This window comes from Nocardia sp. NPDC050710 (assembly GCF_040654375.1).
Lineage (GTDB): Bacteria > Actinomycetota > Actinomycetes > Mycobacteriales > Mycobacteriaceae > Nocardia.
In genome coordinates, this window is record NZ_JBFAHV010000014.1 from 1 (window position 1) to 113,723 (window position 113,723).

Annotated in this window: 103 protein-coding genes and 6 pseudogenes (1 of these 109 running past the window's edge); 56 read left to right on the forward strand and 53 right to left on the reverse strand. The window is 67.1% G+C overall.

Annotation, left to right across the window (positions count from 1 at the left end; all coding sequences use genetic code 11):
• Nucleotides 1-297: 297 nt before the first annotated feature.
• From AB0H61_RS22575 to AB0H61_RS22595, 5 genes and pseudogenes are all read right to left on the reverse strand, one after another.
• Entirely contained in the window at nt 298-582 is a 285-nt protein-coding gene (locus AB0H61_RS22575) for a hypothetical protein (protein WP_357307564.1), read from the reverse strand.
• 6 nt (nt 583-588) lie between these two features.
• Nucleotides 589-684: pseudogene (locus tag AB0H61_RS22580) on the reverse strand (Mu transposase C-terminal domain-containing protein); the annotation flags it as partial.
• 73 nt (nt 685-757) lie between these two features.
• On the reverse strand, nt 758-910 hold the full coding sequence (locus tag AB0H61_RS22585; protein ID WP_357307566.1) for a WD40 repeat domain-containing protein: 153 nt from the start codon (nt 908-910) through the stop codon (nt 758-760).
• Complete coding sequence (locus tag AB0H61_RS22590; RefSeq protein WP_357307568.1) at nt 841-2,760, reverse strand: serine/threonine-protein kinase; 1,920 nt, start codon at nt 2,758-2,760, stop codon at nt 841-843. The genes AB0H61_RS22585 and AB0H61_RS22590 overlap by 70 nt, the downstream gene beginning before the upstream one ends.
• 786 nt (nt 2,761-3,546) lie before the next feature.
• Nucleotides 3,547-3,888 carry a hypothetical protein gene (locus AB0H61_RS22595; protein ID WP_357307570.1) on the reverse strand — a complete coding sequence of 114 codons (342 nt, stop codon included), beginning with the start codon at nt 3,886-3,888 and terminating at the stop codon, nt 3,547-3,549.
• Between the two features lie 196 nt (nt 3,889-4,084).
• Between AB0H61_RS22595 and AB0H61_RS22600 the strand changes: the two genes are divergently transcribed.
• A complete protein-coding gene (locus AB0H61_RS22600; RefSeq protein ID WP_357307910.1) occupies nt 4,085-5,365 on the forward strand; it encodes a GNAT family N-acetyltransferase in 1,281 nt (426 codons plus the stop codon).
• 615 nt (nt 5,366-5,980) lie between these two features.
• On the opposite strand, the gene AB0H61_RS22605 is transcribed toward AB0H61_RS22600, so the two are convergent.
• The 3 genes from AB0H61_RS22605 to AB0H61_RS22615 all read right to left on the reverse strand — a co-directional run bounded on the left by AB0H61_RS22605 (nt 5,981) and on the right by AB0H61_RS22615 (nt 8,240).
• Nucleotides 5,981-7,114 carry a lipase family protein gene (locus AB0H61_RS22605; RefSeq protein ID WP_357307572.1) on the reverse strand — a complete coding sequence of 378 codons (1,134 nt, stop codon included), beginning with the start codon at nt 7,112-7,114 and terminating at the stop codon, nt 5,981-5,983.
• 519 nt (nt 7,115-7,633) lie between these two features.
• Nucleotides 7,634-7,924, reverse strand: a complete 291-nt coding sequence (locus AB0H61_RS22610; protein ID WP_357307574.1) for a hypothetical protein — start codon at nt 7,922-7,924, stop codon at nt 7,634-7,636.
• Between the two features lie 85 nt (nt 7,925-8,009).
• Nucleotides 8,010-8,240 carry a hypothetical protein gene (locus tag AB0H61_RS22615; protein WP_357307576.1) on the reverse strand — a complete coding sequence of 77 codons (231 nt, stop codon included), beginning with the start codon at nt 8,238-8,240 and terminating at the stop codon, nt 8,010-8,012.
• 260 nt (nt 8,241-8,500) lie between these two features.
• Here AB0H61_RS22615 and AB0H61_RS22620 point away from each other — a divergent pair, with 260 nt between their 5' ends.
• Nucleotides 8,501-8,851, forward strand: coding sequence for a hypothetical protein (locus AB0H61_RS22620; RefSeq protein ID WP_357307578.1), 351 nt, complete (start codon nt 8,501-8,503; stop codon nt 8,849-8,851).
• 93 nt (nt 8,852-8,944) lie between these two features.
• Here the strand turns inward: AB0H61_RS22620 and AB0H61_RS22625 are convergent.
• The 3 genes and pseudogenes from AB0H61_RS22625 to AB0H61_RS22635 all read right to left on the reverse strand — a co-directional run.
• Nucleotides 8,945-9,866 (reverse strand): annotated as a pseudogene (locus AB0H61_RS22625) (Dyp-type peroxidase); the annotation flags it as partial.
• 181 nt (nt 9,867-10,047) lie between these two features.
• Nucleotides 10,048-10,161: pseudogene (locus tag AB0H61_RS22630) on the reverse strand (copper chaperone PCu(A)C); the annotation flags it as partial.
• 388 nt (nt 10,162-10,549) lie between these two features.
• On the reverse strand, nt 10,550-11,338 hold the full coding sequence (locus AB0H61_RS22635; RefSeq protein WP_357307580.1) for an SGNH/GDSL hydrolase family protein: 789 nt from the start codon (nt 11,336-11,338) through the stop codon (nt 10,550-10,552).
• Between the two features lie 221 nt (nt 11,339-11,559).
• Here AB0H61_RS22635 and AB0H61_RS22640 point away from each other — a divergent pair, with 221 nt between their 5' ends.
• Entirely contained in the window at nt 11,560-12,777 is a 1,218-nt protein-coding gene (locus AB0H61_RS22640) for a hypothetical protein (protein ID WP_357307583.1), read from the forward strand.
• 102 nt (nt 12,778-12,879) lie between these two features.
• Here the strand turns inward: AB0H61_RS22640 and AB0H61_RS22645 are convergent, their stop codons facing one another.
• On the reverse strand, nt 12,880-13,536 hold the full coding sequence (locus tag AB0H61_RS22645; protein ID WP_357307585.1) for a nucleoside deaminase: 657 nt from the start codon (nt 13,534-13,536) through the stop codon (nt 12,880-12,882).
• A gap of 733 nt (nt 13,537-14,269) precedes the next feature.
• Here AB0H61_RS22645 and AB0H61_RS22650 point away from each other — a divergent pair.
• The 14 genes and pseudogenes from AB0H61_RS22650 to AB0H61_RS22715 all read left to right on the forward strand — a co-directional run bounded on the left by AB0H61_RS22650 (nt 14,270) and on the right by AB0H61_RS22715 (nt 28,581).
• Nucleotides 14,270-14,578: a hypothetical protein gene (locus AB0H61_RS22650; protein ID WP_357307587.1), complete on the forward strand. Its 309-nt coding sequence runs from the start codon at nt 14,270-14,272 to the stop codon at nt 14,576-14,578.
• A gap of 1,409 nt (nt 14,579-15,987) precedes the next feature.
• A pseudogene (locus tag AB0H61_RS22655) lies at nt 15,988-16,107 on the forward strand (RidA family protein); the annotation flags it as partial.
• A gap of 93 nt (nt 16,108-16,200) precedes the next feature.
• Nucleotides 16,201-17,091 carry a helix-turn-helix transcriptional regulator gene (locus AB0H61_RS22660; protein ID WP_357307589.1) on the forward strand — a complete coding sequence of 297 codons (891 nt, stop codon included), beginning with the start codon at nt 16,201-16,203 and terminating at the stop codon, nt 17,089-17,091.
• A gap of 60 nt (nt 17,092-17,151) precedes the next feature.
• Nucleotides 17,152-17,445, forward strand: a complete 294-nt coding sequence (locus AB0H61_RS22665; protein WP_357307591.1) for an epoxide hydrolase N-terminal domain-containing protein — start codon at nt 17,152-17,154, stop codon at nt 17,443-17,445.
• On the forward strand, nt 17,442-17,741 hold the full coding sequence (locus AB0H61_RS22670) for a hypothetical protein (RefSeq protein WP_357307593.1): 300 nt from the start codon (nt 17,442-17,444) through the stop codon (nt 17,739-17,741). Before AB0H61_RS22665 ends, AB0H61_RS22670 begins: the two co-directional genes overlap by 4 nt.
• Nucleotides 17,742-17,955: 214 nt before the next feature.
• Complete coding sequence (locus AB0H61_RS22675; RefSeq protein ID WP_357307595.1) at nt 17,956-18,414, forward strand: SRPBCC family protein; 459 nt, start codon at nt 17,956-17,958, stop codon at nt 18,412-18,414.
• A gap of 129 nt (nt 18,415-18,543) precedes the next feature.
• The gene (locus tag AB0H61_RS22680; RefSeq protein ID WP_357307596.1) at nt 18,544-20,400 is read left to right on the forward strand and encodes an OmpA family protein; all 1,857 of its coding nucleotides are present in this window, start codon (nt 18,544-18,546) and stop codon (nt 20,398-20,400) included.
• A gap of 311 nt (nt 20,401-20,711) precedes the next feature.
• Nucleotides 20,712-21,851, forward strand: a complete 1,140-nt coding sequence (locus AB0H61_RS22685) for an IS4 family transposase (protein ID WP_357307598.1) — start codon at nt 20,712-20,714, stop codon at nt 21,849-21,851.
• A 112-nt stretch (nt 21,852-21,963) separates the two neighbouring features.
• Nucleotides 21,964-22,836, forward strand: a complete 873-nt coding sequence (locus AB0H61_RS22690; protein ID WP_357307600.1) for an SGNH/GDSL hydrolase family protein — start codon at nt 21,964-21,966, stop codon at nt 22,834-22,836.
• Between the two features lie 284 nt (nt 22,837-23,120).
• Nucleotides 23,121-23,993, forward strand: coding sequence for a hypothetical protein (locus tag AB0H61_RS22695; RefSeq protein ID WP_357307602.1), 873 nt, complete (start codon nt 23,121-23,123; stop codon nt 23,991-23,993).
• Nucleotides 23,994-24,031: 38 nt separating this feature from the next.
• Nucleotides 24,032-24,517, forward strand: a complete 486-nt coding sequence (locus AB0H61_RS22700) for a hypothetical protein (protein WP_357307604.1) — start codon at nt 24,032-24,034, stop codon at nt 24,515-24,517.
• A gap of 152 nt (nt 24,518-24,669) precedes the next feature.
• A complete protein-coding gene (locus AB0H61_RS22705) occupies nt 24,670-25,365 on the forward strand; it encodes a response regulator transcription factor (protein WP_357307606.1) in 696 nt (231 codons plus the stop codon).
• A gap of 197 nt (nt 25,366-25,562) precedes the next feature.
• Nucleotides 25,563-26,582, forward strand: a complete 1,020-nt coding sequence (locus AB0H61_RS22710; RefSeq protein WP_357307912.1) for an ATP-binding protein — start codon at nt 25,563-25,565, stop codon at nt 26,580-26,582.
• Nucleotides 26,583-26,964: 382 nt separating this feature from the next.
• Entirely contained in the window at nt 26,965-28,581 is a 1,617-nt protein-coding gene (locus tag AB0H61_RS22715) for a DUF4173 domain-containing protein (RefSeq protein ID WP_357307608.1), read from the forward strand.
• Nucleotides 28,582-28,738: 157 nt separating this feature from the next.
• On the opposite strand, the gene AB0H61_RS22720 is transcribed toward AB0H61_RS22715, so the two are convergent.
• Nucleotides 28,739-29,242, reverse strand: coding sequence for an LOG family protein (locus AB0H61_RS22720; protein ID WP_357307610.1), 504 nt, complete (start codon nt 29,240-29,242; stop codon nt 28,739-28,741).
• A 239-nt stretch (nt 29,243-29,481) separates the two neighbouring features.
• On the reverse strand, nt 29,482-30,219 hold the full coding sequence (locus AB0H61_RS22725) for an enoyl-CoA hydratase/isomerase family protein (protein WP_357307612.1): 738 nt from the start codon (nt 30,217-30,219) through the stop codon (nt 29,482-29,484).
• Nucleotides 30,220-30,698: 479 nt separating this feature from the next.
• Between AB0H61_RS22725 and AB0H61_RS22730 the strand changes: the two are divergent.
• Nucleotides 30,699-30,826, forward strand: a pseudogene (locus AB0H61_RS22730) (IS30 family transposase); the annotation flags it as partial.
• Between the two features lie 169 nt (nt 30,827-30,995).
• Here AB0H61_RS22730 and AB0H61_RS22735 read toward each other — a convergent pair.
• From AB0H61_RS22735 to AB0H61_RS22750, 4 genes are all read right to left on the reverse strand, one after another.
• Nucleotides 30,996-32,201 carry a glycoside hydrolase family 76 protein gene (locus AB0H61_RS22735; protein ID WP_357307614.1) on the reverse strand — a complete coding sequence of 402 codons (1,206 nt, stop codon included), beginning with the start codon at nt 32,199-32,201 and terminating at the stop codon, nt 30,996-30,998.
• A gap of 436 nt (nt 32,202-32,637) precedes the next feature.
• Nucleotides 32,638-33,339: a hypothetical protein gene (locus tag AB0H61_RS22740; protein WP_357307616.1), complete on the reverse strand. Its 702-nt coding sequence runs from the start codon at nt 33,337-33,339 to the stop codon at nt 32,638-32,640.
• A gap of 369 nt (nt 33,340-33,708) precedes the next feature.
• On the reverse strand, nt 33,709-34,470 hold the full coding sequence (locus tag AB0H61_RS22745; RefSeq protein ID WP_357307618.1) for an enoyl-CoA hydratase: 762 nt from the start codon (nt 34,468-34,470) through the stop codon (nt 33,709-33,711).
• 77 nt (nt 34,471-34,547) lie between these two features.
• Complete coding sequence (locus AB0H61_RS22750; RefSeq protein ID WP_357307620.1) at nt 34,548-35,039, reverse strand: MarR family transcriptional regulator; 492 nt, start codon at nt 35,037-35,039, stop codon at nt 34,548-34,550.
• A gap of 94 nt (nt 35,040-35,133) precedes the next feature.
• Here AB0H61_RS22750 and AB0H61_RS22755 point away from each other — a divergent pair, with 94 nt between their 5' ends.
• Entirely contained in the window at nt 35,134-35,916 is a 783-nt protein-coding gene (locus AB0H61_RS22755) for a class III extradiol ring-cleavage dioxygenase (RefSeq protein WP_357307622.1), read from the forward strand.
• Between the two features lie 29 nt (nt 35,917-35,945).
• Nucleotides 35,946-36,482 (forward strand): DoxX family protein, encoded by a 537-nt coding sequence (locus AB0H61_RS22760; RefSeq protein ID WP_357307624.1) that lies wholly within the window; start codon nt 35,946-35,948, stop codon nt 36,480-36,482.
• A gap of 6 nt (nt 36,483-36,488) precedes the next feature.
• Here the strand turns inward: AB0H61_RS22760 and AB0H61_RS22765 are convergent, their stop codons facing one another.
• Nucleotides 36,489-37,847, reverse strand: a complete 1,359-nt coding sequence (locus AB0H61_RS22765; protein WP_357307626.1) for a phosphatase PAP2 family protein — start codon at nt 37,845-37,847, stop codon at nt 36,489-36,491.
• A 179-nt stretch (nt 37,848-38,026) separates the two neighbouring features.
• On the reverse strand, nt 38,027-38,488 hold the full coding sequence (locus AB0H61_RS22770) for a helix-turn-helix domain-containing protein (protein WP_357307628.1): 462 nt from the start codon (nt 38,486-38,488) through the stop codon (nt 38,027-38,029).
• Nucleotides 38,489-38,613: 125 nt separating this feature from the next.
• On the opposite strand from AB0H61_RS22770, the gene AB0H61_RS22775 reads away from it, so the two are divergent.
• Nucleotides 38,614-38,847 carry a cupin domain-containing protein gene (locus tag AB0H61_RS22775; protein WP_357307630.1) on the forward strand — a complete coding sequence of 78 codons (234 nt, stop codon included), beginning with the start codon at nt 38,614-38,616 and terminating at the stop codon, nt 38,845-38,847.
• Nucleotides 38,848-39,689: 842 nt separating this feature from the next.
• On the opposite strand, the gene AB0H61_RS22780 is transcribed toward AB0H61_RS22775, so the two are convergent.
• Nucleotides 39,690-40,148: a hypothetical protein gene (locus AB0H61_RS22780; RefSeq protein ID WP_357307914.1), complete on the reverse strand. Its 459-nt coding sequence runs from the start codon at nt 40,146-40,148 to the stop codon at nt 39,690-39,692.
• Between the two features lie 394 nt (nt 40,149-40,542).
• Between AB0H61_RS22780 and AB0H61_RS22785 the strand changes: the two genes are divergently transcribed.
• Together AB0H61_RS22785 and AB0H61_RS22790 are read left to right on the forward strand one after the other, a co-directional pair.
• Nucleotides 40,543-41,544, forward strand: a complete 1,002-nt coding sequence (locus tag AB0H61_RS22785; RefSeq protein WP_357307632.1) for a hypothetical protein — start codon at nt 40,543-40,545, stop codon at nt 41,542-41,544.
• Between the two features lie 676 nt (nt 41,545-42,220).
• Nucleotides 42,221-43,666 (forward strand): M6 family metalloprotease domain-containing protein, encoded by a 1,446-nt coding sequence (locus AB0H61_RS22790; protein ID WP_357307634.1) that lies wholly within the window; start codon nt 42,221-42,223, stop codon nt 43,664-43,666.
• A gap of 99 nt (nt 43,667-43,765) precedes the next feature.
• Here the strand turns inward: AB0H61_RS22790 and AB0H61_RS22795 are convergent, their stop codons facing one another.
• Entirely contained in the window at nt 43,766-44,572 is an 807-nt protein-coding gene (locus tag AB0H61_RS22795; RefSeq protein ID WP_357307636.1) for a thioesterase family protein, read from the reverse strand.
• 159 nt (nt 44,573-44,731) lie between these two features.
• Here AB0H61_RS22795 and AB0H61_RS22800 point away from each other — a divergent pair, with 159 nt between their 5' ends.
• Both AB0H61_RS22800 and AB0H61_RS22805 read left to right on the forward strand, forming a co-directional pair.
• On the forward strand, nt 44,732-45,508 hold the full coding sequence (locus AB0H61_RS22800) for a helix-turn-helix transcriptional regulator (RefSeq protein WP_357307638.1): 777 nt from the start codon (nt 44,732-44,734) through the stop codon (nt 45,506-45,508).
• A 487-nt stretch (nt 45,509-45,995) separates the two neighbouring features.
• Nucleotides 45,996-47,033 carry a fructosamine kinase family protein gene (locus AB0H61_RS22805; protein WP_357307640.1) on the forward strand — a complete coding sequence of 346 codons (1,038 nt, stop codon included), beginning with the start codon at nt 45,996-45,998 and terminating at the stop codon, nt 47,031-47,033.
• A 38-nt stretch (nt 47,034-47,071) separates the two neighbouring features.
• Here the strand turns inward: AB0H61_RS22805 and AB0H61_RS22810 are convergent, their stop codons facing one another.
• The 3 genes and pseudogenes from AB0H61_RS22810 to AB0H61_RS22820 all read right to left on the reverse strand — a co-directional run bounded on the left by AB0H61_RS22810 (nt 47,072) and on the right by AB0H61_RS22820 (nt 48,756).
• Nucleotides 47,072-47,947, reverse strand: coding sequence for a TIGR03619 family F420-dependent LLM class oxidoreductase (locus tag AB0H61_RS22810; RefSeq protein ID WP_357307642.1), 876 nt, complete (start codon nt 47,945-47,947; stop codon nt 47,072-47,074).
• Nucleotides 47,948-48,019: 72 nt separating this feature from the next.
• Nucleotides 48,020-48,208: pseudogene (locus AB0H61_RS22815) on the reverse strand (FAD-binding protein); the annotation flags it as partial.
• Between the two features lie 41 nt (nt 48,209-48,249).
• A complete protein-coding gene (locus AB0H61_RS22820; RefSeq protein WP_357307644.1) occupies nt 48,250-48,756 on the reverse strand; it encodes a VOC family protein in 507 nt (168 codons plus the stop codon).
• A gap of 122 nt (nt 48,757-48,878) precedes the next feature.
• On the opposite strand from AB0H61_RS22820, the gene AB0H61_RS22825 reads away from it, so the two are divergent.
• Both AB0H61_RS22825 and AB0H61_RS22830 read left to right on the forward strand, forming a co-directional pair.
• Nucleotides 48,879-49,544, forward strand: a complete 666-nt coding sequence (locus AB0H61_RS22825) for a helix-turn-helix domain-containing protein (protein ID WP_357307646.1) — start codon at nt 48,879-48,881, stop codon at nt 49,542-49,544.
• A 40-nt stretch (nt 49,545-49,584) separates the two neighbouring features.
• Entirely contained in the window at nt 49,585-49,971 is a 387-nt protein-coding gene (locus tag AB0H61_RS22830; protein ID WP_357307648.1) for a VOC family protein, read from the forward strand.
• A gap of 17 nt (nt 49,972-49,988) precedes the next feature.
• Here the strand turns inward: AB0H61_RS22830 and AB0H61_RS22835 are convergent, their stop codons facing one another.
• Both AB0H61_RS22835 and AB0H61_RS22840 read right to left on the reverse strand, forming a co-directional pair.
• The gene (locus AB0H61_RS22835; RefSeq protein ID WP_357307650.1) at nt 49,989-51,092 is read right to left on the reverse strand and encodes a hypothetical protein; all 1,104 of its coding nucleotides are present in this window, start codon (nt 51,090-51,092) and stop codon (nt 49,989-49,991) included.
• 38 nt (nt 51,093-51,130) lie between these two features.
• Nucleotides 51,131-52,477, reverse strand: coding sequence for a wax ester/triacylglycerol synthase family O-acyltransferase (locus tag AB0H61_RS22840; RefSeq protein WP_357307652.1), 1,347 nt, complete (start codon nt 52,475-52,477; stop codon nt 51,131-51,133).
• 215 nt (nt 52,478-52,692) lie between these two features.
• Here AB0H61_RS22840 and AB0H61_RS22845 point away from each other — a divergent pair, with 215 nt between their 5' ends.
• Complete coding sequence (locus AB0H61_RS22845) at nt 52,693-52,869, forward strand: hypothetical protein (RefSeq protein WP_357307654.1); 177 nt, start codon at nt 52,693-52,695, stop codon at nt 52,867-52,869.
• Nucleotides 52,870-52,928: 59 nt separating this feature from the next.
• Here AB0H61_RS22845 and AB0H61_RS22850 read toward each other — a convergent pair whose 3' ends face one another.
• A complete protein-coding gene (locus AB0H61_RS22850) occupies nt 52,929-53,726 on the reverse strand; it encodes a DUF2470 domain-containing protein (protein WP_357307656.1) in 798 nt (265 codons plus the stop codon).
• A 279-nt stretch (nt 53,727-54,005) separates the two neighbouring features.
• On the opposite strand from AB0H61_RS22850, the gene AB0H61_RS22855 reads away from it, so the two are divergent.
• Nucleotides 54,006-55,100, forward strand: a complete 1,095-nt coding sequence (locus AB0H61_RS22855) for a hypothetical protein (RefSeq protein ID WP_357307658.1) — start codon at nt 54,006-54,008, stop codon at nt 55,098-55,100.
• A 268-nt stretch (nt 55,101-55,368) separates the two neighbouring features.
• On the opposite strand, the gene AB0H61_RS22860 is transcribed toward AB0H61_RS22855, so the two are convergent.
• From AB0H61_RS22860 to AB0H61_RS22870, 3 genes are all read right to left on the reverse strand, one after another.
• A complete protein-coding gene (locus AB0H61_RS22860) occupies nt 55,369-56,373 on the reverse strand; it encodes an SMP-30/gluconolactonase/LRE family protein (RefSeq protein WP_357307660.1) in 1,005 nt (334 codons plus the stop codon).
• Nucleotides 56,374-56,960: 587 nt separating this feature from the next.
• Nucleotides 56,961-57,677 carry a metal-dependent hydrolase gene (locus tag AB0H61_RS22865; RefSeq protein ID WP_357307662.1) on the reverse strand — a complete coding sequence of 239 codons (717 nt, stop codon included), beginning with the start codon at nt 57,675-57,677 and terminating at the stop codon, nt 56,961-56,963.
• A gap of 167 nt (nt 57,678-57,844) precedes the next feature.
• Complete coding sequence (locus tag AB0H61_RS22870) at nt 57,845-60,097, reverse strand: serine/threonine-protein kinase (RefSeq protein ID WP_357307664.1); 2,253 nt, start codon at nt 60,095-60,097, stop codon at nt 57,845-57,847.
• A 184-nt stretch (nt 60,098-60,281) separates the two neighbouring features.
• Here AB0H61_RS22870 and AB0H61_RS22875 point away from each other — a divergent pair, with 184 nt between their 5' ends.
• A complete protein-coding gene (locus AB0H61_RS22875) occupies nt 60,282-60,926 on the forward strand; it encodes a hypothetical protein (RefSeq protein WP_357307666.1) in 645 nt (214 codons plus the stop codon).
• A 105-nt stretch (nt 60,927-61,031) separates the two neighbouring features.
• On the opposite strand, the gene katG is transcribed toward AB0H61_RS22875, so the two are convergent.
• The 3 genes from katG to AB0H61_RS22890 are packed head-to-tail and all read right to left on the reverse strand — an operon-like array spanning nt 61,032 to nt 64,038.
• Nucleotides 61,032-63,263, reverse strand: a complete 2,232-nt coding sequence (katG, locus tag AB0H61_RS22880) for a catalase/peroxidase HPI (RefSeq protein ID WP_357307668.1) — start codon at nt 63,261-63,263, stop codon at nt 61,032-61,034.
• A 36-nt stretch (nt 63,264-63,299) separates the two neighbouring features.
• Nucleotides 63,300-63,740: a Fur family transcriptional regulator gene (locus tag AB0H61_RS22885; protein ID WP_357307670.1), complete on the reverse strand. Its 441-nt coding sequence runs from the start codon at nt 63,738-63,740 to the stop codon at nt 63,300-63,302.
• Between the two features lie 52 nt (nt 63,741-63,792).
• Nucleotides 63,793-64,038 (reverse strand): hypothetical protein, encoded by a 246-nt coding sequence (locus AB0H61_RS22890; RefSeq protein WP_357307672.1) that lies wholly within the window; start codon nt 64,036-64,038, stop codon nt 63,793-63,795.
• An 817-nt stretch (nt 64,039-64,855) separates the two neighbouring features.
• Here AB0H61_RS22890 and AB0H61_RS22895 point away from each other — a divergent pair.
• The 5 genes from AB0H61_RS22895 to AB0H61_RS22915 all read left to right on the forward strand — a co-directional run bounded on the left by AB0H61_RS22895 (nt 64,856) and on the right by AB0H61_RS22915 (nt 69,888).
• Nucleotides 64,856-66,583, forward strand: coding sequence for an enoyl-CoA hydratase-related protein (locus tag AB0H61_RS22895; RefSeq protein ID WP_357307674.1), 1,728 nt, complete (start codon nt 64,856-64,858; stop codon nt 66,581-66,583).
• Nucleotides 66,584-66,670: 87 nt separating this feature from the next.
• A complete protein-coding gene (locus AB0H61_RS22900; protein ID WP_357307676.1) occupies nt 66,671-67,216 on the forward strand; it encodes a carboxymuconolactone decarboxylase family protein in 546 nt (181 codons plus the stop codon).
• Between the two features lie 194 nt (nt 67,217-67,410).
• On the forward strand, nt 67,411-68,304 hold the full coding sequence (locus tag AB0H61_RS22905) for an SGNH/GDSL hydrolase family protein (RefSeq protein WP_357307678.1): 894 nt from the start codon (nt 67,411-67,413) through the stop codon (nt 68,302-68,304).
• Nucleotide 68,305: 1 nt separating this feature from the next.
• On the forward strand, nt 68,306-68,965 hold the full coding sequence (locus AB0H61_RS22910) for a class II aldolase/adducin family protein (RefSeq protein WP_357307680.1): 660 nt from the start codon (nt 68,306-68,308) through the stop codon (nt 68,963-68,965).
• The gene (locus AB0H61_RS22915; protein ID WP_357307682.1) at nt 68,962-69,888 is read left to right on the forward strand and encodes a PfkB family carbohydrate kinase; all 927 of its coding nucleotides are present in this window, start codon (nt 68,962-68,964) and stop codon (nt 69,886-69,888) included. Before AB0H61_RS22910 ends, AB0H61_RS22915 begins: the two co-directional genes overlap by 4 nt.
• 96 nt (nt 69,889-69,984) lie before the next feature.
• Here the strand turns inward: AB0H61_RS22915 and AB0H61_RS22920 are convergent, their stop codons facing one another.
• Nucleotides 69,985-70,554 carry a hypothetical protein gene (locus AB0H61_RS22920; protein WP_357307685.1) on the reverse strand — a complete coding sequence of 190 codons (570 nt, stop codon included), beginning with the start codon at nt 70,552-70,554 and terminating at the stop codon, nt 69,985-69,987.
• 63 nt (nt 70,555-70,617) lie between these two features.
• Here AB0H61_RS22920 and AB0H61_RS22925 point away from each other — a divergent pair, with 63 nt between their 5' ends.
• Nucleotides 70,618-71,928: an NAD(P)/FAD-dependent oxidoreductase gene (locus AB0H61_RS22925; RefSeq protein WP_357307687.1), complete on the forward strand. Its 1,311-nt coding sequence runs from the start codon at nt 70,618-70,620 to the stop codon at nt 71,926-71,928.
• Here the strand turns inward: AB0H61_RS22925 and AB0H61_RS22930 are convergent.
• Nucleotides 71,891-74,008, reverse strand: coding sequence for a BTAD domain-containing putative transcriptional regulator (locus AB0H61_RS22930; protein WP_357307689.1), 2,118 nt, complete (start codon nt 74,006-74,008; stop codon nt 71,891-71,893). The genes AB0H61_RS22925 and AB0H61_RS22930 overlap by 38 nt on opposite strands.
• A gap of 112 nt (nt 74,009-74,120) precedes the next feature.
• On the opposite strand from AB0H61_RS22930, the gene AB0H61_RS22935 reads away from it, so the two are divergent.
• Nucleotides 74,121-75,128 carry an NADP-dependent oxidoreductase gene (locus AB0H61_RS22935; RefSeq protein ID WP_357307691.1) on the forward strand — a complete coding sequence of 336 codons (1,008 nt, stop codon included), beginning with the start codon at nt 74,121-74,123 and terminating at the stop codon, nt 75,126-75,128.
• A gap of 23 nt (nt 75,129-75,151) precedes the next feature.
• Here AB0H61_RS22935 and AB0H61_RS22940 read toward each other — a convergent pair whose 3' ends face one another.
• Nucleotides 75,152-76,042, reverse strand: coding sequence for an alpha/beta hydrolase (locus AB0H61_RS22940; RefSeq protein ID WP_357307693.1), 891 nt, complete (start codon nt 76,040-76,042; stop codon nt 75,152-75,154).
• 329 nt (nt 76,043-76,371) lie between these two features.
• On the opposite strand from AB0H61_RS22940, the gene AB0H61_RS22945 reads away from it, so the two are divergent.
• On the forward strand, nt 76,372-76,842 hold the full coding sequence (locus tag AB0H61_RS22945) for a nuclear transport factor 2 family protein (protein WP_357307695.1): 471 nt from the start codon (nt 76,372-76,374) through the stop codon (nt 76,840-76,842).
• A 65-nt stretch (nt 76,843-76,907) separates the two neighbouring features.
• On the opposite strand, the gene AB0H61_RS22950 is transcribed toward AB0H61_RS22945, so the two are convergent.
• Together AB0H61_RS22950 and AB0H61_RS22955 are read right to left on the reverse strand one after the other, a co-directional pair.
• The gene (locus tag AB0H61_RS22950; protein WP_357307697.1) at nt 76,908-78,110 is read right to left on the reverse strand and encodes a lipid-transfer protein; all 1,203 of its coding nucleotides are present in this window, start codon (nt 78,108-78,110) and stop codon (nt 76,908-76,910) included.
• On the reverse strand, nt 78,103-78,549 hold the full coding sequence (locus tag AB0H61_RS22955) for an OB-fold domain-containing protein (RefSeq protein ID WP_357307699.1): 447 nt from the start codon (nt 78,547-78,549) through the stop codon (nt 78,103-78,105). The genes AB0H61_RS22950 and AB0H61_RS22955 overlap by 8 nt, the downstream gene beginning before the upstream one ends.
• Before the next feature lie 129 nt (nt 78,550-78,678).
• Here AB0H61_RS22955 and AB0H61_RS22960 point away from each other — a divergent pair, with 129 nt between their 5' ends.
• Nucleotides 78,679-79,470, forward strand: coding sequence for a GTP-binding protein (locus AB0H61_RS22960; protein WP_357307701.1), 792 nt, complete (start codon nt 78,679-78,681; stop codon nt 79,468-79,470).
• A 147-nt stretch (nt 79,471-79,617) separates the two neighbouring features.
• Here AB0H61_RS22960 and AB0H61_RS22965 read toward each other — a convergent pair whose 3' ends face one another.
• Together AB0H61_RS22965 and AB0H61_RS22970 are read right to left on the reverse strand one after the other, a co-directional pair.
• Nucleotides 79,618-80,037 carry an ester cyclase gene (locus AB0H61_RS22965; protein WP_357307703.1) on the reverse strand — a complete coding sequence of 140 codons (420 nt, stop codon included), beginning with the start codon at nt 80,035-80,037 and terminating at the stop codon, nt 79,618-79,620.
• Between the two features lie 21 nt (nt 80,038-80,058).
• The gene (locus tag AB0H61_RS22970) at nt 80,059-80,862 is read right to left on the reverse strand and encodes an SDR family oxidoreductase (protein ID WP_357307705.1); all 804 of its coding nucleotides are present in this window, start codon (nt 80,860-80,862) and stop codon (nt 80,059-80,061) included.
• 58 nt (nt 80,863-80,920) lie between these two features.
• Here AB0H61_RS22970 and AB0H61_RS22975 point away from each other — a divergent pair, with 58 nt between their 5' ends.
• Together AB0H61_RS22975 and AB0H61_RS22980 are read left to right on the forward strand one after the other, a co-directional pair.
• Entirely contained in the window at nt 80,921-81,583 is a 663-nt protein-coding gene (locus AB0H61_RS22975; RefSeq protein ID WP_357307707.1) for a TetR/AcrR family transcriptional regulator, read from the forward strand.
• 229 nt (nt 81,584-81,812) lie between these two features.
• Complete coding sequence (locus AB0H61_RS22980; protein ID WP_357307709.1) at nt 81,813-83,429, forward strand: succinic semialdehyde dehydrogenase; 1,617 nt, start codon at nt 81,813-81,815, stop codon at nt 83,427-83,429.
• 105 nt (nt 83,430-83,534) lie between these two features.
• Here the strand turns inward: AB0H61_RS22980 and AB0H61_RS22985 are convergent, their stop codons facing one another.
• The 6 genes from AB0H61_RS22985 to AB0H61_RS23010 all read right to left on the reverse strand — a co-directional run bounded on the left by AB0H61_RS22985 (nt 83,535) and on the right by AB0H61_RS23010 (nt 90,115).
• Nucleotides 83,535-83,921, reverse strand: coding sequence for a hypothetical protein (locus AB0H61_RS22985; RefSeq protein WP_357307711.1), 387 nt, complete (start codon nt 83,919-83,921; stop codon nt 83,535-83,537).
• Nucleotides 83,922-84,017: 96 nt separating this feature from the next.
• Entirely contained in the window at nt 84,018-86,321 is a 2,304-nt protein-coding gene (locus tag AB0H61_RS22990) for a molybdopterin-dependent oxidoreductase (protein WP_357307713.1), read from the reverse strand.
• Nucleotides 86,318-87,397, reverse strand: a complete 1,080-nt coding sequence (locus AB0H61_RS22995; RefSeq protein WP_357307715.1) for an enoyl-CoA hydratase/isomerase family protein — start codon at nt 87,395-87,397, stop codon at nt 86,318-86,320. The genes AB0H61_RS22990 and AB0H61_RS22995 overlap by 4 nt, the downstream gene beginning before the upstream one ends.
• A 46-nt stretch (nt 87,398-87,443) precedes the next feature.
• Nucleotides 87,444-88,346 carry an aminoglycoside phosphotransferase family protein gene (locus AB0H61_RS23000; protein ID WP_357307717.1) on the reverse strand — a complete coding sequence of 301 codons (903 nt, stop codon included), beginning with the start codon at nt 88,344-88,346 and terminating at the stop codon, nt 87,444-87,446.
• A gap of 173 nt (nt 88,347-88,519) precedes the next feature.
• On the reverse strand, nt 88,520-89,134 hold the full coding sequence (locus AB0H61_RS23005) for a TetR/AcrR family transcriptional regulator (protein WP_357307719.1): 615 nt from the start codon (nt 89,132-89,134) through the stop codon (nt 88,520-88,522).
• Nucleotides 89,135-89,221: 87 nt separating this feature from the next.
• Entirely contained in the window at nt 89,222-90,115 is an 894-nt protein-coding gene (locus AB0H61_RS23010; RefSeq protein ID WP_357307721.1) for an alpha/beta hydrolase, read from the reverse strand.
• A 180-nt stretch (nt 90,116-90,295) separates the two neighbouring features.
• Between AB0H61_RS23010 and AB0H61_RS23015 the strand changes: the two genes are divergently transcribed.
• Nucleotides 90,296-92,149 (forward strand): Na+/H+ antiporter, encoded by a 1,854-nt coding sequence (locus tag AB0H61_RS23015; protein ID WP_357307723.1) that lies wholly within the window; start codon nt 90,296-90,298, stop codon nt 92,147-92,149.
• Nucleotides 92,150-92,196: 47 nt separating this feature from the next.
• Here the strand turns inward: AB0H61_RS23015 and AB0H61_RS23020 are convergent, their stop codons facing one another.
• Nucleotides 92,197-92,748 (reverse strand): TetR/AcrR family transcriptional regulator, encoded by a 552-nt coding sequence (locus tag AB0H61_RS23020; RefSeq protein WP_357307725.1) that lies wholly within the window; start codon nt 92,746-92,748, stop codon nt 92,197-92,199.
• A 204-nt stretch (nt 92,749-92,952) separates the two neighbouring features.
• Here AB0H61_RS23020 and AB0H61_RS23025 point away from each other — a divergent pair, with 204 nt between their 5' ends.
• The 3 genes from AB0H61_RS23025 (at nt 92,953) to AB0H61_RS23035 (ending at nt 95,106) form a co-directional block, all read left to right on the forward strand.
• A complete protein-coding gene (locus AB0H61_RS23025) occupies nt 92,953-93,582 on the forward strand; it encodes a helix-turn-helix domain-containing protein (RefSeq protein ID WP_357307727.1) in 630 nt (209 codons plus the stop codon).
• Between the two features lie 10 nt (nt 93,583-93,592).
• Nucleotides 93,593-94,249, forward strand: coding sequence for an enoyl-CoA hydratase-related protein (locus AB0H61_RS23030; RefSeq protein WP_357307729.1), 657 nt, complete (start codon nt 93,593-93,595; stop codon nt 94,247-94,249).
• A 74-nt stretch (nt 94,250-94,323) separates the two neighbouring features.
• Nucleotides 94,324-95,106, forward strand: coding sequence for a crotonase/enoyl-CoA hydratase family protein (locus AB0H61_RS23035; RefSeq protein WP_357307730.1), 783 nt, complete (start codon nt 94,324-94,326; stop codon nt 95,104-95,106).
• Here AB0H61_RS23035 and AB0H61_RS23040 read toward each other — a convergent pair whose 3' ends face one another.
• On the reverse strand, nt 95,107-95,814 hold the full coding sequence (locus AB0H61_RS23040) for a dienelactone hydrolase family protein (protein WP_357307732.1): 708 nt from the start codon (nt 95,812-95,814) through the stop codon (nt 95,107-95,109).
• Nucleotides 95,815-96,223: 409 nt separating this feature from the next.
• On the opposite strand from AB0H61_RS23040, the gene AB0H61_RS23045 reads away from it, so the two are divergent.
• Complete coding sequence (locus AB0H61_RS23045) at nt 96,224-96,712, forward strand: FBP domain-containing protein (protein ID WP_357307734.1); 489 nt, start codon at nt 96,224-96,226, stop codon at nt 96,710-96,712.
• A gap of 514 nt (nt 96,713-97,226) precedes the next feature.
• Nucleotides 97,227-97,352 carry a hypothetical protein gene (locus tag AB0H61_RS23050; RefSeq protein ID WP_357307736.1) on the forward strand — a complete coding sequence of 42 codons (126 nt, stop codon included), beginning with the start codon at nt 97,227-97,229 and terminating at the stop codon, nt 97,350-97,352.
• A 110-nt stretch (nt 97,353-97,462) separates the two neighbouring features.
• Here AB0H61_RS23050 and ligD read toward each other — a convergent pair whose 3' ends face one another.
• The gene (gene ligD / locus AB0H61_RS23055; protein WP_357307738.1) at nt 97,463-98,419 is read right to left on the reverse strand and encodes a non-homologous end-joining DNA ligase; all 957 of its coding nucleotides are present in this window, start codon (nt 98,417-98,419) and stop codon (nt 97,463-97,465) included.
• Between the two features lie 454 nt (nt 98,420-98,873).
• Here ligD and AB0H61_RS23060 point away from each other — a divergent pair, with 454 nt between their 5' ends.
• Nucleotides 98,874-100,970, forward strand: coding sequence for a hypothetical protein (locus AB0H61_RS23060; protein ID WP_357307740.1), 2,097 nt, complete (start codon nt 98,874-98,876; stop codon nt 100,968-100,970).
• Between the two features lie 157 nt (nt 100,971-101,127).
• Nucleotides 101,128-102,360 (forward strand): molybdopterin-binding protein, encoded by a 1,233-nt coding sequence (locus tag AB0H61_RS23065; RefSeq protein WP_357307742.1) that lies wholly within the window; start codon nt 101,128-101,130, stop codon nt 102,358-102,360.
• Between the two features lie 75 nt (nt 102,361-102,435).
• Here AB0H61_RS23065 and AB0H61_RS23070 read toward each other — a convergent pair whose 3' ends face one another.
• Entirely contained in the window at nt 102,436-103,362 is a 927-nt protein-coding gene (locus tag AB0H61_RS23070; protein ID WP_357307744.1) for an alpha/beta hydrolase, read from the reverse strand.
• Between the two features lie 232 nt (nt 103,363-103,594).
• Here AB0H61_RS23070 and AB0H61_RS23075 point away from each other — a divergent pair, with 232 nt between their 5' ends.
• From AB0H61_RS23075 to AB0H61_RS23105, 7 genes are all read left to right on the forward strand, one after another.
• Nucleotides 103,595-104,269: a GAP family protein gene (locus AB0H61_RS23075; protein ID WP_357307746.1), complete on the forward strand. Its 675-nt coding sequence runs from the start codon at nt 103,595-103,597 to the stop codon at nt 104,267-104,269.
• Nucleotides 104,270-104,414: 145 nt separating this feature from the next.
• Nucleotides 104,415-104,924, forward strand: a complete 510-nt coding sequence (locus AB0H61_RS23080; RefSeq protein ID WP_357307748.1) for a DUF6069 family protein — start codon at nt 104,415-104,417, stop codon at nt 104,922-104,924.
• A 186-nt stretch (nt 104,925-105,110) separates the two neighbouring features.
• Complete coding sequence (gene fadD11 / locus AB0H61_RS23085) at nt 105,111-106,937, forward strand: fatty acid--CoA ligase FadD11 (RefSeq protein ID WP_357307915.1); 1,827 nt, start codon at nt 105,111-105,113, stop codon at nt 106,935-106,937.
• 136 nt (nt 106,938-107,073) lie between these two features.
• Nucleotides 107,074-107,721, forward strand: coding sequence for a HEAT repeat domain-containing protein (locus tag AB0H61_RS23090; RefSeq protein WP_357307751.1), 648 nt, complete (start codon nt 107,074-107,076; stop codon nt 107,719-107,721).
• Nucleotides 107,715-108,743 (forward strand): HEAT repeat domain-containing protein, encoded by a 1,029-nt coding sequence (locus tag AB0H61_RS23095; RefSeq protein WP_357307753.1) that lies wholly within the window; start codon nt 107,715-107,717, stop codon nt 108,741-108,743. Before AB0H61_RS23090 ends, AB0H61_RS23095 begins: the two co-directional genes overlap by 7 nt.
• A 358-nt stretch (nt 108,744-109,101) precedes the next feature.
• Nucleotides 109,102-110,151, forward strand: coding sequence for a multicopper oxidase domain-containing protein (locus AB0H61_RS23100; protein ID WP_357307755.1), 1,050 nt, complete (start codon nt 109,102-109,104; stop codon nt 110,149-110,151).
• On the forward strand, nt 110,148-111,458 hold the full coding sequence (locus tag AB0H61_RS23105) for a ZIP family metal transporter (RefSeq protein WP_357307757.1): 1,311 nt from the start codon (nt 110,148-110,150) through the stop codon (nt 111,456-111,458). Before AB0H61_RS23100 ends, AB0H61_RS23105 begins: the two co-directional genes overlap by 4 nt.
• Nucleotides 111,459-111,475: 17 nt before the next feature.
• Here AB0H61_RS23105 and AB0H61_RS23110 read toward each other — a convergent pair whose 3' ends face one another.
• Both AB0H61_RS23110 and mshC read right to left on the reverse strand, forming a co-directional pair.
• Nucleotides 111,476-112,576, reverse strand: coding sequence for an MBL fold metallo-hydrolase (locus AB0H61_RS23110; protein ID WP_357307759.1), 1,101 nt, complete (start codon nt 112,574-112,576; stop codon nt 111,476-111,478).
• 154 nt (nt 112,577-112,730) lie between these two features.
• A protein-coding gene (gene mshC, locus AB0H61_RS23115; protein ID WP_357307761.1) for a cysteine--1-D-myo-inosityl 2-amino-2-deoxy-alpha-D-glucopyranoside ligase crosses the window boundary here: on the reverse strand, nt 112,731-113,723 show its 3' portion. 246 nt of this gene lie beyond the right edge of the window; 993 of the gene's 1,239 nt are visible here — the last part of the coding sequence; the start codon falls outside the window, past its right edge; the stop codon is at nt 112,731-112,733.

Below are 113,723 nucleotides of genomic sequence, written 5' to 3' on the forward strand. Positions count from 1 at the left end.
CGACGGGTCCTTCGAAAGACACCCGTTGGGGTCAGGAAAATTCCGGGTCACGCCTGCGTCCGAGCGGCGCGGTGGGCCGGTTCCATCATGACTGGGCGACTACTGACTCCAGCGCGGCCGGCCTGACCCCACACACCAGCCCTTCGGACAAGCCACGACCCGGACTCACCACCATCCAGAATAGCCCCGACCTGCCGACTGCGCCTTGACACGAGAGGGGAGCCATTACCCGAGGTCGGGGTGTACAGCGGTTCTGGGCTCGTGTGTGTGCGACCTTCGGGCTGCGTGGGTCCCCGTTCAGGTTGGCCTGTGCGTGGGGAACCCCAAGCTGATCGTTTTGGCTATCCGGGCCAGTCGCTGCGCGTCGGATCGTTTGTCGCGCAGGCACTCCTGACGGAGTCGCTGGCTGGTCCGTCTTGGGATCAGGTAGTCGATTCCGGTCGAGGGCGGCGGCTCGGGTGCGGGGATCTCGGGCCGGGCTATGCGATGGGTGTGTCGGGTGATGGTGTGGGGCAACGCTTTTCCATAGCGCTTGTTGTGGCAGCGGATGTCGATGGTTTCCATGTCGACGGGAGAGAACACCAGCTCGACTTTCCATCGGGCCAGGGCAGGGTCGACCACATAGGCGTTGGCATGCAGCGAGATCAGGCCGGTCTCGGTGACCGTGCGGTGCTCGCTCCAGATGAACGCCCTCGGTCAGCTCCGGCGCGACGGGGATCGCCGGGCCGCCTGTGTGGTTCGCGGCGGTGAGTGCGTGTTACTGCGGCCTGGTCACTTTCCACAGTCGCACTGTTTTGTCATTGCTGCCGCTGGCCAGGAGTCTGCCATCAGAGCTGAACGTCACTGGGAAGACGCTGCCTGTGACCGATGAATGGTTTCCCCGATCTGCTGGTGGGTGCGTACGTCCCACAGTCGCACCGTCGCGTCGACACTGCCGCTGGCCAGCAGCATTCCATCGGCGTCGTCGGGGCTGAACGCGACTGACCACACCCTGTCACCGTGGGCGCGGAGCGGTTGCCCACTCGGTCGTCGACTCGTGATGTCCCACAAGATCGCTGTGCGGTCATCGCTGGCGGTAGCCAGCAGTGCGCCGTCCGGACTGAACGCTACCGAGTTGACGATGCCGGTATGGTCGCTGAGCGTTCGTCCGCTCGGCTGGTGGTTGGCAACGTCCCACAATCGGGCAGTGCCGTCGTTGCTGGCTGTGGCCAGCAGCGTGCCGTCCGGACTGAACGCGACCGAATTCACCACTGCGGTATGGCCGGTCAACGGCGGACCGCTCGGTCGTCGACTGGCGACGTTCCACAACCGCACTGTGTCATCAGCGCCTGCCGAGGCCAGCAGGGTGCCGTCGGCGCTGAAGGCCACCGTGAGTACCCCATCGAGGTGGCCGGTCAGCGGTGAGCCGCTGGGCTGGCGGCTGGTCAGGTCCCACAACCGCAGCGTGCCGTACTCGCCGGCTGTGGCGAGCAGCGCGCCGTCCGGGCTGAAGGCCGCGGACCTCACCGCCTGAGTGAGACCGGTCAGGGGTGGGCCACTGGGCCGGTGGGTGGCAAGGTCCCACAACCGAAGTGAGTCACCAGCGCTGGTACTGACGCCGGTGCTGGCGAGCAGAGTGCGGTCGGGACTGAACGCGACCGAGTACACCGCGCCGGGGTGGCCCGCCAGAACAGCGACCGCCTTGTCGGCCGGCGGCGCGGAATCGGTCAAGGATCGCCGTACGGTGATACCCGCTGCCGTTGCCGCGATGAACGGGATGGCGACCGCCGCGCCTACGAGCAACCCACGGCGACCGAAACGCCGCGAAGAAGGGGACACCGGCGATGGTGACCTATCTCCGGTGCCGGAATGTGGGGCTGGATCGTAGCGGGCAGTCGGCGCGGAATCTCTGGTGGGCTGCGGCGCCGTCGTGATGCGCACATGCGCGGAAGTAGCGGCCACGCGGGCCGCTTCGGCAAGTGCGGCGCAGGTCGGGTAACGCTCGCTGGGCGCTTTCGCCAGTGCGGTCGCAACGACGGTATCGAGTCCCGCCGGCAGAATCGGTCGCACGTGGCTCGGCTGGGGTGGAGGCTCGCTGAGGTGAGCGCCGATCACCGCGGCCTGATCGTCGCGGGGGAACGGCGGCCGTCCGGTGAGAAGGTGATACAGGGTGCATCCCAAAGAGTAGATATCGGCGCGATGATCGGCGAGCGCGCCGGTGAAGCGTTCGGGTGCGGCGTAGGCGAAACTCGCGGCGAGCGTCGACAGGGTCACTGTGTCTTCCAAGGTGCGGGCGATCCCGAAATCGGTGAGCAGGGCACGATGCCCATGCCGGGGATCGTGCTCGATCAGCAGATTTCCCGGCTTCACGTCGCGGTGCAGTACACCTTGGGCATGGGCGTAATCCAGCGCTGCCGCAGCGTCTGCGATCAACTCCACCCCTAGCTCGGGTGCCAGTCCAGCAGGAGCATGATCGAGCAGTGAGCTCGCATCCCCGCCGCGGATAAACCGCATCGCCAGCCACAACACCGAATCCCCAGGCGCACTACGATCGTAGACGGCAACGATATTCGGGTGGTCCAGGCGTGCGGCCAGCGCCGCCTCCCGATCGAACGCCGAGCAGGCACGTCGGTCCGTGGCGAGAGCATCGTTGAGAACCTTCAACGCGACCAGCCGGTCCATGCGTGGGTGTCGTGCCGAATACACGACCCCCATACCCCCGACGCCGAGAACATCCTCGATGATGAACCCTGCGAACACATCTCCTGCCGCGAGGACCACCGCTAGCTCCTGATCTCGTCATGCAGCGCCACCGCATCTGCGACCACAGCGGTTGCCCACCATTAAACCGGCCCCGGTCCCGGCGCGCACCGATGCGAACTGAATCGTTGACTGGTGGAGACTCTTTCAGCGGGGAGAGACTCACCTCATCGTGCAGCCCCGGGCCTGAGAAATCCCTGATCAATACAACACGGGCCGAAGAGATCTGAATTGCGTTGTCCAACGGATCACATCCCCGGGATCGTACGAGGGTCGCCAGAATATAAGAGTCCCTATCGATTTCGCTGCGCAGCACTCAAGCGTGCTGGTCGGCAGTCCTTTCGATCCCACCCTCTAACGGCCACCGCCTCGTTGCGGTCACAATTCCGAATGCGTCGAGGATTCCGATGGATGGTGTTCCGGTTCCTCGGCACCATTCTCGTGTCGCCGCGGAGTTCTCAGACATCAGATTCCGACGCCCACAGCGGTGATGACAATCGTCCCATCGGATGTCGGCGTGCCAGCAGGACCCCGGCATCCAGACAGGTCAGCTCCAGCGAGGTACCCGGTCGCCAGTCCAGGGCGGCGACGGTGATCTTGTCCAGGACCCGGTCGCCGCCGTCGCGCGACTTGGATGACCGGCGCGATCACCGGCTTTCACGTCTGATTCGGTTGGTTACGAGTAGTTGCTGTGGATGGCTGGAACTCCGGCCGCTGTCAGCCTTGGAGTGCCGCTGACACCGTCAACTGTGAGTGGTTGTATCCGGCCCAGGTCCAGACCCAGCCACGCCCGGGCACGGGCCCCGGTCAGTTGGCCCGGTAGCGGGAGGCGAGTTCGGGGCTCTGTCTGCCGAATACGGCGAGGTCGGTCTTGAAGACGGCGTCGAGCAGGCCGACGTCTTCTATGCCGGGGGCGCAGACGACTTCGCCGAGTTCGAGGCCGCGCAGTCCGGCGGTGACGACCTCGTCGGCGGTCATGCGGGGCACGGCGCTCAGGTCGAGGCCCTGGCGCTCGTGGAATTCGGTGGCGACGATGCCGGGGCAGAGGACCTCGACCTGGATGCCGGTGCCTTCCAGTTCGGCGTTGAGCGTCTGGGACATGGCGACGAGGTGGGCCAGGGTGCCGGCGTAGACGGCCCGGCGGGGCATGACGGAACCGTCGGCGGGGCCGCTAGCGCGGTCGGGACAAGACCGACCAGCCCGACAGGTCGTGGTTCCTGCGGTGGACGTTACGCTGATCTGCATTTGCCTGAAGTTTGCGCTCTGGCTTGCTCGGACCCTCTGGGGGTGTTTACTGAAAGAGCGTCTCAGTTGGCCCACCCTCCAATGGCAGATCGAGGTGCGTATGCCGGTATGGCGACTGCGTGAATTTCGTGACGATGATCTGGATCAGGCGATCCAGATCTGGGAACAGAGCCGAATGGCGACCGGGGAGGAGCCGGTGTTCGCGTTGGCCGAGGTGCTGGCCTCCGCGCGAGCAGGGCAGCCGGCGGTGGTGGCCGAGGTCGGCGAAGAAATCGTTGGCATGGCAGTCGCCCAGATCCAGAGCGAGCGTGCCTGGGTCCTACTGGTGGCGCTGGGTACACACTGGCGGCGGCGCGGTATCGGTAGTGCGCTGCTGACCGAACTGGAGCGGCGGCTGCGGTCGAATGGGGTGCGGCGGATCTGCACGCTCCTTCCTAAGGACGCCACCGGGTCGGTCGCGTTCGAGAATTCCGGATATCTCGGCAGAACGGGTTTGGTCTACTACGAACTGCTGGAACCGTTGGCACCCGCGCAGTCTTCTTTGCTGACCGAACTGGGTGGTCGGTTGCTGCCACCCGGGTTGTGGCAGTCGATGGGAGGGATGGACCGGGAGAAAGAGATCATCGAACGCCGGATCGTATTGCCGTTGGCGAACCCGGATGTCGCGGAGCGGTATCGGGTTCGGCCACCCAAGAGCGTGATTTTGTTCGGTCCGCCGGGCACCGGAAAGACCAGTTTCGCGAAAGCGGTCGCCTCGAGGCTGGGGTGGCCGTTTGTCGAGTTGTTCCCGTCTCGGTTGGCCGCGACGGCAAGCGGCGGGCTCGCGGCGTCCTTGCGTGAGGTGTTCGCGGACTTGGCCGAACTCGACGAACTCCTGTTGTTCATCGACGAGGTGGAGGAGATCGCGGGCGCACGCGAGGGGACGGCGACCAGCGCGGCGCATGGCGTAACGAACGAGCTGCTCAAGCTGATTCCGGTATTCCGCGAGGATTACAGCCGCCTGCTGATCTGCGCCACCAACTCCGTTCGTTCGCTGGACTCGGCGTTCCTGCGACCGGGCCGCTTCGACTACGTGATACCGGTCGGTCCACCCGACGAACCCGCCCGCGAAGCGATCTGGCGGCGCTACCTCGGCCCCGCGGCCGAGGATATCGACCTCGACCATCTGGTGCGCGCTACAGCCCACTTCACCCCCGCCGACATCGAATACGCCGCCCGTGCCGGTGCACAATCGGCGTTCGAACGCGCGATGCGCGACGGGATGAACGAACCCGCCAATATCGAGGACTACCTGACCGCCATTGCCAACACCCGCCTGACTTTGACACCCGACATCCTGACGGCGTTCGAACACGACCAATCGAACTACACCAGACTCTGAGACCCGCCCTGCCTCCCGTTTGTTAATGCCGCCATCCCGAACCGGACGTGCGAGTTGTCCCCGCATCCGGCTCTCCCATAGTCCCGCTGGGTGATTGATGTTCCTCGGCTGGACGCGGGCCAGGGTGATGGGAGAGTCGAACCGCGCGGTCGAAATCGGGTTGTCGATCCACTCGAACATCGAACGCCTCGTGGCGCACGCGGATCTCCGCCCAGTCCTCACACATTCAGCACCTCGTGATTCGAGAAAGACTGGTGGCTCAGCGTTCACCCGGAACACGAGAGTCAGTATTGGGCCGGAATCGATATCGGTGCCCGCTGCTCGGAGAGTTCTCGGGGCCGCGGCCTACCGGTGGCTACGTGCCCCTGCTCGCGCATACCAGGCATCGTGGTGCGGATGCGGATTCTTTCAGCCCCGATTCGGTTGCACGCGCACCGCGCGCCTCCCAAAAAAGAATGTCTTGGAGTGACATCCCCTTCTCTACCGGAAGTTCCGGTGTCTCACAACGGGTTACAACATGCGAGGAAATAGCGCCTTGAAAGCTACCCTCGAACGCTAACGGAGCGGCGTTGGGGTTAGGCCCCTCGAAATGCCTCCGAGCAGTGCTGACCGCTGCTACCGCCGGGTCGGCAGTATCCGCTGCAGGAATTCCACCCCGGCGTCGAATCCGGGGCCCATGATTCCCTGGTGATCGGTTTCGAAGGTGTGGTACTCGTATTCCGCTCCGGCGAGTTCGAATTCGTATGCAAGTGCTTGTGTCATCACCGGCAGCACCGCAGTGTCGCGGGTGCCCTGGGCGAGAAAGATCGGTTGCTGGTATCCGTCGGCCGGTATCGCGACGTATTTGCCGATCGCCTGCCGGGCGGCGTCGTCGAACAGCGGACGCGCCAGCAACTCGCCCAGCCCGCGCCCGCCGATAACCGCCGGCCACCGGTCCTGGCATGCGGTTCTCAGCTCAGTCAGTACCTGGACTCCGGCGGGGGTCAGGTAAGGGGTCAGGTCGAAACTCCGATCGGTGGCCCACATTCCGGCCAGGAAGGCAGTGGTGAGTACCGCCGCGCCCGCGATTGAATTGTCGATCAGCGGTGAACGCGGGATATGCGGTCCGGCAAGCGGGAACAGGTACTCGAGCTGGGACCCTGGCGCCAAGGCCGCCGCGCCGCGGAAGTCGAGTTCGGGCGCGTACGTCGGCGCCAGCCTGGCGGTAGCAAGTGCGGCATGACCGCCCTGCGAAACCCCGAATACTGCCCAGCTGTTCGACACCGTGTCGGTGAATTCCCGTGCGGCACGGACGATATCAATGGTGGCGGTGGCCTCGGTACGCGAGTTCAGATACGGGTGCACCTGATCGGTAACCGGACTCAACCCGAGGTAGTCGGTGGAAACGACCGCATAGCCAAGGGCATTGAGTCTGCGGAAGTACGGCACATCCACCGGCAAGGTGGCCGAGGACGATGCACCACAGGTCGGACCGAGACCCGACGCCCCATGATCGAAGGAGATCATCGGCCAGCCACCCGCGGGCGCGGGCCCATCCGGCAACATCAGCAGTCCACGAGCAAGTGTCGACGCACCGTCGGAGCCTTCGGTGCGATAGGTGACGATGTAGCCATCGCCCCACTCGACCGGAAACCGTTGCGTGGCGATCAGTTCACCCGGCGCCGCGTTCGCTATTGGCCCCGCCACCGACAGCAGACCCGAGGCGATACCGACACAGAGCAACAGCCGAACCAGCGGGCGAATCATCATGACTCCTCCCACACGCTTGAAGTTCTGCAAACGGCCATCCGAACAGATTTGAAAATCATATCTTTCAAGATTGTCGGCGAGAACGGCCACCGCAAGCCCTCGGATCCGGGGGCGCTGCGTCCGGCGTGGCGCACGGGCGATGTAGTTCGGCGGCAGCAGGCAGCTGGGGCAAGCGAGTAGCGTGACAACCTGGGCATGGAATTCGTCATGCCACGACCCAAAAGTTGCACCGAAAAACCAGGACACCGCCCGCGATCGAACGTCCGGACATCGAGAAGTCGGCGCGGGCGATCTCCGACGCTCCGACCGGGGTATGTCTGCGTGACGACGTACAGGCCACGGCGATGCTGCTGGACAAACGCACCGCCGAACCCGACGAAGCACCAGGCGTGAAACTGTTTGTCGCGCAACGTGATACTGCTGCGGTCTCCGAAGTCGTCGCCGCAGCTGTACGGCGGCTGCTGCGCGCCGCGGACTGGGACGTCGATGGGGTTCGTGACGATGTGCTTACGTCGCGCATCATGGGCGACGATCACCGGCGGCCCGGGTTGTCACGAATCTCGTCAACAACGCGCTGGTGCACACGTCGGACACGGTCGTCGTCACGGTGGATATCGCTTGTGCGGAACCGCAGGGCCCCGTTTGCCGAGCGCCGGGCATGGCGGCGAAGGCCATCGGGATGATCTCGGCGAAAGTGGGTGCGGCGGCGCGCGTGGGTGCATTGGGCAGCAGGTCCTGCGGCGAAATGCCGAGGCGCTCGAGAAACATCCGCGCGACATCGAGGTCGGTGGCCGGTGGGGGCGTGGTCATTTCGCCCCTTGGGTGACTGCGGTGAAGCAGGGGGTGATGAGTCTGTCGAGCGCGGCAGCCGGATACACCAGCATCGTGGAGTGTGTCAGGTCGGCGCGAGCAGGACGCGTTCACCGCTGGTGATTCCGGCGGCGCGCCGGATCCGGGACGGCAGGTAGAGGTAGCCGTTGCGGTTGATCAGTCGTTCGAGCCCGGACTGTCGGATCAGCATGAGTCCTTCGTGCTCGACGATGTCGAGCTCGGAGTCCGGGGTCCATCCGAGACGGCGCGGGATCGACCTGTCGGTGAGGCGACCGCGAGAGTCCATAGCTGCCATGCCGTAGGCGCCCCTCGGTGGGCGTGGTCGGTCCAGTGTTGGCAGCGGGGGAGGAGCCACGCCGCCGGGATGCTTGCCGGCGCGACCGTGCCCGGACACGGTCGCGACCCGGGTGGAACCAACGGCGCCACCATGTCCTCAGCCATGCCGTAGATGCGCGGTGGGGTGTCCGGATCCGAGGGCGGAAGGGCGGCCGAATACGGCACTGATTTCACGACACTGCGTAGTAGATGAGCCCGGATGAACTAGCGTGTGGCTTTATGGAATTGGTCTACAACGTGGTGGTCGCTACACACCTACTCGGCATGGCCGCGGTCGTCGGCGGTTATGTGGCCGGGCAGCCCAAGGTTTCGGAGCTGATGGTGTGGGGTGCTCGCGCCCAGCTCATCACCGGGCTGATTCTGGTCGGGATGGCCGAGTCGATCGACTCGCTCGATAAGGACCTGAATATGGTCAAGGTCGGCACCAAGCTGGTGATCTCTATCCTGGTCGCGGCGTTCGCCGAGATGGGGCGCGCGGATGCCAAACGCGGCAAGGATATTCCGTGGATGACGCATGCCGCGGGCGGGCTGGCGATTGTGAACGTACTGGTCGCGGTGCTCTGGACCTGAGTTCTCGGAACGACCTGAGAGTTCCGGGAACACGGTCGCGCACCGTGTCCGAGGTCGGCACCGCGGGGTGCCGACCTCGAAGACAACGCCGCCCTACGACTCGAACAGCGACTGCCCGAGATACCCGCCCGGCGCGGGCACGCCGGGCGGGATCACGAAGACCGACGAGCCCACCGGTGTGGTCCATACGTTGAGTGCGTCGAAATCCGCGAGCCGCCGCTGCACCGGCACGTACTGGGCGTCCACGTCGCGTTGGAACGCGGCGAAGAGCAGGCCCGAATTCGAGATCTGGCCCGGTGCGGGTGCGTCGTCGTAGTTGCAGCCGCGGTGCAGGAACCGCTCGCCGTCATGGGTGTGATGTGCCCGGGCGATATGGGAGGACTGCGGGATGACCGGGATGCCGTGCGCGTCGACGGCGGCGAAATCCGGTTCGTCGAACTCCCGGGTTTCGGTCAGCGGCGCACCGTTGCCGAGCTTGCGCCCGACGGTGAGTTCCCGGCCCTCCTGAGCGATTTCGTCCCAGGTGTCCACGGCCATCGCGATCCGCCGCAGCACCAGCGAGCTGCCACCGGCCAGCCACGGTTGGGCCGCGCCGTCGTCCCAGACCAGCCGGTCGAAATCCGGCGTTTCCGGTGCGATGTTCACGGTGCCGTCGACCTGACCCATCAGATTGCGTGGGGTCTGCCCCTGGGCCGCATTGCGGAACCCGCGCTGCACCCAGCGCACCCCGACCAGCGAGGTCACACTGCGGCACAGCACCCGCACCGCGTGCGCCACTGTGGTCGCCTCGTCGGCGCAGATCTGCAGTAGCAGGTCGCCCTCACTCCAGGCCGGTTCCAGCCGGTCGATAGCGAACGGCGGCAGCGGACGTAACCAGAACGGCTTGCGGTGCTCCAGACCCGCGACAGCGAAGACCGCGGGTCCCAACCCCACCGTGACGGTGAGGCGCGACGGGCGTTGCGCCAGTTCGGGTTCGGCCCTCGGCGAGGGCGGGGATGCCCTTGGTGAGCCGGGCCGTCGGCTGCCCCGCTGCGGCGGCCCCGGAGTGGCCGCCCTCGTACTTCTCCTGGTTGCCGGGGAAGTCGCGGACCTGGGCGGCGAAGGTCTTGGACGATCCGTCGTCGAAGGTCAGCGATCGCGCTGTGCGCCGGAATGACGAAACCGCCCTGCTTGGGCCGCATTTTCTTGGTGCCGTTCGCATCGGCCACCACCTCGTGCAGTTCGACGCGTTCGGAGGCGGGGCTGGTCGCCGACACCACGGTCACCGCCTTGTCACTGTCATTGGTCAGCTCGCCGAAGGCCGCCGACATATCGCTGTCGGCCGCCTTGATCCACTGATCCGCGATGGTGATCACGTCGGCGCCGCGGGTGGCGGCCGGTGTGTTGTCGGCATTCGACGAACACGCGACGAGTAGGAAGGGAACCGTGGCGGACCCGCATCGATCCGATCACCACCCCGATCACCGTGCAGGCGGCGACCAGTAGCGCGATCGAGGATTGTCCGGGCGAGACGACCCCGCCGCCGAGGGCATGAGCGGCGATCGCCACCGCGCCCGACGCGGATCCGACGAATGCGCCGCGCACTCGCGCCGCCACCACCGCCGGATTTCGCACCCGGCCATACTGCTGCCGGTCGTAGGTTCGGCCCCGCTCGGATCTACTCCATTGACGCCCAGCGCATCGAGCCGGATCCGAGGGTCAGGCGAGGATGGGCAGGAGGTCGGGGCGTTTGGGTTCGATACCGGTGCCCGAGGAGCGGCCGCGCAGGCGGCGGCCGATCCAGGGGAGCAGGTGCCTGACCGCCCAGCGGAGTTCGACGGCGAGGGCTTCGGCGGTGCCGCGCCGCACGGGAGGGAGCGTGTCACGCCAGCTGTCGTCCGCCCCGGGCAAGGCCAGGGTGTCGGCGAGCGCGCGGGCGACCAGGTCGTGGCCGAGCGGGCTGAGATGGAGGCGATCGTCGGCCCAGACCAGGGGATGGGTGGTGGCGTCGACGAGTTCGAAATCGATGAGGGTGACACCGTGTTCGTCGGCCAGGGTGCGCAAATCGGCATTGAGCGCATAGATGCGCGGGGAGAGAGGACCGGTGATCGGGGCGACGCCGCCGATATCGGGATAGGTGAAGGTCACCACCGTGGCCCCGGTGTCGATCAGGGTGCCGAACATCGCGTCGAGGTCCGCGAGCAGCGCGGGCCGGTCCAAGCGCGGGCGGATGAGGTCATTCATCCCGGCCATGACCGTGACCAGGTCGGGTCGCAGCGCCACGGCCGGGTCCAGTTGTTCGGCGCGGATCTGTCCGGCGCGACGCCCGCGGACGGCGAGATTCGCGTACCGCAGGCCCGGCTGCGCGGCACCGAGGAGTTCGGCGAACCGATCCGCCCAGCCGCGGTGCCCGCCAAGGCCGTCGGGGTCGCCGATACCTTCGGTCTGGCTGTCACCCAGCGCGACATAGCGGGTATATGACTGCGCGGATCTGGAGTTCGACTCCACGTTCGGCTCCTGCCGGTCGCTGGCTCGTTCGGCCCGCGCGGGCGCGGGTGGAGTGCGCCCGGCTCCGCTCGTCGGCCTCTGCACCGTGGTGTCGCCCGCGGCGCAGGCATATCGTAGAGGGCGCGCACCGAAGTTTCCTGAAGAAGTTGGACGTCGGACCAATCACTTGACAGGTCCGCTCCGAACCAAGGGCAAGAGTGTTTCCGGCAGAGGTGTCTGGCATGGTCACAATCGGTATTTCGGCGGAGCGGACAGTGGTACGCGGTGTGGTGCTCGGGGAGGAGCCTGCGGCGGGATCACAGGGAACCACGACGCATGCCATGCGGCGTGTGGGAACCGGGGGAATCGGCGCGGCGATAGTCGAAGTACTGGACGGCCTGACCGAGGAACTGGGCGATACCCCGATCGAAGACGTGGCCGTGGTATATCGCTCGGTTCCCGAGCGACGATCGATCGTGACGGAACTGGCATCCGGGCCGTGGGCGGAGTCGACGCTGGTCTCGGATCGGACGGCACTGCTGACCGTAGCCGGGCAATTGCCGGAGTTCGATGAGTTCGACACGGTGCTCGTGCTGGAGACAGTCGAGAACCACACATCGTTCGTGGCGGTGGGTCCGGGGCGGGACACCGAATTGACGTCCGGTTCCTGGCCCTCCGGGATCGTCGATATCGACACCGCCCGCCAGGCGATCGGCCGGATCCGGCCGATCCTGGATGCGGAGGGGGTACACCCGAATGCGGTCGCGCTCTGCGGTTCGGCGGCGGGATATGCCGAAATCGCCACCGTGCTGGAGTTCGGACTGGCGGTGCCGGTGACCCTGGCCTCGGATCACGCCGATGTCGTGGCACGAGCCGCCGCATCGGTCGCCGCACGCCAACTCAGCGCGCTAGCGGTCACCCAACCCGACGACCATCGCCGAACCCGGCGGCTCATGCTGGCTGCGGCCGCCGTCGCCACCGTGCTCGGCGCATCGGGGATCGCGGTCGCGCAGATTCGCGACGACAGTGCGGCAGAGGTTGTCGATCCGACCACCGAATCCGTGCGTCCGAGCCCGGCCGCCCCGGTCGTCGCCCCACCGGAGACCTTGCCACCCACCGGCGCACCCATGCCGATGCCGATCGTTCCCGCGCAGAACGTCCCCGAACAGATCAGCGCCCCCGGGGCCGCGCAACCGTACCTGACGACCACGACCACCACCCATCGGCGGGAGGAACCGACACCATTCGAGGAGCCCGGCCAGCCGGGTCCCTTCGAGGAGGGGCCTGGTGGCATACCGCTCGCCGCGCAGCCCACGACGACCCCGGTCGGTGCGCCGGACGGTAACGGGCTCTTCCCCGGCGAATCACCGCCACCACCCGCGAATGCCGATCCCGCGGTCATCCAAGCCTGGTGGGACAACCACTGGATTCTGAAACAGCGGTGGCTGTCCGGCGGGTAGGCCGGCTCGAGCCCGCGCTGCCGCCAGCCCCACCCGAAGGTCGGCGAGGATGTCCTCGATCTCGACCGATACCTGAATCGCTGAAGATTCCCTCCGGCTGCGCTAGGCAGAGCCGCGCGCGTTGTAGACAGTGATCGCGTCGTCCTCGGCCATGCGCCCGTACTCGGCGAAGACCTCGAGTGCGTGCTCGCGCAGCACCCCGGAGACGACCTCGATGCCGCGGCGGCGGAACTGCTCGGCCCAGTCCTCGCGCATCGGTCCTTCGTCGAAGCCGGTCAGCTGCTCGAGTTCAGGTCCCTCACCGGCGATGACCAACCGTTTGACGCCCGACCACAGCGCGGCGCCGTAACACTGGGCGCACGGGCGCCAGTTCACTACGAGTTCGCGATCGGGGGCGTCCTGCGCGCCGAGGTCCCAGGTGCCGACCCGGGTCTGGGCCAGCGACAGCGCGACCACCTCGGCGTGTGCCGCCGAAAGTCCGCTGGCGAGTACCAGATTGACGCCCGCCGCGACTACTGCGCCGGTGCCGCTCTCGACGACCAGTGCGGCGAACGGGCCGCCGGAGCCCTCGCGGGGGTTGCGGGCGGCCAGTCGATGCACCAGTGCCATGCGCGCGTCATCGGTGGCCAGCGCCGCCGGGGTGCCCTCGAGTTCGTCGAAGACCCAGTCCGGGAGGGTGGTTCCGTAGGAACGCGGCATGGCGGTGATGTCCAAGGGGGTGCCCTTCGGCGGCGCGGTCAGCGTGTCATCGGTCTTCACCTGGAGCAACGTAGAAAGCGGGCGTTGCCAGCTGATTACTCGCGCGCATCACGCGGGTAACCGTCGGCGGTTCGCACCTCGGTCACCAGCTTCGCACGTCTGCCGGACGGATTCGGGGAATGATCTGTGAATACAGTGCCGGATCGCGGCGTCGATCCAGTCCGGTCTCCGCTCACAAAATCGCCCGTTTTGTACGCCGCCACATCGGCATCGACGGACATACGGCTTCCACCGACTCGACCTTCACGGCCTTGCCTCAGCCGCTGTGTGACCCGCCGCCGCGGGCGAAAGGACTCGCCTCGGTAGCCGCCGCCAACATCGGCAAGCGCCCGAAATAGGGACCGCCGAGGAACGCAGGCGTGCAGCGGCGTCTCCGATCCGGCGTGACGCTGCGGGCAGTCGCGGGCCGGTTTCGCCGCGCACGGCCGCGACCTGGTCGGTGCGCCCGCATTATTCGGCAGAACCCGACGTCGGCTGATCGTCGCGGCCCTGGTGCCCGACACATCGATCGGGCCGCCGATCGCTCCCATGGGTTTTCATCCGCGAGGGCTCGGCTCTGCCGGTCGTGGCAAATGCCTTGCGTCTGTTGGGTTTCCGACGGGACGCCGAACATGAGGTACCGCCCATGAGGCCCGGCTCGGCCGGGTTGTGAGCCCGCAACGCACGAGTTGTTTCCAACTGACCAGTACTCTCCTCGTGGTGCCGGATATGTCGGTGCCATGAGGAGGCGCATATGGGAGCCGTCGGACGTGAACGAATTACGTACACCGATCGGCCCGTGGTGGGTGCCGACATCTATGTCGACACGCATCTCTTTCTGGGACACGGCGAGGACGACGTGCGCGGCGGCCTGGCCCGCGTGGTCGCGGTGCACGAGGACGCGGAGTACCCGGACGACCCGATGGTCGATGTCGCGGAACATCCGGACTACAGCTACAACTGGGCGCTGCTGAGCCGTGAACAGGACCGCTTGCGCGCGGAATTCGGCGATCGCCGGGCCTACGCGGATCCCGACCTGCGGCCGGAATTCGACCTCGACTGAATCCGGCTGCTGTGCGGGCGCACACGGCATCTCGAGGTGCGACACCCGAACCGGGGCGAATTCGAAGTTTGTGTGCGCACGGGCTCACACCGACTCGATTTCGAGGACCTCTTGGCCGTGCAGCCGCAGGGTGCGGGTGGGCCGGGCACGCTGGTGGCAAGTCCGGCGACGCTGTGCTGGGGGAACCGTAACGCGGTGCGCGCCCACGCCAGGGGCGCGAAGGGCACCACCGGGCCAGCGACAGAATCGAATTCGCGGCGCCCGCTTCGCCACTGGCGTGCTTGCTCAGGCGCTCGTGCACGGTACGCAGTTGGTCGGCGGGGCAGTCGAGTTCGGTCGTCAGCAGCGGCAGAATCGCCGAGACCCGATTGTCGAGCACCCAGTCGTGTCCGGTGGCGGTATCCCCGGCACAGGTGCCGAAGTCTCGGTCGGGGATACCGGAGTGCCGTAGTACCTCCCGCCTTCGCGGCGAGGTTGTCAGCCTATGGCCTCAGATGCACCAGACCACACTGCCGAGTGGGAAGCACAGTGCCACAGATCCCCAGGGGCTCGATCCCCAGAAGACCGGGGTTGCTGTCGACGTCGCGGGGGCCACCGGAACCGAGCTGGCCGAAGCCCCCGGAGCTGCGAAAATGCCCAAAGGCAAGGCAATGGCGGTTGCGGCTACGATCTTGACAATTGTGTTGGACATGTTTCCACCCTCGATCGATATGACTTGGTTGAATCCGCGTCCAGTGCCGACCAGGCAGGTGCGCTGTTCGCCATCGAGTTGCGGATGGGTGTGTCAGCGCGCGATGTACTGTCCGGCAAGTCGCGTCCTGCTGCCGAGCGATACCGCGGCCCCAGGAGGCGGTCCGTGACGCGCCTCGATTTTCGACCCCGACCCGATTTCGATTATTGCGATGCGTGGCGAGCTACGGCCACGCGGCGAAATTGCCGGACCAGATTCTGTGTCGTCCGGCGCCAGGCCCCGTCGCGGATGCGCCGACCTGGCAGCTCCGGCCACGAATGGCTCGGCCGAAGCGGAGCCCTTTTCGCAGCGCCGGGAAAAGGATGCTCCTAGTTTACTGTGAAAGGACTCAGCTAGAGAGCAAATTCTCCGCTTCGGTTCGGCTGCGCGCCGGTGGACGACGAGATCCGCGTTGGACGCAGATCGGTCCGATCTCCTGCGACGCATTGCTGGCGGCGTTGGGTGGCGAGCTCACTATAGAAACGCACCAGATCTCCACAAGTGCGGCTGGCCGGACAGATCCCGCCGTTTCGGCCCAATCCCCGCATTAACCCACGCTCGAGCGAGGTGGACCTGCCGTTGCAGCAGGCCAGCGAATCATCACGACCTGATGTGGTTGCGCCGCAGAACGCCTTCACCTCCCTGGGGTGCAGGCGTCGGCGGTGACGGACCTACCACCCAGGTTGCGGAGGAGATCGGTCTGCCGCTGCCCACGCCGCCTGCCTCGCTGATCGGCGTCGACTACCTCTTCGAGCCCGATGTACTCGTCGAAGTCGAGGCAACAGCCCTTGTCGACTGATGGTTGACCAGGCACCCACACGAGTGCGGTCGGCGGGCCGCAGCGCTATCGGGACCAGCGAATCTTGTTGCCGTCGTATGTAATCTCGGTCTCATGGTGTTCGACTCGACCCGTTTCGATCTGGACCCGTATGTCGGTTTCGATATGGCTCGGTACGTTCGGCGGACGTATTGCAGTTGGGAGGTTGCCGGCTGGCGGTCGCTGCTCGTGCAGCGGTTCGAGCATGTCGCCTTGGTCGAGGACATGGCGTTGCCGGGCACGACGGATCTGCACCTGGTAGTGCCCGTCGCGGGTCGAGCTGTGATGGAGACGCGCAGTGATGGTCGGGCACAGCGCTACACGTGGGTGCCGGGTCGGCCGGAGTTGGCGATCCCGGGCCGGCCTGTCCTTCGCCGCTATCGGGCGGACGGGGCGATGCGCAGCGTGCAGGTCCACATTCCGCGTGACACCGTCGATATGGTCGGGGCGCAACTGGGTGGCCACGCGGTGGACTACGAGGCCATGGCCGCGTCCGTCACCACGGGGGATCCACTGGTCGAGGAAACCGTCCGAGCGCTCGGCCGCACGGGCGAGGCCGACGACCTGTATGCCGAGGCCGCGGCGGCCTTCTTGACCACCCATCTACTCACCCGCCATGCGCGACTGCGGGCTGATCGGACGCCGACGCGCGAGGACGCACGCGTGCGCACGGTCGTCGCGACGATGCGGGAGCGGCTGGCCGATTCGATCACACTGGCCGACATCGCCGGCGAGGTGCATCTGAGCGTCTACCACCTTGTCAGGGTTTTCAAGGAGGCGACCGGGGTCACACCGTACCGGTACCTCACCCGGTTACGGATCGACGAGGCGAAACGGCTGTTGCGCGAGACCGACCTGACAATCGCCCAGGTCGCGGCGCGGTGTGGCTTCGCTGGCCCCGGTGCGCTGTCGACCGCCTTCTTGCGGCACACCGGGGCGCGTCCCTCGGAGTATCGCAATTATTGACCGGTGCACCGCAATCTCGAGCATTGGGTGAGGGGATGACTCGCCCTTATGGTTCATTCCATGGCCGACATTTTCTCCGGCGAGGCGAAAGCCTCTGATCTCGAACGCTTTTCAGTTCACATCGGCGATCGCGACCTGATCGATCTGCGTGCCCGACTGGATCGGGCCCGGCTTCCCAAGTCAGAGACCGTGCTGGACGCGACGCAGGGGATCGAACTGAAGCGGCTGGTGACACTGCTGGATGCGTGGCGTGCGCACGACTGGCGCGAGGGAGCCCAGCTCCGGCTGCTCCGGACCGGGAAAGTGTCCGCCGCGATCCACGCCCCGGGTGGTGTGCATGCTGCCGGTGTGTGACCCCCGACATCGACGCTGCCCGCGCCGAGGCAGCCAAGGTGTTCGAGGTCTGCGGTACGCTGCCGGGTTATTGCGCCATGATGCACCGCGAGGGAGCCGAGGGTCCTGGCGATCTGGCCGTCGTCGGCACCGAGGACCGAGTGGCGGCTCAGATCCACGGGATCATCGCTTCGGGTGCAACGGAATTCGTGGGCGCGCTGTTCACCGGTGACGACTTCGCCGCGCACCCACAAGCTGCTCGCGGAACTGGCCGACTGAGTCCAACTGCGGAGCTATCGCCTTTCCTCGACGGATGACCGCTGGCTCGCTTGGCGTCGAATCGGACTGAGCTCGGTGATCGAATTCGCCTCTACCGCAGCGGCAGCCGTTCCCCGAGACCCAGTCTGCTCGGCGACCGGAGCGTTTGGCCGACCTCGGGCAGCCGCCGAACGCTGGGAAACATCTTGTCCCCGACGCATCCCGGTCTCACCGTGCAGATCGCGTCGACTGAAAACGCAGGAAGGATACGACGTGCCGCACTACCGAGTACGTTCCACAACCTCGGCTCCCGTCAGCACGGTGTGGGGTTTGCTGATCGATGGCCGCAGCTGGCCCCGGTGGTCCTCCGGGCTGGCCGAACTGGTCGAGGAACGCTCCAGCGGCCTCGATTCGCGCGGCAACGACGGCATCGGCGCGGTCCGCGCGTTCCGCACCGGCCAGGTCGTCACCGGTGAGCGACTCACAGAACTCGTGAAGGATCGGCTCCTGGCGTACGAGGACGCCTTCAACTTCGCCATGAAGGAATATCGTGCCGTCGTCGAACTGGAGCCGACTTCCACGGGCGGAACGACAATCACCTGGCGCGGCACCTGGCGTATGCGGCCCGGGATCGGTTGGACCATGCCCTTCATCCTTCCCCGGGTGATGCAGCGCATGGCCGACGACCTCGCCGACTACGCAGCCACCGCGGCGGGGCCGCACACCCCCTGACCCGTGACCAGCGTCGCAGATTTGCACGGAGATTCAGGCGCCCTCCTTTCGAAGCGCACAATTGCCCGATCGGGCACACCCGACCAACTGTCCTTTTGCCGGAGTCGGCCGTGGCGCGACACTGTTGCGGTGACATCGGCGCAGGACCGGCAGGTGGCGGCGGAATCGGTGCGGCGCGCCGGTCCCGTACCCCAGCGCGCGCCGACGGCGGAAGACCGGCCGAGCGGGTTGCCGGGAATGCTGCTGGGCTTGCAACGGCAGGCCGGGAACCGAGCGGTGGGCACTGCGATCGCCGCCCGGCCCACCGTGCAACGTTTCGTGGGCAGGGAGCACAAGGAACTCGGCGACGGCACCGGCCGGACGGTCGATCTCGGCAACGGCGTCGTGCTGAGCTGGGGAGACCTCGTCGCCCTCGCCGGCGACGAATATGCAACGCTCGACGACTTGCTCGCCGACACCAGGGACGAGGCGGGAAAGCAACGGCTGCTCGCGGCATTCCGGGACGACCACATCCCCGATCCGGCGCATTCGCGGTTGCCCGAGCCCACCGCTGAACAGAAGTCCGACCGGCTGGTCACCTTCCTGAAGCTCGCCGCCGAGAACACATCGCACTTCAACGCGTCGGGCCAGGCCATCGACCGTTGGGCTACCGACCACACCGCGGCCATCACGGCGGCGCTGGACGCTGGTCTCACCAAGAACGAGGCGGGCTTGCAGCTGGCTCTTGCGCGCGAGGCCTTCGCCCAGCACTTCCTGACCGACGCCTTCTCCGGCGGGCATATCCGCACGCCGCGTCCGGACATCATCGGCTGGTACCGAGCCAATTTCGGCCCGCCGGTGGTCGATTTCTTCATCAGCCGGATGTCCGAGAGGCTGATCGAGGGATTGGTCAATCAAATAGGCCCGCAGACCAATTGGCCGGATTTCCTGGTGCGGCGGAAAGTTCGCGCTGCCGTCGGCGCGCGGCTGGCCACCGCGATCGCGCAGATCGATGGCGGCCGAGCCAAGCTGAACGACTACTTCGCGCTCGCGGTGGCCGGTGTGGTCAGCGGAGCGATGCACGACCTGGAAGGCGGTCGCGGGGTGGCGGTGTCCAGCGAGGCGCACCCCGAGCCGTGGACCGCGTTCGGTGACGCCAAACTGGGTGACAGCCCGGTGAGCAAGGCTCAGGCCGAACTGGCGATCGCCGCCGCGATCGCGCATGTCGCCGCCGCGTATGAAGTCGGACGGACGCGCGGGAAGGCGGCCGATCCCGCGCATGCCCCGCAGGTCGCCTACTTCGCCTTCGATTCCGCCGACCTGTCCCCGGCTACGGGCGGCCAGCTGACAGCCGCCGCGGCGTACCTGCATGCGCGTCCGGAAATGCAGGTGACGTTGGTCGGCCATACCGACCCGACCGGGCCGGACCCGTACAACGAGACGCTGGGTCTGCGTCGGGCGAACGCGGTGGCCGAGCGGCTGCAATCAGAAGGTGTCGCCGCCGACCAGATTGCGGCGCGCAGTGAAGGCGAGCGATCTCTGGTGACCACCGTGCCCGGACAGTTCCGGCTGAACCGGCGGGTGGCGTTCGCGTACCTCGGCAGGCCGGGTCCCTACCGCGATCCGGTCCGCGACGAGGCGCTCGCCGAACTGAGGGCCAGGATCGCACCGCCGTATCCGGACGTCACGCGGTTCGTTCCCAAGCCGCTAGCGGCGACCAACACCTCCGGTTCCGGCACGTCGTCTGTGGCGACTTCGCAGGTCGAACTGGACAACTGGCGGTGGGGCAGCATCCCGACGAACCTGCGCGGCGAGATCGACACCTGGATCCGCGGGTACGGCCCGATGATCACCGCCAAGATCTCCGCCGCAAGGGAATTGAACGACGACAGGGTCGAGGGATACGACATTCACCCGCGCCCGCTGGTCGAGGCGATCGTCAGGAACTTGCTGGGGGATCCGTCCGGATTCCTGGAAGAGGCATTCGGCAGGCCGATGAGTCCGTGACTCGAAATCGCGGATGCTCCTCGGTCACATCCACCAACCGAGGGGCACCGAGATCTCGGAACGCTCTCAGGATCGACTTCATGAGAATCGAGAGACTATGCACCGCAGTGAGTTCGAGCGGTTGACCGTTTCTTCCGGCACGTTCGCCGGGAATGGTGCCGCGGTTGATTCGCGAATGCAGGTATTCGCGCCCGGTGTGCTCGTCAGGGAGGTCGGTGAATGTGCACCGCTGGGGGAACTCACCACGTGAGACACAATCTTGACTTCACCACCGTTTACTTAGGAAGAGCACTGTCGGTATTCTCGCAGCCGTGCCGCGTGCCGGATGGGTGAAGCCGGAGAGCGATCAGCGGTTGTCCGATCACCTCGCATTGGGTGTGCTGACCAGGGTATTTACCCCCGAGGTGGTCGACGAGGTGCTGGTCGAGCGTGGACGCGTCGAACGCCGGAACCGATTGCTGCCTGCGCGCGTGGTGGTCTACTACGTGCTCGCGTTGGCGCTGTTCGCATCCTGCTCGTACGAGGAGGTGATGCGGAAGCTCGTGTCCGGGCTCGAGTGGGCGTCGGGACGGCCTCACCAGTGGACGATCCCGACGAAGGCTGCCCTCTTCCAGGCCCGTAAGCGCCTGGGCTCGGAACCGCTGCGCGCGTTGTACGAGAAGGTGGCGATGCCACTGTCCGATGCGCGGGCTCCGGGAAGTTGCTACCGGTCCTGGCGGCTGATGAGCATCCACGGATCGACCATGAGTGCGCCCGCCAGCGACGCGAATATCGAGCATTTCGGCCTGCCGCCGTCTTCTCGGGCCGGCCACGGGGGAGTGTTCCCTCAGGTGCGGCTCCTCGGGCTGGTCGAGTGCGGTTGGCATGCGATCGTCGATGCCGCGCTCGGGACCTACGAGCATCGCGAGCAGGCCCTGGCCGAATCGGTCGTGCGGTCGCTGCGCCCGGGAATGCTGTTGCTCGCCGACCGCGCCTTCTTCAGTTACCGCTTGTGGGACCTGTGCCGATCCTCCGGCGCGGACCTGTTGTGGCGAATGCCGTCCGATTCCGTGGTTCCTGTCGAAAAGCGTTATCCAGATGGATCTTTCGCTTCCTATGTGCATTCAGGGACGAGGTCGCGCGCCGACGACACCGCCGGGATCGCTGTGCGCGTCGTCGAGTTCGTCGGTACCGCTTCCAGCGCCGACACGGACCACGGCGAGGGGCGGATCCACCGACTGCTGACCACCATCACCGATCCCGAGGCGGCGCCCGCGAACGAGCTGGTCCGGGTGTATTCACAGCTATGGGAGATCGAGGCCGCCTTCGACGGGCTCGGGACCCACGAACGCGGCCGCGGTGTGGTGTTGCGGTCGAAGACACCCGACGGAGTGATCCAGGAGGTCTACGGCTACCTGTGCTTGCACTACGCGATCCGCAGCCTGATGCGTTCGGTGACCTGGCCGAATTAAGTGAACAATCTGCGCGGCGATACCCGTTGCGCAAATGTGTGTGGTGTGTCACAGTTCCTCCGCCAAATCGTTACCGATCGGTAACTGTGAGTGTCTGACATGGGAGTTTTGTATGGTCAAGGACGTTCGCACGCGGATCGCTGCTGCGTTCACCACGGCAATTACGGCGGGTCTCGCCCTCGTTGCGGCCGCCCCGGCCCAGGCCGTTCCGAGCCTGAGCCCCTACGTCGCCATGGGCGACAGCTACAGCGCGGGATCGGGCATTATTCCGCTCGATCCCACCGTGACCCCGGCGTGCGCGCGGACCACCCGCAACTACCCGAACCTCATCGCCGATGCCCTCGGCATCGAGTCGTTCACCGACGTCACCTGCGGAAACGCCGATACTCAGGACTTCTACGAGAAGCAGTACCCCAGCCTGACCCCGCAGCTCGACGCCGTCACCAACGACACCAAGCTCGTCACCCTGACCATCGGCGGCAACAACAACGACACCCTGATCAAGGTGATCTCCGCCTGCATCAGCGCGGGGACCGGGACTGCCGGGTTCGGCAACCCCTGCGAGACCATCTATGGCGACCAGTTCACCAACGACATCTCGAACAAGACCTACCCCGCAGTGAAGAAGGCGCTCACCGACATTCACGCCAAGGCGCCGTCCGCGAAGGTGGCCATTCTGGCGTACCCCCAGGTCATGCCCAAGGACAACAGCAACTGCTTCCTAGTGATGCCGATCGCCAAGGGCGACGTCCCCTACATCAACAAGATCGAGGACACCCTCAACGGGGTCGTCAAGCGCGCCGCCGACGAGACAGGTACCACCTTCGTCGACATGCAGAACTCCATCGGCCATGACGCCTGCAAGCCCATCGGCACCCGCTGGGTCGAGCCGGCCGTGTGGGGTACGAACTTCGTGCCGATCCATCCGAACGCGATCGGCATGCAGAAGATGGCCGACCAGGCATTGGCCGCGATCGGCGGCTGACACCCGAATTCCGCACGGGCGGTTGCCGACCGTCGGGCCGAAAGGCCGGTCGGAACCGCCCGTGCGGTTGTTCATCGCTTTGGTATCACCGTCTTCGGAGGTGCGACTCGCCGGTGATACCGAACAATCGGAGATCTCCTGCTGCATCGACATTTCGGCGTCGTGGTCCGGGTTGTGCGTTTTCCTCGGAGGATCGACCACCGGAGCCCGCCTGCCGACATCAATGTCAGTGGCAACCCTTAATGTTTCGGCGGACCGAAACCACTTGATGCGCAGGAGTTCTCATGACGTCCAGCAAAAGCCCAGCGGCAGGCAGCCGTGTGTGGGATACCGAACTGACCGCCGCTTTCGACATCCTGTTAGGTGGAACGTCAGCCGACGACCCCACAGCGGAGTACGGCGTGTACTACGCCGACGACTCCCTGGACGAGTTCCTGTGCCCGAGTGCGTGGGCCACCCCGGCAGCGCTCGCCGAGCCGGAGCCCAGCCAGCTACCGCTTCCCGGTGCCGACGAGTACCCCTTCTCCCCGGGTGTGTGGCGGTTCGACCTGAGCCGGTCTCTCTTCCGCTTCGATGATCACCTGGTGAACGGGACGGGACCGTGGGGCGGGGGCGGGCACAAGGGTCCCCGGCCCTTCGGTGACGACTTCGTCGCCGACCTACGCGCGGCCGCGATCGCCGGTGCCGATCAGCTACTTGTGCGTGGCGCGGAACTCGGCCCGTTGCTCGCCCGGCATGGCATAGACCTGACCGACGAGCGCTCCAGGAAGCTCAACGGCTGGCTGACCGTCCTGTTTCGGGTCGCCACCGACGGCAGTCTCACCGACGCGATGCGCGCTGCGACCTTCACCGAGCGCGGACCCGAATACCTGGCGCCCTTCGACGACGAGGGTTACGTCGACACAGCCGAACCCAGATGGGAGGCGGCACTGGCAGCGATCACCCGCCCCGAGCTCCGCGACCATCTGCGCATGCTCTGCCTCGACGAGGAAGACGCGCGTGCCACCGGCGCGCACTACTGCGGCCCCGACCGGTGGCCCTTCACAACCGACATCCTGGACAGCCTCGGCTGTCGCTTGGTCGCGGGCTGGGAGTACGGCGAATCCCAGGCCGGCACCGCCGTCGTCGAGCTGCCCGAAGCGCCGCACGCGCACTGAACGGACTGATCGAACACCTGGATAGGAAGTAACTGCCCGTGTCGATGTGGTTGGAACTCGCGAAGATCGAACCTTCGCTGCTCGAAGAGATGCGCGAGAAACCCGAACTGATTCACACCGTGTTCTTCCCCGAGGACGACTCCGCACCACTGTCCGGCGGGCTCCGCCCGGTGGCGGACTTCTACGGATACGACTACCGCACGCTCAGTGCGATCGCCGGAGGCCGCGCTGAGGCCGAGCAAGGCACTGCCGAATGGAGGGACGCTTACCCCTGGCTCGCCAAGGCGACCGGCGACCACTGCGACGTCATCGAGGGGTACGAGTTCTGCTACGGACCGGCTTTCGTCCTCACCCCGAACGAGGTTCGTCAGGTCGCGGAGGGGCTGGTCGCGGAAGGCTGGGTCCTCGGCGGCACGGCAGCCGACTGGGACGAGGATAACGAGGATGACGAGTTCGAGGACCTGGGCCCGTACTTCGCGGCCGCCGCGGCCGAAGGGAAGGCAGTGATCGGCGGGGTGAACTGATCCAAGCGGTGCAGCCGCGCGCTGGGCCGGCCATGACCGCGCGCCGAAGTGGAGGTGGGACACGTGAAATGCGGTGAGCTCGCTACAGAAACGCATCAAATCTCCACAATTGACGCGGGTGGTCTCCACACGCGGTGGCTAGGGTTCCGATCATGGAACAGAGCGGGAACGGGCAGGCGGCGCGGCGGATCCTCGTGGTGGACGACGAGGTCACCATCGCGGAGTCCGTCGCGGCCCGGCTGCGGGCCGAGGGATTCGTCGTGGACCTGGCCCACGACGGGCCCGCCGCGGTCGCCGCCGTCCAGGCGAACGAACCGGACCTCGTCGTCCTGGATGTCATGCTGCCCGGCTTCGACGGACTCGAGGTGTGCCGTCGCATTCAGGTCGGGCGTGCGGTGCCGGTGCTCATGCTCACCGCCCGCACCGATGAAACCGATCAGCTCATCGGTCTCGGCGTCGGCGCCGATGACTATCTGACCAAACCGTTCTCGATGCGGGTCCTCGCCGCGCGCGTACAAGCGCTGCTGCGTCGCGTCGACCGGGCCGCCGATCGCGACGGCGTCGCCATCGTCGTCGGCGATCTGCGCATCGATGTGGACCAGCGCCGGGTCTGGCGCGCCGACGTCGAGGCCCAGCTCACGCCGCTCGAGTTCGATCTGCTCGCGCGTCTGGCCCGTCGGCCCCGGGTAGTGCTCGCCCGCGAACGCCTGCTCGAGGAGGTCTGGGATTGGGCCGACGCCGCCGGTACCCGTGCCGTGGACAGCCACATCAAGGCGCTGCGCCGCAAACTCGGGTCCGACCTGATCCGCACCGTGCACGGTGTGGGGTACGCGCTGGAGGCACGGTGACCACCGAACCGGCGGGCGGCCGTCTCGGGGCGCCGCCCGGCCCCCCGTCCGCGGGAGATGTTTCGTCTACGTCGGCACTCGGCGGCCGCACGGTCGATCAGCCCGAACACGAGCCGGTACAGGACGATTCGTCGGTGGCGGGGCCGGGCGGTGGTCGCACGGCGGATCCGCCCGTGCCTGCCTGGATTCCGCGGAAGATGCGGGAGCCCGCGGACTACATCGCCGAATTATTGCCGCGTCCGCTGGATCCCGTGCGATCGATCAAATTGAAGCTGGCGATTCTCATGCTGGTATCGGGCGGAGCCGCCTTCGGGTTCTTTCGGTTCCGGATCGGCTGGCTGCCGCCGAAGACCACCCTCGCCGCCGTGGTCATCGCACTGGTGACCTCCCAGATCCTGGCGCACGGCATCACCAGGCCGCTGCGCGAAATGACCGCCGCGGCCAAGCGGATGGCGCAGGGCGATTACACCCGCAGGGTCAGGGCCAGCTCCCGCGACGAGGTCGGCCAGCTGGCAGCGGCCTTCAACCAGATGGCGGCCGACCTGGCCGCCGCCGACCAGCAGCGCCGCGACCTCATCGCCAATGTGTCGCACGAACTACGCACCCCGATCACCGCGCTCAACGCGGTGCTGGAGAACCTGGTCGACGGCGTATCCGAACCCGACCCCGGCACCCTGCGCACCGCACTCGCTCAAACCGAGCGACTCGGCCTGCTGGTCTCCGAACTCCTCGACCTGTCGAGCATCGAGGCGGGCGCCTTTCCGCTCGATCGCGAAAATCTCACCGTCGCACCCCTACTGGCGGAGGTCGTCGCCGAGGCCGAGGTGATGACGGCGGCGCTCGGCCGCGGCGTGCGATTCCGCACCGATGTACAACCCGGCACCGCGCGCGTCACCGCAGACCGTGCCCGATTGCATCAGGTGCTACTCAACCTGCTCGACAATGCGGCCCGGCACGGCCCCGCGGGTGGTGAAGTCCGCATCACGGCCCGCGCCGCCCACGGACACGTGGTCATCGACGTCCAGGACCAAGGCCCCGGCATCCCGCCCGCCGAACGAGCCCGCGTCTTCGACCGCTTCACCCGCGGCGGCCGCACCGATGGCGGCGGCACCGGGCTCGGCCTGGCCATTTCCCGCTGGATTGTCGAACTCCACGGCGGCACCATCGCCGTAGCCGACCCCGGATCCCGCATCCGGGTCACCCTCCCCAACCCCTGACCTCTACACCCGCCGCCCGGTGTCCCCAGGAGCCCGGGCCGCACCCTCGGGAGCCCGATGCCACCGGCATTTCCGTCGTCCGGCTGACCAGCCAGGCCCGAAGAAGACCGAACCGACTCCACCGCCCGGACTCCCGCTGGATCCCGGGGCAGTGACGCACACCTACAGGAGGCAACCGATGCCGGACCAACCCGCCGATACGCCGGACCAACCGGATGTGGAACGGCGGCAATCGAATCACCGGAGCGCGTCGCCGCCACCCGGGAACCCGACTCGGGCGAGCGATCGCGAGTCCGAGTCGCCGGACACTCCCGGACCCTCCGCGGCCCGGCCGGAACCGGCGGTCAGCGAGGGAGTTTCGGAAGCGTTGGAGCCGGGTCGGGTGACGCGGTCGTCGGAGGGGTCGGCCGCGTCATCGGATCCGGCGTCGGACGGCGCGGCACTCGACGGGTCACCGATTCCGATCGCCGCTGTATTGCCCGCGCTGCAGCTGTGGGTGCGCCCGGAGCCGCGCCGGCGTCGGATCGTTTGCCCGCCCGGTGTGCTGCCCGCGGCTGGGATCGCGGGTGTGGCCGCGGCCGTGCTGATTCCGGTGAATCGGCCCGGCGTCGGCTGGGTGTTGGCCAGTGCTGTCGCCGCGGGAGCTGTATTCGAGGTCGATCGGCGAGCACGGAAGACGGTCGCCGCCGAGCCGAGCGCCGCGAAGGACCCCGAGGGGAGCGAGATTCCCGGCGCAGCGAGTGGTGCGGACGCCGGTGGTCCGACACCGACGAAAGCCGTGCGGCACCCCTGGGATTGGGGGCGAGTCTGGTGGGCGACGGTCGCGTCGGCGTTGCTCGCGGTCGGTGCGTTCCGGGCGGCGGGCTGGTTGTTCACCCTGTGTGTCGCGGCGGCTTTGGTCGCGGGGTCGTTGGCGGTCGTCGGAAAGCGATCGGCCAAGGGCGTGTGGTACGACGTGGTCGCCGTGCCATGGGAGAGTTTGTCCGCCGTGCCGTGGGCTTATCAGGGCGCGGTACGAATGCGGGGGCCCGCGACGACCCGGGCGACGCGGATCGGCTGGTCCGTGCTGGTGACCGTGGCGTTGCTCGCGGTTTTCGTTCCGCTGCTCGGCAGCGCCGATGCGACATTCGGATTCCTGGTCGGCACTCTGGTGCCGGAGGTCGACGCCCCGGCGCTGATGCGCTGGTCCATCCTGTTCGCGCTGGCGGGCGCCGGTTCACTCGGCGCGATGTACCTGCTGGCGGGACCTCCCGCGGCGGCCGATCCGGGACCGAGGCCCGGCCGGACCCTGCGTCGATCGGAGTGGGTGCTGCCGGTCGGCGCGCTGACGGCATTGTTCGGGTTCTTCCTGGTCGCCCAGTTCGTCGCGCTGTTCGGCGGTGACGACTACGTGCAACGCACGGCGGGCCTGACCTACGCCGAATACGCCCGCAGCGGCTTCTGGCAACTGTCGATCGTGTCCATCCTGACTCTCGCGGTGATCGTCGCCGTCCTACATTGGGCCGCCAGGGATTCCGCGGCCGACCGCACCTGGCTGCGGGCACTGCTCGGCGCGGTGAGTCTGCTGTCGCTGGTGATCGTCGCGTCGGCGCTGGGTCGCATGTGGACCTACCAGCAGGCCTACGGATTCACCGTGCTGCGACTGCTCGTCGAGGTCTTCGAACTCTGGCTGGGCCTGATCTTCCTGCTGGTGCTCGCGGCCATCGCGCGCCTCGACCTCACGTGGCTCCCGCGCGCCGCCATCGGCACCGCCTTCGCCACGCTGCTGGCTTTGGCCGTCGTGAACCCGGAACGGCTGATCGCCGACCGGAATATCGACCGCTGGCAGCACGGCAAGGACCTGGACGTGGAATATCTGATGACCTTGTCGCCCGATGTCCTCCCCGCCCTGTCCCGCCTCTCCGCCCCGACCCGCGCGCCGATCGACGACTACATCCGCGCCGGATTGCCCGCCGACTCCTGGCAGTCGTGGAACCTCTCCCGCGCGAACGCCCGTTGAGATCCGGCCCAGGCGTGCAATCTTCGGTGATTTCGCTCCGATCATGCTCGAAGGGCCCGAAAATGGGCGCTCAGACCGGTCGATGCGATATCGCACGGAGGGCATCATCGCACCGACTGCCGTTTCCGCTCATGCCGCGCGGTGCAGGCGAGGACGGTCATCTCCCGCGGAGGAGTGCTCGACGCACCGCGTCGGCGGGATCGGCGGCGGGTCGACTTGCGACGACGGGATTTCCGTCCGAGTCGAGTAGCTGCCATCCGCCGAGCGATACGACGGGGATGTCGCCCCGGTGCCGAGCCAGGGCGAGCTCGGACAGTGTGCCCCAGGAGCCTCCGATGACGATGACGGCGTCGGCGGAGCGAATGAGGATCGCGTTGCGGGCTTCACCCATATTCGTGTACAGCACCGCCGAGAGTCCGGGGCAAGCGCCTGCGCGGTCGGTGTCGGGACGGACTCCGATCACCAGGCCACCGCCCCTCGAAGCTCCGCCTGCCACCGCCGCCATCACCCCGGTTCCGCCACCGCAGAGCACTGTTGCACCGGCGATCGCCAACAGCCGTCCCACTTCGGTGGCCCACGCGGCTTCGCGCGGTGTGCAATCGTGCGGCCCGCACACCGCGACTTGTAAAGCGGGTCGGCCACCACCGGCGTGCCAGGTCATCGCGTCTGTCCTGTCGGGTTGCCCGAGATGGTAACGACGCGCGCGCGTTCGATCCGCGCAGCTCCCGCTTGCTGCGGCCAGTGGTTTCCGAGCCCGCGGACCGCGACATGTCGTGGCCGCGAGGCGATTCGTCTGTTCACAACACACCACCCTCTGTCGATGAACCGATGGCACGAGGCATGTGCGGGAACTGTAGCGAGGCATCGACGGCTGGATGGGCAATGGCGACCGCGTTTCGGTTAGCCGCGTCCACCCGTCAACCGCTCGGCGGCATCCTCCGGGAACCCGAACGGCATATCCGTTTCCGTGCGCAGCGCGGTAGCGCGGTCCATCGCACGGGTATTCGCATAGAGCGCCTTGTAGATCCGGTTTGATCCGGAGGAATTCGCGGCGATGCGGGTGGCGAGGTCGGTGACGAAGGCGTCGAATTCGGCATCCGGCACGCAGTAGTCGACCAACCCGATCGTGGCGGCCTCGGTGGCGGAGAGGCGGCGGGCGGTGAAGCTGAGCTCCTTGGCCTTCGACATTCCGACCCGTTCGGGTAGCCGCACCGACATGCCCCACAGCGGTACCAGCCCCCACTGCCCGTGCGTGTCGCCGAGTTGCGCGGTTTCGGCCGCTACCAGCAGATCGCAACCGAGCGCGAGTTCCAGCCCGCCGGTGAAGCAGTGTCCGTGAATCTTCGCGATAGTGGGTTTCGGCAGCGACTCCAGCAGTCCGATGGTGTCGGATTCCCGGAACCGGTGCGCCAGCGCATCACCCGCCGCCAGCGACTCCAGATCGTGGCCGGCGCAGAACGAGCGGCCCGCTCCGGTCAGCACCACGCATCGCACGCTGTCGTCCGCGGCCAGCATTTCGAGGTGTGCGCGCAACTCCTCGAAGCTGTTCGCCGTCAACGCGTTGAGCTTCTCCGGCCGATTCAGCGTCAGCGTCGCGATACCGCCGTCGACCGAGCACAGTACGAGCTGATCGGTCATGCCCGCACCTCGCTCGATCGCCGACGAGTGATTCGCTTGCTCATGAGGCACCTCCGTTGTGCGGTCACACCGCCGCGCGATGTCCTCGCACCCTATCGGCCGTTGGGGTTCGGGACCGAGGGTGCGCGCCGAGTCCGGCGTCGGCGGTCGGAGAATCGGCCCCGACGATACGACGGCACCCGCCCGGCGCAATGCCGAGCGGGTGCCGCGTGTGTTCGATGCGCTACTTGGCGCGCCTGGGCACGGCTACTGACCCGAACACGCTGGGCGGGTACTTCTGCCGGATGCAGGTCGGTGCAGTTGTGGAATCATCTGGCGCTGGTCATCTTCGAATGTGCCTTCAATCTGCCGAACCGTCAATTCTCACCGGCCCAGTGCGCGCAGCTGCTGCTGCCATAGCCGTTCGAGGAGAAGAGTCTGGTCAAGGGATAACCGGGCTCCGGAAAACTGTGCTTGTTTCCATGGCCCATTTCGATCAGTTGCCGGTCGTGTTGCGATGCACCTTGATCTGGGACCAATGCCACGAAATGGCCGAACACGCTCGATTCACTGTCGATACCGGTGTTCCGGTCTATGTCTGCGGCCCGAAGAGCCTTGGCAACGCGGCGTTCGCATCCGCAGGCCCAGCCACCTATTCCTGTATGAAGGCAAGCCATCTCATGAGCTCGCTTGGCGTTGCGCGAACATCCCACTGTCGGAACCAGTGGCGATCACGATCTCGCAAACCGAATCCAGCGACTCATGCCGCCGGTCCACGACACCCGGCTGCGGTGGGCTCAGCGTCCCGCGGCGGTGAGCTGGTAATCCGCTTCGAGCAGCATCCACGCGCTCAGCTGTACCGAGAGATCGCGGCTCAGGTTCGCCGACGAAGCGGGGGACGAGTGCGTGAGCGAGGGAGAGGTTCCCGGATGCTCCGGCGCCGTGACCGCGCGGGTCCAGTCCGGGCCGAACAGGGGTAGCCCGTCCACCTCGGCGCGGTGTTCCCAGGCCGCCCGCGCGGAAGCATGCACGATATTGGCGGCGGTGGTGTCGTCTAAGGCCAGTGCGGCTTCGGCGAGATACCTGGCGAGGATGCCCATGAACAGCCCGGAGTCGTCCCCGGCTGCCGCGGCGATCACCCCCGCGTTCGTGAGCCGGTCCTTCGTTGCGGCAACAAGTGCTGCCACGCGGCTGTGATGGCTCGATTCGCCTGTGCGCACCGCCAGCTCGGTTTCCAGCCCGATGGTCACGCCCTGGCTGTAGGTGTAGACAGTCCGGTCCACTCGTCCGCCGGGCTCATGGACACCGTCGAGGATCAGGCCGCTGTCGGTGTCGCGTAGTCGGGTGTGCAGGAAATCGGCAAGTTGTCGGGCGCGGGACAATTCGCCCAAACGCGCCATAGCGATACCGGTCGGACCGATCGCGGGGGTGTTGTAGAAATCGTCGCCAGACCGCCAGGGCACCGCACCGACGACCGGGTTCCAGCCGTCGATCAAGGCGGCCCGCAGGTGCCCGACGGCGTCGCTGAACCCGACACCGAGCAGCCGGTCGGTGCGTTCGAGCGCCAGCACCAGCCACGACATGTCGTCGTAGTACTGATTGGTCCAGCCGGTGAGATTGCGGGTCCGGATACCGCGTGCGAGGGCGACGACCCGGTCGATGCGTTCGGGGGTGCGGGCGCGGTATGCGGCGTCCACCGCACAGTCGAGCAGGTGGGCTTGCCACCAGTAGCACCATCGCACGAACGACTGGTCCAGCAAGGACCCCGGCCAGACGAGGGTGCCCAGCCGCATCCCCGGCTGGCCCCAGAGCGTGCGCACGTGTCGCTGCACGATCGCCTGTTCCGCCAGGTCAGCCCTCTTCCCGGGCTCCTCGGCGCCGACCGACACCTTACGCGTGATCGTTCCTGCCTGCGTCGGCTGCGCCATTGCGGTGAGTGCGATCGAGGCTCCGGCCGCCAACAGGGCACTGCGCCGGCTGATCCCCTTGTTCCGGCGATCCATCCGCTCGGATTCCCCTTTGCTGAACAACGATCACCGGAGCCGGGAACCGTGCAGCCACACCCTATCTCGCAATGACCACCACGGCGCGGCGCCGACCGGTTGCCCCAGGTGCAGGCGTCGACCGCCGAGCGTGGCTCCTGCCGCTCCGGGATCGACGAACTGGCCTCGTCGAGGCCGTCGTTATCGGCGACGCTGAGAGCTCTGATCTCCGAATCGATTCCGCAAGGGCATGGACTTGACGGAGAAATCGGCAGTGCGTGCGGCCATCCGCTTGCGTCACGGGCGGCAATAGCGCATCTCGCGGCACTACCGGCCGTTGGCTTTCAGGACCGAGGTGAGCGCCGAGTGCGGGGTCGACGGTCGGAGAATCGGCCGCGGCAATACGACGGCACCCGCTCGGCGCAATGCCGAGCGGGTGCCGCGTGTGTTCGATGCGCTACTTGGCGGGAGCGGTGAACGGCTGGTTGATGGTGGTGAAGTACTGGATCGCGGCGCCGATCGCCACCGGTGCGGTCACGAACAGCTGACCGGCGACGGTGCCGAGCGCGCCGACGGCGATGATGCCGCCGATGCAGCCCACCACGGCGGCGGGCAGGAACGGACCGAACAATCCGATGATGGTCGCGGCGGCGACGGTCGCGCCCGCGATGCCGCCGAGGACGCAGCCGACGGCCGCGCCACCGAGTCCACCGGCCAGGGTGCCGAAGGTGGCGCCCATGGCGATGGTGTCCTTCATGCGGTTGAACGCGGCCACCTCGCGGTCGTACTCGCTCTTCCAGGGTGCCTTGTTCTCGTAGGGCAGCGCGACCGGCTTGTAGACGGCTTTGTTCACGTCGAGCTGCGGGGTCAGGGTGGCGGTGTGGTCGGCGACCGTTGCGGCGATGGGGAATTCGAAATCGTCGACCCGGAAGGTGAGTGGGGCGCCCGCCAATACGGCACCGTTGGCGGCCTTGATCTTGAAGGTGTTGTCCTCGACGACGAGGGACCCCGCGTCGGTCTTGATGACGGTCGACTCGCCCACGGTGGCGGCCGTGAAGTTGACCGGGGCCTCGTTGGGGGCGGCGTTGACAGCGCCCGCGGTGACGCCGATCGCGGCGATCATAAGTGCCGACGTGGCGGCAAATTTCCTCATCAGCATTTACTGGTCCTCAGTGGATTTCGTTCGGAGCGGACGATTAGATATAAATCGACTGCGGCGAACGATGGGTTAACCCACTGTTACCTTCTCTCGAAGCTCTGTTACCAAGCGGCTATGACAAGTAGTGAGTGGCTGTGAAGTCGCCATCTACCTGCAATGTATCCGTCAACACGATCCGCTTGTAGAGAGCTGGATCACATATTGCAGATGCTGCCGAAATGTGCGAAATGGCGGCAATGTCGCTATCTGGCAATTAATTTGCGTGATCTACTCGTGATACGACTGGCCTGCGTGAAATGCGATGCGTCATCGAAATGTGCTGTGTCGCCGCGGCTTTCCATGCGGACGGGGCCGGGTATCGGCCCCTGCTCAGTGCGTGCCGCTGATCTTCGCCCGCATCGCGGCGAGCCGGGCCGCGAACTCCTCGGAATCCAGCGACGCCAGCTGCGGTGTGATCTCGGCATCCACCGCATCGGCGTGGGCGTCGAGCGTCCAGGTGTGCCGCATGGTGCGCTTGGTCGTGAGCAGCAACTCCCGTGGCGCTTCCGCCGCACCTTCGGCAAGAGCGACCGACGCCGCGACGAGCGCCTCGTGATCGCCATCAACCACCCGGTGCGCCAGTCCGGCCGCCCGTGCCCCCTCAGCGTCCAGGATCTCGCCGAACAGTGTCATCGCGACGGCCTGCTGTGGGCCCACCGCGCGCTGCAGCATCCAGGTCATCCCACCCCCGGGATGGATCCCCAATCGCAGGAATCGGGCATCGAAACGTGCGCGGGGACCGGCGATCCGGACATCCGCCGCCAGCGCCAGATTGAGTCCGGCGCCGACCGCGGCACCGCCCACCGCCGCAATGGTCGGCAGTGTGCACCGCGCCACCGACAGGAATCCGTCATAGATCGCGCGCAGACCCTGCTCCCGTGCCGCGCCCAGGGCCGTCAGGTCGGCTCCCGCGCAGAAGGCAGGTGGCGTCCCGGTGACGACCAGCGCGTGCACACCGGCGTCCCGCTCCGCCGCGTCGACGGCCGCCACCAACTCCGCGGAAAGCTCCAGCGTCAGCGCATTCCGTCGATCGGGGTCGTGCACGGTGAGAATCGCGACCTTGCCCCGACGTTCACTTCTGATCTCCGCCATGGCCGGATCGTAGGTAATGGCGCCACCGCCACCCGGCGCGCCCCCGGGTGGCGGGGGATCCGGCCCCAGGTCCGCCGCTACTTTCGCGTCAGCGAATGCCCGTGCCGCGCCGGCATTTCCTGGATCCGGCGCGCGACCTCGCCGAGTCCGTCGGCCAGTGCGCGGCGCTGTGCGGGGGTGAGCACGTCGATGAGCAATTCGCGCACCACGGCGACATGTCCCGGCGCGGCCTGGTCCAGCTTGTGCCGACCGCTGTCGGTGAGCACCGCGCTGACGCCGCGCACATCGGTGGGGCAGGACTCGCGCCGCACCAGCCCGGCCTTCTCCAGCTGGCCGACCTGATAGGTCAGGCCGCTCTTGGAATTGACCAGGGAGTCGGCCAGTTCGGTCATCCGGATTCGGCCGTCGGGTGCCGCGGCCAGCCGCACCAGCACCTCGTACTGGGTGTGCGACAGTCCGGCGTCCTGTTTGAGTTGCTGTTCGATCTGCCGGTTGAGCAGCGCCCAGCCGGACAGCAGCGCGTGCCAGGCGCGCATTTCCTCGTCGCTCAGCCAGTCGGGTTCGCTCACCGGCCCAGCCTACCGAGGTTGTTCGAATTTGAACAACCCGGTACGCTGCGCCATGGTTGTTCAAATTTGAATCAAATGGGAACGAGGAGGTGCCATGACCGCGGTGCAGTCGGACCGGATGCCGGTGCTGTACCTGTCGCACGGCGCGCCGCCGTTGGCCGACGACCCGATCTGGCCGGGTCAGCTGGCGGGATGGTCCGCTCAGCTGCCGAAACCCCGGGCCGTGCTGATGATCTCGGCGCACTGGGAGGACGCCCCGGTGGCACTGGGCGCCACCCGGACGGTGCCGCTGGTCTACGACTTCTCGGGTTTCGCGCGGCACTACTACGAGGTCCGCTATGCCGCGCCGGGCGCGCCCGAACTCGCCGGCGCGGTGCGCAAGCTGCTTCGCGGCCCCGGCCTCTCGGTGCGGGATGTGCCCGGCCGCGGTTTGGACCACGGGGCTTATGTGCCGCTGGTGCAGATGTATCCGGACGCCGACATTCCGGTGCTGCAGATGTCACTGCCGACCCTGGATCCGGAAGGGTTGCTGGCCGTCGGACGCGCACTCGCGCCGCTGCGTGATGCGGGTGTGCTGATCGTCGGCAGCGGCTTCTTCACCCACAATCTGCGTGCGCTCACCGGCGACGGTTCGGTCCACCCCGTGATGTCGGAATTCGACGACTGGGGCAGACGCGCCCTGGCCTCCGGTGATATCGACGCCCTGCTGGACTTCGAGAACAAAGCTCCGGCACCGAATCTGGCGCATCCGCGCACCGAGCATTTCGCCCCGCTGTTCGTCGCACTCGGCGCGGGGGAGTCGGATTTGCCCACCCAGCGCACCGTCATCGACGGCTTCTGGCACGGTTTATCCAAGCGCTCCATCCAGCTCGGCTGACCTGATCATCCACCTGTAAGGAGAATCGCATGAGTACCCAGGCCCCAGCCCGGTCCGATCGTTCCACGGAGGGCACCAGCCAGTCCGCCTACGACGCCGGTTTGCTAGTCCTACGCCTCGCCGTCGGCCTGACCATGGCCGCGCACGGCACCCAGAAACTGTTCGGCTGGTTCGACGGTGGCGGTATCTCCGGCACCGGTCGATTCTTCGCCTCCGTCGGCTACCCCATGAGCGATGCCATGGCGGTGGTCGCCGGCACGAGCGAGCTGCTCGGCGGACTCGGTCTAGCCATGGGGTTGGTGACCCCGTTGGCCGCGGCGGCGATCCTCGGCGTCATGATCAACGCCATCGCCGTGAAGGGCACCGACGCTTTCTTCGGCCCCAAAGGCATCGAATACGACCTGATCCTCGCGTTCTCCGCCTGCGCGCTGGCGCTGACGGGGCCCGGCCGTATCGCGGTCGACCACTACCTGCCCGTCCTGCGCAACCATCGCCTGAGCTACGGCATCGCCGCCATCGCGCTGGGGGTGGTCACCGCGGCCATCGTGCTCGTCATCCGGAATTGAGCGGGGTCAGCGACGCCCGAGCCCGGCCGGTTCGGCGTCGCCGGTGACGGCCGCATCTCGCGGGGCGAACCAGGTCCGATAGAACACGATCGACAGCGCGACGAGCAGTCCGAGAATCGCGATGCCGAACGGGGCCGGGTACGTCGCCATCGGCATGGCGAGGAACCGGACGCACAACAGGACTCCCGCGAACGTCGTGATGCCCAACGCCACCACTCGAATGCGCGCACGGTCCCAACCTCGATCGGGGTCGCGCAAGACGGATTCGACGGTCATACACAGTGCGGCGCCCGCGACGAGGTCGACGCCGTAGTGCGCGCCCAGGCCGAGCGTGGCGACGAGGGTGCACACCAGCCAGAACGCGCCGCCCCAACGCAACCACAGCGGTCCGCGCCGGGAGTGAATGAACAGCGACAGCGCCCACGCGGTATGCAGTGACGGCATACAGTTGCGCGGTGTAATGCCGTCGAAGGGCATGGATTCGACCGTGGCGGGTACGGCCGGAACGGTATTCGGCCAGACATCGGCCAGCTCCATGCCATTTCCCCACGGCCCGAACGCGAGGATAGGTCCCACCACGGGGAACAGTATGTAGCAGAGGGGACCGAGGAGTCCGAGCGCCAGGAAGGTGCGCACCAGATGGTGCCGCGGCCATACGCCCGTGGTGACCCCGTGAAGCTGCCAGATGGCGACGACGATGGCCGCCACCGGAAGTTCGAAATACACCCAGCGCACCACCCCGATCGGCACCGGTCCCGACACCTCCAGCAGGTGCCCGACGACCCACGACGGATTCCCCAGCGCCCGATCGGCCAGTTCCACATATGGGTCGAGTACCTGCGGGCACACCCATGCGGTGATGTCCAACCAGATCTCGCCGACCTTCGTCGCCAGGATGAGCAGTGCGCCGAGGGCAATGGTGTGCAGCGCGGTCCGGCGTCGCGCACCGCTCCACCGCACCGCGGCAAATACCACCAACGCTGTGAGCACGATGGTCGGACCGTTGCCGACGGTGAACGGCTTGCCCTCGAAGGTCCGGGCCGCTACGAAGATCAGGTCGACGGCGACCGCGGCCGCGAGCGCGGTGACGCGGATCCGAGTGGTGACCCCGATCAATGCCAGCAAGAAGCCCGCCCACGGCGTGGTCGCCGACTTCGGCGTCCCCGCGTAGTCGCGCAGCAGGCTGGTCAGCGGTCCGAGGGCATTGATGTGAATCGATATGAGCTGTCCGGCGATCAGAACCAGCACCGCGGCGGCGATACTTCCCCACAGGAGGGCCGGCCGAATACGACGTGCCGGAAGCCGTTCGACGCCGATGGACTCGGGTGGTGAAGTCGAACTGCCGTGCACATCGTGAATAAGCATTCGGACATCGTAAACACCACTTGAACGCGGTTCTACAGGCTGGTTAATCGACGTCGCGGGTGGAGACGGCACCGAAAATCGCTGGGTGCCTGCCGAAGCCCACGTTGTGTGGTCGAACGGCCACGGTGGATGCGGCTGGGGCGGTGCCTCGGCTGGGCGGGCACTCGGTCCGGTCGCGCCTAGTGGGCGCGCAGGCCGTTCAGGGCGAGATCGACGAACCGCCGCCAGTCACCGCTACCGGTGCGGATGGTCGCGGATAGGCCGCCCACCAGCATATAGACGTCGCGCACCGTCGCGTCGGGGCGCAGGGTCCCGGCGGCGCGGCCGTCCTCGACCAACGCGCTTATCGCCGTATCGAGTTCGGACCTCGCGGCGCCGCGCGGTTCGCTCTCGGAGGTCCCGCGTGCCGCCTCGATCGCGCTGGAGAGGCCGCGGTCGCCGGAGAGCATCTCGCCGACGCGTGTCAGGTACTGCTCGAGCCCACGCCCCGGCTCGGGCCGTCGTCGGCATTCGGTGCGCCCGTACTCGGCCAGCTCGGCGAAGCGGTGCTCGGCGGCGGCCTCGACGAGATCGCGGCGCGTGGGGAAGTGGCGGTAGATCGTGCCGACCCCGACGCCCGCCGCCCGCGCCAGCTCCGGCATCTGTACCTCATCGCCGCGTTCGGCGAACAGTGCGCGCGCGGTTTCCGGATAGATTTCTGTTGCTCGAACCCGGGCGGGTATGCCCCGGGCGGATACCGTTGCCGCCCGCGTTCGCGGTGAAAGCGATGACCGCCGATACCGACGGCCGCTTCTCATTACTGGAAGTTGTTGTCGCGCACGAGATTCCGCGCCACACTCACCACTCCGCCGACGAATGCATCTACGTACTCGACGGGGAACTCGGCATCGAATTCGACGACCGCGCATACACCGCGGGCCCGGGAGCGTTCACCCTGCTGCCCCGCGGTGTCCCGCATGCGCTGCGTCCCGCCTCGACCCCGCCGCCACGGGTGCTGTAGATTTCCTCGCCCGGTGGCTGGGAGCACTATCTCGAGGATCTGTTCGAGGCGGGCCCCGCGGTCCTCACCGATGGGAACCTGGATCCGGCCAAGATCAACCCGATCGCCGCGGCCTACGACATCCGATACGAGGAGCGCTGAATTCGACGCACAGGCTGCGCGAAGTCGGGTCGGCCCGGCCCTGTTGCGTGGAGGAAGGAGATCTGCCGCAACGAAGAACGGCGGTGACGTCGCGGTTCTCGACGGCGGGGTGGCGCAGCTCTATTCGCACCCGCCGTCGAAACGCCGGGCTGGCCGGGCCATCTCGCCACCGATATGGGCCGCGACCGGGTGATCGTCCTAGTGCGCGGCGCGTTCGGAGATGCCGACGGCGATCGGGCTCTTGGCCGAACCCGCCGTGCGCCGCGCGGGCGCTGTGGCCGTGGCGTTCTGGATGATCGACACGACACGTGGCCACGCCGGTCCTTGAGCTATGGCCCTGGGTACACGCAGGGTGAAAACCATGCTGCCCTCCGTTTCTCGAGATCGAACGCGGTGCCGGATATACCGACACCATTCACGGTAAACACCTGGCAACCGAAACGCCAGGCATGTTCCAGTGAATCATGATGCATCATCGTCTGGATCGATGGCCGACGCCACGCGAGGTCGAGTTCCCAAGCGGCGTCGGCGATAAACACCGCCCACGTGGGGGGCACCGCCATCCGCCGTTGCGCGGCAGACGAGCTGACGAACGCGCAGCGGCAGGACAGCACGGCTGGTCGGTAGGTGAGGTGGCTATCGCCGAGAACTCGCGGATCGGCGACCGGTCGCCGGAGATGAATCCGGCTGCCGCGGCGTCGTCAGCACGAAGGTTCGCCGCCATCGATGAGCCGTTCGACAGCGTCGAGTACGGCGGTCCGTGGTGGTAGTCGCAGTGTCCCGCGCCGTGGTTCGGATGCCCATCGCCAGCCGTGACCGCGATCGGAGACGGGGAGCATGACGCGTTGACCGATGGATCGGACGGCGACACGATGGTCGGCGAATCTGCGGATCTGCTCGGGTTTCAACAGTGTCGACGGTTGCGGCGGGGCCACCAGGAAGGTCCACGCCGTGTCACGCGGATTGGCCACGGCGGGTGCGGGATGCCGCTCGTCGAGCAGGTCGAGCACCCGGTATCCGAGCTGCGCGGGCATATCGACGGCGCTGATGTGGGATCCGCAGGTCACGGTGGGGCGCAACGCGGCGAGCTCGACCGGAAGGCCATAGCGGTGCCGGAGCAGGTGTGCGGCGTCGTGCGGGGTGTGGCAGGACTCGAACATCAGCACACTCGCATTGCGCGGCGTTCCGGCACGGGGAGATTCATCGATCGGGTGGTCTCGGTCGACACGGTATGGGCCCTTTCGTGGATCGTGGTGTCGCCGGAGGGTGCGGCCACCGGACCGTCGCGCCAACCCCTGCGCGTCCGGCCGGTCGCTCCGGCGTGCTGACCTGTCCATATCAGCACGCCGGCATTGCGCCGGTATTTCATCGCGGTTGCGTAATGCGCTGAGCCGCAACACATCCGGTGCGAGGCTCGCGAGCAACGGTCTGCGACAGGACATCGCCCGCGTCGCGGGTGGGTGCGACCGCGGACAGTCCGACGCCCCGGCGCGCGGAACGCGCCCGTATTGCGTGGCCGAAATACCTTGGGTGAGAGCAGATTAGGATCGCATCGTGTCGCGAAGAATGGTGGGAGATCGGTCGGTGCCGCCGTGGAAAGGCAGTGCGGAGCAGCGTCAGGCGCGCGAGGCGAGGCGGGAGCGGACGCAGCGGCAGGCGGCCGCGCGGGCGGCGCGGTGGGCGGCGGCAGATTTCTCCGCGCCGGGGGCGGATGCGCCGGGTATCCGCAGACTCGCGGAATTGAACGCCGAGGAGCCCGGCGCGGATCTGGCGAAGCTCGCCGCGCGGCTCGACACCGAGGGATATACGACCCCCGCCGGTGAATCCTGGACCTTCGCAACGGCTGCCGAGTACATCCGGTTGCTGTGGCCCGAATCGGGCTACGCCGCCTGGGATCGTGGCGCCTACGGCACCTACCCGGGCTATACCGGGCCGCTGCGCGACACCCCGCAGTTCGAGCGGGTCGGCGGTCGCGACGACAAGGTCGGTCGCCCCATCGAGCAGCTGTCCTGCCAGCGATGCCATGCCGAATGGCCCAGCGGATGGCCCGGTACCGAATCGGAGGAGTCGGAGTGGGGCGTATGCCCCGACTGCGGCGCCCCGGCGATCAGGTGGGGCGTTTCTGCACGCACGCACAGCGTGATCGACCTGCATTGGATGCTGCACACCCGTGCGCCCGTGGACCCGGGACCGTGCCCGGTATGCGGCGCGCCGCGAGCATTGTTCGCGTGCGGGCATCCGACCTCGGTGAGCCGCATCCTGACCTGGCACTGCACCAACCCGGAGGCAAGCATGTTGGGCCGACCCGCCGGGCGGCCGTACGGCGAACCCGATCCGCGGGCGGAGCATCACGCGGCGGCGTCCACACCGGTGCGGTGGCGAGCCCCGGCCGACGCGGATGTGTACTGGCTGGCCCTGGACCTACTACGCGTCGCGGCCGCGGCCGGTGAGGTGACGACCCTGCCGCAGGGTGCGGTGCATTCATCGCTCGACGGTGACGGTGCGAAATGGGTATACGACGGCAGCCGATTCCGCCCGGTCGACCTGCCGGACTGAGGCGGCGACCGGGGAACAGCCTGTTGGCGCGGTCGTCTACGTCGAGCCCCGTGCGCCGGGACTACCTCCACCAGTCACCCTTCTTATCAGTGGCCTCATCGGCGCTGCCGTCGGACTGGCGGTAACCGGCGCCTACGACCGGGATCCCGCTTTCCCAGACACCGGTCCCCGCGGCGAATGAACCGGATTCCTCAGCGATGATCGCCTGGAAGACACGCGTGACTGCAGCGATGATGGCCGGGATGACATGTGTGACGCTTCTGGATCGTGTAGCCGGTGAGCCACGTGGGAACGTGTTGCCCGGGCTGTTACCGAATGCGACGCGGGTGTTGACAAGTGCGCTGGTGGCCTTCCACTGCGGTGCCGATGTCGCGACTGCTCTCGGCGGTGAGTGCGAGCGCCGTGTTGCCGGGTGCGGCATCGCGGGATGCCGGTGGCCTTCTTTCGGAACATCGGTGCGCGTGGGTCCCATGGCGCAACCTCGGCGACGTCGAGCAATGTACTCGGTTGCGCGTACAAGTGCGCACGGAGACGAGTAGTTCACCACTCGTGACGCGCTGGCGCGTACGGCGCAGGCTCGAACCGGCTCCGGCCAATTCGCATGAGACCGGGGACCGGTCCGCGTCGTCGCGAACTCCGCCGCGGACACCGTATCCACGAGCGACAGGCCACCATCATGAGAATCACCCTCCCCTCGATCTCTCGGCGCAGCTGTGATGCGAAACCGTGTCTGGTGCCGCTATCCCCCCAAGCTTTCAGCCAGCTGTACCTGCGCTACCTCGACCTCGTCAACACCAACCGGCTACCCGCGACGATGACCTTCGAGCAGTACTACGAATACTGGCGGTCCGGGCGACGCGGCGAGAATCTCGTCGGTCTCGATGACGGCGCGACCCGGCTGGAACCGGGCAAAGGCAAGGAGCTGATCACCCGGCCCAGCGTTCAGCTCGAGGGCGTAATCCGGACGATCGTCCTGCTCGTCGACTTTCCCGACAAACCCCATGGTCCGGTCCACAGTCCCGGCTACTACGAGGCGATGTTGTTCAGCGACAACACCTTCCCGTCCGGGAGCATGCGTGACTTCTATCGGAAGGTGAGCGGTTTCGACGCCGCGGCCGGTACCGGTATCGACATCCAGGGCGCCGTACACGGATGGTTCCGGATGCCGAAGCCGCTGTCGTTCTACACCGACGGCAACTCCGGAACCGGCAACGGTTTCCCCCGCAACTCCGCAGGCATGGCCCGCGACGCCGTCAAAGCCGCCCTTGCCGAAGGGGTCGATTTCGGACCCTATGACGTGCTCGGCGAGAAGATCGTGACCGCGCTGTTCATCGTCCACGCCGGGCGCGGCGCCGAAGAGACCAGATCGGTCGACGACATCTGGAGCCTGAAATGGGCAATCCCCGGTAACGGCGAGAAAGTGAAGCCCAATCTGTTCGTCACGACGTTTCTGACCGTGCCCGAAGACTGCAATATGGGGGTCTGCGCTCACGAATGGGGCCACCTCGCCGCCCGCTGGGCCGACTACTACGACACCACCCAGTCCGTGAACTTCAAGTCGGCAGGACTCGGCGAATACTGCCTGATGGCCGGTGGCAGCTGGGGCAACCACGGCGTCACCCCGGTCTTTCCCAATGGCATGCTCCGCGCGTTCCACGGCTGGCTGAAGCCGCGGGTCGTCACGAAAACGACCAAGAACGTCACGCTCGAACCCGCCGCCCAAGGCGGTGGCATGGTGTTCATCCGGAATGCCGAACGGATGCCACGCGAAAGTCAGTACATCGCTGTGGAATACCGACGGAAAACTGGCCAGGACGCATTCCTGCCCGACCAAGGCGTCGCGATCTACGTGGTCGATGAAGACATCGCGAACGTCAACGACGAGGACGCTCTCGCCATCGAGCTGATGCAAGCCGACGGCGAACGGGACCTCGCTGCCATCTTCCGCGGCGGCAACCGGGGAGACGCCAACGACCTGTACCCGTTCGGCAATAACAAGACGGTCGGCAAGACCACCACTCCAGCCCTCAATATGCCTGGCGGTAAATGGTCCGGCATCACGATCACGGTCAAGGGCACGCCCGGTGACGACCAGATGGCCATCGACATCACCATGACTTGATCTCGACGAATGCCATGGCAGAGCGGTTCGGCTCGCTGGACGCGCCTTCCGATCGAACGCCGTGGTTACATGTTGGCGGACATTTCCGGTGCGCCGGAACTATTCGGGAATGAGGGCGAGCTGGCGCGACTGTGCGACGAGAATGCCTGTGCTGTCCCAGATTTCGAAATCCTCGTCGTGCAGGCCGTTGGTGAGGTAGTCGGTGCGGACACGGCAGGCGAGCCAGCCGGGCGCGGGACGGTGCCGGATATTGACGGTGAGCTCGATCGTCGAGGATCCGACCGCGCCGAGGTCGAAGACCACGGGCGCCGCGGCGTCGACGAGAAGGGCCAGCGCGAGGGGGTCCGGGTCGCGGCCGTCGCTGAAGCGCATCCAGAATTCGGCATTCGTGGTGCCGCCGGGCGTGCCGTGGAAGAAGCCGGGGATCCGGGGCGTGCGGTACTGGACTTGCTGGGCGATGGTCGTGCCGGGCGACCCGATCTCGGCGAAGGGGTCGAGGCATTGTTCGGGCGCGGGCAGCTCCGGTGGCGTATTGCTGGTGTGCGTTGCGCCGCGGTGCTGCGTCAGATCGGTGAATGTGGCAAGAACGCGCAGGATTTCGCGATTCTGCCGGGTGAGGGTGGCTTGGCCGGTCGCGGTGCGGCGGCCGACGCGGGCGGTCTCGGTGGTGATGGCGGCGGGTCCGGATGTGCCGGGCCGCAGGTAGTGGGCGGAGGCGACCAGCAGATCGGGGTGTGGCACTTCGCGTTGGAGCGCCCGCAGCGCGGTGGCGAGGAGGTATCCGCCGTTGAGTGGTCCGCCCACCGTGGTTGCCCACCGGTCGGAGAGTTCCAGGGCGTACCGGTGCTCGCCGGCCGGGGTGCTCGCGGTATCGGTGTCGAAGACGGTGCTCGCGGTCGGGGTCATCCCGCCCATCCTTTCGCTCAGCTCACGATCATCCCTCGTGCCGCGTCGATGTCGATTACCGGCCGGGTCATGGCGGCATGTCGGGTGCGGTTGTCCGGGTCGGGCCCATTACCCGCGAGGTAATCGCCACGTTGACCACGGGTTCGTAGGATCGGAACGATGAATACCCAGACGGCCGGTGATCTGCTGCGACATTGGCGGCTGGAACGCAGGCTCAGCCAACTCGAGCTGGCCGGGCGCGCGGAAACCTCGGCGCGGCATTTGAGTTTCATCGAAACGGGTCGTGCGACGCCGAGCCGGGGCATGGTCGCGCACCTGTGCCAACAGTTGGATATCCCGTTGCGGGAACGTAACCGTGTGCTGTTGGCCGCCGGATATGCTCCCGCTTACGCCGAGCCCGCCCTCGATACCCCCGCCATGGATGCGGTGCGCGCCGCTATGCGTCTGATCCTGGACGGTCACCAGCCGTATCCGGCCCTGGCTATCGACCAGAACTGGACCATGATCGACGCCAATCCCGGTGTGGCGCTGATGCTGACCGGTATCGACCCGGCGCTGCTGCAACCCCCGGTCAACGCGCTGCGCCTGAGCCTGCACCCCGACGGCATGGCACCGCGCATCGCCAATCTCGCCGAATGGCGTGGCCACCTCCTCGCCCGCCTCGTCCGCCAGATCGAGGTGACCGGTGCTCCCGAACTGGTCGAACTGCGCGACGAACTGCGCGGATACCCCGGCGGCGAAACCGAAGTGGTCCTGCCCGAACCGGACCAGGCCGTGGTGCCGCTGCGCCTGCGCCACGAGGGCCACGAACTGGCGTTCCTCAGCGTGACCACGGTGTTCGGCACCCCGATGAACGTCACCGTCGCTGAACTGGCCATCGAATCGTTCTTCCCCGCCGACGAGCCCACCAGAAAACTGCTGACCGACGCCGGCTGAACGAGCCCGGGCGACAGACCCGGCCCGCTATGACCGGAGAACACCCTCGTCGGTATCGACACCGCGCGGCCAGACCGCCGAGGTAACGCCTCCCACCACTGATGGCAGGCCCGAATGCCGCCGATATCGGATGTTGCGGGGACGCCCGGTCCGGCCGTGCGTACGCTCGGCTTCTACGTCGGTACGGATGCGAATTTCGGTATGAGACTTCCGGCACGGGTATTTCGGGTGGCCTGTTGTCCGGGCGTCGACGTCTACGGAGGTGTCATGGGAGTGGCATTGCGGCTCGGTGAGCTGCGCGGACGGGCGGAGTGCGGGTGTCGCGGATCCGCCGTCCGCTGCGGAGGTTCGGGCGGCTTGGCATGGCTGTCGCCGACTGCGGGCGGGGTGTCATGAGCTCGGTGGTGTGCGGGCCCAGCAGACCCATGGGCCGGACCCCTGGTCCGGCCCATGAGGCGCGGTCGGGGGCGAAGGCGGGTGGCGTGTCATGAGTTTGGCGATCCGGCTGGGGGATCTGCTCGGCGGGACGGTGCGCGGGGTGGCCGATTTGGGGCCGAGTCACGGGTGGACCCTGCATCGCGCGATTCTGTCCGATGGTCGCGATGTGTTCGTCAAATCCACCGCCGACCATTCCGCCGTCCTCGCCGCGGAGGCGAACGGATTGCGGTGGCTGGGTGGTGCCGTGCCGGATGTGGTCGCGCCGGTGCTCGCCGTCGACGACCACCTGCTGGTGCTGCCGTGGCTGCCCGAATCGGACCCGACCCCGTCGGCCGCCGAACGCCTCGGCCGGGAGCTAGCCGCGCTACACGCCAAATCACCGGGAGTGTTCGGCGCGCCCTGGCCGGGCTGGATCGCCGAATTGCCGTTGGATAACACCGAGACAGGCGGTGGTCAGGCCGGTAGAGACCACCGAGACGACCTCAGATCGCGCGCAGCTCCGATCGGGGGCACGGGAGCCGCGATCCTCGGCCGTACAACGGATCACCGGACCGAGCGACTCGTGACGCCGATCGGGACCGTCGGCGCACACCCGGCAGCCACACAAGCCCGCGCCACACCCGACAGCCCATCACCGGACCCCGGGTGGCCCCGCTGGTACGCCGAACGGCGCCTCGCGCCCTACCTCCCGCGTGCCGCCCGCCATCTGGGTGCGGACGGAACACGCCTGATCGAACAGCTCATCGACCGCGTCGAGACACTCGCGGGCCCACCCGAACCTCCCGCACGCATCCACGGCGACCTCTGGGCGGGCAATATTCGCTGGTCCCGCGACCACGCCCGGCTCATCGACCCCGCCGCGCACGGCGGTCACCGCGAAACCGACCTCGCGATGCTCGCACTTTTCGGGGCCCCGCACCTCGATCGCATGCTGGCGGCCTACCGGGAAATCCGCCCCCTCGCCGAGGGCTGGAGGGAGCGTTTGCCGCTCCATCAACTCCATCCCCTCCTGGTGCACGTCGTCCTGTTCGGTGACAGCTACCGCGACCGAACCCTCGCGGCCGCCACCGCCGCACTATCCGCCTGATGCCGCGCCGTGGGCGGGATACGAATCCGGACGCCAGTTCAGCTCCCGGTCTTGGCGATGACATGCTCGGCGAAGCGGCTCAGGTTCGCGATCTTGGTCTCCAGTGACTGGGTGTCGTGCTCGGTGGTGTACGGATTGCGGAAGCCGACGATGACGTCGGTGACGCCCTTGTCCTCCAGCCGTTTCACGCCGTCGACGGTGAATCCGTCCAGCGAGATGACGTGCACTTCGAAGTCCTTGCGCGCCCCGTACTCGATCCGCAACGCATCCAGTTCGATCAGCAGCCGGTCCAGTTCGGCGGGATCGCCACCCGCGTGCATCCACCCGTCGCCGCGTTGCGCGGCCCGGCGCAATGCGGGCTTACTGTGTCCGCCGATGAGGATCGGCACCGGTTCGGTGGAGACCGGGCTGATCTTGATCGGCGGAATGTCGAAGAACTCGCCGTGGAATTCGAAATAGCCGCCCGCGCACAGTCCGCGCACGATGTCGATGCATTCGTCCATTCGCGCGCCACGCTTCTCGAACGGCACCCCCATGATCTCGAAATCATCCGGCCAGGGGCTGATCCCGACACCGAATCCGAATCTGTTGCCGCTCAGGGCCGCCAGCGATGCCGCCTGCTTGGCCACCAGCACCGGCGGTCGGATGGGGAGCTTCACCACGAAGGGGGTGACCCGCAGCGTCGTCGTCGCCGCCAGGATCGCCGCGGACAGGACGAATGCCTCGATGAACGGCTTGTCCTCCAAGAACTCCCGATTCCCGTCCGGGGTATACGGGTAGGTCGCGTCGGATTCCTTCGGGTACGCGATGCTGTCGGCCACCGTGAACGAGTGGTATCCGGCGGCTTCGGCCGCCTGCGCCAACGGCACGTAGTACGCCGGATCGGTCATTGCCTCGGCATAGGTGAATCGCATCTCAATCGCCTTCCATCCCAGTACTTTCCGTGGCGCCGCCCGCCTGTTGCGGTCGTGCCCCCGAGTTGTGCCTCATGCGGTCCGGTCCGCCATCGCGGCGCGCGCCGCATGCATGCCCGCGCGCCGCCCGAAGTACGAGCCCTCGCCCAGGCATGTCCCGCTGGAGTATCCGGAGCTGTCCTGCGCGAGATTGGAGGCGCAGGCGCCCGCCGCGTAGAGACCGGTGATCACCGACCCGTCCGCGCGCAACACCCGCCCGTCCGTCCAGACACCGGTGTCGTCGAGCAATGCAGGGAGTTCTGCTAGGCCCATGGATTCGCATGACCTTCCGGAATGAGGTAATCGAACATCGCCTTCATCTCGGGGGATAGGCGCATCAATTCGACGTAGGAGCCGATCGGGCCGCCGTCGAGATAGGCGAACTCCATGCCGACGCCCTCGAAAGCACCCTGGGCGACGATCTCGCGCCCGGCTGCCCGGGCATCGGCCAGCGCGGCATCGAAATCATCGGGGACCCAAGCGATATGGTGCAGGCCGGGCCCGATCCGCATCAACTGCTCGGAATACAGGCTATCCCCGGAGCGTGGCTCGATCAGCTCCAACTGCTGCCCGCCCGCGTAACCGAGGGCGACGGAGATCGCGTAATCGGCCGGGACGCCGCGGTAGACGCAGGATTCGGGCCGGAAATGCACATCCGGGATGGTGAACCATTCGGCGACTCCGTAGCGTGCGGCGAACTCGCCGGTCGCCGCGGCGATATCCGGCACCACCCAGCACACCTGGAAGATCGGTCCGTCCGCGATGCTCATCGGCCCCCTCGGCTCCGGCCCGCGACGAGCCCGGTGAAGACTGCAACCCGTTCTAATCGCACGCCCCCAATTAATCACTAGCGCTTAATATCGTCAAGGCTTGGATTTAGTACAGTCCGATCATGCAGATCGACGATTCGCGGGCGGCGCTGCTCGACGCGGGTGAGCGGCTCATCGCCGAACGCGGGGTCGACGTTCCGCTGCGCGAGATCGCCACCGCGGCGGGCCAGCGCAATAACTCCGCGGTGCACTACTACTTCGACTCCCGCACCGGCCTGATCGAAGCCATCGTCGACCGCCGCATGAACTGGCTCGAAGACCGCCGCATGCAACTGCTCGCCGCGAGCGAGGCCGACGGCACCGCACATGACATCCGCACCCTGGTCGCCATGCTCGCGGGTCCCATCCTCGAACTGATCGGCCGCACCGGGGTCACCCACTACGGCCGCTTCCTCGAAGTGGTGCGCGCGCACCCGGTGATCGCCGACGCCCGTCGCCTCGCGGGCGCCGACCGCGCCGCCGTCCGCATCATCGCCACCCGGCTCACCGCCGCCCTGGCACAACTACCCCCGCGCCGGCGCCGTCAGCGCCTGGAAACCATGGCCACGATCATGTTCGCACTCATCGCCGATTACGAACGCACCCTCGAAGCGGGCCTGCGCACCCCCGACCCCGGCGACGCCGACGAAATCGTGGACATGATCGTCGCCATGCTCACCGTCCCCGCGACCGATCCGGCCGCCACGCGCGCCGACGAACCGACACGGCCAGCGGAATCCGGCGCGTGAAATGCCCATGCCGCCGGGGTGCGGCGGATACCGTCGGCGCATGGAGTTCCTCGGGATCCACCACGTCGCGATCATCGCCTCGGACTACGCGAAATCGAAGGAGTTCTACACTCGGACCCTCGGGCTGGAGGTGATCGCCGAGGAGTACCGGCCCGAACGCCGCTCGTACAAACTCGATCTGGCGATCCCCGGCGGCAGCCGCATCGAACTGTTCTCCTTCCCCGTCACCCCGCCGAGGCGGACGCGACCGGAGGCCGCGGGCCTACGGCACCTGGCCTTCGCGGTCCAGGATGTCGCCGCCACCCTGGACACCCTCGCCGCACGGGGCGTCCGCACCGAAGAACTGCGCGTCGACGCATTCACCGGCAAGCGCATGGCGTTCTTCTTCGACCCCGACGACCTGCCCCTCGAGCTGTACGAGATGTAAGTCCCAACGCGCCGCAGCTACGGCGTATAGCGCAGGATCGCCGCGAGCGGAGCGTTGTCCGGGATATCGACGGTGCGCACGGCGAGCACTCGAGCGCCGGAAAGAAGTGCGCGCCGGCAGACTTCATCGAGCACATCCGGCGCCTCGGTGGTCACCGCGAAGGTCACCGCGCCATCGTCGGGGGACAGGGTGCCCGGCACGGTGGCATCGATATCGACCAGCAGGGTGTCGACCGTGCCGAAGGCCGCCGCACGGGCGATATCGGCGATATCGGTGGTCGCGCGTCCTTCGGCACGTCGGTTGTCGAAAAGTGCTGTCAGTTCCGCGAGTTCAGCCGCGTACTGCGCGTCGAGAACGGTGCGCGCACTGGCGGCCAGCTCCTCGTCCGACAGGTGTTCGGGATTTCCGGCGATGCTTTCGTCCAGCAGTCGGTGGTAGCTGTTGACCGAACGGAACAACGCGTCGGTGGGTTCGGTGGCGGCCAGGATGAGCGGGACGTCGCGGCCCGAGAGGATAGAGCGCAGTTCACGATCGACGGCGCGCGCGTACTGACGCACTCGCAACTTACGACCCTCCCCGCCTTGGACGCGTCCCTTCGCTGCGCGATCGCCGAGCCCGGTCTCGTGCGCGTAGTCGGCGGCACTGGTGGGCAGCCCCGCCACCGGAACGTCCTGCGCGGGCCGGTCGGGCGTGACCTCCACCAAGCGCACGGAACCCTCGGCGAGCGCGAGGACGAACGCCGTCTGTGGGAAGGTGATCGTGCGCAGCAGAGGTTTGAGCGAGAAACGGTCGCCGACGGTTTCGGCCTCGCCGAGCAGATTGGGCACCCGGTACGTGCGCATCCGGCTCGGGGTGGCGTGCACGGCCAGAGTGTGGGACTGGTAGCGCCAGAAGTCCTCGTCATCGATCAGGTCCTCGAATTCGAGTTCCAGCGCGGCACGCGCATCAGAATCAGCGATCAGGTCCAATGCCTGGCGCGCCTGATTGGAGAAGGCGACGCGGTTCTTGTCCGGCGTCGGGGTGTCGCTTTCGGTGGGGGTATAGATAGAGACGCACCATGGCGCGACAATCGACGCCAGCGCCTGAATCTCGCCCCGGGTGGGAATATCGGTATGCAGCACGACCGCCTCCACGGTGGGTGTGTCCGGTTCTGTTCGACTCAGCAGTGCTGTTCCAACGCCATCAGAGAGTTGTCGAGATGATCGAGGAGCCGGTGCAGGTCCGGGAGCGCCAGACGGCAGCCGGTCAGGCCGAAGTCCAGGGTTGCGGCGTTGCTGGTGACGGTGATATTGGCGGCGACGCCGTGTACGGGAATCGACATCGGGTACGTAGCGTCCAGGCGTGCGCCCATCCAGTAGAGGGCATCCTGCGGTCCTCGCACATTGGAGATCACGACGTTGAACGGCGGGTTGGTCCGTGATCCGAGGCCGGGCAATTGAGACAGGGTGAGCGGGCTCAGCAGCAGCGCGGAGAGAGCCATCGCCTGGACACCGGACAGACTGCGGTAGAGGTCCTTGCCGCGCCGCATCGACTCGGAGATCCGCTGCAATCGCTGAATCGGATCGGCGACATCGGTCGCCAGGCCACATAGTAGCGCGGCGATCTGGTTGCCGGATGTCTCTTCGTCGTGGTCGTCGCGCAGCGAGACCGGGACCATCGCCACCAACGGCTTGTCGGGCAACGCATTTCGTTCCGACAGATAGGCGCGCAGCGCACCGGCCGACATGGCGAGGACGACATCGTTGACCGTCGAGCCGGTCGCCTTCTTCACCTGTTTGATCCGTTCGAGCGGCCACGACCGGCCCGCGCATCGCCGCGCCGCACCGACAGGCACGTTGAATATGGTCCGCGGCACGTCACCGGGAGTGATCAGCTGGTGTTCGAGCAGCGCGGCGCGCGCGACCCGCAGGACCGCGGGTCCGGAGGCGGCCGCCGACTGCACAGTGTGGGCCGCGACATCCCTCAGCGACCGCGACACCGGCCGGCGATGACGGGCCCTCGGCAGATTCCAGGGCGCGCGAGCCTCCTCCGAGGCCGGGTCGTCGGTCAAGGTCTCCTGGAGCAGCCGCAGCGCGGAAACTCCGTCCATCAGCGCGTGGTGCATCTTCGAATAGAACGCGAACCGCCCGTCACGCAAGCCTTCGACCAGGTGCATCTCCCACAGCGGGCGGTTGCGGTCGAGCAACGTGCCGTGCAATTGGGAGGTCAGTTCGAACAGCTCATCCGCGCCGCCCGGGCTCGGCAGCGCCCAGCGCCGCACGTGATAGCCGAGATCGACCTCGCAATCGGTGGACCACATCAGCTGGGTTCCGAACGCGCCAGCCGGGCGGGTCCGGAACCGGGGATGCAGCGACGACTCGGCCAGCAGCGTGTCGTAGGCCGCGTGCGCGAAATCCGGGCCCGCGTCCGGCGGCGGCTCGAACAGCAGAACGGAACCGACGTGCATGGGGTTGGCATGCGATTCGGCGAGCAAGAACATGGCGTCTACCGGCGAAACGAACTTCATGGCGAGTTGCCCCTCACGACGATGGTGAAGCGTTGCAACGAATTCGATCGACCTCGCCGATCAATTTACCCGACCGGCCGGTTCGAACAGGTGATATGACGATCAGCGCGTGAGCCTTCACGGTGAAGCGTGCCATTACCGCGCCGCGTTCAGGTCGGCCGGTATGTTCTGACCGGGTCGAATCGGGGCAGGACGGTGTGGGATCGGGAGCTGACGTGACAGGTAAGGCAGACGGTTTCGCCGCGCGCCGGAACGAGCTCACCGATCCGCGACCGCGCCGCCTCCTGCGGGCCGCGGCCGAACTGTCCGGTCCGTCGCTGGACCTCCGGATCGTCCTCCCCGGCAGGCTACGGCGGGCCGAGGGCCTCGCCCGCGACATCGCCGAACTCTGAACCGTCGAAGCGGCCGCACTCCCGGTCCGGACCCCTCGGTGCCAGAGCTGCCGAACCGATCAGGACTCCCGTGAACGACGCGCCAATTCCACGGTCGCCGCACGCAGTTGGTCGATTCCGTCGATCGGCTCCGCATAACCCACCCGAGTCCGTGCCACACCACGCGGCGTCCTCACCCGCAGATCCAACCCGTACCGGTCGGCCCGCTCACATGCGGCCTCCGTGGCATCCGGATAGCCGCCGAGAACCCGGGCCATGGACAACAGCGCGTCCGCGTGATCATCGTTGAGATGATCGATCGCTCGGGCCGCGACCGGCACGATCGGATCCGGTGCGGCCGAGGCGTACTGCTCGGCGCTCGCCGAATCCATCCGCCCGTACCCGCCGACCCAGCGAATCCGGTGCACCCGCAACACCCACAGCGAGAAGTCGCTGTAGTCGATGTAATGCTCAGCAGCGGGCACCGCCGCCAGATGCGCCTCCCGCGCCGCCACCGCCTCGTCACCCACCGGACGCTCGACCACACCGGCGAGCGTGATGCGGGTGCCCGCCAGCGGATCGGCGGGCGGATCCGGCGCCACCACCGCCACACTCGCGCGTGCATCCGCGGCCAGATTCCGCCCGTGCTCGGCCATCCGCGACACACACAACACCGGCTGACCATCCAGCAACCCGTAGGTGACGAACGACGCCCACGGCGACCCGTCCGCGCTCAGGCTCGCCAGCGTCGCGATATTCGTCGCCGCCGCAACGGTTCTCGCCTCCTCGGCCGCCGAAGGCCGGGCCGGATTCACCACCGGGGCGGTCGGCATCGGGATCGAAGGCGCATCGCCCGGGTCACCGTGATCGAGAGTCATCTGCCGTCCTTGGTCGCCGTGCCGGGGCCCGCGCCCGACACCTGCCATCGATTGTCGCATCGCACCGGCCCGTACTACCGATCCGGGCCGAGTGCACACCGCCACGGGTTTCGGCGCACATCCGCCCCACCCAGGCCGGAAAGTGCACGCCGAGCTCAGGTTTCGACATCGCGGCCGGGTCCCGGAAACCAGCGTGCCGAAAGGAAACGCCGGGCCTGGAACCGGCAATGGGTGGTATTGCGCGGGCGCGGCGGCGGCCGATGGGCAAGACTGAGCGGCGTGACCCGATACGCATTCGATGCCGACCGCAACGCACTTGTCGCCATTTGGGCGACCGGACGCGGCGACCTGGTCGAGACGGTGGCCGTACTGCCGCCGGTAAATCTGGACCAGGCAACCAGTTTGGCCTCGAATCTGACCACCCTGTCGCGATTCCATTGGCGCACCTACACCCATCCCGCCAGTGCGGCGGGCGACCCCGACGTACCCAACAGCGAGGCCTGGCGCCGCGCCGAGGAACGCCGGAACTTCAAAGAGGTCGAAGCCGGGCTACGCGCCCCGAACCTGCCCACCGACCAGGGGCTGGTCGTCTCCTACAGCGGCGTGGTCGAGTCCGCGCACCGCGTCGGCCGATGCCTGCACGGCATCGACGCCGATGCGTTGACCGAAACGATCGTCGCCGAGGTCCGGCGCGAACAGAGCGCCATCGAAAACGCCGAACTCGGCGACCTGTCCGGCCGCTCCCGCCAAGCCGTCGAGATGTCCCGCCCGGACGTGTCGCCCGCCCAGGTACAGGCCGCCGACGAATTGCTGCGCGCCGACCCGCTCGGCTCACTCGAACTGTTCACCGAACTCGACCCCGCCTCGGCCTCCGTCGCCGCCGCACACTGGCTGTACGCCGCGGCGGAGGTGGCGGGCGAACTCGCCGAGGTACCGACCGCCGAAGTCGTGGTGGAAGCCGACGACATCGAAGCGTTGCAGGTCGACACCCCGACCCTGATACTCGAGCGGCTGGTCGCGGGGGAGACCCCCACCGATATCGTGGTCGACCTGATCGCCGAGGCCATGGCGGTCTCCGAGGGACATGTGCCCGCGCCGTGGGCCGTCGTCGCCCGCGTCGCCGAAATCGAAGAGCAGGCCCGCAAATACGACGTCGACAGCGCGACACGCGCCGCGCTGCTCGCCGAATTCCGCATCAGCCGCCTCGACCCCGTCCGCCCCGCCCTCGACCTGTTGGAAGACCTGCTCGACGGCATCCGCGGCTGCCTACTCCTGTACACGGCGCACAGCGCGGGCGACGACGCCGATATCGAGGACCAGTTCGCGATCGACGTGCGCGCGGAGGCGGACGCCAACTCCGACCAGCTGTTCTGACCCGAGGTCGCCGAAAGCCGGGCGCCATGGATCGCTGGCGGACACCGGGTTGCGGAGGGTGAACGGGCAGCCCGAGTGTTCCAGCCGCTCAGCCGGATTCGGCCGCCCGTCGCGCCGACGCCTCGTCGCGACCCCCGCAACGCCATGTAGACGGCTTTGTGGTTGAGCAGCGTGAAGTGGTTGGCGCCGGGCAGATGTAAGCCGTTGGAATCCTCGAAACCGACCGCGATTGAGGCGTGCGTACCAAAAGTGCCGTGCGGGCGTGGATTCAAGAGGGAACCCGCGCCACCGCCACCGCCGATTCCGTGAGGCTTCCGAGATATAACGTGCCCTCGTGTTCCACCACGCCGGTCACCATCGAGAAATCGGTGCCCGAGGTCTGCAGATCATGCACAACGGTGCCGTCGAAGTCGACGGCCTGCACCCATACGGTCCGCTTCGGCTTGGGACGCAAGCGGTCCGGTAGCGCCCACACCAGGCGACGCAGCACGCCGGGCAGGGGCAGCAGGCGGTCCAACAGTGGATCGCGCGGCGCGGGAAGCGTGATCCACACCAGCCCGTCACTGCCGAGCGCCATATTGTCCGGGAAGCCGGGCAGATTCTCGATGAGCAGGTCGTGCGTACCCGCCTTGGGGCCGGTGAGCCAGTACCGTGTCACGCGATAGGCGCCGGTCTCGGCGACGACCACACAGGAGCCATCGGGAGCCAGGACCACCCCGTTGGCGAATTGCAGCCCGTCGAGCAAGGTTTCGACCTTGCCTGTCGGATCGCGGCGCAGCAGGCGTCCGGTTCCGGAGTGTTCCAGCAGGTCGCCCATGTACTCGTGGAGTGAGTAGCGGCTCGTCGACGACGAGAAATAGATGGCGCCGTCCGAAGCGCGGACCACATTGCTGGCGAACGGGAATCGCTCACCGTCCACCTCGTCGACCAGAACCTCGAGGTCGCCGTCGGGATCCCAGTGCAAGAGCCCGCGGGCGAAATCGCAGATCAGAATCGAACCGTCGGTATCGGCGTGCAAGCCGAGGGGTCGGCCGCCGGTGTTCACCAGGGTGCGGACGGTGCCGTCGGCGGGATCGATGCTCAGGATCGAGCCGTCGTCGACTCCCGCGATCAGCCGACCATCGGGGGTCAGGACCACGTCTTCGGGTCCTTTGCCCGGCAGCTCGATTCTCCGGATCGGGGGGAGGGGAGGGGTGCTGGTGATCTCGCGGGCGCGAACCGGGGCGGGTGGGGGATTCCAGCGCTGGGGTTGCATGGTGGGGCCTGCGGTCATGGGCTCAGGGTAGCCCCGCGGGTCATGGTCGATCCTCGGAATGCAAGCAGCCTCAGCGGATCTCGAAACAACATGAAGATACGTAGATATGCGCATCTATGCATGTGTCCCAATCATTGACACCGTGGCAGTAGGACGGCCGGTCACCCAAGAACAGCAAAGAGGGAAGGGGGTGGCGGGTGGTAGCAGATTGGTATTGCTGGCCGCCGATCCAAGCTCGGATTTCGCTGGGGAGTATCGGGTCGGTACCCGGGGGAGCGCGGAGCTTCGAGCGGTAGGCTCGTGCTGCGCCAACGGTCTTGCGCAACTTCGATAGTGCGGAGGCTCGGGTTGTTGGATCGGTGGGATTGTGGCTCGTTTCGCGGAGCCACCGATTCGTAAGATCGCGATATTTGGCTATGCGTATTGATGCATGTCGAAATATGCTGTAAACCGTCACCCACAGATCACCTGATGAAGAGAACCGCATGGACGGCAAGGGGATTCGATCGTTCGTAGCCGAGGTGGAACGATCTCAGTGAGATCTGGTCCTCCGCTCGGGCAATTGTGTGGTGCGACAGGCGCTGTCGCACCACACCGGACCGCTCTCAGGGCTGCTGTGTGATGGTGTACCACAGCACCGCGAGGGTGCCGAGTACGAATAATGGTGAGATCACCCAGGTCTCGACCTTATTACCGGTGCGCTCGATGATCGGCACCCGCACTTTGATATCGAGTGGCCAGAAGAGTCGGCAGCCGCGGTCGGTCAGGCAGTCGCCGAGGAGGTGGGCGAGGGCGCCGAGTCCGACGGAGAAGGGCAGCCAGGCGGGCTTGTCGGAGATCCAGTGGTCCATGGCGAAGGTGCCCGCGACCGCGAGGACTATGACGGTGCCCCACGCTCGGAATCCGTCGCCGCTCGGGCACAGGTGCAGCGCGCGCACGGCCAAGGCCAGTAGGAAGAAGACAAGTCCCAGGGTGAAAGGCCTGCCGAGCCAGTGTTCGCCCGCCCAGGTTCCAAAGGCCACCGCGGCGACGAAGGCCAATGAATGCGTGCCAGCCCGGTGTCCGCCGGAGACCTTCGAGATGAACTTGCACAGGACGTACGACACTGGTCCGAGCACGTGCGCGATAGAGCTGTTGGGGTGATCCGCGTCGGGGAGCAGCGCCGCTCCGGCCGTGAGGAATGTGCCGAGCAGCAGCTCGACCGTCCCGATATGTCCGGTGCCCGCCTGCACGGCCGGATAGGTCAATACGGTGATGGGCAGCGCTGCCGCCGCCCCCGACCAGGCCAACGCGCCACTGGTCGCATGTGAATGTCCAAGCACTGCTCAACGTTAGTTGAACAGGCGACCATCCTGTACCGAGCCGAAGTCTCAATGGTGCTGGGGGACTGGATAATCCGGAGGTGTAGTCAGCATCACCCCGGCGTACGCGCCGGATTCGTCTGCTCGGACGCCGATTTCGCTCCGCTAGGGGTTCGTCGTGCCGATGCTTATACGCGGGTGGCCGGATGGACGATGCGCCCCAGCGCGCGGAGATCGGAATCGAGGCTGAAGAACACCCGCACCGCCCCGAGGAAGGCGATGAGCGCGCCGACCGACAGCCCCACGATCGTTCCGACGACCATGCGCTGCTGTTCGGCGGTGAGAAATACGAGACCTGCAGCTACCCCGACGAGTGGCACCGAGGCGGCGACGCCCAGGTAGGCCCGACTGTGGCGGGCCGTGCGGCGCAAGTGGTTCCAGTCGTCGGGTACGGGATGCCCGGCGGTGAGCAGGCTGGGGTAGTACCAGCGGACCACGAAGAACGTCACCGGGAAGTAGGTGTAGACGACTGCGACGACGGCCGCGACGAGGTGCGAGATGATGAGGTTGGCGAACAGGCCGGGTGACAGGTCGGCAGTCCGGTGCAGTTGCAGGACGAAGATCGCCAACGTGATGACCCATCCGGCGGTGCTACTCGCGGTGATGCGGTCACCGCAGGCGAGGGTGTCCCGGCGGGCACGCGCCAACGTGGTCTCGTCGAACTGTTTACCGCGGCGCAGGCCCTGCGGCACCAGGAATACCAGTCGGCACCAGTACAGCAGCAGTACAACGCCGAGCGGGTAGACGCTCAGTGCGAGCGTCCGCGCGAGGTCGTTGATCTGAGTCCAGGCTTCGGCGGTGAGTTCCCGGTGGAGGAGCGTCGTGTTGTGCACGGCGAGGTAGAGGGAGGCGAGCAGCTGTCCGATTGCCGCCGACAGTGTGACGACGGGGAACGGGCGCAGCCGCAGCCGCGCGCGGATGCTGTGGGAGGGCGGGGCGACCAGATCGCGGGCGGTTCGGTCCAGCGTGACGTCGAGTTGGTGTGCGAAGTCGGCGGCGGTCGCATAGCGGTCGTCCGGGTCGGGGGCGAGGCAGGTCAGCAGCGCCTGCCGGAGTATGGGCGGGCAGTCCGCCGGGGCGGCGGCGATGTAGCGCGGATCGACCGGTCTGTTGCGGCGCTCGATCATGCGCTCGAGCGAGGTAGCGGATTCGCCGACATCGAATTCGTCGTCGAAGGGGAGTCGGCCGGTCAGCAGTTCCCACAGGACGACGGCGAGCGCGTAGAGATCGCTGCGTGTGTCGAGGTCGGCGGCGGTCGTATCGCGGACGGGGTGGCAGGCCGCCAACTGCTCCGGTGACATGTAGGAGAGCGAACCGCCGAAATAGGCGGCCGGACTGGCGCCGGGGATGTGGCGGCTGAAACTGATGTTGAAGTCGGCCAATTTCGGTTGCCCGTCCGCCGTGAGCAGAACATTCGCGGGTTTGATATCGCGGTGCAGCACGCCGGTGTGATTCGCGTAGTCCAGCGCGGTGGCCAGTCGGCTGCCGATCCAGGCGACCGTCTCCGGCCAGCTCAGGTTCGCCAGTTCGGTTCTGGTGCTCGACGGTTGCGGATCGAACATGCCGCTGGAGACTACGGCGGCATCGACGGCGTCCAGCAGCAGACGGCCGGAGCGCCGGTCGATCGGGGTGCGTCGGAGCTGTCGCAGGACCCCGAGCAGTGTTCCACCGGGTACGTATTGCATGTACATGAGGCGAAGCTGTCGATCGGGGATACGGCGCTGATCGAAGACCCGGACGATGTGCTCATGGTCCAGTTGGGCGAGGGTCTGTGGTTCGCTGCCGCGGTCCGGGGATATCTTCACCGCGACCAGGCGCTGCATGGACAGCTGCCGGGCGAGGTAGACGCGGGCGAAGGCGCCTTGGCCCAGGGGGAGCAGCAGGTCGAAATCGTCGACCGTCGAACCGGTTTCGATGGTGTCTAGCGTTGCGTCGGTATCCAAGTCCGACAGCAGTGTGGTCTGGAACTTCGTGGCGTTGGGTGGCTCGCCGATCCGAGCGAGTTGTTCGGAGTAGTCCCTTTCGTACTCGTCCAGATCGACCGTCTCGGCCAGCGCCCGACTGCGGGCGCGGATCTCCTCGTAGATGAGATCCGGGGGCAGTGGAGCGGTGTCGAGTTCCGGAAATTGCCGCCGATAGTCCGCGAGACGCTTACCGTGCTGGTAGCGCAGCCAGCGGTAGTGCAGGTCCACCTTGATGAGCTCGATCAGCGCCGAGCGGCGGAATCCGGCCGCGGCCTCCGGTACGTGCGCGGCCAGATCGGGCGGTTCGGTGGACGCCCGCCACGCATTGTCGAATGCGGCGACCAGGTGCCGCAGTGCGGTCTGCGTCGCCGTCGCACGATCCACACTCGGTTCCGGTGCCATCGCGTCGATGCTCATACCCACCGTCGATCCGCTCGATCGAACATCCGGCTGTCCCCGACATCGAACGATCTTCATCCGTCACGCCACTTGCGCGCGAGGAGTCCGACCGTTACATCCATTCTCCGGCACGCCCACCGCATTCCGCGATAGCGCTGACCGGGCCGGTAGGCTCGGGACACCGATCCAGGGGGAGTTTCCAATGCGTAGTTTTCCGGTCAGAACACCGGTCGACGCCGAGGCCGTCGAGTTCTGCGACCTCTGGGGCCCTTGGGCGGTGCTGACGCCGACCGATGTTGCCGAGGTGCTGATGCCCCTGTCGGCATCCTGGTGGATCTGTGGTGGCTGGGCCATCGACGCGTTCACCGGCACCCACCGCGAACACAGCGATATCGACGTCTCGATCTTCCGCTCGGACATCCCCGCCTTGCGGAAGGCAATCGGGGGACAGCTGCACATCTGGTCCGCGGGTGAAGACGGCATCCGCCCCGTGGACGACCGCTTCCCCGAGGTCCCCGCCACCGCGGATCAGGTCTGGCTCCGCGAAAACGCCCGTTCACCCTGGCTCATCGATATGCTCCTGAACCCCGGTCAGGACGGCAACTGGGTGAATCGCCGCGACCCGGCGATGGCCATCCCACTGGAAGAAGCCACCTGGCGTGACGCCCACGGCATCCGCTACTTGAACCCCGAGTTCGCCCTGGCGTTCAAGGCCAAACACAATCGGCCCAAGGATCTCGCAGACCTCCACCGCACCCTCCCGCGTCTGAACCCCGACGCGCGGGCAACGGTCCGGGCGTACCTGCGGTCCCACCACCCGGACCACGACTGGCTCGCCACCGTGTGACGCGGAGACCCGACCCCCAGAAGCAATCCCGTCGCGCGGAAGAAAGGGCGGCACCCCGCGAACTCGGTCGGTTCGCGGGGTGCCGGATCGGTTATCGGGATGTGGTCAGGCGAGGTCGAAGCGGTCGAGGTTCATCACCTTGGTCCATGCGGCGATGAAGTCCTCGACGAACTTCTGCTTCGCGTCGTCGGTCGCGTAGACCTCGGCGAGGGCGCGCAGTTGCGAGTTCGATCCGAAGACCAGATCGGCTCGGCTGCCGGTCCACTTCACCGCACCGGTGGCGCGGTCTTTGCCCTCATAGGTGCCGTCGTCGGCCGCCGACGGTGCCCACTCCGTGCCCATGTCGAGCAGGTTCACGAAGAAGTCGTTGGTCAACAACCCGGGGGTCGAAGTGAATACGCCCAGCGGCGACTGCTGGTAGTTCGCGCCCAGCACGCGCAGACCACCGACGAGCACCGTCATCTGGGGAGCGCTGAGGGTCAGCAGGTTCGCCTTGTCGATGAGCAGGTATTCGGCCGGGAGCCGGCTGCTCTTGCCGAGGTAGTTGCGGAAGCCGTCGGCATTCGGCTCGAGTGCGGAGAAGGACTCCACATCGGTCTGCTCCTGCGCGGCGTCGGCACGTCCCGGTGTGAACGGCACTTCGACGTCGTAACCGGCAATCTTGGCGGCCTGTTCGATCGCCGCGACGCCGCCCAGCACAACGAGATCGGCGAAGGACACCCTCGTGTTCCCGGTCTGGGCCGAGTTGAAGGACTCCTGGATACCCTTGAGCGTGCGCACCACCTGCGCGAGCTCGTCGGGGCTGTTGACCTCCCACCCGCTCTGCGGCTGCAGGCGGATTCGTCCGCCATTGGCGCCCCCGCGCTTATCGCTGCCGCGGAAGGACGATGCCGCCGCCCACGCGGTCGAAACGAGTTGCGCGACAGTCAGACCCGACGACAAGATCTGGCTCTTGAGCGCGGCGATGTCGTCGGCTCCGATGAGATCATGCGTCACCGCGGGGACGGGGTCCTGCCACAGCAGCGCCTCCTGCGGAACGAGCGGCCCGAGGTAGCGGGTGAGGGGTCCCATATCGCGGTGGGTCAGCTTGTACCAGGCCTTGGCGAACTCGTCGGCGAGTTCCTCGGGGTGGTCGAGCCAGCGACGGGTGATCTGCTCGTAGACGGGGTCGACGCGCAGCGAGAGGTCCGTTGTCAGCATCACCGGGGTGTGGGTCTTCGACGGGTCGTGGGCGTCGGCCACGGTGCCCGCCCCGGCGCCATCCTTGGGGATGTACTGCCATGCACCGGCGGGGCTCTTGGTCTTCTCCCACTCGTAGCCGTACAGCGTCTCGAGGAAGCTGTTGTCCCACTGGGTGGGGGTGGGTGTCCACGTGCCCTCGAGGCCGCTGGTGATCGCGTCCTTGCCGACGCCGGTCCCGAAGGAACTGCGCCAACCGAGACCCTGCTCCTCGAGTGGCGCGGCCTCGGGCTCGGGGCCTACGAGGTCGGCATCTCCGGCACCGTGAGTCTTGCCGAAGGTGTGGCCGCCGACGATGAGCGCCGCCGTCTCGACATCGTTCATCGCCATGCGGTGGAAGGTCTCGCGGATATCGGTGGCCGCGAGCAGCGGATCCGGATTGCCGTTGGGTCCTTCCGGATTCACGTAGATCAGACCCATCTGCACCGCGGCCAGCGGACGCTCGAGGTCCCGAACGCCGGTGTAGCGCTCGTCGGCGAGCCAGGTCTGCTCCGGACCCCAGTAGACGTCCTCTTCGGGCTCCCACTGGTCGACACGGCCGCCGCCGAATCCGAAGGTGTCGAAGCCCATCGACTCCAACGCCACGTTGCCGGCGTAGACGATCAAGTCGGCCCAGGAGAGTTTCTTGCCGTACTTCTGCTTGACCGGCCACAGCAGACGGCGAGCCTTGTCGAGGCTCGCGTTGTCGGGCCAGCTGTTCAGCGGCGCGAACCGCTGCATACCGGCGCCGGCTCCGCCGCGGCCGTCGTTGATGCGGTAGGTGCCGGCGGCATGCCAGGCCATACGGATGAACAGCGGTCCGTAGTGGCCGTAGTCGGCGGGCCACCAGTCTTGTGAGGTCGTCATCACGGCCTCGATGTCCTGCTTCACCGCGGCCAGGTCGAGGGTTCGGAATTCCGCGGCGTAGTCGAAGTCCTCGCCCATGGGATTGGCGACGGCCGGGTTTTTCTGCAGGATTTTCAGATTGAGCTGATTCGGCCACCAGTCACGGTTACCGCCGGCCTCGGTCGGGTACTTGCGGCGACCGGACGTGACGGGGCAACCACCTTCAGCAGGTTCCGTGCTGGCTTCTCCGATGGGCGGATGTTCCTCGGTCACGGCATATCCTTTCGGGCTGAGTGAATCGGGCTGTGATCACAAATGTGATCGGGTGTGAGATGTCGAGCAGTCGGGGCACAGACCCCAGTAGATGACCTCGGCCTCGTCGAGGACGAAACCGTTGCTGTCCGACGCTGTCAGGCAGGGCGCGTCGCCGACGGCGCATTCGACATCGGCGATGACGCCGCAGGACCGGCATACGACGTGGTGGTGGTTGTCGCCGACGCGCGTCTCATAGCGCGCCACCGAGCCCATCGGCTGGATGCGCCGCAGCAGGCCGGCTGTGGTCAGTGCTCGGAGCACGTCGTATACGGCTTGATGGGACACCGTGCCGAGGGTTTCGCGCACGCGACCGAGGATCGAATCCGTATCGGAATGGGGGTGGTTGTGCACCGCGGTGAGCACCGCGACCCGCGGTGCTGTCACTCGCAGAGCGGCCCCACGCAACATTCGTTCGAAATCCGCGGTGGTGGACACATTACTAAATCTTAGTCATTCAAGTCTGCGATGGGTGGGATTCGCGGAAACATTATCTGTACAGGGGGAGTCCTCCGGGTTGGTCGGCGATCTGCTCGATGAGGTACCGCCAGATCCCGTCCTCGGGGTCGGCCGTCAAGGGCCAGTCGTTGTCGAACCGGTCCCAGCGCAGGGAACAATGCGCGTCCGTTTCGGCGGCACTCTTGGCGTGATCCAGAGCCATATAGGTGCCCAGTGGTTCTTCCTCGGTGCCGCAGTGTTCGCAGCTGTGCACCTTACGAACTCTGTACCGACCCATGTAGTCGACGATAGAGCGGTTGCGCTCGAAGCTGTCCGCAGCGCTCACATACGAGGGGTTTCGGAGGTGCCGTCAGCCGTCGTCGGACTTGCCGCCCAGCTGCGATGACGCCTGAATCGCCATGCTGGAGAAGAGCCTGCCCGAGAACCCGAACAGCAAGGCGAGCGCCAGGGCAATCGGCGTGGACGGCTTGGCTCACGCGTCAAGTAACCGACTGCTCGCAACCCGTGTCATCTGCGGTTCATCAAGGGAAGCCGAAGAATCCGGGTATGGTAATCGGCGTCCGATTCGCGAAGTGACACGCTGGTTCCTGGTCGATTGCTCTCAGATCAAGACGTCTAGGAGGAGCTCATGGCGGGTTGTGTTCAGGCTGCGGCATCGAGAATATCGTGCCCTGACGGATGCGGTGTTCTCTCTGTACCTCCGACTGCGCGACATCGAGGGAGAGCGATGCGGCGGTTACTTGACATAATGTAGATTATCGGCGTTACAAAGGCGGCGGCCGGAAGTGGCTTGTGGCTGCGAATGTTGTTGCGGTGTGCGATGTTCCGGATCTGTCGCCGTGTATCGGCTCTCGCCCGGCTCCTCAGGGCTTGCTGTTTTGTCGCGTGTTTGCCGCGCGGTCCCCTTGCCGTGAATAATCCCTGATGGAAATTTTCCTGCGGTCGGAGGCTTGCGTCGAAATATCTTGGATTCGGCCAATATTCGACTAGCTACACTCCTCTCCCGACTCGGCAACCTTCCTCCATTTCGTCACAGTGACGAATTGCCGGGTGGTGTCCGACGGTGGTTTCGGTGCCGAGAAAGGCTGTATCGCATGGTCCAGCGAATCCTATTGCTCACAAGCGCCGACAATGGGCTGACTCAGCGAACCGCGCTGGTTCTGCAGCGCACCGGCCGGACCGTGCGCACCGCGGTCGTAAGCAACGAAGCGGATATGCAGACCGCTGTCGACACCGCCGATTTCGACCTCATCGTTTGCCCGTACCTTAAAATACGCGTGCCGCGGCACATTACGAACCGCTGGATCACCATCATCGTGCACCCCGGACCGATAGCCGACCGCGGCCCCCATTCCCTCGACTGGGCTTTGGCCGAGGGTGAGCCGCGATGGGGTGTCACCGCCCTCGGCGCCACCGACGAACTCGACGCAGGGCCGATCTGGGCCTGGCGCGAGTTCGCTGTCCCCGATCGGATCACCAAGAGCGCGCTGTACTCCACCGCCGTTGCGGACGCCGCGGTCGAATGCATACTGGAGGCTGCTGATCGAGCCCGCGATCCTGCATTCACCCCGCTCGATCAGGGTCAGGCGCCGCGACCGATACCGCATGCCCGGGCCAGGCCACCGATGCGTCAGTGCGACCGCGCCTTCGACTGGGCCGATGACCCCGACGCCATCCTGCAACGCATACGCGCCTCCGACGGCTCCCCCGGCGTGCGCACCACCCTCGCGGGGCGACTCGTCCACCTCTTCGATGCCCACCCTGGACGCCGAATCCACCCGGGCGTCCAACCGGGTACGATCACCGGTCGCCGCCATCACGCCATCGAAATCGCTTGCGGCACAGGCGCAACGATCTGGATCGGACACCTCCGACCCGCCGATGCGGCCTGCAAAGGACCCGCGGTCACGGTACTGAGCAAACTCGGATTGTCCCCGCTGGCCATCGCGAAAGCCCCAGGCACTGACGGGCATGATATCCGGTTTCAGACCAACGGCTACGTCGGCACGATCACCATCGACAGCTACAACGGCGCCTTCGACACCAATTTCTGTCGCCGCCTGGCGGCGACGATCCGCGCTGCCGCCAGCCACCCCATCAAAGCTCTCGTACTCCGAGGAACCGATAACCCCCACTGGTCCAACGGAATCCACCTCGGTGCCATCGAGTATGCGGACCACCCCGCGACCGAGGCATGGGAAAACCTGCACGCCATCAACGAAATCTGCAGCACCCTGCTGCAAAGCACGGCCCACCTGGTCACCATCGCGGCCCTCACCGGCTCCGCTGGTGCCGGCGGGGTCATGCTCGCACTTACTGCCGATGTCGTCGTTGCCCGCAACCGGATCCTGCTCAACCCGCACTACGCCAACCTCGGGCTCACTGGCTCAGAGTTGAGCACCTACACCTTGCCCCGCCGGGTCGGACCGCACCTCGCGCGCAAGCTGCTCGCCGACTGCCTTCCGGTCGACGTCGCTCAGGCTGCCGATATGGGGCTAGTCGACGCCGTCGGCCCCGACACCGACTTCGATCCCTGGCTCGACGACCTCATCCACACCTACTGCGATGAGACCCGCTGGACCCGCACCGTCGATGCCAAACAGGACCGACTCGCCGCCGACCGCGCGGATAAACCCCTCAACGCCATCCTGGCCGAGGAACTCGCCGAGATGTCACGCGACATCTTCGATAACCGATCGGACTTCAGCGCCAGGCGATATGACTTCCTCGGCAAGAACCGAAGGCCATCATCGGACGGTCACATGGCGCTGACGTCGGCTGCTGCTCCCCTGGATGTCGAAGATCCCTGGCGAATCGGGTGAAGCCGTTGTCTCTCGTCTACTACAAGGCGTAGTGTTTGTATCGAGAGTCCGGGCGGAGGGCTCGGGCGATGACCTCAGGGGTGGCTTATGCGGGTGATCGAGCGGATGCGGCATTACCTGGTGGTCCTCGGGAGTGCGAAGCGGAATCGGGTCGACCTCGGTGGATGGTTGATTCGGCGGCCGCAAGTGCTGTTCGGGACGATGGTGTACGAGCTCATGCTGATGTTCTCGAACCGGTTGGATCCGAAGCTCAAGGAATTGGCGGAGTTGAAGACAGCCGGGTTGATCAATTGCGAATTCTGTTTGGATATCGGTTCGGCGCTGGCGCATTCGAGTGGTGTGACGGAGCGGCAGCTCGTCGATTTGCCCCGATACAAGACCAGTGCGGTCTATAGCGATCTGGAGAAGTCGGTACTGGCGTTCGCGGAGGCCATGACGACTACGCCCGCGGTCGATCTGGAAGAGTTGCGCGCCGAGTTGTTGACCCATTTATCGAAGGGGCAATTGGCTGAATTGGCGGCGGCGATTGCCTGGGAGAATCAGCGAGCGCGGCTCAATCAGGCGCTGGGCGTGCGCCCGACCGGAATGGCGGAAGGTATGGCCTGCGCACTGCCGGAGCGTTCGGCGCGGTGAGTCATTGTGTTGGCACGACTACGAATTCGGTCCTGGTCGTGTCTCCCCCGGCTCTCCCGTGACCCTACCTTATAACGTCACTGTGACGGTTCCGTGTGGGTGAACTTCGGTGTTGCGCTGCGAAAACGCTCGGCGGCTGATACTTTCACCAAAGCTGGACGTACGTCCATATAACGGCGGATTCGTGGAGTGGCATGAACAAGGCAACGGTGGCTTTGGTGGCATGCGCGGCGATCGGATTCGGGACACCGGCGGCCCCCGCCGATGCTGCCCCGACATTCGGTGAGTATGTGGCACTGGGTGATTCGTGGGCGGCGGATGCGACCCTCAATCCGGATCGGACCACCGAGGAATTCGTGCCCCTGGGTTGCGCGCAGAGCCGCGGGAACTACGCCAAACAGGTCGCGGCCGCGCTGGAGGTTCCGGTGTTCCGCGACGCGTCCTGCGGTGGCGCGGTCACCGACGATATGACCGGCAGTCAGGGCGCGCAGCGGGGAATGCCGCTCTGGTCGAATCCACCGCAATTCGATCGGCTCAGCCCGGCAACGGATTTGGTGACCATACTGATCGGCGGCAATGACGCGGGCCTGGCCGCGGCGGTGGCAACCTGCCTGACGGTGGATCCGACGGCCGCGCCGTGCGTGGGCTCGTTCGTCGCGAACGGTGTGGACCGGATGTCGGCGAATATCGCCGCGGCGGAACCGAAAGTCGCCGCGGCCGTTCAGGGGATTCGGGCGCAGGCACCGCGGGCGCGGATCCTGCTGCTGAACTATTTCAAGAGTGTCGGGACCGAGGGCGGATGTTTTCCGGCGGTGCCGATCTCGGATGCCGACGCGCGATGGCTGGGCGGCAAACTGATCGAGCTGAACACCATGCTGGCGCGGGTGGCCGAGGCGACCGGCGTGCAGTTGGTCGACACCTATGCCACCAGCGACGGCCACGATGCCTGTCAGGCACCCGGGGTGCGCTGGGCCGAGGGGCTGGTGCCGTTCACCAGCGATCCGGTAGGTCCGGCCGTGCCGTTCCATCCGAATCAGCTGGGTGCCGACCATCAAGCACGCAGCGTGCTGGCGGCGGTGGGTCGCTAGCGTGTCCGCGCCGCTGGATCGGGTGCGTGCGGAGATCGTCATCGCCTGCCGGTCATTGGCTGCCGAGGGGCTGGTGCTCGGTACGGCGGGCAATATCAGCGTCCGGGTCGGTGAACTGATCGCGATCACGGCCACCGGCGCGGATTTCGCGACGCTCACCACGGAGGAGGTCACCGTGGTGGATTCCGCGGGCGCGGTGCGGCACGGCACGCTCGCGCCGACATCAGAGCTCGATCTGCATCTGGGCGTCTATCGCGGCACCGACGCGGGTGCGGTCGTGCATACGCATGCGCCGTCGTGTGTTGCGGTCGGTCTGATCGTCGACGAATTGCCCTGTTTGCACTATCAGATGCTCACTTTCGGCGGTGTGGTCCGGGTGGCGCCGTACGCGACGTTCGGTAGCGCGGAACTGGCCGCGGCGGTGCTCACGGCGTTGTCGGGTAAGAGTGCGGCGCTGATGGCCAATCACGGCGCGGTCACCTATGCGGCGACGCTGCGGACCGCGCTCGAGTCGACGCGGTTGTTGGAGTGGGCGGCGGCGATCTATCTGCGGGCGGCGCCGTTGGGGCCGGTGCGCGGGTTGAGCGTCGAGGAGCAGACGGCGGTGATCACGCAGGCGATCCGGCGAAACTACGGCAGTACGAAGGATATCGGGACGTGAAGATCATCAGCCTGGGTGCGCACATCCTCGACGTGCTGGCCCGTCCGGTCGACACTATTCCGCCCGGACAGGGTTCGGCGCTGGTGGAACAGATCAAGGTGACCGCGGCGGGGACGGCGGGCGGCACCGCGGTGACGTTGGCGAAGCTGGGCGCGGAGGTGTTCTCGGCGGGCGCGGTCGGCCCCGACGCCGCGGGCCGGATGTTGCGGATGCTGCTGGAGGATCACGGTATTTCGACCGCGCATCTGCGGGTGCTGGCCGATCTGCAAACCTCGATGTCGGTGCTGCCGATCCGTCCGAATGGTGAGCGCCCCGCGCTGCACGTCGTCGGGGCGACGGCGGCGTATCCGGTGGAGGAGCTCCCGGCGGAGCTGTTCGCGGAAGTGACTTATCTGCATCTGGGGGGTCCGGAGTTCTTCGGTGGTGCGGTGTCGGCGTCGGTGCTGTCGCGGGCGAGGCGGCACGGGGTGGTCACGTCCGCGGATCTGCTGGCCCCGGGCAATCCCGGTCTGCTCGACTGGATCGCGGAGGCGCTCCCCCATCTGGATTACCTGCTGCCCAATGACGAACAGGTGCTCGGGTTGACCGGCGCGGCCACGTTGCTCGACGGGTGCCGGGCATTGGTGGACCGCGGCGTCGGTTGTGTCGCGGCCACCGCGGGTGCCGAGGGGGCGTTGGTGGTCACCCGTGACGGGCATACCGCCGTTCCGGCGTTCGAGGTTTCGGTGGTCGATACCACCGGGTGCGGGGACGCGTTCTCTGCCGGTTTCCTACGGGCGGTGGCGCTGGGCCGATCCCCCGATGTTGCGGCCCGGTTGGGTTGTGCGGTAGCCGGATTGGTCGCGGGCGGGCTCGGCAGCGATTACGGCGATTTCGATTTCGCCTCCGCCGACAAGTTCGCGAGATCTGCTGTCACACGTTAGTTCCAGGTGATCAAGTGCCTGGTCCTGGTTCGAGATGCACGACACCGGCACCGTCGGGTTGGCGGTGGGGTATGTGCGGCGGCGCGAGCGCGCCTACTATTCGGCGATCCCGATGGCGCGCCACGTTGCGTCGAGGACCTGTAGGCGGCGGGCTCGTGGCCACGGTGTGCCGTCGTCGAATGCGCCGATGACGAGGCCGTCGACGACGACGTTCAACAGGTCGGCGGCGTGCTGGACTTCGGTGATTCCGGTCTGCTCCACCATGTTTCGGATATGGGTGTCCCACCAGTCGTTGAAGGCGTCCAGCTCTGCGCGCAGGATCGGCTCGTTGGGGGCGCCGACGATCAGCGCGAGCCAGAACCGGTGGGTTGCTTCGTCGGCGGTCAGTACTGCCCATTCGACCAACGCGCGCAACGCGACTGCGCCGTGGCGGCCTGCCATCGCGGCCTCGGCTTGGCTGCGACGGACTTGGACCTCGCGCCGCACCGCGATTCGGAGCATCTCGTCTCGGCTGCCGACGTAATGGGTCACCGCCGAGGTCGACGCGCCAATGCGTTCGGCTACCGAGCGGATGGTCACCGCGGTGAAGCCTGTCTCGGTGGCGATGGTGACGACGGCGTCGCCGACGGCCGTGAGGCGGGCGGTGCGGTCGACGGCGCGGGGCATGGCCATAGCCTAACACTTATGCAACACTTGTTTTACAACATGTGTTGCATAAAGGAGTGGGTAATGGAACGCACGACAGTCGCGGTCATCGGCGCGGGGTTCGCGGGGTTGGCCGCGGCACGCGCCCTGCGTGCTCACGGCATCGACGTCCTTGTCCTGGAGGCGGCCGACCGCGTCGGCGGCCGCGCCCGGACTGAGCGTTCGGCCGCGGACACACCGGTGGATCTGGGTGCTCAGTGGATCGGGCACGACCACGCCCGAATGACCGCGCTCGCCGCCGAATTCGGCATGACCTTGTTCCCGACGCCGAAGGGCGGCAAAGCTCTCGTCCTCGACGGTTCCCGTCGGCTGCGGTTCACGCCACTCACCGCGGCAGCGACCGGCGTAGCGCTGGTGTGGCTGGAGTTGCTGGCGCGCACGGGCGCGAGCCGCCGTTGGGACGAGGTGACCGTCGCGGACTGGCTGGTCCGGATCCCCGGTGCGCGGGCACGCCGTGTGGTCGAGGTGATCGTGTCCGAAGCAGTCGCGTGCGACCTCGATCAGGTCTCCGTCGCCGCTCTCGCCCAGGGCATACGCTCGGCAGGAGGCCTACGGATCATGCTCGGCACGGCAGGAGGTGCACAGGAATCGCTGCTCTCCGGCGGGGCGGGTGGTCTGGCCCAAGCGATGGCCACCGGGCTGGGCGCCGCCGTTCACCTCGGGCGACCCGCCACCGCGATCACCCGGACGGCCGACGGCGTCACCGTTGCCACGTCGACCGGCTCGGTGCGTGCGGCGCGCGCGATCATCACCGTGCCCGCGCCCGTCGCGGCCTCGATCCGACACGATCCGCCGTTACCCGCCGAACGCCGACTCCCGCAGGACAACCTGCGGATGGGCACGATCTACAAGGCGATCGCTGTCTATCGCACTCCGTTCTGGCGTGAGCGTGGGCTCAGTGGCGAGATTATCTCTTTGGATGGGCCGGTGCCCGTCTCGTTCGACGCTTCACCGCCGGATGGCCCTGGCCACCTGTGTGTGCTGGTCCCCGGCCGGGCCGCCCGCGCACTGGATCAGCTCACCGGCACCGAGCGGCGAGACACCGTGCTGGCCGCATTGGCCGACCATCTCGGGCAAGCCGCCATGAATCCGCTGAGCTGGCACGAGAAGTCGTGGCACCACGATCGGCACGTCGGCGGCGGGTATTCCGCGATTCCGCGTCCGGGAGCGCTCGATGTGCTCACCGACGCCGCGACGCCGACCGGCACGATCCATTGGGCGGGCACGGAGACAGCGCAGCGCTGGACCGGCTATCTAGAAGGCGCGGTCGCATCCGGTGAACGCGCCGCGGCAGAAATCATTGCGGCACTTTCGAACCGGGTGTCGGCGCGCTGAGGCTTCCCGCCCGGGAAGAACGGTGCGGGACCGGGCGCACCCTCGAAGCGGTCGCGGCGGGTTCGAGGTGCGCGGGTTCGGCTGGGACCGACTGGGGATGCCGACGGCGGTGTGCGAGTTCGGTTGTCTCCCCGAGGTGTTCGAGGGCGTAGGCGCGGATCGATTCCAGCAGTGCGTAGTGCGTTCCGCCGGGGCCGTCGGTCATGGTGACGAGGGATCGATCGATCAGGCGGGTGAGGACGGGCAGTGCGTCGATACCGTCGGCCGCGACGGTGTGCACTGCGGTGGCGAGGGTGAAACCGTCCGCGTGTGTGGCCAGGTGGCTCAGGACGATCTGTTCGGGCTGCGTCAACAGCCGCCAGCTCCAGTCGATGGAGGCACGCAGCGAGCGGTGGCGTGCCGGTCCGCCGCGGCGACCGGTCAGGACGGCGAACCGGTTGTTCAGGCGTGCAGCCAGTTCCGTGACGCCGAGGGTCCGGACCTGGGTGGCGGCGAGTTCGATGGCCAGAGGGATTCCGTCGAGGTGGCGGGTGATGTCGGCGACCGCGGCGGCATTGTCCGGGGTCAGCCGGAATGAGGGTGCCGTCGCGGACGCACGCTCGACGAACAGATGTACGGCGGTGAAGGATGCCGGGTTGTCGCCCGAGGTGGTGGGGGTGGGAAGGGGTTCGACGGTCCACAGTCGTTCGCCGGGGATCGCGAGCGGTTCCCGGCTGGTGGCGAGGATGTGCACACCGGGCGCGGCTCGCAGTATCGCCTCGGCGACCGTCGCGACGGGTTCGATGACATGGTCGCAGTTGTCCAGAAGCAGCAGCAGCTGACGCGGCGCCAGCGCGGAGGTGAGGCGGCGCAGCGCATCGTCGGCCGGTTCGAGGTCCGACGGGTGGTGTGGCGCGTCTCGGGTGTCGGGAATGCCGAGGGTTCGGGCGATGAGCGCCACCAGGGTCTCGACGGAGGTCGCCGAGGTGTCGAGTTCGGACAATTCGATCAACCACATGCCGTCGCCGGTGGCGGTGCGCACTCCGAGCCGCGGCAGATCACCCTCCGACGGCAGTGCGATGGTGGTTCCCGTTCGACCGTGGTCGAACGCCGCACCCCCTTGAGGGGTGATGTGGGTGGCAGACGTCGGGATGTCACCACCGGTTGCGGAACAGCCGGTGCCGCGGGCGGCTTCCACCGCGAGGGCGGACTTGCCGACTCCACCGGGGCCGGTGAGGGTGAGCAGCCGCGTCGTCGTCATCAGCGCACGCACGCGAGCGATCGCATCGGTTCTCCCGATCAGCGTCGTCACGGCGGCGGGCAGATTCGTCGGGGTGCGGGTGCCGGTCGGGCGCAATGCGGGGTCCTGTTTGAGGATCGCCTCGTACAGGGCGGTCACCTCGGGGCTCGGATCCACGCCCAGCTCGTCGGCCAGCCGGGCGCGGTGCTCGAGGTAGGCGGCGAGCGCCTCGCCTTGGCGTCCGGATTGGTAGAGGGCGTGCAGCTGCACCGTGCGCAACCGTTCGCACAGGGGGTGGCGGGCGACGAGGTCGCCGAGTTCACCGGCGAGCGTGTGGTGTTCGCCGAGATCCAATCGTGCGCGGGCGTGCTCACCGAGGGCGGTCACCTGTTCCTCGTCCAGCGGGGTCGCGGCCGAACGGGCGAAGTCGTAGTCGGTGAAGTCGGTGTAGGCGGGTCCGCGCCACAGATCCAGCGCCTCCGACAGCAGTGTGGCGCGCGCACGAGGCTCCGTGGTGGTGTGGGCCTGGGCGACCAGGGCGCGGAAGCGGCCGGAATCGACGGCGTCGGAGGGGATCGCGAGCCGGTAGCCGGGAGGCTGGAACACGACAAGGTCGCGGGCGCCGGGTTCGGCGGTGTCGAGGGCGCGGCGCAGCTGGGACACCCGGGTTTGCAAGGTGGCGGTGGGGTTTCGTGGGAGCTGCTCGCCCCACAGATCCTCGATGAGCCGCTCGGCCGGGATCGGACGTCCCTCGGCGGCGAGCAGATCGGCCAGCAGCGCGCGGACCTTCACCTCCGGGATCGGCACCGGGGTGCCGTTCTCCGTCCAGACGGCCAGTGGGCCGAGCACCCCGAAACGCATACCGTCACGGTACTCGAGCGGTCCAACTACAGCGGACCTGAAGGACACCTGAAGTGCGCTCCGGCACGGTAGGAGCTGTCAATCCGATGGCGCAGCACAGGGAGTCGATGAGATGAGCATGATCGTGAGCCGCGAGGTCCGGCTGGCGTCGCGCCCGGTGGGTGTGCCGAGGCCGGAGAATTTCGAGCTGGTCGAGACCAAGGTGCCGGAGCCGGGCGCGGGACAGATTCTGGTGCGCAACACATGGATGTCGGTGGATCCGTATATGCGGGGCCGGATGGATGCGGGTGCGTCCTATGTCGAACCGTTCGGTGTCGGTCACGTGCTGGAGGGACATGCGGTCGGCGAAGTGATCGCCTCACGCAGTCCCGGCATTCCGGTGGGTGCGACGGTGATCCACTTCGCCGGTTGGCGCGAGCACGCGCTGCTCGATGCCGCCGACGCCACCGTCCTCGATGTCTCGATCGCCCGCCCGCAGGATTACCTCGATGGGTTGGGGCAGACGGCGTTCACCGCGTATCTGGCGGTGACCGAGATCGCACGGGTCCGGGCGGGCGATGTCGTTTTCGTCTCCGGCGCGGCGGGTGCGGTCGGCAGTGTCGCCGGGCAATTGGCCAAGAAGTTCGGCGCCGCACGGGTGATCGGGTCGGCGGGCGGGCCGGAGAAGACTCGAGTGCTGACCGAGGAATTCGGGTTCGACGTCGCCATCGACTACCGCGCCGGATCGGTGGCCGACCAGTTGGCGGCGGCCGCGCCCGACGGAATCGACGTCTACATCGACAATGTCGGCGGTGACCACCTCGAGGCCGCGATCGGTGCGCTGCGCATGTATGGTCGCGCGGCTCTGGTCGGCATGATCAGCGGCTACAACGCCACCGACCCGGTTCCCGGACCCGTCAACCTCTACGACATCGTCGTCAAACAGCTGACGCTGCGCGGGCTCCTGGTGGTCGAGCACCTCGACCGCGCCCCCGCGTATGCTGCCGCGGCCACCCGATGGCTGGCAGACGGCAGCCTGTGGACCAAGCAGACGGTGTTCGACGGTATCGAGCGGGCACCCGAAGCGTTCCTCGGCGTGCTCGGCGGCGCGAACACCGGCAAAATGCTCGTCCGTCTCTGAGGTGATACTGTGCGCGCCGTTGGTCAGTCACTATTGCGGAAATGTGAAAGTAATTGCGCTGCAACTTGTTCCGGTAGCTCGGCGTGCAGGAAGTGGCCGCATCCGGGGAGCTGGATCGCATGCGCGCCGACGCTGTCGGCGAGTGCGCGTTGCAGTCCGGGGTGCAGGCAGCCGTCGTCCGCGCCAGCCAGGGCGAGAGTCGGCAGTGGGGCCGGTGGTGCGGTGAGTATCCGATAGAACTCGCGGGTCTCCGGTCGGTGGGCGCGGAACAGTGCCCGGTAGTACCGGGTGGCGGCCCAGCCGAGCCGTTGATCGGTGAAGACGGCGCGGGTGGGGGCGAATTGGTCGTCGGTGAAGGCCCAGCCGGGTGACCAGCGCGCCCAGATGCGGCGGACCAGCGCCGCGTCGGAGCGTGCCAGCAGGCGGGGTGCGGCCGCGGACTGCATGAGTCCGATATAGGACGACATGAGCGTCTGCCTCGGCAGATACGGCAGAGTGGAGCGGGCCGCGGCGCGGCCACCGAACGGCGGTATCGCCAGCACGCTCAGCGACTTCCATTGCTGCGGTGCGGTTTTGGCGAGGTGTATGGCGGCGAACGCACCCCAATCGTGGCCGACCAGGTGCGCGGGCGCGCCGCCGAATTCGTGCTGCCAGGCGGCGATATCGGCGGCGACCGCGGGCAGGTCGTAGCGGGCGGTGCGGCTGTAGCTGCCGAGGGTGTAGCCGCGCAGCCACGGTGCGAGCACCTGATATCCGGCCGCGACCAGCGGTGGGACCGCCGCGTCCCAGCTGTGCGGGGTATCGGGGAATCCGTGCATCAGGATGACGAGGGGCGCGTCCGGTTCGCCGAAGCGGTGCGCGGACAAGGTGAGCCCGTCGCGGTGCAGGGTGATTTCGGTGTGCGCGGGGGTCATGGCGGTGTCCTCATCGGTCCTCACCGTAGCGCCGGGAGGGCGGGATCGGAGGTTTTCCGGTGATCGTGACCACGGCGCGCACCGAAACCGCTCGCGGGGCCGACGAGCACGCCGCGGTGATCCCCGGCGGGGAGTGGACGCCGAGACCATCCGCCGGTTGGCGCGCGAACACGCGCGCGGTTTCGGCGGCGCCTCCGCGGATGGGAACGGCAGCTGATCCAACGCCCAAAGGTGGTCAGCGCATACCTCTGCGGGACTGCGGTATCGGTGGATGTCGATGCATGAGCTACGTAAGCTCGATGCAAGGCAGGTGATCAACTGTTGAGGTCATGAAAGCAACAGTTGGATCAGGGGATCAAGCAGAGATCAGCGGGCTGCTTTGCCGCTACTACCGAGCAGTGGATGACAAACGGGTAGACCACACGATCGTTGAGGCGACGTTTACCGCGGACGGTCGCTGGGTGAGTCCAACGGGCATTGCCCGGGTCGGCCATGAGGAAATAGCAGTTCAGCAGATCGAGGCCATCGCTCTGTTCCGGGCCACCCATCACATGACCACCGACCACATAGTCGAGCTCGACGGTGACGCCGCGCGGCTGCAGGCCAACGTCACCGCAATGCACCTGTGGGCATCTGGCACCACGGACCCGGCCACGCTCGAATCCCACTTCCTGGCAGGTGGGGTGTTCCAAGCGCACGCGGTGCGGACGAGCGCGGGTTGGCGGTTCTCCGAACTGATCTTGCGGATCGTCTGGCGCACAGGAGCTCTCCCGGTTCACGTCAGCCCAGACAAAGTGTGAGCCGACGTCACGGCCGCAGGATTCGTGTTCATGACGGTCATGAGTTGCCAAACGCCGCCGCGATGTCAGCGGGTGGCGATGATGGCCGAGCCGTGGCCGAAGAGGCCCTGGTTCACCGCGATACCCGCGCGGGCGTTGTCCACCTGGCGGCCGTCGGCTTGTCCGCGCAGCTGCCACGTGAGCTCGCAGATCTGGGCGATGGCCTGTGCGGGGATCGCCTCACCGAAACAGGCCAGGCCGCCGCTGGGGTTCACCGGCACCCGTCCGCCCAATGTTGTTGCGCCGCTGCGCAACAGTTCCTCCGCGCGGCCCGTCTCGCAGAGCCCGATATCCTCATACCAGTCCAGCTCCAGCGCGGTGGACAGGTCGTAGACCTCCGCGAGGGACAGGTCGGCGGGACCGAGCCCGGCCTCCTCGTACGCGGCGTGCGCGAGGGCGGAACGGAACGCTCGGGGCGGGGCCTCGACGGCCACAGCGGAGTCCGTCGCGAAATCCGGCAGGTCGAGAACGGTTTTCGGGAACGTCGGCGTGACCGTCGACAGCGCCCGGATGCGGACCGGGTCGGCGACGCCGTGCCGACGCGCGTACTCCATCGACGTCAACACCAGTGCGGCCCCGCCGTCGCTGGTCGCGCAGATGTCGAGCAGCCGCAATGGGTCCGAGACGATCGCCGAGGCGGCGACCTCCTCGACCGAAACCTCCTTGCGATAGCGGGCATACGGGTTGTTCAGGCCGTGTCTGGCGTTCTTCACCTTGACCGCGGCGAAATCGTCGAGCGTGGCACCGTGCAGCGCCATCCGGCGGCGGGCATACAGCGCGAAATAGATGGGATTGGTAGCGCCGAGCAGGTGGAAACGCAACCAGTCCGGATCATCGCGTCGCTCACCGCCGACCGGCTGGAAGAAGCCCTTCGGGGCGGCATCCGCGCCCACCACCAGCGCCACGTCGCACAACCCCGCCAGAATCTGGGCGCGTGCGTTGGCGATGGCCTGCGCACCGGAGGCGCAGGCAGCATAGCTGCTCGAGATCCGCGCACCCGACCAACCCAGCGCCTGAGCGAAAGTCGCGCCCGAGACGAAACCGGGGTATCCATTGCGGATGGTGTCCGCGCCGGCGATATAGCCGACGTCGAGGTGGTCGACCCCGGCATCGGCCAGCGCCGCGCGAGCGGCGACCAGCCCGTATTCGACGAAATTGCGTCCCCACTTGCCCCACTGGTGCATGCCCGCACCGAGGACGGCGATGTCGCGATCATTCATGTCAGTCATTGACCGGCCTCCACATCCACACCGTGTGCTCCGCTTCCTCGTCGGCGTACAACGTGCCGAGAGTCAATTCGACCGGCATACCGACGGCCAGGTCGTCCACCGTGAGGCCGCGCACGACCTGTCCGAGAATCACCATCTGCTCGACCTCGAGCTCCACTGCCGCAATGACATACGGCTCGAACGGTTCGGGCGACACATAGGGCGCCGGAGGTTTGTATCGGGCGTCCGCATACGACCAGATCCGCCCATGTCTGGAAAACAGATGCTCGACGAGTTCGGAGCCATCCCGCGGACCGGAACATTGCGGATTCCGACAGGCCAGCGTGTTCCGCGGGAAATACGGTGTGGCGCAATCCTTGCAGCGGCTTCCCTTCAGATGCACCACGCCGTCGTCCGCAGTGAACCAGTCTGCCACTGCGGGCCGTTGTTCTTTCTGCACAGCCCGACGGTATAGGAACACGTTCTACTTTGGGGCCGAATTCCGCTCCAGCAATCCGCAGGCGGAGGTACGGTGAGTCCGGATCGAGGACGTCCCGACACCTCGAGTCGATCTGGAGTACCACAACCGATGGGCGCCAAAGCCATTGATCCACAGACAATCCGCAACGTCACCATCATGGGCGACCCCGACGAGACCACCCGAGTGGCCCACCTCCTGCGCCGCCGCTCCGGCCGGCCCGGCTCCGATACCCGGGCCACGGTCGATTGGACGACGGGCCGCGTCGAGCACACGATTCGTATCGCCGAGCTGACGAGCCACGCACCCATCGCGGACCTGGAGCGGTCCATCCGCGCAGCCGACGGTGTGATCGCGGTCGTGAACGCCGCCGCGAACCCCACCGCGCGCCTCGAGATGATGTTGCGGGTCGCCGACGACTACCAGGTCGCCCGCCTGTGCCTGATCAACGGAATCGACCACCCCGCCGCGGATTTCGACCGTTGCGTCCGCACGATCGCCGACACCCGCGGCGCGGTCCCACTGACGCTGCAGATCCCCATCGGCGCCGACCCCACGTTCGAAGGCGTCATCGACCTGCTCCCGCTATGGGCACTCGAACCGCTGGCCGCCGAACTCTACGGCAGCCATTGGGAAGTCGCCGGGCGGTGGTACGGCGACCTCGTGAAAACGGTCATGGAACAAGCCCCCTCGGATCCGAACGACTCCCCCGCCCTGTGCGACATCCCGCTCGACCAGTTGCATCACCGCATCCGCTACCTCACCCGCATCGGTGACGTCGTACCCGTCCTATGCGGTGGCGCGTCCACGAGCGATGACATCGCCACGCTCCTGGACGCCATTGCCCGCTATCTGCCCTCTCCCATGGATGTCTGCCAACCGGAACACGCCCTCGATTATTGAGGCACTCGGGCCGGCCGTCGGAGTGTGCAGGGGCAGCCGCTCGACCGCGTGCACGAAGCTGCTGGCGAGGTAGTCGGGTTCGTCTACGTCGACTACGAGGCGAGTTCTGCTCCGTCGGGTAGTGCGGTCGGGATGAATTCGGCGAGGTTAGGTCGTTCCGGTGTCGGCGCGTCCGGTGAGTTGACGCAGGACTGCCGCGGTGTCGAGGAAGACGCGTTCGCCGATGACGTAGCCGTCGTCGTCGAAGGTGACGACGGCGACCATCTCGATGGCAATCGTGTTCCCGCTCGGCGCTATTCCCGCGTAGTGCCCGTCGTGGGTACCGTCGAAGCGAACCAGCGCGGCACCGGTGGAACCCTCTTGCCCGAGGGGCTGGACAGTGGCGGTGAGGTCGCTGAAACCGTCGAACAGCGCGGACTCTCGGGCGGCCAGCGCCGCAAGCCCTTGCTGCGGACCCGTCAGGGGTGAGTCGTAGGCGGCGGGCTCTCGCCACAGGCCGACGACCTCATCGACGCTGTGCTTGTTTACCGCGGCCGCGGCCGCTCTGGCGAACTGCTGGATGTGCATGTCGTACTCTTTCCGAATCGATCAGTTGGTTTGGGATGCAGGCGATTCCGGCCGTACGGAACGTTCGGCGAGCGCGATCGCCCACTTGGCGGGAATTCGGCCGGCGATGCGCGCCAGCATTGCGTTCGCCGCGCCGTCGATGATGTCCGGGCGGTTGGACCCGAGCGCGTGCCAGGCCGCTTCGACGACCTGTTCGGGAGTGCGCCGGCTGCCGACCGAGGCGTCCTCGCCGGCGATCTCGAAGAATGCGGTGTCGGTGGCACCCGGGCTCACAGCGAGTACCCGGACTCCGGTGCCGCGGGTCTCGGACCAGAGCGCGCGGGTGAAGGACAGCACGTACGCCTTGGTCGCCGCATACACCGCCATGTGCGGAACCGGCTGAAACGCGGCAGTGCTGGCCACATTGACGACGGCGCCGCGTCCGCGAGCGATCATGCCGGGCAACAGGATTGCGGTGAGCTCGGTCAAGGCGGTGATGTTCACCGCGATCTGACTCGAGACCGCCCCGAGGTCGGCATCGGCGAGGTCGCCGTGGATTCCGAGTCCCGCGTTGTTGACGAGCGCGTCGACGGTGATGGCACGTTGGGCGAGCAGTTCGGCGACGCCCACCGCGGCGCCCTGGGCGCTGAGGTCCGCGGGGATGACCTCCACGCTCGAACCGAATTGTGCGTGCAGTTCGTCGGCTTGTGCTCGCAAAACCGCCTCCCTGCGGGCGACCAGAACGAGGTCACCACCATCTGCGGCGACGTGCGCGGCGAACGCGCGCCCGATTCCCGATGACGCCCCGGTCACCAGTACTCGCTGTCGGTCGAAGTATCCGGCCACTACTACCTCCTTGATTAAACCTGCATGCCGGTCTAATTAATACCGCTATGATGAGGACATGGCAAGCCCCCACCGCAGCACGCCGGCCCAGCGACGCGTCGGCCGCCCGCCCGGCCCGACCGAACATGGAGCGGCATCCCGAGAGCGGATCCTCGATGCCGCCGCCGCGGTGTTCGCACAGGTCGGTTACGACCGGGCACGCATGGCCGACGTGATCGAAGAGAGCGGAATGACCAAGGGCTCGGTCTACTTTCATTTCGAGAGCAAGGAAGCCCTTGCCGTTGCCGTGCTCACCGAGAAGCACGCGCAATGGCTCGATCGGGTACAAGCACGACTGGCCACGACACCCCCTGGCGTGCGGCGGCTGGAAGCGCTGCTGCCCGCCATGCTGGACCTGCACCGTGACGACCCCGACGCCTGGGTCATCTCGCGCCTTGCCCAGAACCTCGCCGAGGTGCCCGCGACCCGAACCCTGGCCATGGAACTGACCCGCCGATGGATCGACGGCGTCGCCGACCTCATTCGCGACGCCCAGCACATCGGTGAGGTGTCCGGCGAAGTCGACCCGGACCTGCTCGCCACCGTCCTCGTCGGCTCCTTCGACGGCCTGAAGATGACCATCGAAACGGTAAGCGACGACCCCCGCACCGCCGATCAACGGCTCGAAGCCGGCGGCGCCCTCCTGCTGGCGATGATGCAGTCGGTCGTCCTATCACGCTGATCGACGTCGACCGAACGCTGGAATGGAAATCCGCGGACCTCGACATCGCCGTTCGTCGGCGACCGGAGCGGTCTGATTCAGACCCTGAACCAGACCGCTTCCACCCCCGAGGTTCGTCCACAGCCTGCACGCATTCAGCTGCCCCAAAACCCTTACTTCATGGGTTGTGCTGCGGCACAACCATGCGCGGCGAATGCGTTGCGCCAGCACATGGTGATCAGCCTCATATATGGCGACGCTGATGGACGCAGACAAGGAGCGAATAATGAATCAGCTATCGAGCACGACGGCGGCACACACCGACGGCGAGAACGCCCTGCCGAACGCCTTGATCGAGCAGCTCATGCGCGGCGTCACGGGTTCTGCCGCGCCGGTGACCACCATTTCCCCGTTGGACGGCCGGACGCTGGCAGCAGTACCGCAGAGTGCTCCGAAGGATGTCGAGACTGCGTTCGACCGAGCTCGTGCAGCGCAACGCGAGTGGGCCACCGTGCCGGTAAAACAGCGCGCGGCCCTGTTCCTGAAATTCCACGACATGATGCTCGCTCGGCAGGCCCAAGCTCTCGACATCGTCCAGTGGGAAACCGGCAAGGCCCGGCTTCACGCACTCGAGGAACTGATGGACGGCGTAGGGTCCACCCTGTACTTCGCCCGCCGTGCGCCGAAGTTGCTGTCTCCCAAGCGACGCGCCGGGGCGCTTCCTTTGTTCACCCAGACTCGGGAGACTTATCACCCGAAAGGGGTCGTCACCACTATCACGCCGTGGAACTATCCACTGTCGCTCACGATGGACGTCATCCCAGCGCTCTTGGCGGGAAACGCGGTCGTACACAAGCCCGACACACAGACCGCGCTGTCCAGCCTGTGGCCGCGCATGCTCCTCATCGAGGCCGGGCTGCCGGCAGACCTGTGGCAGGTTGTTCTGGGCCAGCCCGCCGACATCGGTGATACGTTGATCGACAATGCCGACTTCGTCTGCTTCACCGGATCCACGGCCGCGGGCAAGGCAATTGCGACCCGGGCCGCCGCGAATCTCACCGGCTGCTCCCTCGAGCTCGGTGGTAAGAACCCCATGCTGGTTCTGCGCGACGCGGACATCGAGGCGACCGCGTCCGCCGCTGTCCGCGGCTGTTTCGCCAATGCCGGGCAGCTCTGCGTGTCGATCGAACGCATCTATGTGGACAAGGCGATCTACCAACAGTTCGTCGGCACCTTCGGCGCCCGTACTCGCGCGCTACCGCTCAGCACTGCAATCGAATTCACGGGCGGCATCGGATCACTGACCTCGGCGAAACAACTCGACCGAGTCATCACACACGTGCAGGATGCGGTGGCGGCAGGCGCGGTGGTCGTCGCCGGCGGTACCGCTCGGCCGGATATCGGGCCCTACTTCTATGAGCCCACGGTACTCACCGATGTGCCCCCGACAGCGCAGCTCTACCGCGAGGAGACCTTCGGTCCTGTGGTTACGATCGTGCCGTTCGACTCCGAGGACGAGGCGATCGCGCTCGCCAACGACACCGAATATGGTTTGAATGCCGCGGTTTTCAGCAAAGACATCAAACGTGCCCGCCGTATCGCCGCTCGCATCCAAGCGGGCACAGTGAACATCAACGAGGGCTACGCCGCGTCGTACGCCTCTCAGGATGCGCCCATGGGCGGCATGAAGCAGTCCGGGCTGGGACGCCGCCACGGAACCGCGGGGTTGATGAAGTACGTTGAGCCGCAGAACATCTCCGCACAGCATGTCGTCGGCTTCGACCCTGCCTTCGGTCGCACTCCAGCACAGCATGCGGCATTTCTGCTCCATGCGATGAAGACGATGAAAGCCGCCCGAATTCGCTGAGCTCTCCCCCGCGACCATGCCGTGGTGGACACCCTCTCCGGCATGCCGCGGTCAACAGCACCTGGGTGACGGTGAATGCCGCACCGTCGAATGAGGTGAGCGCGGTCAGACCGTGAGGACGGTGACGCGGTAGCCGAGCCGGATCTCGCGCCCCACGTGGGCGGTGCCGGACAGGTTCAGCCAGCGGTTGCCGCCGCCGCGCGGGTCGGGCAGGTACGCCGCGTGCACCCGTTCCACACCGAAGGGGAAGGTTCCGGAGGTGGAGGTGGCGATCCCGGTCATGAGCGCCGCTTCGGCCCACAGCCGCGGTTCGGCGGCGCCGTCGGGCAGTGGTGGCGCGTCCGGCAGGAAGAAGCCGAACTGTTCACCCGGCGCGCCGGAGGACTGGACCATGATGCCGGTGACGAACATCCGCGCGGTTCCGGTGTACACCAGGCATTCCGGGGTCAATTGGAGGGGTGGGGCGGGCTGTAGTTCGAGTTGGAACGCCATGCGCCGACTGTACGGTCACCGGGCCCGGTTGTCTGTCCGGACAACCCGACGGCCGAATGGTCAACGCGGGCAGGGTCACTCGATGACCGAGTGATCTCATTCCCCCGGCATCGCCTCGATGCGGGCGGGGACATGTTTGTGCCACGGTGTCCCGGCGAAGGCGTCGCGGCGGGTCGCATCGGTGAGTTCGTTGGCGGCGACCCCGACCCGGTCGCCGTCGGGCAGGTCCAGGCCGAGACCGTTGGGCAGGGATGCGTGACCGGGCTGCATGCGGTCGGTGATTTCCACGGCGGCGATGGCCGTCCCGCGGTGGGTGGTGATGCGGGCGCGGTCGCCGTCGCTCACACCCAGGCGGGTGGCATCGTCGGGATTGAGACGCAGAGCGCCCTGGGGGTCGCGGCGACGCCAGCTGTTGTCACGGAAAATGGTGTTGGCGGTGAAGGATCGGCGTTCTCCGGCGGCGAGCACGAACGGGTATTCAGCGCTGGTATGGGTGGCGGGGGTGGTGTCCAGGGCACGCAGGGCGTCCAGGAGTTGTGGGATCGCGAGCGGGATACGCCGATCGGGGTGCGGCAGATAGTCCCAGGCGTCGGCGTAGTCGTCGACGGTGAAGGTGACCCCGGAGCGGCCCGCGAGGATGGCGTCGAACAGGGCGTCGGCCGAGCGGTGGCCCGCGCGACGCATGGCCGCCGGATACAGTTTCGCGACGCGCTGGGTCAGCGCCCACAGCACCGAAGCCGAACGCGCGTTCTCGGGCAGGGTCGGGCCCAGCGTCTCGTACAGCAGGTACGGGGCCAGGCCCGCGATCTTCTTGTCGGTGGCCAGCAGCGCGGCGAATGCCATCGCGTAGGGGCGGCGGCCGAGTTTCGCGGCGGCCGCCAGCACGGTGTGGGTGGTGCGGCCGACCGCGCCGAGTTCGCGGACCAGGCGGGCGTAGATCTCCGGCTCGGGCAGGGTGCCCGGCAGCGGGTCCAGCAGCGGTGCACGCAGGTGGAAACTGTTATGCGGGAATTCGAGATTGAAGAAGGTGGCCTCCCATTTCTCGAATTGGCTGGCCGCGGGCAGCACATAGTCGGCGTGGCGGGCGGTCTCGGTGAGCGCGACATCGATGACGACCACCAGGTCGAGCGCGTCGAGCGCGGCACGGAAGGTGGTCGAATCGGCCAGGGAATGCGCCGGATTCGCGGAATCGATGATCATCGCGCGGAATCGTTTCGGATGATCGGTGAGGATCTCCTCGGCGATCGAATTGCACGGCAGCATGCCACCGAGGACGGGTGCGCCGGTGACCGGGCTGCGTTTGATGTCGCGACTGTAGCCCGCGAGCGGCACCATCCACGAATGTGGTTGCATGGCACCGGGTTTGGCGAAATTTCCGGTCAGTAGCCAGAGCAGTTTGTTCAGATAGGAGATGAGGGTGCTGTTGGGGCTCTGCTGCACCCCGAGATCCTCGTAGGTGGCTACCGAGTCCGCGGCGCCGATGCGGTGCGCCGCGGCCCGCAACAGATCGGCGGGGACACCGCAGATGTCGGCGTAACCGGCGATATCGATCCCGCGCAGCGCCGCCAGGACCGTCTCGGCCTGACCGGTGTGCTCGGCGAGGAACCCGTGATCGATCAGATCGTCCTGCACCAGTACAGCCAGCAGGGCGGCCAGGCACCACGCGTCGGTGCCGGGACGGACCTGTAAGTGGATATCGGCGAGGTCGGCGGTTTCGGTGCGCACCGGATCGACCACGATCATGGCGCGCGCCGGGTCCTTCGCGATCTGTTGCAGGATGGTGCGGGCCCGCGGCACCCCGTGCGACTGCCACGGATTCTTACCCAGGAACACCGACACCTCGGCGTGCTCGAAATTGCCCGTGGTGTGACCGCCGGTCAGGTGCGCGTCGACCCAGCCCTCACCGGTTTTCTCCTGAGCCAGCGCGCTGGAGCGGTAGCGGCTGCCCAGCGCGCGGCGCAGCGCCCCGGCATACGCGCCGCCGAGGTGGTTGCCCTGCCCGCCGCCGCCGTAGAAGAAGATCGTGTCGCCGCCGTGCGCGTCCCGGACCGCGCGCAGGCGTGCGGCGACCTCGGATATGGCGGTGTCCCAGTCGATTTCGGTGAAACTTCCGTCGGCTTCACGGCGCAACGGGCTGGTGAGGCGAGTGCCGCCGTTCTGATAGTGGTCAAGGCGCAGCGCCTTGTTGCAGGTGTATCCGGCGGAGGCGACGTGTTCCTTGTCGCCGCGGATCTTGGCGAAACGTCGCCCGTCGAGTTGAACGAGAAGCCCGCAGTTGTTCTCGCACAGGATGCAGGCGGTCTTGTGCCACTGCTCCTGCGCGGCGCTGCCCGGCGACGAGCGATCGCCGGTCGCGTTGTCGTGCCGAGGTTCGGCGGCACCCGTCGCGCCGGTGCTCATCGGCCCACCTGATCGACGCGGGTGCCGTTGAGCCACGGCGTGAGATCGGCGAGGAACGGGGTATCGCCGAGGCGTTCGAGATCGTCGAAAAAGGCGCGGGTGGTGCGGGTCGCGGCGGCGGTGGTGCCCACCGAGACGAAACCGGCCTGCTCCCGATCCAGGCCGCGCGAGAGCGGTTGATCGACACCGAAGTAGATGGCGCGCTTGAGTTCGGCGACGACGACCGGGTTGCGGGTCGCCAAACGTGCCGCGGTGGCCTGGGTTTCGGTGAGCAACCGATCCGGTGGGGTCAGCCGGTGCACCAGGCCCAGCCGCAGCGCGTCCGCCGCGGACACCGGCGCGCCCTCCAGGGTCAGTTCGATGGCCTTGGCCGCGCCGATGAGCCGCGGCAGGCGCTGGGTGCCGCCGCCACCCGGAATGAGGTTGGCCAGCGATTCGATCTGACCGAGCCGGACATGCTCGGCGTCGGCGGCGTAGCGCAGGTCGCAAGCCAGCGCGATCTCATGACCGCCGCCCAGTGCGGGCCCGTTGATCGCGGCCAGGTACACCACCCCGGACCGGTTCATCCGCAGCGTCGTGCGCTTCCACCGGTAGCCCCACACCAGCCCGGCGCCGAGACCGCCGCCGAAACGTTCCACCGTCCGCGCCGCACCGGGCACCCGCATGGCCAGCGACGCCAGTCGCAGCGCGGGCGCCGCGACCCGGGCGGGCACGAACGGGTGTGGCAGTTCGATCATGCCCGTCAACGCGCTCGGGTCGGCGTGGGTCAGGAAGCGTCCCGGCAGGCCGCCGGTCAGGACCACCGCGCCGACCGTGTCGTCGGCGTCGGCGGCCGCGGTCAGCAGGTCCAGATCGCGGACGAGTTCGGTGGTCACGAAGTTCAGTGGCGGTGCGACGACACGCGCCGTGAGCACCCGCCCGTCCTGTTCCACGTCGATCGTCGGCAAGTCGAGCTCTGCGGCACGCGGCATCAGTGTCTCCTCGGGGCGCACGGTAGCGGTCCGGCGGCAATCGGATTCGGCATCACTGCGTTCCGCGTCCGATCTCCCGTCGGCCAGGACTATGGCATACACCATAGTCCGAGTGTCAAGAGATGCGCGGGCGGATGCTGAGATCAGGCCTTCAGGTAAGCGCTCGGGCGAGGTGGTCGGTGGCGTGGATGAGCCATTCGGGGCCGCCGTGTCGCCGCCCCCACATCGCTTCCCGAACCGCTCCGACCTGAGTCCAGCGACGTACCCGTTCGGAGTCGATTCGGGCAGCGTCGCAAAAGATATCGAGGAAACCGAGCACCGTCGGCCTCATATTCGAGGAGCGGAGCAGGTTTTCGAAGCGGGGGCTGCGGATCACATTGAGGGCGTCGTGTGCGGGGTCTCCGACAAAGGACTTGGGGTCGATCGCGAGCCAGGGTTCACGATCGGAAGCCACGATGTTGGCGTCGTGCAGGTCGCCGTGTACGAGGAAGTCGGGTTGATCGGGGCCGAGCTCGCGCAGAGTGGCCACAGCAGCGTTGAGAACCTTGCGTGGCAGCGGATGGCCGAAGGCTGCAGCCGTGGAAAGGATTTCACGCTCCCAGTCATCGACCCGATCCGACAGCTTGGGCAGCCCGGGTGGCGCGGCGACGGCCAGCCGGTGTGACAGTCTGCCCTGGATGGTCAGTGCTTCCTCGGGGTCGGTGATGGTGACGAGTGTGCGTTGCGACGCTCGTTCCAGCAGCATTGCGAAGTTGTCGTCGTCGCGCGCATACAGGCGCACCGCGCCTTGCCCGTTCCAGGTCGCATACGAATCTGGTTCGTGGACGTTGCCCGGGTGTGGGAACGAGACTTTGATAACCGCGGACGGAAGTTCACGGTGCCGCACCGGGATCACGATCCCGACCTGGCCATGCATCACCGATCCCGTGGGTGTGCAAGACCAGCGGTGCAACAGCTCGTCCACCAGGCCGGGCAGGGCGGTGATCCAAGCGCGTCCGCGTTCGCCCTCGTTGGCCGACTTCATGCGAGCGAATGCCTCAGGGATCTCGATCATGAGACGACTCTATGTACGCCAGGACGTGGCGATCGGCCGCCGCGTACCCCTCACGGGCCGATACCGGACCCCGATGGAAGGAACGCGGTCACGCGGCGGACCCACCGTGGTGACCAGTAAGGCGATAGCAGGCCGTCGGAGTGTGCGCCCGGGCGAGTGAATCCGACGCCGATTCAGCGGGCGGTCGCGGCGGCCAGGAGTGCGCGCAATTCCTGGACGGCGTCGTCGAGTGGGGTTGTGCTGCGCTGGATGCGGCTCAGTGGGATGGCGCCCTCGAAGGAGGCGACGGTGAGGGTGGCCAGGCGGGCCGCGCGTTCGGCGGGCACGTTGTTGCGGATAAGCAGGTCGGCGAGGGCGGTGTGCCAGCGGGCGAAGATCTCGGCGGCGGTGGTGGCGAATTCGGGGGCTTCGTCATTGGTTTCCACCGCGACCGCGAAGATCGGGCAGCCCGCGCGGAAGTCGCTGTCGCGCAGTGTGCGTCGCCACATCGCGGCGAACTTCTGCAGTGCTTGGTCGGGGTCGCTGTCGCGAGTGAGGCGCTCGATGAATTCGGACATGATGTCGCCCGCGGTGCGTACTGCGTCGTTGACGAGCTGGGTGCGCCCGCCTGGGAAATGGTGGTAGACCGAGCCGCGCGGCGCGCCCGTGCTGGCGAGTACCCGATCCACGCTGGTGGCGCTGGCGCCGTGCACCCGCAGCGAATCGATCGCACCCTCGATCATCCGCCGCCGCGGCTCGGAGACGCGGGGCCGACCGGGTTCGGTGCTGGATCGTCGTGCGGCAACCACACCGACATTCTATGGGGTGTCCCATAGTGCGGTCCGGTTGCTGTGACGCTGTGCGCCGAACGGTGGCCCCGCGAGTCCGAAATCCTCCTACCGCACGCGGGTGCCGTGGAATTCGAGGAACGCCGCGAGCGTCGCCTCGGGCGCCTCCAATTGCGGGTAGTGCCCGACCTTCGGCAGCTCGACGACATCCGGCTCGGGGATCAGCTCGCGGTAGCGCCGCACCATATGCGCTCCGGAGACCGGGTCGAGCAGGCCGTCGATGAAGCGGACCGGGACGGTGGCCTCGCGCAGCGCGCCGACCCAGCGTTCACGATGCTTGCGCCGTTCGGCCATATAGCGGATCAGTTTGTGCCCGTTGCGTTTTCCGTGTTTGCTACACCACAGGATCCAGAACTGCCGCCTGGCCTCGGCATCGGGTTTGGTGTCGGGGCCGAAGACGGCCGCCAGGCTGTGGGAGAAGGTGCGTTCGGTGCCGAGCACGCCGAGCAGCGGTCCGAGCGGCCCGGCCAGCAGCCGCTGGATGAGCCGGGCCCGGTGCGCCTCGGGGAACAGCCCGCCGTTGAGCAGGCAGACCGATTCGATCACCAGCGACTCGTCGCCCGCCCGCGCGCGTTCGGCGGCCCGGGCCAGCAGTTCCTGGGCGACGGTGTCGCCGTAGTCGTGGGCCAGGATGTGGAACCGCGCGATGCCCTGTTCGCGCAGCAACTGTTCGTGCAGATCGGCCTGGTCGGCGATCGTGTAGTCGTAGTGTCGCGGTTTCGCCGACCAGCCGAAACCGACCATATCCGGTGCGAGGACCCGCGCGAACCGAGCGCACAGCCCCGGCCAGATCGCGTGCCAATCCCACGAAGCGGTCGGGAAACCGTGGATGCAGAGCAGGGTGTCGCCGTCGGCACGGGCGCCGCCGTCCTGCCAGAAAATTTGATGGCCGCGATGGGTGAACCGCCGTCCGGTGGCCCGCCAGGATGCAAACTCCTCCATGCCTACCTTCCTTCGTGTGCCGATCAGCATTGCGCTCGAACGTCACTCGCACAGCGGTTCCGGTGACGCGGTACGCGTCATGTATCGGGTCGGAGCTCCGGAACCGGGATACCCGGTGGTTGCCCCGCCCAATTGGTCGGCAGGTGCGGCAAGGCTCGTGTGCTCTGCGAGAATGCGTCCGTGCATGTCGCGATCGGGCTGGTTGTTCTCGTTGCCTCGGCGACGGCGCTGGCCGCGCTGGCGCGTCGGTTCGGGATCTCCGAGCCGCTCGTGCTGACGCTGGCCGGGGTTGCTGCGTCGTATCTGCCGTTTGTGCCGGAGGTCCATCCCGATCCGGAGATCATTCTGCTCGGGCTGCTGCCGCCGCTGTTGTATACGGCGGCGATCCGGACCTCGCTGGTGGATTTCCGGGCCAATATACGCACCATCGCTCTGTTATCGGTGGGATTGGTGTTGTTCAGCACCTTCGCCGTGGCGGCGGTGGTGTACTGGCTGCTGCCGGTGCCGTTCGCGGTGGCGGTCGCGCTGGGTGCGGTGGTGGCCCCGCCGGACGCGGTGGCGGCGACAGCGGTGGCCCGCCGCATCGGGATGCCGCGTCGCATCGTCACCATCCTCGAGGACGAGTCGCTGTTCAACGACGCGACCGCCCTGGTGACCTTGCGGACCGCGATCGCCGCCGCGGCGGGCACCTACGAGCTGTGGCGGGCCGGCGTCGACTTCCTGCTCGCGGCCGGTGGCGGCGCGCTGGTCGGGATCGTGGTGGCGTATCTGCTCGCGATGCTGCGGCGGCGGATCACCGATCCGGTGCTCGATACCACGCTGTCGTTCCTGGCGCCGTTCATCGCGTACCTGCCCGCCGAGGAGATCGGCGCCTCCGGGGTGATCGCGGTGGTCACCTGCGGCATGATCCTCGGGCACGGCGCGCCGGTTTGGCAGAGCGCGGCCTCGCGCATCGCCGAACGCACCAATTGGCGCACCATCCAATTCATTCTGGAATGTTCGGTCTTCCTGATCATCGGATTGCAGGTGCGCGCCATTCTGGAGGACGCGTGGAGCAGTGGGCTCGACCACGCGACGCTGGTGCTCGCGGCGGGCGCGGTCCTGCTGACGGTGATGCTGGCCCGGCCGTTGTGGATCTTCCCGTGGATGCTGCTGATGCGTGGGCTCGGCAAGGAGTCCGCCCCACTGACGCATCCGGCGGTGGTGTCGTGGGCGGGTATGCGCGGTGTGGTCACCCTGGCCGCGGTGCTGTTGCTGCCCGAGGGCACCCCGCAGCTGGCGGTGCTGAAACTGCTCGCCCTGGTCGTGGTCGCGGGAACGCTACTGCTGCAAGGTACTTCGCTGCCCTGGCTGGTGCGGCTGCTGCGGTTGCGTGGCCCGAGCCGCGCGGAGGACGCGCTACAGAAGGCGAATCTGTTGCAGCAGGCGGTGGCGGCGGGCCTTGCCGAACTGGATGCGCGCATCACCCCCGACACCCCGGAGACCGTGGTGCAGTCGCTGCGTGATCGGGTCACCTGGCAGACCAACGCGGCCTGGGAACGACTCGGTCGTTCCGAATCCGAACAGGCCACCCCCACCGCCGAGTACCGGCGGCTGCGGCTGGCGATGCTGCAGGCCGAACGGGAAACCGTACTGCGGGTGCGGGATTCGGGTCGGCTCGACTACGAGATCCTGCAGCATGTACTGGCCCGTCTCGACCTCGAGGAGTCGATGATCGACCGGTTCGACGAGTCAGAAGAGGAACGGATCGAACCGCTCGCCCTGCCCGAAGTCACCGACAACTGCGACCATCTGCGCACGGCGCCGCTGGTGCGCGAACCCACCGAACCCGACGAGTGCGCCGAATGCCTGGCCGAGGGATTGGTGTGGGTACATCTGCGCATGTGCCTGACCTGTGGCCATATCGCCTGCTGTGATTCCTCGCCCGGCAATCACGCCACCAAGCATTACGGCAGCACCGCGCATCCCGTCATGCGCAGCGTCGAACCGGGCGAGGCCTGGCGCTGGTGCTACGTGGACGAGCTGCTCGGCTAGGGCGACCGTCGCGAATCCGGCCCACGCTCGACGGGCCGGGGCGAGGGTCAGCGGCGGGCGTGGGAGTAGATGAGGCGGGCGTATTCGGCGAGGAGTTTGTCCAGGGACACATCCTCGCTGCCGCCCGCGGCGATCTGCTGGTAGCCCACGAGCATCGCCATCCCGAGGGAGGTGACCACGGCGGTGAGTTCGTCCTCGCCGATGACACCCTTGATCGCTTTGTGCACGGTGCGGCGGCGGGATTCGTCGACCCGCTTGAGCGCGAGGTTCACCGATTCGTCGTTGGCGGCCCAGGCACGGATGGCGGCCTCGGCGGCGTGATGCAGGCCCGCGGCCAGATCGGACATCGCGCGGATATCGTCGTCGGGATTGCCCTGGTTGAAGTTGAGTGTGCGCAGGATCAGCACCTGCCGGTTCTCCCAGTGCTCGAGCAGGGCGTCGACGAAACCCTGCCAGCTGCCGAAATGGTGGTAGAACGAGCCGCTGGTGACGCCGAGCCGTCGGCAGAGAACCCCGATATTGAGGCCCTTGAAACCGAGTTCGGCGAGCACCTCCAGAGCGGTGTCGAAGTACTGCTCCTTGGTGACCACTCGTGACATTCGGGTGCCGTTCTGTTCGTGCGGGCAGGGGGCAGAGGTCCGAACAGTACCGCATCGTATTGTCCGCGCGGTCGAGCCTGGCGAAATCTGCGCTGTGTCTTCGAGTGGATCCACAGTACCTGTAACCGGGTGAAATATGCAGTGCCAGTGGACAAGACGCCCCGGTTTGTATAACAGAGCAATCGCTCTGTTATAGTTGCCGGCATGCCACGCCCCCGGACCCACGACCCCGATACCGCGCTCGACGCCGCGGAGTCCCTCGCCGTACGCTCCGGGCCCGCCGCCGTCACTATCCGCGCTGTCGCCGCGGCCACCGGCATATCCAATGGCGCGCTCTACCACACCTTCGGATCCCGGGCCGAACTGCTCGGCCGCGCCTGGCTACGGGCCGCGCAGCGGTTTCACGCGGTGCAAACAGAACTGGTCGACGCGCATACCGGAACATCGGCGGACGATGATCCCGCGGCCGTCGACGCGGTGGTGGCCGCGGCCGAGGCGCCGGTCGTATTCACCGAGCGTTACCCCGACTCCTCACGGCTGCTGCTCACCGTGTCGCGTGAACAACTGCTCGGCGAGGAACTGGCGGCCGAGGTCGCCGCCGAACTCCAGGAAGCGGATCGGGCGCTGGTGCAGCTGATGGTCCGCCTGGCGCGGCGACTGTGGGGGCGCGGGGATCGCCGCGCGGTGGACGTTCTCACCACCTGCCTGGTCGACCTGCCGACGGCGATCCTGCTGCGCCGCGATCGGCTCGCCGATCCACTTGCCCGCGAACATCTTCGGGCCGCGGTCCGCGCGGTTCTCGACGTCGGTCCGCCGGACCGGCCCACACGATAAGGAATACGGAATGACCAGCCTCAGCTACCACGACAAGATCGCCGTCCTCGATCTGGGCGGCGACGAGAATCGTTTCTCCCCCACCTTTCTCGATGAGGTGAACGCCCACCTCGACACCGTCGTCGCCGACGGCGCACAGGGCCTGGTGACCACCGCGAGCGGCAAGTTCTACTCCAACGGACTGGACCTGGAGTGGCTCACCGCCAACGGCGATCGCGCCCAGTGGTACGTCGGCCGGGTGCACGCCCTGTTCGCGCGCGTGCTCACGCTGCCGGTGCCGACCGCCGCCGCGCTGCCCGGGCACGCATTCGGGGCGGGCGCCATGCTCGCTATCGCCCACGACTACCGGGTGATGCGCGCCGACCGAGGCTACTTCTGCTTCCCCGAGGTCGACATCCACATCCCGTTCACCGACGGTATGGCCGCGCTCATCCAGGCGAAGCTGACCCCGAAGGCGGCGGTCGCCTCGATGACCACCGGCCGCCGCTTCGGTGGAGTCGACGCCGCCGCCCTCGAGATCGTCGATGCCGCCGTCGACGCCGACGCGGTCACCGCCACCGCACTCGAACTGCTCGCCCCGCTCGGCGGCAAGGATCCCGGCACACTCGGCGCCATCAAGAACACCATGTTCGCCCCGGCGGTCGCCGCGCTCACCGCCTCGGAGTAATACCGTCGCAGTCGAACCTGTGGGCGCGCGCCGCCCGATCCAGCGCGCGCCCACATGAACGAGGAGGTATCGCCGTGACCGAGGCCGCCACCCTGGAACGCCGGGGCCATATCGCCGTCATCACCCTGAATCGGCCCGAGGCGATGAACGCGGTGAACTCCGCGCTGTCCCGCGCGGTCGGCGCGGCGTTGGACGAGCTGGCCACCGATCCCGACCTGCGGGTGGGCGTGATCACCGGAGCGGGGCGCGCCTTCTGCGCGGGCGCCGACCTGAAGGAATTGGCCGCGGGGGGCGCCATCCACGACCCGGACCATCCCGAATACGGATTCGCCGGTCTGGTCCAGCATTTCGTCGACAAACCGCTCATCGCGGCCGTGAACGGATTCGCCCTGGGCGGGGGCACCGAGATCGTGCTCGCCTGCGATCTGGCCGTGATGAGCGAGGACGCCGCGCTCGGTCTGCCCGAGGTGAAGCGGGGGCTGTTCGCCGCCGCGGGTGGGCTGCTGCGGCTGCCACGGCAGATCCCGCCCAAGATCGCGCTGGAGATGGCGTTGACCGGCACACCGATCGACGCCGCCGACGCCGCGCACTGGGGATTGGTCAACCGGGTGGTCCCCGCGGCCGCGGTACTCGACACGGCCGTGGAACTGGCCGCGACCATCGCCGCCAACGCCCCGCTGTCGGTGCGCGCCACCAAACGGATCATGCACCGCGTCAACGACTTCGGCTCCGAATGGGACGATCCGATCTGGCGGATGAGCTTCGAGGAAGCCACGCCGGTCCTGCGCAGCAAGGATGCGCTCGAAGGCCCGCGGGCATTCACGGATAAGCGCGCGCCGCGGTGGCGCGGTGAATGATCAGCCCTGGTCCGCGGCGGCGGTCAAGTGGGTGTCGAAGAAGGCGAAGATGCGATGCCAGGCGTCGCGGGTCGACTCCTCGTCGTGCCCCAGGCCCGCCACGCGAAGCAGCCGGTCCCCGGGCAAGACATTGGCGAAGCCGTGCATTACCCCGGGATAGGTTTTGATATCGTGCGCGACACCCTGTGCGGTGAGCGCGGATTCGAGTTTGGCGGGCGCCCCGATCAGTGACGGATCGAGCCCGGCGTAGCTGGCCACGACCGGGCAGGCGCCGTCGAGCAGGCTGCGATAGTCGCCGTACAGGCCCGGATAGAACGGTGCCGCCACATCGAAACCCTTCGGCGCGGACAGCAGCGCGAACCCACCGCCCATGCAGAACCCGATGACCGCGGTGCGGCCGGTGCATTCCGGATCGGCGAGAAGATGGTCACGCGCGCGGAGAATATCGCGCACCGGTGCGCCGTCGCCGGTGAACAGCAGCGCGCGCATGATCGCGCGAATGCAGCGGATCCGCCCGCGCGAGAACAGGTTCGGTGCGATCGTCAGATAGCCGTAGTCGGCCAGCATCTCGACGTGATTGCGAATGTCGACGCCGAACCCCACGCCATCGTGCAGCACCACGACCCCCGGCCACGGCCCGTCACCGGTCGGTCGCGCCAGCACCGCTTGCAGAGCACCGTCCGGCGCGTCGAGCTCAATGGTGTCCATGCCCGACGAATCTATTCTCCTGTCTCAGACGTGTACAGCGTGACGCGGCGAGCATTCGGCGAACTCATTACATCGGGTGTTGACATTGGCGTCGCCAACTGTGATCTGCGAGTTCTGGCATTCGTAGTTGGTCGATTACCGCATCAAGACATACCGCAGGCTCGACGGTGCAGCTGTCGGCAATATGTAAGCGATCGACTCATTCGATGTGATCGCAGGAGATCGTCTCTACTGGCCCATGAGGTTGTGATCGAGCCGGAGCGGGCAGGCAGCAGAACCGCCTCCAGCGCGGTCCTACCCCGAGGCCGTGTGGAGGTTCGACGGGAGACGAAAAAGTCGTTTGTTCGACCCCGCGGCGCGCCGTAACGTCTCTCCGGTTTATCCACCGAATGGAAGGAATCGAACCGTCATGGAACCCGTCACCGAACGCGACATCAGGTCGTCGTTCATCAACTGTTCGAAAGGTGATGCCAAACGCCTGCCCGTGCCCCGGGACCTCGACGCTCGCCCATGGGGCGACCTGGACTTCCTGGGCTGGAGCGATCCGTCGCTGCCCGGTCGCTGCTATCTCGTCGCCCCTCGAGACGACCGTCTCGTCGGCGTCGCGCTGCGCTACGAGACCGGCGGATCGGGCCGAACCCAGATGTGCGCGATCTGCCTCACCAGCCACACCGGCGGCGGCGTCTCGCTGCTCACCGCGCACAAGGCGGGCGAATCCGGGCGACGCGGCAATTCGATCGGCACCTACATGTGCACCGATCTGGCCTGCTCGCTCTACGCGCGCGGCAAGAAGAAACCGGCGCTCGGCAGCCGATACCGCGAGGATCTGACTCTCGAAGAGAAGATCGACCGCGTCGTCGACAATATGAACGCCTTCCTCACCAGGCTGCACGCCTGACCTGACCTGCAGCCCACCGCTGCCCATTCGAACGGAGGTAGATGCCATGCGCCGACACTCGAGGACCCCACCGCGGACGCACCCCGAGTTCCGCGACACCACACCGGAACCCGGGGTGCACCGCACTCCTCACCGGTTGAGGCGGCCCGGTCACCGCCCGGACCGTCCCATCCGATGAGGAATCCGCGAGCGAAAATTGACTGCGCGCCTGGTCGGGCCACACTCGTTCGGCGCGCGGGACGGATCCGAGTGGTTCCTCGCGGCCATCCTTGCGCTCGGCGTCGGCCTGGCCGTGGCGGTCGCTGCGCACAGGTTTCTGCGCCTGATCAAGCCGACCAGCGAGGCGACGGCCGCACCGATCGACATCGGGTGGTCGCCCTGGCTGCAGATAGGTCGGCCCTGTCGAAAGCCGAATGGAGGACAGTTGTCCACTGTATTCCGTTGCTGCACATGGACAAATGCCCAGCGATACTGTCGGGATCGACCGTTTTCGAACGAGTTGAGGAGTCGCACCATGCCGACTGATCCCTACGCAGAGGTCACCGAATACGACCCGCCGCCATCCGACGACGAAGAGCCCGACGACCCCGGAGAGACGAAAGCAGCAGAGGAACTGAAGTCGAAGTTCGGCGACAAGTAACGACAGCCGTCAGCCTTGCTCGAGACCTCGGCCGAAGGGCGACAACCGGCCGCAGGAGGGCTACATCGTCGGCGGCGTCGCTGTCGTGCGCGTCGGCCCCAGCGTTGCAGCTAATCGAATAATTCCCATCCGACTTCCCGTGGTGTCTTGTCCGGGCGCAACCCTCGCCAGGAGGGGTGTCGGAGTCGGCCGTCACCGGTCAATTCGGTGAAGGCAACCTCTCCGACGAGGTCGGGGGCCACCCAGACCACGCTGGTGAGGCCTCCCGGGTTGGTGATCGGTGGTGTATCGCGTTGCAGCGGTGCGAGTTTCGCCTCCAAGTCGGTGAGCATCGCATAGGTGAAGCCGGATCCGACACTGCCGACGTGGACGAGGTCGCCTTTCCGGTCGGGGATCGCCAGAATCAGCGACCCGATGCGCCCGGTGCGGCTGCCGGTTCCCGGGTTCCATCCGACGATCACCGCTTCCTGGAAGCGCAGGTTCTTCACCTTCGTCCAGAGCGGGCTGCGGCGTCCGGGCAGGTAGGGGCTGTCGAGGCGTTTGCAGACGATGCCCTCGAGCCCGAGGCGGCGGGATTGGGTGAGCAGGTCCGTGCCGCTGCCGTTCAGCTGCGGCGAGATCCGCCGATGCGGCCCGTCGAGTCCGATCCGTTCGAGCAGTTCCCGGCGCTGTCGGTAGGGCAGGTCGATCAGTGGCCGGTCACCGATGTGCAGGAGGTCGAAGATGACGTAGGTCGCGGGCGCGGCGGCGGCCAGGGCGCGGATCGCGGCCCGGTTGCGCTGATGCATCCGCGGCTGCAGCGCCCCGAACGACGGGCGCCCGCCGGAGTCGAACACCACGATCTCCCCGTCGACGACGAAGGCGGGGTCGGCGGGAGCGATCGGCGCGATTTCGGGCCACGCGGTGGTGATGTCGTTGCCGTTGCGCGACAGCAGTTGCAACCGGTCGGCGACGTAGCCGACCGCCCGGATGCCGTCGAACTTCACCTCGTAAGCCCACCGATCATCGTCGCTGGGCAAGACGCCGGGCGCCGCCAGCATCGCCGCGTAGCGCGGCAGCTTCGTCATCTCCGCCTCGCCGCCATCGCCGGTCCCTTCACGAACTCGAACACCGCTGGCAAACAGTCAGCATAGTACCGACCGGTCCGAATTGATCGGTCCTGCGAAATCCAGGTCGTGGTGCCGGCTTACCGGGCACCCAGCGCTCCGGATGGTCCAGGTGCCGATCGCGTTCCAGCAGAACACCGTTGGTGATCAGCAGCCGGCGCGATAGCGGGACCGGGCCTGCCGGAACGAGCTGATCGAGCATCTCGTGGATAACCGCGGCGGCGGTCACCGGGCCCGACACGGTCTCGGCGGCCAGTCGTTCGGTTGAAGACCAAGAAGCCGAACGCATCTCGGCGCTTCCCAACGCACCACAATGCCTCGGAAATGGTCACGGCGGCGACAGTGTCAAGCAGGCGAGACAGATATCGATCGAGGGGTCATGGCTCATTACCCTTGGTGGTGATGGAGGGGGGACATGGAGCTGATATCACTGGGCATCGCTGTGGCGGCGACGCTGACATCGCGAAATGGCCAGGGATCGAGCGAGGGTACCCGCGACGCCGTGGAGCGGCTGCGTGAAGTGATCACCAGCCGCTTCGATACGGATCCCGAGACCGGTGCATCGGTCGCGGTGTCGGGTGCGGACCCGACCGGCAAGGGGTGGGGGGTGCTGGCCGAGCGAATCACCACGGAAGCCCGAGCCGACCCGGATTTTGCGGATGAGATCCGTGGACTGGTGGCAGTGATTCGGCGGGACCGAGCGATGAAGGGGTTCCTGGCACAGGCGTTCGACAACGCCCGGCAGGTCAATATCGGCGGCGACAACCTGGGCACCATCTTCGTGCAGCCTGCGGTGATAGACGACGCTTACGGCAGGGCGATTGCGCAGATCGGCTCGGAGAACACTGCGCTGCGACTGGCCGGGTTCTATGCGCTCGAGTCGATAGGGCAAGACAACCAGAGCCGGCGTCAAACCACCGTCGATGTGTTGTGTGCGTATTTGCGAAGACCGTTGGAGGCTGATTCGCACGAACGTGAGGTACGCCAGGATGTCCAGCGCATCCTCACCAAGCATTTGCGTCCCGATACGTTGCCCGCAGGTTCCCGCTCGCTGTTCTGGGCAGGCATGGAAGTGAATCTCACCCGGGCTCAACTGCACAACCTCGACGCCAGTGGTTGTTCGTTCGGATCCGTACTGTTCAGTCAGGCGAGCTTTCACGGGAGAACCACATTCGGCGCGGCGCGCTTCGATGGGAACGCCGAGTTCGGCGGCGCCTGGTTCGAGGGCTACACCACATTCGACGGAACGACTTTCACCGGACATGCCTTCTTTGTCGACACGGTGTTCCAGGACGTCGCCTGGTTCGCGGACGCGGTCTTCAACGCGGAGGCCCACTTTACCCAGGCGGTGTTCCACCGAGCCGCGGGTTTCAACCAGGTCGGGTTTCATTCGTGGGCGTTGTTCGGCTGGTCTTCCTTCGGCGACACCGCGTCCTTCGATCTCGCGCAGTTCGGTGCGATGCCTGCCGTGTTCGCCGCAACATTCCGCGGCCACGCCCTGTTCCGGGAGACAAGGTTCGGGGCCAGCACAACGTTTCTCGGGGCACGATTCATGCACACGGCCTTCTTCGACAAGGCCGTGTTCGCCGGCGACTTCTTTGTCACGAGCGCGCTGTTCGGGCAGTCGTCGATGGGTTCGGTGACATTCGAACACGGTCTGTTCGTCGCCATCCACAACGGCGAGATCGAACCCGGTACCGTGCTGGAGATCGCCGACGGCCGGGTAATAGTCGACTGGCAAGCAGTCGTCCACTGGATCGCCCCCGATTCCGAGGACGATTCGAGGGTGTTTTCCGCGGCTGGTCTGGTATTGGAGGGTCCGGGCGGTGTCAGGATTCCCTTCGTGGCACCCCCTCGGCAGCAGTCGGCGACGGTGAGCGCGTCCACGCCGAACGGCCCGTTCGAGACCGAGTACGACGAGAAAGTCCACTTCGCACGGACCGCGGTGGCCGAGGCCCTGCGGGCGGACGGTCGGCTCAGCCGCTTCCGCCCCGGCAGTTTCCAAGCCGATCAGATATTGGATTATCGGCAGCTGCAGGACTCGGTGTGGACGCACCGCAATGCCGGGGATTTCTTCGATGCGGTGAACGTACTGACGGCACTGATCAGCATCGCGCCGGGCGTGCCGGAGTGGCTGGTGCTCAGGGGAGAGATTCTCGCCGACATCGGCTGTCCGGCGCTCGCGCTGCCGGATCTGGACTCCGCGATCGCCATGGGCTTGTCGGAACCGGCGCGAAGCGTCGCGCTATCGGCCCGCGGCTACGCACGGGGTCTGCTCGGCCGCTATGACGAAGCAATGGCCGATTTCGACATATGCCTGCGGACAAATCCCAGCGACGCATGGACATATTTCCGCCGCGCCCTCCTACTCGCGCATCTCGGCGGCGACCCGGAAAACGACCTGCGCGCGGCGCTGGGCCCGACCAAACCGGCACTGGACCAGCTACAAGCGGCGAAAGCCCGCTCGATGTGTCACACGGACAAGCCCCCACCACCGGCATCGATATCCTGAGTCCAGCCAGCGGCGCAGCACACCGACCGGGCGCACCGTAGCCGCGCATTTCCGGTGAGCGTTCCGTGACAGTCGCGCAATTACGGGGAAAAGCGATCGACATTACCGCGTACGAGGATCTACCCGCTTCGGTGGTCGAGTAGATGGGATGTGGCGGGTGGCGGTAGCGCGGTCGCAGGTCGCGAAGGTCGGTTCTCCGGTAGCCCAGACCTTTCCGCCAATCGGGGTCGAGGCCATCGGTGACGTGGTGGCATCTGCGGTGGCAGCGTTGGACGTCCGGTCGACATTGCTGGGCGACGCGCTGGGCGCGACATTGGCGGATTCGCTGGTCGCGGAGTCGGCGCTGCCGCGCGTGGATACCGCGGCGATGGATGGGTATGCGGTGAGCGGGCCCGGTCCTTCGTGGTTGCTGCGTTCCGAAATCCGATACGCGGGCCACACCGGTGGCCGGGATCTGGATTCCGGTGTCGCGGTGCGTATCGCGACCGGGGCTCCGACGCCGAGGGGTGCGACCGCGGTCGTGCGCGACGAGTTCGTCGTGCGTGCGCGGGCTTCCGGGCGCAGTGCGATCCTCCGCGCGCCGGATGCTCCGCTGAAGGACGACACGCGTCGTCGCGGCGAACACTGGGAACGCGGTGATGTCCTGGTATCCGAAGGAACCCGGGTGTGCGCGGCAGTGGTGTCGGCGGCGGCCAGCGCCGAGACCCCGTGCGGGATGGTCCGCGGCCCGGTGCGCGCCGATGTGTTGATGACCGGTGACGAGATACGGGTGCGCGGGCCGCTCGCTGCCGGGCAGACGCGGGACTCGTTGTCGCCGGTGTTGCCGGAGTTCTTGCGGACGTGCGATATCCGGAGCCAACACGTGTGGCATCTGCGGGACTGCCGGGAACTGCTCGAGTCGTGGTTCTCGGTGTCTCGCGACTCGGAGATGGTGGTCGTCGCCGGAGCGACCGGGCGCGGCGCGGCCGATCATCTGCGGCCGGTACTGGCCGAGATCGGGGCGCGGATCGTATTCGATGGTGTGGCGATGCGTCCGGGTGGATCGCAGATAGTGGCGGTGCTGCCGGATGGCCGGGTACTGCTGGGGCTTCCAGGCAATCCGTTCGCGGCGATCGCGGCGTTGATGGTCACCGGTCCGGCGATCGTGGACGCTCTGACCGCGCGAACGTCACGACCGCGGTGGTGGGGCCGGATCATCGACAGATCGGGTTCGGCGGGCGCAGCGACCCGTGTGCTGCCGGTCCGCCAGATGCCCGGCGGAGTGTGGCAGACGATCGGACCGGTCCAAACGCCGCACCTCGCCGATCTCATCGGTTGTCAGGCGCTGGCGCTGGTCGGTCCCGATGTGGGGCGCGGCGGCCTGGTCGAGTTGCTGCCATTGCCGTGGTGAGGCGGCCGGCGCTGGACAGCCCGTGCGCGTGTGTCGACTTCGCAGACTGGTTCCGCAGCCGACAGCCGAATTGACTTACGGGCGACTATCGTTCGGCACCGGCGCGCCGCCCACCCCCGCTTCCGCGCGGTAGACGACCTCGGCGATATTGTCGGCGAACGTGGCCCACAGCGCGCGGGGCAGGCTGTGACCCATACCGTCGAAAGTCATCAGTTTCGCGTCGGGAACGGCTTCGGCGGTGGCCTGCCCGCCACTGATATCGAACAGACGGTCGGCGGTGCCGTGCAGCACCAGGGTGGGTAGCCGCAGCGACCGCAGACGCGCCGTGCGATCGCCGGAGGCCAGTACCGCCACCGCCTGGCGCATCATGCCGTCCAGGTCGAACCCGCGGTCGTAGACGCGTCCGGCCAGTTCGGCCGCGGCCGCCTCGTCGAAGGTGAAGCCGGGTGACCCCGTCGCACGCATGGACCGGACCGACCAGTCGATATAACCGGGACGGTCCGCGGGCGGCGGCCCCGCGGCCCCGAAGGCGTCCGGATCGGACCGCCCGACGTCCGGATCGCCGGTCGAGGACATGATCGAGGTCAATGACCGGATCCGGCCGGGATATTCGATCGCGATCGTCTGGGCGATCATCCCGCCCATCGAAGCGCCGACCACATGTGCGCTGCCGATGCCGAGCGCGTCGAGCAGACCGACGCTGTCGGCGGCCATATCCGAGAGCGTGTACGAGGCCGAGGACAGGTCACCGGCCATGGCCGCACGGATATCGGGCGGGCACGCGTCGGAGAAGCGCGTGGACCGGCCGGTGTCGCGGCTGTCGAAGCGGATGAGGTGCAGGCCCCGGTCGACGAGTTCGGCGCACAGCCCGTCCGGCCAGTTGATCAACTGCCCGGCCGCGCCCATGATCAGCAACACCGGCGGCCGGGCCGGATCGCCGAGGCGCTCGTAGGCCACCTCGATCCGCGACGGTCCCACCTCGGTCGCCATCTCCTCGGTCATGTCGTCCTCCTCGGTGTTCGGGGGTGGTCGGGTTCGCCGGATGACAAACGGAGTCGCCAGCGGACGCGCTCGGTGCAGCCGGTGCGGGGAAGCACCAGACTAGGGACGCGACCCCCTCGGAACATCGCCCTGCGGGCCGATGTTTTTCCACCCCCGCTTCCCTATCCTGAAATGGGAAGCGGGCGATCGGCCCCACCAGGCCGCAGCCACTCTCGCATAGGGTGGCGAGGTCATGCTGACTCTCCTCCTAGCCCTCGCCGGGTTCGCGTTCCTCGATTCCCTCGATGTCCTGTTGGTCGGAGTCACCACCGCGGTCGTGTACGACAGCCGACTGGCTCGGCGCTCACCGATCCCCGGTGGGCTCAGCTTCCTCAGCGGGGTCTTCGCGGTCACCACCACCTTCGGCCTGTGCACGGTGCTCGGCCTGAACTTCCTCACCGGGCTTGTCGACTTCGAACTCACCCCGACCCTCCGATACTGGGGCGAACTCGGCATCGCGGCCGTCCTTATCGCATTTGCGTGTATACCGATGACCGGGCGCGCGGAACCGCCCGTATGGGCCGTCACCGTGCGCCGCCGCCCCTGGGTGCTCGGATCGGCCGGTGTGGCAATCGGACTCGCGCAGGCGCCGACCGCGGTTCCCTATCTCGCCGCGCTGGCCATGATCTCCGCGCGGCAGCCACCGCTGTGGCCGCTGATCATCGTCGTCTACTGTGCGCTCGCCCTGGTCCCGCCGGTGCTGGTCCTGATCCTCGCCACCCGAAACAGCCCGAACGCCCGCCGCCGCTACCGCGCGGTCGTCCGCACCCTCACCCGCTACGGCCCGCGCTCGGTCCGAATCCTGTTCGCACTGCTCGGTATTGCCCTCGCCGTCGACGCCGTCCGCCACTATCAGCAACTCTGGTGATCCGCGACAGATCAGCGCGCGGGCGGCAGGCTCCCGGCGAGCGACCGCGACGCCGGATTCGGTGATGGTCGAGGTCCGACCCGCGCGTCGGCGTGGCGGGTGCCACGTGAAGTTGCCGGACAATAGCCGGAGTACCGTCGGGCACATGAGCGACTTCTCTGAACAAGCTCGTCGACCCCGTCGCCCCCGGCCGCCGCAGTCCGCGGACCCGAGGTTCCAGCGGCCTCTCCCGCGTATCAACGCGGGACGCTTGTGGGAGGGTGGCATCGGTGCCGCGCTGGTCGTCGCAGTGGTAATCGTGGTCGGGATGCTGTTGGTGCGCGGCGTATTCGGGATTCCGGTGCTCGCGCCCGAGGGTGCGGGCGTCTACGGGAGTGCCGACACCACCGGTTACGCGTTGCTCGGCGCCGGATTCGCGCTGTTGGCTACGGCATTGCTGTATCTGCTGCTGCTGTTCATGCCGAATCCGCTGACCTTCTTCTACTGGATCATGGCACTACTGACCGCGGCCGTGGTGATCCTGCCGTTCACCTTCGACACCGACAATGACACCCGCATCGCGACCGCCGCGATCAACCTGATCGCCGGGCTCTGCCTGATGTGTGTGCTCGGCTCCGTCGGTGCGAGCTCCATCCGCTACCAGCCGCACGCCTAGCCGCCACACCCCCATCGGGTGACGGGATGTCCCGCGCCGCGTCAGTGCCCCCCGAGTGGGGTGACAAAAAGGTGCGGCACGCAACCGACGGGCAATCGGCAAGGGGCGCGACAATCGGGCGAAACCTCTCGCGCCACGCCGAGAGTCCACCTACCGTCGGTGCAAAGTCGTTGTCGGCGAATGGGATTGACGATGAGCGAACCGAACACTTCCTGTGCGGCATTTCAGCAGGTCGCGGCGATCGACCCGGATGCGGTGGCGGTCCGCTCGATCGGCGGCGAGCGGGCGCTGACCTGGCGCGACTACGCGGACGAGGTCCGCGCGGTCGCGGCCGGGCTGCACGCGCTCGGCATCGGGCGCGGCGACACCGTCGCACTGATGATGGGCAACCGGGTCGAGTTCTACCCGCTCGAGGTGGGTGTGCAGCACACCGGGGCGACCTCGTTCTCTGTCTACAACACGCTTTCCGCCGAACAGCTGAACTACGTATTCGACAATGCGGGCAACCGGGTGGTGATCTGCGAGGCGCAGTACGTCGAGCGGATCCTCGGGTGCGGGGTGCCGATCGAGACCATCGTGTGCGTCGACGCGGAGCATGCCGCAACGATCGGAGTCGCCGAACTGAAGGCGCTCGGCCGCGGCGATTTCGACTTCGACGGCACCTGGCAGGCGGTACGGCCCGACGATATCGTCACCCTCTGCTACACCTCCGGGACCACCGGCAATCCCAAGGGCGTCGAGATCTCCCACGCCAACCTGCTTTTCGAGGCCCGCGCGTTCGCGTCGGTGCTTCCGGTCGAATTCGGGGACCGGCAAACCTCCTACCTGCCCACCGCGCATATGGCCGACCGATTCACCGCGCTGTACCTGCAGGAGGTGTACGGCACCCAGATCACCGTGGTGCCCGACCGTGCCCAGCTGCCCGCCGCACTGCTGGACGCCCGGCCCACCATCTGGGGCGCGGTGCCCCGGGTGTGGGAGAAATTCAAGGCGGCCGTGGAGTTCTCGGTCGCCAACGAACCCGATGAAACCACCAGGGCGGCGCTGCACTGGGCGTTGGACGTCGCCCGGCTCAAGGCCGATGCCCGGCTGCGCGACGAGCCACTCGATCCCGCGGTGGCCGCGGAGTGGGAGCGGGCCGATACCGCGGTGCTCTCCGCGCTGCGCGCGAAACTCGGCCTGGACCAGGTGAAATGGGCAATATCGGGCGCGGCGCCGGTGCCGCCGGAAACCCTCGGCTTCTTCTACGGACTCGGCATCCCGATCTCGGAGGTATGGGGTATGTCCGAGCTGACCTGCGTGGCCAGCGTGAGCCCACCGCTCGAGGCCCGCCTCGGCACCGTCGGCAAATTGCTGCCCGGGCTGGAGTACACGATCGCCGCGGACGGCGAATTCCTCGTGCGTGGGCCGCTGGTGATGGGAAGCTACCGCAAGGAACCCGTCAAAACCGCCGACGCGATCGACGCCGACGGCTGGCTGCACACCGGCGACATCATGACGGTGGACGGCGAAGGTTATCTGCGCGTGGTCGACCGCAAGAAAGAACTCATCATCAACTCGGGCGGAAAGAACATGTCCCCGGCCAATATCGAGAATGCGATCAAGGCCGCCGCGCCGCTGGTCGGCTCGATCGCCGCCATCGGCGACAACCGGGCGTTCACCACGGCGCTCATCGTCCTCGACGCGGAATCCGCGGCACCTTTCGCCGCCCAGCATGCACTGCCGGACGCCTCGGCCGCCGCACTCGCCGCCGACCCCGGCGTGATCACGGAGATCGCACGCGGGATCGCCGCGGGTAACGCGAAACTCTCACGCGTCGAACAGATCAAACGCTTCACCATCCTGCCCACCTTCTGGGAACCCGGCGGTGACGAGGTGACCCTCACCATGAAGCTGCGTCGCAAGCCGATCGCCGAGAAATACGCGACCGAGATCGAGCGCATGTACACCCCCGAGCGTCACGCGACGGTGCACGAACCCATCGAGGCGCTGGATACCTCGGTGGCCGGATAGTTCGAGGTCGGCCGGGCCGAGTGCAGCGATGTCCACGGCGTCTCGCCTGTGCACTTGACATTGTCACTGTGTGAAGCCCTTCACTGGCTTGTCGGAGGTGGTCCCCATCAATTCGACACACAGGAATCCACAGGACATGCGACTGCTCGACGCGTTGGCGGCGAGGAACTCGTCGACTCGGCTCGAGGCGGCTCTGACAATCGGCACGCATCCCGAACCCGGTTTCGTCGACGCGCTGGTCGAACGGTGCGCGATCGAGCCGGACTTCTTCGTGCGCGACATGCTCACCTGGGCGCTGACCCGTCTCCCGGCGGAGATCACGGTGCCGAAACTTCGCGCGGAACTCCGTTCCGAGCACGCTCAGGCCCGCAGCCAGGCATTGCACACTCTTTCCAAGATCGGAGACAAGAGTGCGTGGTCGGCGATCACGCGGTTGTTGCTACACGATGCCGACGACGAGGTCGCGCGGAGTGCGTGGCGCGCTGCCGTCGTTCTCGTGCCGGGCGGAGAGAAGGAAGGTCTGGCCGCGGAATTGGCCATCCAACTCGGCCGCGGTGACCGGGAGGTACGGTTGAGCCTGAGCCGCGCACTCGTCGCGCTCGGCGACGTGGTCGAGCCGGTCCTTCGGACGGCGATGGCACATCATGACCCGATGGTGCGGGCGCATGCGCGGGTTACCGAGCAGCTCCTGCGTGACCCGGATGCCGGATTCGACCTCGCCGTCGATGAGGCGAGACGGATTGTCGCGCTCGGTCCGGACCGGGAGGAGACAACTGCGTGCTGATCGGGGAGGTGGCGCGCCGTTCGGGGGTCAGTGCCCGGATGCTCAGGCACTACGACTCCCTCGGGTTGGTGCGACCGACCGGCCGCACCGTGGGCGGCTATCGCGAATACTCCCCGGAAGACATCCGGCGGATCTTCCAGGTGGAGGGGCTGCGGTCCCTGGGACTGTCCCTGAGCCAAATCGGACGCGCTCTCGAGGATGTCGCTTTCACCCCGTCCGCACTGGTCACCAACCTCATCCGAAAGACCGAAGAACGACTGAACCGGGAGCTGGAACTCCTCGAGCGGCTCCGTACGGTCGATGCGGCCGAGCCTTCCGGCTGGCACGACGTTTTGCGCATTATCGAGCTCCTGCACGGACTCGGTTCGCAGAGTGCTGCCCGGCGGCAGCAGACCGTCCTGGCCCCGGCCGAGGACGTGTCGGTGCCTGCGGAGCTGCTGGCCGAGGCGGTCCTCACCGAAACCGATCCGAACGTTGCCGGCGCCCTGCGGTGGGCCCTCGCACGGGCGGGCAGTGACGGTGTGGCGGGCGTGGCATCCGGCATGGGCTCGCACGACGTCGAGGTTCGGCGGCGCGCGGTCCTGGCGCTCGCCGAGCTGCCGGGCGACGAGGCGACCGCGGTGCTCACGGAAGCGCTCGCGGACGCGGACGCGACGGTCCGCAGACATGCTGCTCTGGCACTGGGTGCGCGGGGCCTGACGCGGGCTGTGCCGGCACTGATCGGCACGGTGGTCGAGGGCCCGAACGATGTCGAGGCGGCCGAGATCTTGGGGACGTTGGCGCGAGACACGCAGTGGGCGGACCGGATCATCGGTGCGCTGGTCGATGAGCTCACCGCACACGCGGGGGACTCGGCGGTGCGGATGCGACTGACCCAGGCACTCGCCGAGATGCCGGGAACCATCGCGCTGACCACCCTGCGGCAACTGGCACGAGACGATGATCGGGCCGTGGCCATCATCGCCTCGGCCCTCGTGGAAAGGCTCGAAGAACGGCCGGACGACGAGCCGGGGCAGCCCTAGGGACGCTCGCTCCTCGGCATTTCCGGACGTCCGCCGAAGCCGGGCCGTCGGCGTGTCGGGCGACAGCGCGCTCTCAGGAGTTGCTCGAACCATCCGAATAGATCTCCCGTCTCGGCGATCATCCATACCGGCCGCGTTGCGCGGCACCTCACAGGCCGATCTCGGCTCATGGCCTGCCGCAATCCAGGATCGGGCGCCGTGGGCTGCGCCGCTCGGTCCGGACGAGAACTGGTCCGTGATCGGCCAGACGACCGGTTGGGACGGTTGACCGCATAGTTGTATTCGAGGCCCCATACATCTAACTTAGGGAAGACGAAACTTTCTTGGGAAGGCGCATGTGTTGGAGCGGGACGACCCGATGAGGGGTGCCTCGCGCCGGGGGTTTCTGGCCGGCGGCGGCGCATTGCTCGGCCTCGGTGGAGCGGCGGTAGCGGCACGAGCGGGATTGCCGGAGGCGCGGGCCGAACAGTCCGGTCACGGGGCACACGACAGCGCCGCAGCCGCGCACGGCGGTGGGGCCAGCGGCCCGACGTTCCGCAAGGGCGCCGTCGTCGACCATCACAGCAACGGGTTCAACCCGACCGAGATCCTGCGCGATTTCGACTACGGAACCGTCTCGAAGGACGCCACCGGGCGCACGGTACGCGAATGGGAGATCTTCTCTTCCGACCGGGAATTGGAAGTCGCTCCGGGCGTGCACTTTCCGGCCTGGGTCTTCAACAATAGGGTCCCCGGACCCACCCTGCGCTGCACCGAGGGAGACCTGCTGCGCATCACCTTCACCAACGGCTCCGAACACCCGCACACCATGCATTTCCACGGCATCCACCCGGCGGAGATGGACGGCACACCCGGCCTCGGCGCGGGCCTCATCCAACCCGGGCAGACCAGCGTCTACGAATTCGATGCCAGCCCATTCGGATTGCACCTCTACCACTGCCATGTCGGACCGCTCGCCGAACATCTCGCCCGCGGCATGTACGGCACCTTCATCGTCGATCCGCCGCAGCCGCGCCCGGCCGCCGACGAACTGGTGATGGTGCAGCATGGTTACAACACCACCTTCGACGCCGAAGGCAATCAGCTCTATGCCGTCAACGGCATCCCGTTTCACTACATGCACGAGCCGGTGCGGGTGAAACGCAATCAGCTGGTGCGGATCTACCTGGTGAACGCGCTCGAATACGACCCCATCAACAGCTTCCACATCCACGGCAATTTCTTCGACTACTACCCCACCGGCACCCGTTTGCAACCGACCGAATACACCGACACCATCGTGCAAGGCCAAGGGCAACGCGGCATCTGCGAACTCCGCTTCCCCTACCTGGGTAAGTACATGTTCCATGCGCACAAGTCGGAGTTCGCCGAACTGGGTTGGATGGGCTTCTTCGAGGTGACCGAATGAGTACCGAGTCGTCGAAGACCGCGCCCGCGTGGGTGCCGACCGTCGCGGTGGTGCTGCTGCTCGGGCTGGCACTCGCCGCACTGGCGGTGCTGGGCGGGCGCTCGCTGCCGGAACGGATCGGGCCGCCGGTGGAAGAACTCGCGGTGGAACAGGTCCGGTTCTCCCCCGGCGTCATCGAACTGACCGTCCGCAACTCGGGCCCGGACCCGGTGCAGGTCGCACAGGTCTTCGTCAACGACGCGTTCGTCGACGTGAGCGGTGGTGCGAACCCGATCGATCCACGCGACGGCGAGGTGCTGCGCCTGGACTATCCGTGGCAGGACGGTCAGCCGTACATGGTGTCGATGCTCACCTCGACCGGCCTCGTCATCGAACACGAGATCGCCGCCGCCGTCGAAACCCCCACCGGCGGACGCGATCTGTTCGCGGTCATGACGTTGCTCGGCACCTACGTCGGCATCGTCCCCGTCGTATTCGGCATGCTGCTGCTGCCGGTGCTGCGCCGAGTCGGCAAGAGCGGCATCCGATTCCTGCTCGCGATCACCGTCGGCCTGCTCATCTTCCTGGCCGTCGACGCCGCCTTCGAAGGTTCCGAACTCGGCGACCGCACCGGCGGCGCCTTCGGTGGAATCTCCTTGCTCGCCTTGGGCGCGATACTCGCCTTCCTCGCCCTCACCTTCATCGACCGCTACCTGGCCGGACGTACAGGTGCGGTCGCGCAGCCCGCCGACGATGGCACGGCACGCGAAAACGCGGCCGATGCAACCGCTTCGGCCGGACCGGACCCCGCCCCCGCGGGCCAGAGCATGTCCGCGGACATCACCGACGACCCACGCCGGGGATTGCGGTTGGCGCTCATGATCGCCATCGGCATCGGCCTGCACAACCTGGGTGAGGGTCTTGCCATCGGATCCGCCTACGCGCTGGGTGAACTCGCCCTCGGCGCGGGCCTGGTGATCGGATTCGCGCTGCACAACACGACCGAAGGATTGGCCATCGTCAGCCCCCTGGTCGCCTCGGCGCGTCCTTCCCTCACCCGCCTGATCGGACTCGGCCTGATCGCGGGCGCCCCCGCCATCCTCGGCGCCGTGGTCGGCGCGGGCATCAACAACGCCGAGCTGTCCATCCTGCTGCTCGGGCTCGGCATCGGCGCGATCCTTCAGGTCGTCGTCCAGATCACCCCCGCGCTGCGCGCTGACAACCGTCGCGAATCCGGAACGTTGGCGGCATTGGACACCACCGCCATCGCGGGTATCGCGGCCGGTGTCGCCGCCATGTACCTCACCGGGCTGCTGGTCCTGGCCTGAGCGAGGTCCCGCCGCGGCTAGAGGTGGAAGGTGAGACGATCTGGGCGGATGTAGTCGTCCGGATCGTGCAGGGTGCGCAATTCCGGGCGGTGGCCGGCGGGAATGCGGTCGAGTTCGGTGCGCAGTGGGGGGTCGTAATTGGCGGCCCCCGCGGTGAGGCCGGGGAGCCAATTGTCGTGGTGGGTGGGGACGAACAGGGTGGGGGCTATGGCCTCGATATAGCGGCGCGGGTCGCGCAGGCCGTTGGTGATCTGGTTGTAGCCCTGGATGGCGCCGATGTGGAGGTCGGTCGAGGGAAGGTCGGCGAGGACCTCGTAGACGTGCGGAGCTTTTTCGGTGAGCGGGCCCGCGGAATCGTGCCAGACCATGGTGAAGCCCGGCACCCGTAGTTGATAGAGCAGGACACCACCCTCGGCGTCACCCAGCCGGGGCACATTCTGCAGCACATCGCCGAGCGTCGGTGGATGCCGCACGATGGCGCAGAGTTCCGGCACCGGGAAGAACGGGGACGAAGGATCGGTGCGGTCCGGTGCCACCGGCGCCGAATGCAGGTGCCGGATGGCAGTCACCGCAACCGTGCCGACGGTGAATTCGTGGCGCTCACCGATCGGGGTGTCCACGTCACCGAGCGGAACCGTCGCGAACGTGGGGTCGGACACCTGCGTCTGGATTGCCGCGCAATGTTCGGCGGTCCCGTGCACCACCGCGCCGCAGGCCTGCGCGATCCGCCCCGCGTCTCCGGCGTGATCGAAATGCCCGTGTCCGATGAAAATCGCTTCGGGCCGCAGATCGGCCAGTTCCTGCGCGGTGGCAGGCACATAACCGGAGCTGGTCAGCCGCGGCACCCAGGCGTCGAGCAGCAGAACCGTGCCGCCGATCGCCACCGCGTAGGTGGTGCATCCGACCCACGACAGCACTACCCGGTCCGCGCGCACCGCCCCGGTTTCGGCGTCGACCGCGTCGGCACCGAAGAACCGTTGCCGCGCTCGAACAGTCCGCGCCGAACCGGGCTCGCCGACCGCCTCCAGCCGCCCGGCGGCCAGGAGTACCCCGGCGCCCAGCGCACCGCCCAATACCGAACGCCTACTGATCAACCGGCGCGGATGAATGTTGCACACCCCTGCACCAGATCACGTCCACGGCCCGGGGGCAAGGCCGTCGGCAGCGCCGAACCACCGAGGGAGCTGGCCGAGCACGCTGGTTATCACCGGCCCATGCCAGGTGACCGGGTGGCCGATTCCGGTCGGGGCTCTGGATCCGGCGATCCGAATGTCAGAGACCGATGCCGAGCAGCGCGTCGACGGCGGTGCCGATCAGGCGGGGAGCTTCGGCGTCGGGACCGCCGTAGCCGAGCGCCTGCTGAGCCCAGTTGTCCACGGCGGCAAGGGCCTTCGGGGTATCCAGGTCGTCGGCGAGGTGCTGGCGCAGGCGGGCTACGGTGTCGTCCGCGGCCGGGCCGGTGGTCAGGGCCGCGGCGCGACGCCAGCGGTCGAGACGAGCCACAGCTTCGTCGAGGACCGCGTCGGTCCACATCCGGTCCTGGCGGTAGTGACCGGCCAGCAGGCCGAGCCGGATCGCGGCCGGGTCGGTGCCCGCGCGGCGCAGTGCGGAGACCAGCACCAAGTTGCCCCTGGACTTGGACATCTTCTCGCCGTCCAAGCCGATCAGACCGGCATGCACATAGTGCCGGGCGAAGCGGCGGCCCGCGACCAGCGACTCGGCATGCGCGGCGGAGTATTCGTGATGCGGGTAGATCAGGTCGCTGCCGCCACCCTGAATGTCGAATTCCGGGCCGATGCGATTGAGCGCGATCGCCGCACACTCGATATGCCAGCCCGGGCGACCCGCGCCGAACGGGGCGGGCCAGGACGGCTCGTCGGGGCGGGCCGCACGCCACAGCAGCGCGTCGATGGTGTCGCGTTTGCCGGGACGGTCCGGGTCGCCGCCGCGCTCGGCGAACAGCCGCTCCATGGTGGACCGGTCGTAACCGGATTCGTAGCCGAACTGCTCGTTGGCGTCTGCACGGAAGTAGATGTCGGCGTACTCGGCGTCGTCGACGATGTAGGCCGCGCCCGAGGCGACCAGTTTCCCGACCAGTTCGACGACCTCGTCCACCGATTCGATGGCGCCGATGTAATCGCGCGGCGGGACGATCCGCAGTGCGGCCATATCCTCGCGGAACAGGTTGATCTCGCGGGTGCCCAGATCACGCCAGTCCACCCCGTCGCGGGTGGCTCGCTCGAACAGCGGGTCGTCGACGTCGGT

Excerpts from the sequence above, each read along its gene's own strand:
- AB0H61_RS22595 (WP_357307570.1), bottom strand. The coding sequence starts at position 3,888 with ATGCCCCGCCGGGCCGTCTACGCCGGCACCCTGGCCCACCTCGTCGCC.
- AB0H61_RS22600 (WP_357307910.1), top strand. The coding sequence starts at position 4,085 with ATGCCGGTATGGCGACTGCGTGAATTTCGTGACGATGATCTGGATCAG.
- AB0H61_RS22605 (WP_357307572.1), bottom strand. The coding sequence starts at position 7,114 with ATGATGATTCGCCCGCTGGTTCGGCTGTTGCTCTGTGTCGGTATCGCC.
- AB0H61_RS22610 (WP_357307574.1), bottom strand. The coding sequence starts at position 7,924 with ATGACCACGCCCCCACCGGCCACCGACCTCGATGTCGCGCGGATGTTT.
- AB0H61_RS22615 (WP_357307576.1), bottom strand. The coding sequence starts at position 8,240 with ATGGCAGCTATGGACTCTCGCGGTCGCCTCACCGACAGGTCGATCCCG.
- AB0H61_RS22620 (WP_357307578.1), top strand. The coding sequence starts at position 8,501 with ATGGAATTGGTCTACAACGTGGTGGTCGCTACACACCTACTCGGCATG.
- AB0H61_RS22640 (WP_357307583.1), top strand. The coding sequence starts at position 11,560 with ATGGTCACAATCGGTATTTCGGCGGAGCGGACAGTGGTACGCGGTGTG.
- AB0H61_RS22650 (WP_357307587.1), top strand. The coding sequence starts at position 14,270 with ATGGGAGCCGTCGGACGTGAACGAATTACGTACACCGATCGGCCCGTG.
- AB0H61_RS22660 (WP_357307589.1), top strand. The coding sequence starts at position 16,201 with ATGGTGTTCGACTCGACCCGTTTCGATCTGGACCCGTATGTCGGTTTC.
- AB0H61_RS22665 (WP_357307591.1), top strand. The coding sequence starts at position 17,152 with ATGGCCGACATTTTCTCCGGCGAGGCGAAAGCCTCTGATCTCGAACGC.
- AB0H61_RS22690 (WP_357307600.1), top strand. The coding sequence starts at position 21,964 with ATGGTCAAGGACGTTCGCACGCGGATCGCTGCTGCGTTCACCACGGCA.
- AB0H61_RS22695 (WP_357307602.1), top strand. The coding sequence starts at position 23,121 with ATGACGTCCAGCAAAAGCCCAGCGGCAGGCAGCCGTGTGTGGGATACC.
- AB0H61_RS22705 (WP_357307606.1), top strand. The coding sequence starts at position 24,670 with ATGGAACAGAGCGGGAACGGGCAGGCGGCGCGGCGGATCCTCGTGGTG.
- AB0H61_RS22710 (WP_357307912.1), top strand. The coding sequence starts at position 25,563 with ATGCGGGAGCCCGCGGACTACATCGCCGAATTATTGCCGCGTCCGCTG.
- AB0H61_RS22720 (WP_357307610.1), bottom strand. The coding sequence starts at position 29,242 with ATGACCTGGCACGCCGGTGGTGGCCGACCCGCTTTACAAGTCGCGGTG.
- AB0H61_RS22725 (WP_357307612.1), bottom strand. The coding sequence starts at position 30,219 with ATGACCGATCAGCTCGTACTGTGCTCGGTCGACGGCGGTATCGCGACG.
- AB0H61_RS22735 (WP_357307614.1), bottom strand. The coding sequence starts at position 32,201 with ATGGATCGCCGGAACAAGGGGATCAGCCGGCGCAGTGCCCTGTTGGCG.
- AB0H61_RS22740 (WP_357307616.1), bottom strand. The coding sequence starts at position 33,339 with ATGCTGATGAGGAAATTTGCCGCCACGTCGGCACTTATGATCGCCGCG.
- AB0H61_RS22745 (WP_357307618.1), bottom strand. The coding sequence starts at position 34,470 with ATGGCGGAGATCAGAAGTGAACGTCGGGGCAAGGTCGCGATTCTCACC.
- AB0H61_RS22755 (WP_357307622.1), top strand. The coding sequence starts at position 35,134 with ATGACCGCGGTGCAGTCGGACCGGATGCCGGTGCTGTACCTGTCGCAC.
- AB0H61_RS22760 (WP_357307624.1), top strand. The coding sequence starts at position 35,946 with ATGAGTACCCAGGCCCCAGCCCGGTCCGATCGTTCCACGGAGGGCACC.
- AB0H61_RS22765 (WP_357307626.1), bottom strand. The coding sequence starts at position 37,847 with ATGCTTATTCACGATGTGCACGGCAGTTCGACTTCACCACCCGAGTCC.
- AB0H61_RS22770 (WP_357307628.1), bottom strand. The coding sequence starts at position 38,488 with ATGCCGGAGCTGGCGCGGGCGGCGGGCGTCGGGGTCGGCACGATCTAC.
- AB0H61_RS22775 (WP_357307630.1), top strand. The coding sequence starts at position 38,614 with ATGACCGCCGATACCGACGGCCGCTTCTCATTACTGGAAGTTGTTGTC.
- AB0H61_RS22780 (WP_357307914.1), bottom strand. The coding sequence starts at position 40,148 with ATGTTCGAGTCCTGCCACACCCCGCACGACGCCGCACACCTGCTCCGG.
- AB0H61_RS22790 (WP_357307634.1), top strand. The coding sequence starts at position 42,221 with ATGAGAATCACCCTCCCCTCGATCTCTCGGCGCAGCTGTGATGCGAAA.
- AB0H61_RS22795 (WP_357307636.1), bottom strand. The coding sequence starts at position 44,572 with ATGACCCCGACCGCGAGCACCGTCTTCGACACCGATACCGCGAGCACC.
- AB0H61_RS22800 (WP_357307638.1), top strand. The coding sequence starts at position 44,732 with ATGAATACCCAGACGGCCGGTGATCTGCTGCGACATTGGCGGCTGGAA.
- AB0H61_RS22805 (WP_357307640.1), top strand. The coding sequence starts at position 45,996 with ATGAGTTTGGCGATCCGGCTGGGGGATCTGCTCGGCGGGACGGTGCGC.
- AB0H61_RS22810 (WP_357307642.1), bottom strand. The coding sequence starts at position 47,947 with ATGCGATTCACCTATGCCGAGGCAATGACCGATCCGGCGTACTACGTG.
- AB0H61_RS22820 (WP_357307644.1), bottom strand. The coding sequence starts at position 48,756 with ATGAGCATCGCGGACGGACCGATCTTCCAGGTGTGCTGGGTGGTGCCG.
- AB0H61_RS22825 (WP_357307646.1), top strand. The coding sequence starts at position 48,879 with ATGCAGATCGACGATTCGCGGGCGGCGCTGCTCGACGCGGGTGAGCGG.
- AB0H61_RS22830 (WP_357307648.1), top strand. The coding sequence starts at position 49,585 with ATGGAGTTCCTCGGGATCCACCACGTCGCGATCATCGCCTCGGACTAC.
- AB0H61_RS22840 (WP_357307652.1), bottom strand. The coding sequence starts at position 52,477 with ATGAAGTTCGTTTCGCCGGTAGACGCCATGTTCTTGCTCGCCGAATCG.
- AB0H61_RS22850 (WP_357307656.1), bottom strand. The coding sequence starts at position 53,726 with ATGACTCTCGATCACGGTGACCCGGGCGATGCGCCTTCGATCCCGATG.
- AB0H61_RS22860 (WP_357307660.1), bottom strand. The coding sequence starts at position 56,373 with ATGACCGCAGGCCCCACCATGCAACCCCAGCGCTGGAATCCCCCACCC.
- AB0H61_RS22870 (WP_357307664.1), bottom strand. The coding sequence starts at position 60,097 with ATGAGCATCGACGCGATGGCACCGGAACCGAGTGTGGATCGTGCGACG.
- AB0H61_RS22875 (WP_357307666.1), top strand. The coding sequence starts at position 60,282 with ATGCGTAGTTTTCCGGTCAGAACACCGGTCGACGCCGAGGCCGTCGAG.
- AB0H61_RS22890 (WP_357307672.1), bottom strand. The coding sequence starts at position 64,038 with ATGGGTCGGTACAGAGTTCGTAAGGTGCACAGCTGCGAACACTGCGGC.
- AB0H61_RS22895 (WP_357307674.1), top strand. The coding sequence starts at position 64,856 with ATGGTCCAGCGAATCCTATTGCTCACAAGCGCCGACAATGGGCTGACT.
- AB0H61_RS22900 (WP_357307676.1), top strand. The coding sequence starts at position 66,671 with ATGCGGGTGATCGAGCGGATGCGGCATTACCTGGTGGTCCTCGGGAGT.
- AB0H61_RS22905 (WP_357307678.1), top strand. The coding sequence starts at position 67,411 with ATGAACAAGGCAACGGTGGCTTTGGTGGCATGCGCGGCGATCGGATTC.
- AB0H61_RS22920 (WP_357307685.1), bottom strand. The coding sequence starts at position 70,554 with ATGCCCCGCGCCGTCGACCGCACCGCCCGCCTCACGGCCGTCGGCGAC.
- AB0H61_RS22925 (WP_357307687.1), top strand. The coding sequence starts at position 70,618 with ATGGAACGCACGACAGTCGCGGTCATCGGCGCGGGGTTCGCGGGGTTG.
- AB0H61_RS22930 (WP_357307689.1), bottom strand. The coding sequence starts at position 74,008 with ATGCGTTTCGGGGTGCTCGGCCCACTGGCCGTCTGGACGGAGAACGGC.
- AB0H61_RS22935 (WP_357307691.1), top strand. The coding sequence starts at position 74,121 with ATGAGCATGATCGTGAGCCGCGAGGTCCGGCTGGCGTCGCGCCCGGTG.
- AB0H61_RS22940 (WP_357307693.1), bottom strand. The coding sequence starts at position 76,042 with ATGACCCCCGCGCACACCGAAATCACCCTGCACCGCGACGGGCTCACC.
- AB0H61_RS22945 (WP_357307695.1), top strand. The coding sequence starts at position 76,372 with ATGAAAGCAACAGTTGGATCAGGGGATCAAGCAGAGATCAGCGGGCTG.
- AB0H61_RS22950 (WP_357307697.1), bottom strand. The coding sequence starts at position 78,110 with ATGACTGACATGAATGATCGCGACATCGCCGTCCTCGGTGCGGGCATG.
- AB0H61_RS22960 (WP_357307701.1), top strand. The coding sequence starts at position 78,679 with ATGGGCGCCAAAGCCATTGATCCACAGACAATCCGCAACGTCACCATC.
- AB0H61_RS22965 (WP_357307703.1), bottom strand. The coding sequence starts at position 80,037 with ATGCACATCCAGCAGTTCGCCAGAGCGGCCGCGGCCGCGGTAAACAAG.
- AB0H61_RS22975 (WP_357307707.1), top strand. The coding sequence starts at position 80,921 with ATGGCAAGCCCCCACCGCAGCACGCCGGCCCAGCGACGCGTCGGCCGC.
- AB0H61_RS22980 (WP_357307709.1), top strand. The coding sequence starts at position 81,813 with ATGGCGACGCTGATGGACGCAGACAAGGAGCGAATAATGAATCAGCTA.
- AB0H61_RS22985 (WP_357307711.1), bottom strand. The coding sequence starts at position 83,921 with ATGGCGTTCCAACTCGAACTACAGCCCGCCCCACCCCTCCAATTGACC.
- AB0H61_RS22990 (WP_357307713.1), bottom strand. The coding sequence starts at position 86,321 with ATGAGCACCGGCGCGACGGGTGCCGCCGAACCTCGGCACGACAACGCG.
- AB0H61_RS22995 (WP_357307715.1), bottom strand. The coding sequence starts at position 87,397 with ATGGTGTATGCCATAGTCCTGGCCGACGGGAGATCGGACGCGGAACGC.
- AB0H61_RS23000 (WP_357307717.1), bottom strand. The coding sequence starts at position 88,346 with ATGATCGAGATCCCTGAGGCATTCGCTCGCATGAAGTCGGCCAACGAG.
- AB0H61_RS23010 (WP_357307721.1), bottom strand. The coding sequence starts at position 90,115 with ATGGAGGAGTTTGCATCCTGGCGGGCCACCGGACGGCGGTTCACCCAT.
- AB0H61_RS23020 (WP_357307725.1), bottom strand. The coding sequence starts at position 92,748 with ATGTCACGAGTGGTCACCAAGGAGCAGTACTTCGACACCGCTCTGGAG.
- AB0H61_RS23025 (WP_357307727.1), top strand. The coding sequence starts at position 92,953 with ATGCCACGCCCCCGGACCCACGACCCCGATACCGCGCTCGACGCCGCG.
- AB0H61_RS23030 (WP_357307729.1), top strand. The coding sequence starts at position 93,593 with ATGACCAGCCTCAGCTACCACGACAAGATCGCCGTCCTCGATCTGGGC.
- AB0H61_RS23040 (WP_357307732.1), bottom strand. The coding sequence starts at position 95,814 with ATGGACACCATTGAGCTCGACGCGCCGGACGGTGCTCTGCAAGCGGTG.
- AB0H61_RS23045 (WP_357307734.1), top strand. The coding sequence starts at position 96,224 with ATGGAACCCGTCACCGAACGCGACATCAGGTCGTCGTTCATCAACTGT.
- AB0H61_RS23050 (WP_357307736.1), top strand. The coding sequence starts at position 97,227 with ATGCCGACTGATCCCTACGCAGAGGTCACCGAATACGACCCGCCGCCA.
- ligD (WP_357307738.1), bottom strand. The coding sequence starts at position 98,419 with ATGACGAAGCTGCCGCGCTACGCGGCGATGCTGGCGGCGCCCGGCGTC.
- AB0H61_RS23060 (WP_357307740.1), top strand. The coding sequence starts at position 98,874 with ATGGAGCTGATATCACTGGGCATCGCTGTGGCGGCGACGCTGACATCG.
- AB0H61_RS23070 (WP_357307744.1), bottom strand. The coding sequence starts at position 103,362 with ATGACCGAGGAGATGGCGACCGAGGTGGGACCGTCGCGGATCGAGGTG.
- AB0H61_RS23075 (WP_357307746.1), top strand. The coding sequence starts at position 103,595 with ATGCTGACTCTCCTCCTAGCCCTCGCCGGGTTCGCGTTCCTCGATTCC.
- AB0H61_RS23080 (WP_357307748.1), top strand. The coding sequence starts at position 104,415 with ATGAGCGACTTCTCTGAACAAGCTCGTCGACCCCGTCGCCCCCGGCCG.
- AB0H61_RS23090 (WP_357307751.1), top strand. The coding sequence starts at position 107,074 with ATGCGACTGCTCGACGCGTTGGCGGCGAGGAACTCGTCGACTCGGCTC.
- AB0H61_RS23100 (WP_357307755.1), top strand. The coding sequence starts at position 109,102 with ATGAGGGGTGCCTCGCGCCGGGGGTTTCTGGCCGGCGGCGGCGCATTG.
- AB0H61_RS23105 (WP_357307757.1), top strand. The coding sequence starts at position 110,148 with ATGAGTACCGAGTCGTCGAAGACCGCGCCCGCGTGGGTGCCGACCGTC.